The 111,384-nt window shown below is 60.4% G+C and carries 116 protein-coding genes, 5 tRNA genes and 1 pseudogene (1 of these 122 only partly in view); 92 read left to right on the forward strand and 30 right to left on the reverse strand.

Going from position 1 to position 111,384, the window contains the following annotated elements:
- Positions 1-145 precede the first annotated feature (145 nt).
- The 6 genes from hemB to rocD form a co-directional block, all read right to left on the reverse strand.
- Complete coding sequence (hemB, locus tag Q5H93_RS11165) at positions 146-1,138, reverse strand: porphobilinogen synthase (RefSeq protein ID WP_305006616.1); 993 nt, start codon at positions 1,136-1,138, stop codon at positions 146-148.
- Between the two features lie 22 nt (positions 1,139-1,160).
- Positions 1,161-1,466 (reverse strand): hypothetical protein, encoded by a 306-nt coding sequence (locus tag Q5H93_RS11170; RefSeq protein ID WP_305006617.1) that lies wholly within the window; start codon positions 1,464-1,466, stop codon positions 1,161-1,163.
- Between the two features lie 297 nt (positions 1,467-1,763).
- Positions 1,764-2,327 carry a hypothetical protein gene (locus tag Q5H93_RS11175; protein ID WP_305006618.1) on the reverse strand — a complete coding sequence of 188 codons (564 nt, stop codon included), beginning with the start codon at positions 2,325-2,327 and terminating at the stop codon, positions 1,764-1,766.
- A gap of 289 nt (positions 2,328-2,616) precedes the next feature.
- Positions 2,617-2,853, reverse strand: a complete 237-nt coding sequence (locus Q5H93_RS11180) for a hypothetical protein (RefSeq protein ID WP_305006619.1) — start codon at positions 2,851-2,853, stop codon at positions 2,617-2,619.
- A 339-nt stretch (positions 2,854-3,192) separates the two neighbouring features.
- Positions 3,193-4,317: an NAD(P)/FAD-dependent oxidoreductase gene (locus Q5H93_RS11185; RefSeq protein WP_305006620.1), complete on the reverse strand. Its 1,125-nt coding sequence runs from the start codon at positions 4,315-4,317 to the stop codon at positions 3,193-3,195.
- A 12-nt stretch (positions 4,318-4,329) separates the two neighbouring features.
- On the reverse strand, positions 4,330-5,580 hold the full coding sequence (gene rocD, locus Q5H93_RS11190; RefSeq protein ID WP_305006621.1) for an ornithine--oxo-acid transaminase: 1,251 nt from the start codon (positions 5,578-5,580) through the stop codon (positions 4,330-4,332).
- Between the two features lie 114 nt (positions 5,581-5,694).
- Between rocD and Q5H93_RS11195 the strand changes: the two genes are divergently transcribed.
- Positions 5,695-5,883, forward strand: coding sequence for a C1orf53 family protein (locus Q5H93_RS11195; protein WP_305006622.1), 189 nt, complete (start codon positions 5,695-5,697; stop codon positions 5,881-5,883).
- Positions 5,884-5,895: 12 nt separating this feature from the next.
- Here Q5H93_RS11195 and Q5H93_RS11200 read toward each other — a convergent pair whose 3' ends face one another.
- Positions 5,896-7,347, reverse strand: coding sequence for an oligosaccharide flippase family protein (locus tag Q5H93_RS11200; protein WP_305006623.1), 1,452 nt, complete (start codon positions 7,345-7,347; stop codon positions 5,896-5,898).
- A 205-nt stretch (positions 7,348-7,552) separates the two neighbouring features.
- On the opposite strand from Q5H93_RS11200, the gene rpmB reads away from it, so the two are divergent.
- The 7 genes from rpmB to Q5H93_RS11235 all read left to right on the forward strand — a co-directional run bounded on the left by rpmB (position 7,553) and on the right by Q5H93_RS11235 (position 12,015).
- The gene (gene rpmB / locus Q5H93_RS11205) at positions 7,553-7,792 is read left to right on the forward strand and encodes a 50S ribosomal protein L28 (protein WP_305006624.1); all 240 of its coding nucleotides are present in this window, start codon (positions 7,553-7,555) and stop codon (positions 7,790-7,792) included.
- Positions 7,793-7,911: 119 nt separating this feature from the next.
- Positions 7,912-9,603, forward strand: a complete 1,692-nt coding sequence (locus Q5H93_RS11210; RefSeq protein ID WP_305006625.1) for an aminopeptidase P N-terminal domain-containing protein — start codon at positions 7,912-7,914, stop codon at positions 9,601-9,603.
- 218 nt (positions 9,604-9,821) lie between these two features.
- The gene (rpmG, locus tag Q5H93_RS11215; RefSeq protein ID WP_305006626.1) at positions 9,822-10,004 is read left to right on the forward strand and encodes a 50S ribosomal protein L33; all 183 of its coding nucleotides are present in this window, start codon (positions 9,822-9,824) and stop codon (positions 10,002-10,004) included.
- 9 nt (positions 10,005-10,013) lie between these two features.
- Positions 10,014-10,175, forward strand: coding sequence for a DUF4295 domain-containing protein (locus tag Q5H93_RS11220; RefSeq protein ID WP_305006627.1), 162 nt, complete (start codon positions 10,014-10,016; stop codon positions 10,173-10,175).
- Positions 10,176-10,349: 174 nt separating this feature from the next.
- Positions 10,350-11,327 carry a signal recognition particle-docking protein FtsY gene (gene ftsY, locus Q5H93_RS11225; RefSeq protein ID WP_305006628.1) on the forward strand — a complete coding sequence of 326 codons (978 nt, stop codon included), beginning with the start codon at positions 10,350-10,352 and terminating at the stop codon, positions 11,325-11,327.
- Between the two features lie 48 nt (positions 11,328-11,375).
- Positions 11,376-11,828, forward strand: a complete 453-nt coding sequence (locus Q5H93_RS11230; RefSeq protein ID WP_305006629.1) for a Rieske (2Fe-2S) protein — start codon at positions 11,376-11,378, stop codon at positions 11,826-11,828.
- 113 nt (positions 11,829-11,941) lie between these two features.
- Positions 11,942-12,015: transfer RNA gene (locus Q5H93_RS11235), tRNA-Asn, on the forward strand.
- Positions 12,016-12,149: 134 nt separating this feature from the next.
- Here the strand turns inward: Q5H93_RS11235 and add are convergent.
- Positions 12,150-13,193 (reverse strand): adenosine deaminase, encoded by a 1,044-nt coding sequence (gene add / locus Q5H93_RS11240; RefSeq protein ID WP_305006630.1) that lies wholly within the window; start codon positions 13,191-13,193, stop codon positions 12,150-12,152.
- Positions 13,194-13,428: 235 nt separating this feature from the next.
- Between add and Q5H93_RS11245 the strand changes: the two genes are divergently transcribed.
- On the forward strand, positions 13,429-13,962 hold the full coding sequence (locus Q5H93_RS11245) for a YceI family protein (RefSeq protein ID WP_305006631.1): 534 nt from the start codon (positions 13,429-13,431) through the stop codon (positions 13,960-13,962).
- A 134-nt stretch (positions 13,963-14,096) separates the two neighbouring features.
- A complete protein-coding gene (locus tag Q5H93_RS11250) occupies positions 14,097-14,813 on the forward strand; it encodes a pirin family protein (RefSeq protein WP_305006632.1) in 717 nt (238 codons plus the stop codon).
- Between the two features lie 78 nt (positions 14,814-14,891).
- On the opposite strand, the gene Q5H93_RS11255 is transcribed toward Q5H93_RS11250, so the two are convergent.
- The 3 genes from Q5H93_RS11255 to Q5H93_RS11265 form a co-directional block, all read right to left on the reverse strand.
- On the reverse strand, positions 14,892-15,098 hold the full coding sequence (locus tag Q5H93_RS11255; protein ID WP_305006633.1) for a heavy-metal-associated domain-containing protein: 207 nt from the start codon (positions 15,096-15,098) through the stop codon (positions 14,892-14,894).
- 111 nt (positions 15,099-15,209) lie between these two features.
- Positions 15,210-15,671, reverse strand: coding sequence for a carboxypeptidase-like regulatory domain-containing protein (locus tag Q5H93_RS11260; protein WP_305006634.1), 462 nt, complete (start codon positions 15,669-15,671; stop codon positions 15,210-15,212).
- 165 nt (positions 15,672-15,836) lie between these two features.
- The gene (locus Q5H93_RS11265; RefSeq protein ID WP_305006635.1) at positions 15,837-16,403 is read right to left on the reverse strand and encodes an RNA 2'-phosphotransferase; all 567 of its coding nucleotides are present in this window, start codon (positions 16,401-16,403) and stop codon (positions 15,837-15,839) included.
- Between the two features lie 123 nt (positions 16,404-16,526).
- On the opposite strand from Q5H93_RS11265, the gene Q5H93_RS11270 reads away from it, so the two are divergent.
- Positions 16,527-17,225, forward strand: a complete 699-nt coding sequence (locus Q5H93_RS11270; RefSeq protein WP_305006636.1) for a head GIN domain-containing protein — start codon at positions 16,527-16,529, stop codon at positions 17,223-17,225.
- Here Q5H93_RS11270 and Q5H93_RS11275 read toward each other — a convergent pair.
- From Q5H93_RS11275 to Q5H93_RS11290, 4 genes are all read right to left on the reverse strand, one after another.
- Entirely contained in the window at positions 17,222-17,500 is a 279-nt protein-coding gene (locus tag Q5H93_RS11275; protein ID WP_305006637.1) for a hypothetical protein, read from the reverse strand. The genes Q5H93_RS11270 and Q5H93_RS11275 overlap by 4 nt on opposite strands.
- Positions 17,501-18,835 (reverse strand): family 1 glycosylhydrolase, encoded by a 1,335-nt coding sequence (locus Q5H93_RS11280; protein WP_305006638.1) that lies wholly within the window; start codon positions 18,833-18,835, stop codon positions 17,501-17,503.
- Between the two features lie 238 nt (positions 18,836-19,073).
- On the reverse strand, positions 19,074-20,750 hold the full coding sequence (locus tag Q5H93_RS11285; RefSeq protein ID WP_305006639.1) for a GMC family oxidoreductase: 1,677 nt from the start codon (positions 20,748-20,750) through the stop codon (positions 19,074-19,076).
- 80 nt (positions 20,751-20,830) lie between these two features.
- Entirely contained in the window at positions 20,831-21,433 is a 603-nt protein-coding gene (locus tag Q5H93_RS11290; protein WP_305006640.1) for a gluconate 2-dehydrogenase subunit 3 family protein, read from the reverse strand.
- A gap of 139 nt (positions 21,434-21,572) precedes the next feature.
- Between Q5H93_RS11290 and Q5H93_RS11295 the strand changes: the two genes are divergently transcribed.
- Positions 21,573-23,579 carry a TonB-dependent receptor gene (locus Q5H93_RS11295; protein WP_305006641.1) on the forward strand — a complete coding sequence of 669 codons (2,007 nt, stop codon included), beginning with the start codon at positions 21,573-21,575 and terminating at the stop codon, positions 23,577-23,579.
- The gene (locus Q5H93_RS11300; RefSeq protein WP_305006642.1) at positions 23,560-24,582 is read left to right on the forward strand and encodes an AAA family ATPase; all 1,023 of its coding nucleotides are present in this window, start codon (positions 23,560-23,562) and stop codon (positions 24,580-24,582) included. Before Q5H93_RS11295 ends, Q5H93_RS11300 begins: the two co-directional genes overlap by 20 nt.
- 106 nt (positions 24,583-24,688) lie before the next feature.
- On the opposite strand, the gene Q5H93_RS11305 is transcribed toward Q5H93_RS11300, so the two are convergent.
- Positions 24,689-25,534 (reverse strand): SDR family oxidoreductase, encoded by an 846-nt coding sequence (locus Q5H93_RS11305; RefSeq protein ID WP_369811015.1) that lies wholly within the window; start codon positions 25,532-25,534, stop codon positions 24,689-24,691.
- 481 nt (positions 25,535-26,015) lie between these two features.
- Between Q5H93_RS11305 and Q5H93_RS11310 the strand changes: the two genes are divergently transcribed.
- Entirely contained in the window at positions 26,016-28,124 is a 2,109-nt protein-coding gene (locus Q5H93_RS11310) for a T9SS type A sorting domain-containing protein (RefSeq protein WP_305006644.1), read from the forward strand.
- Positions 28,125-28,126: 2 nt separating this feature from the next.
- On the opposite strand, the gene Q5H93_RS11315 is transcribed toward Q5H93_RS11310, so the two are convergent.
- Together Q5H93_RS11315 and Q5H93_RS11320 are read right to left on the reverse strand one after the other, a co-directional pair.
- Entirely contained in the window at positions 28,127-28,618 is a 492-nt protein-coding gene (locus tag Q5H93_RS11315; protein WP_305006645.1) for a GNAT family N-acetyltransferase, read from the reverse strand.
- Between the two features lie 126 nt (positions 28,619-28,744).
- Positions 28,745-28,972 (reverse strand): hypothetical protein, encoded by a 228-nt coding sequence (locus Q5H93_RS11320; protein ID WP_305006646.1) that lies wholly within the window; start codon positions 28,970-28,972, stop codon positions 28,745-28,747.
- 347 nt (positions 28,973-29,319) lie between these two features.
- On the opposite strand from Q5H93_RS11320, the gene Q5H93_RS11325 reads away from it, so the two are divergent.
- From Q5H93_RS11325 to nadD, 7 genes are all read left to right on the forward strand, one after another.
- Positions 29,320-30,108, forward strand: a complete 789-nt coding sequence (locus tag Q5H93_RS11325; RefSeq protein WP_305006647.1) for a glycosyltransferase family 2 protein — start codon at positions 29,320-29,322, stop codon at positions 30,106-30,108.
- Positions 30,105-31,151 (forward strand): glycosyltransferase family 9 protein, encoded by a 1,047-nt coding sequence (locus tag Q5H93_RS11330; protein WP_305006648.1) that lies wholly within the window; start codon positions 30,105-30,107, stop codon positions 31,149-31,151. The genes Q5H93_RS11325 and Q5H93_RS11330 overlap by 4 nt, the downstream gene beginning before the upstream one ends.
- A 30-nt stretch (positions 31,152-31,181) precedes the next feature.
- Positions 31,182-32,447, forward strand: coding sequence for an O-antigen ligase family protein (locus tag Q5H93_RS11335; protein ID WP_305006649.1), 1,266 nt, complete (start codon positions 31,182-31,184; stop codon positions 32,445-32,447).
- A 78-nt stretch (positions 32,448-32,525) separates the two neighbouring features.
- Positions 32,526-33,167, forward strand: a complete 642-nt coding sequence (locus Q5H93_RS11340) for a sigma-70 family RNA polymerase sigma factor (protein ID WP_305006650.1) — start codon at positions 32,526-32,528, stop codon at positions 33,165-33,167.
- Positions 33,168-33,250: 83 nt separating this feature from the next.
- Positions 33,251-33,541: a hypothetical protein gene (locus tag Q5H93_RS11345; RefSeq protein ID WP_305006651.1), complete on the forward strand. Its 291-nt coding sequence runs from the start codon at positions 33,251-33,253 to the stop codon at positions 33,539-33,541.
- Positions 33,542-33,569: 28 nt separating this feature from the next.
- The gene (gene gmk / locus Q5H93_RS11350; RefSeq protein ID WP_305006652.1) at positions 33,570-34,154 is read left to right on the forward strand and encodes a guanylate kinase; all 585 of its coding nucleotides are present in this window, start codon (positions 33,570-33,572) and stop codon (positions 34,152-34,154) included.
- Positions 34,155-34,329: 175 nt separating this feature from the next.
- Positions 34,330-34,911, forward strand: a complete 582-nt coding sequence (gene nadD / locus Q5H93_RS11355) for a nicotinate (nicotinamide) nucleotide adenylyltransferase (protein WP_369811011.1) — start codon at positions 34,330-34,332, stop codon at positions 34,909-34,911.
- Positions 34,912-34,999: 88 nt separating this feature from the next.
- Here the strand turns inward: nadD and frr are convergent, their stop codons facing one another.
- The 3 genes from frr to Q5H93_RS11370 form a co-directional block, all read right to left on the reverse strand.
- Positions 35,000-35,563: a ribosome recycling factor gene (frr, locus tag Q5H93_RS11360; protein WP_305006653.1), complete on the reverse strand. Its 564-nt coding sequence runs from the start codon at positions 35,561-35,563 to the stop codon at positions 35,000-35,002.
- Positions 35,564-35,682: 119 nt separating this feature from the next.
- A complete protein-coding gene (gene pyrH, locus Q5H93_RS11365) occupies positions 35,683-36,483 on the reverse strand; it encodes a UMP kinase (RefSeq protein ID WP_305006654.1) in 801 nt (266 codons plus the stop codon).
- Between the two features lie 75 nt (positions 36,484-36,558).
- Entirely contained in the window at positions 36,559-37,062 is a 504-nt protein-coding gene (locus Q5H93_RS11370; protein WP_305006655.1) for an acyl-CoA carboxylase biotin carboxyl carrier protein subunit, read from the reverse strand.
- Positions 37,063-37,306: 244 nt separating this feature from the next.
- Here Q5H93_RS11370 and Q5H93_RS11375 point away from each other — a divergent pair, with 244 nt between their 5' ends.
- From Q5H93_RS11375 to rpoC, 14 genes are all read left to right on the forward strand, one after another.
- Positions 37,307-39,733: a M1 family metallopeptidase gene (locus tag Q5H93_RS11375; RefSeq protein WP_305006656.1), complete on the forward strand. Its 2,427-nt coding sequence runs from the start codon at positions 37,307-37,309 to the stop codon at positions 39,731-39,733.
- A 170-nt stretch (positions 39,734-39,903) separates the two neighbouring features.
- A tRNA-Tyr gene (locus tag Q5H93_RS11380) sits at positions 39,904-39,983 on the forward strand.
- 19 nt (positions 39,984-40,002) lie between these two features.
- Positions 40,003-40,075, forward strand: a tRNA-Gly gene (locus Q5H93_RS11385).
- A gap of 16 nt (positions 40,076-40,091) precedes the next feature.
- Positions 40,092-40,163: transfer RNA gene (locus Q5H93_RS11390), tRNA-Thr, on the forward strand.
- A gap of 162 nt (positions 40,164-40,325) precedes the next feature.
- Positions 40,326-41,513, forward strand: a complete 1,188-nt coding sequence (tuf, locus tag Q5H93_RS11395) for an elongation factor Tu (RefSeq protein WP_305006657.1) — start codon at positions 40,326-40,328, stop codon at positions 41,511-41,513.
- A 659-nt stretch (positions 41,514-42,172) separates the two neighbouring features.
- A tRNA-Trp gene (locus Q5H93_RS11400) sits at positions 42,173-42,243 on the forward strand.
- A gap of 63 nt (positions 42,244-42,306) precedes the next feature.
- Entirely contained in the window at positions 42,307-42,501 is a 195-nt protein-coding gene (gene secE, locus Q5H93_RS11405; RefSeq protein ID WP_305006658.1) for a preprotein translocase subunit SecE, read from the forward strand.
- Between the two features lie 6 nt (positions 42,502-42,507).
- Entirely contained in the window at positions 42,508-43,074 is a 567-nt protein-coding gene (nusG, locus tag Q5H93_RS11410; protein ID WP_305006659.1) for a transcription termination/antitermination protein NusG, read from the forward strand.
- A 184-nt stretch (positions 43,075-43,258) separates the two neighbouring features.
- Positions 43,259-43,702 (forward strand): 50S ribosomal protein L11, encoded by a 444-nt coding sequence (gene rplK / locus Q5H93_RS11415; RefSeq protein ID WP_305006660.1) that lies wholly within the window; start codon positions 43,259-43,261, stop codon positions 43,700-43,702.
- A gap of 18 nt (positions 43,703-43,720) precedes the next feature.
- Positions 43,721-44,419 (forward strand): 50S ribosomal protein L1, encoded by a 699-nt coding sequence (rplA, locus tag Q5H93_RS11420; RefSeq protein WP_305006661.1) that lies wholly within the window; start codon positions 43,721-43,723, stop codon positions 44,417-44,419.
- A gap of 15 nt (positions 44,420-44,434) precedes the next feature.
- Positions 44,435-44,989 carry a 50S ribosomal protein L10 gene (gene rplJ, locus Q5H93_RS11425; RefSeq protein WP_305006662.1) on the forward strand — a complete coding sequence of 185 codons (555 nt, stop codon included), beginning with the start codon at positions 44,435-44,437 and terminating at the stop codon, positions 44,987-44,989.
- 64 nt (positions 44,990-45,053) lie between these two features.
- On the forward strand, positions 45,054-45,434 hold the full coding sequence (rplL, locus tag Q5H93_RS11430) for a 50S ribosomal protein L7/L12 (protein ID WP_305006663.1): 381 nt from the start codon (positions 45,054-45,056) through the stop codon (positions 45,432-45,434).
- A 276-nt stretch (positions 45,435-45,710) separates the two neighbouring features.
- Complete coding sequence (gene rpoB, locus Q5H93_RS11435; RefSeq protein WP_305006664.1) at positions 45,711-49,580, forward strand: DNA-directed RNA polymerase subunit beta; 3,870 nt, start codon at positions 45,711-45,713, stop codon at positions 49,578-49,580.
- 386 nt (positions 49,581-49,966) lie between these two features.
- A complete protein-coding gene (rpoC, locus tag Q5H93_RS11440; protein ID WP_305006665.1) occupies positions 49,967-54,316 on the forward strand; it encodes a DNA-directed RNA polymerase subunit beta' in 4,350 nt (1,449 codons plus the stop codon).
- Positions 54,317-54,396: 80 nt separating this feature from the next.
- Here the strand turns inward: rpoC and Q5H93_RS11445 are convergent, their stop codons facing one another.
- Positions 54,397-54,633 (reverse strand): hypothetical protein, encoded by a 237-nt coding sequence (locus Q5H93_RS11445; RefSeq protein WP_305006666.1) that lies wholly within the window; start codon positions 54,631-54,633, stop codon positions 54,397-54,399.
- Between the two features lie 79 nt (positions 54,634-54,712).
- Between Q5H93_RS11445 and Q5H93_RS11450 the strand changes: the two genes are divergently transcribed.
- The 42 genes and pseudogenes from Q5H93_RS11450 to Q5H93_RS11655 all read left to right on the forward strand — a co-directional run bounded on the left by Q5H93_RS11450 (position 54,713) and on the right by Q5H93_RS11655 (position 81,337).
- On the forward strand, positions 54,713-55,033 hold the full coding sequence (locus tag Q5H93_RS11450; RefSeq protein WP_305006667.1) for a DUF3467 domain-containing protein: 321 nt from the start codon (positions 54,713-54,715) through the stop codon (positions 55,031-55,033).
- Between the two features lie 186 nt (positions 55,034-55,219).
- A complete protein-coding gene (gene rpsL, locus Q5H93_RS11455; protein WP_198990954.1) occupies positions 55,220-55,648 on the forward strand; it encodes a 30S ribosomal protein S12 in 429 nt (142 codons plus the stop codon).
- 93 nt (positions 55,649-55,741) lie between these two features.
- Positions 55,742-56,209 (forward strand): 30S ribosomal protein S7, encoded by a 468-nt coding sequence (gene rpsG / locus Q5H93_RS11460; RefSeq protein WP_305006668.1) that lies wholly within the window; start codon positions 55,742-55,744, stop codon positions 56,207-56,209.
- A gap of 104 nt (positions 56,210-56,313) precedes the next feature.
- Positions 56,314-58,452 (forward strand): elongation factor G, encoded by a 2,139-nt coding sequence (gene fusA / locus Q5H93_RS11465; protein ID WP_305006669.1) that lies wholly within the window; start codon positions 56,314-56,316, stop codon positions 58,450-58,452.
- Between the two features lie 123 nt (positions 58,453-58,575).
- Positions 58,576-58,881: a 30S ribosomal protein S10 gene (gene rpsJ / locus Q5H93_RS11470; RefSeq protein ID WP_190925673.1), complete on the forward strand. Its 306-nt coding sequence runs from the start codon at positions 58,576-58,578 to the stop codon at positions 58,879-58,881.
- A 111-nt stretch (positions 58,882-58,992) separates the two neighbouring features.
- On the forward strand, positions 58,993-59,622 hold the full coding sequence (locus Q5H93_RS11475) for a hypothetical protein (RefSeq protein WP_305006670.1): 630 nt from the start codon (positions 58,993-58,995) through the stop codon (positions 59,620-59,622).
- 154 nt (positions 59,623-59,776) lie between these two features.
- Positions 59,777-60,397: a 50S ribosomal protein L3 gene (gene rplC / locus Q5H93_RS11480; protein ID WP_305006671.1), complete on the forward strand. Its 621-nt coding sequence runs from the start codon at positions 59,777-59,779 to the stop codon at positions 60,395-60,397.
- 9 nt (positions 60,398-60,406) lie between these two features.
- Entirely contained in the window at positions 60,407-61,045 is a 639-nt protein-coding gene (gene rplD, locus Q5H93_RS11485; RefSeq protein ID WP_305006672.1) for a 50S ribosomal protein L4, read from the forward strand.
- Positions 61,045-61,332 (forward strand): 50S ribosomal protein L23, encoded by a 288-nt coding sequence (gene rplW, locus Q5H93_RS11490; protein WP_305006673.1) that lies wholly within the window; start codon positions 61,045-61,047, stop codon positions 61,330-61,332. The genes rplD and rplW overlap by 1 nt, the downstream gene beginning before the upstream one ends.
- 75 nt (positions 61,333-61,407) lie before the next feature.
- Complete coding sequence (rplB, locus tag Q5H93_RS11495) at positions 61,408-62,235, forward strand: 50S ribosomal protein L2 (protein ID WP_305006674.1); 828 nt, start codon at positions 61,408-61,410, stop codon at positions 62,233-62,235.
- Between the two features lie 3 nt (positions 62,236-62,238).
- A complete protein-coding gene (gene rpsS / locus Q5H93_RS11500) occupies positions 62,239-62,517 on the forward strand; it encodes a 30S ribosomal protein S19 (protein WP_068191730.1) in 279 nt (92 codons plus the stop codon).
- 1 nt (position 62,518) lies between these two features.
- Complete coding sequence (gene rplV / locus Q5H93_RS11505) at positions 62,519-62,941, forward strand: 50S ribosomal protein L22 (protein ID WP_305006675.1); 423 nt, start codon at positions 62,519-62,521, stop codon at positions 62,939-62,941.
- A 6-nt stretch (positions 62,942-62,947) separates the two neighbouring features.
- Positions 62,948-63,805, forward strand: coding sequence for a 30S ribosomal protein S3 (rpsC, locus tag Q5H93_RS11510; protein ID WP_305006676.1), 858 nt, complete (start codon positions 62,948-62,950; stop codon positions 63,803-63,805).
- A 146-nt stretch (positions 63,806-63,951) separates the two neighbouring features.
- Positions 63,952-64,380 (forward strand): 50S ribosomal protein L16, encoded by a 429-nt coding sequence (rplP, locus tag Q5H93_RS11515; protein WP_305006677.1) that lies wholly within the window; start codon positions 63,952-63,954, stop codon positions 64,378-64,380.
- 18 nt (positions 64,381-64,398) lie between these two features.
- The gene (gene rpmC / locus Q5H93_RS11520) at positions 64,399-64,614 is read left to right on the forward strand and encodes a 50S ribosomal protein L29 (protein ID WP_305006678.1); all 216 of its coding nucleotides are present in this window, start codon (positions 64,399-64,401) and stop codon (positions 64,612-64,614) included.
- Between the two features lie 3 nt (positions 64,615-64,617).
- A complete protein-coding gene (rpsQ, locus tag Q5H93_RS11525; RefSeq protein ID WP_305006679.1) occupies positions 64,618-64,914 on the forward strand; it encodes a 30S ribosomal protein S17 in 297 nt (98 codons plus the stop codon).
- Between the two features lie 9 nt (positions 64,915-64,923).
- Positions 64,924-65,292 carry a 50S ribosomal protein L14 gene (gene rplN, locus Q5H93_RS11530; protein WP_035567895.1) on the forward strand — a complete coding sequence of 123 codons (369 nt, stop codon included), beginning with the start codon at positions 64,924-64,926 and terminating at the stop codon, positions 65,290-65,292.
- 3 nt (positions 65,293-65,295) lie between these two features.
- Positions 65,296-65,550 (forward strand): annotated as a pseudogene (gene rplX / locus Q5H93_RS11535) (50S ribosomal protein L24); the annotation flags it as partial.
- A gap of 21 nt (positions 65,551-65,571) precedes the next feature.
- Positions 65,572-66,126: a 50S ribosomal protein L5 gene (gene rplE, locus Q5H93_RS11540; protein ID WP_305006681.1), complete on the forward strand. Its 555-nt coding sequence runs from the start codon at positions 65,572-65,574 to the stop codon at positions 66,124-66,126.
- Positions 66,127-66,138: 12 nt separating this feature from the next.
- The gene (rpsN, locus tag Q5H93_RS11545) at positions 66,139-66,408 is read left to right on the forward strand and encodes a 30S ribosomal protein S14 (protein ID WP_035567891.1); all 270 of its coding nucleotides are present in this window, start codon (positions 66,139-66,141) and stop codon (positions 66,406-66,408) included.
- A gap of 71 nt (positions 66,409-66,479) precedes the next feature.
- Positions 66,480-66,839 carry a hypothetical protein gene (locus tag Q5H93_RS11550; protein ID WP_305006682.1) on the forward strand — a complete coding sequence of 120 codons (360 nt, stop codon included), beginning with the start codon at positions 66,480-66,482 and terminating at the stop codon, positions 66,837-66,839.
- 233 nt (positions 66,840-67,072) lie between these two features.
- Positions 67,073-67,471, forward strand: coding sequence for a 30S ribosomal protein S8 (gene rpsH / locus Q5H93_RS11555; protein WP_305006683.1), 399 nt, complete (start codon positions 67,073-67,075; stop codon positions 67,469-67,471).
- A gap of 31 nt (positions 67,472-67,502) precedes the next feature.
- Complete coding sequence (gene rplF, locus Q5H93_RS11560) at positions 67,503-68,057, forward strand: 50S ribosomal protein L6 (protein WP_305006684.1); 555 nt, start codon at positions 67,503-67,505, stop codon at positions 68,055-68,057.
- 9 nt (positions 68,058-68,066) lie between these two features.
- Positions 68,067-68,417, forward strand: a complete 351-nt coding sequence (rplR, locus tag Q5H93_RS11565) for a 50S ribosomal protein L18 (RefSeq protein ID WP_305006685.1) — start codon at positions 68,067-68,069, stop codon at positions 68,415-68,417.
- Positions 68,418-68,507: 90 nt separating this feature from the next.
- Complete coding sequence (rpsE, locus tag Q5H93_RS11570) at positions 68,508-68,999, forward strand: 30S ribosomal protein S5 (protein WP_305006927.1); 492 nt, start codon at positions 68,508-68,510, stop codon at positions 68,997-68,999.
- Positions 69,000-69,005: 6 nt separating this feature from the next.
- Positions 69,006-69,185, forward strand: a complete 180-nt coding sequence (rpmD, locus tag Q5H93_RS11575; protein ID WP_305006686.1) for a 50S ribosomal protein L30 — start codon at positions 69,006-69,008, stop codon at positions 69,183-69,185.
- 15 nt (positions 69,186-69,200) lie between these two features.
- Positions 69,201-69,647, forward strand: a complete 447-nt coding sequence (gene rplO, locus Q5H93_RS11580; protein ID WP_305006928.1) for a 50S ribosomal protein L15 — start codon at positions 69,201-69,203, stop codon at positions 69,645-69,647.
- Between the two features lie 19 nt (positions 69,648-69,666).
- Positions 69,667-70,986, forward strand: a complete 1,320-nt coding sequence (gene secY / locus Q5H93_RS11585; RefSeq protein ID WP_305006687.1) for a preprotein translocase subunit SecY — start codon at positions 69,667-69,669, stop codon at positions 70,984-70,986.
- An 11-nt stretch (positions 70,987-70,997) separates the two neighbouring features.
- Positions 70,998-71,786, forward strand: coding sequence for a type I methionyl aminopeptidase (gene map, locus Q5H93_RS11590; protein WP_305006688.1), 789 nt, complete (start codon positions 70,998-71,000; stop codon positions 71,784-71,786).
- Positions 71,787-71,791: 5 nt separating this feature from the next.
- Positions 71,792-72,010, forward strand: coding sequence for a translation initiation factor IF-1 (gene infA / locus Q5H93_RS11595; protein WP_035567874.1), 219 nt, complete (start codon positions 71,792-71,794; stop codon positions 72,008-72,010).
- A gap of 20 nt (positions 72,011-72,030) precedes the next feature.
- Positions 72,031-72,147, forward strand: coding sequence for a 50S ribosomal protein L36 (rpmJ, locus tag Q5H93_RS11600; protein ID WP_068340511.1), 117 nt, complete (start codon positions 72,031-72,033; stop codon positions 72,145-72,147).
- Positions 72,148-72,256: 109 nt separating this feature from the next.
- Entirely contained in the window at positions 72,257-72,634 is a 378-nt protein-coding gene (gene rpsM, locus Q5H93_RS11605) for a 30S ribosomal protein S13 (protein ID WP_305006690.1), read from the forward strand.
- 151 nt (positions 72,635-72,785) lie between these two features.
- The gene (gene rpsK, locus Q5H93_RS11610; protein WP_305006691.1) at positions 72,786-73,178 is read left to right on the forward strand and encodes a 30S ribosomal protein S11; all 393 of its coding nucleotides are present in this window, start codon (positions 72,786-72,788) and stop codon (positions 73,176-73,178) included.
- Between the two features lie 26 nt (positions 73,179-73,204).
- Positions 73,205-73,810, forward strand: a complete 606-nt coding sequence (gene rpsD, locus Q5H93_RS11615) for a 30S ribosomal protein S4 (protein ID WP_305006692.1) — start codon at positions 73,205-73,207, stop codon at positions 73,808-73,810.
- Positions 73,811-73,969: 159 nt separating this feature from the next.
- Positions 73,970-74,962 carry a DNA-directed RNA polymerase subunit alpha gene (locus Q5H93_RS11620; protein ID WP_305006693.1) on the forward strand — a complete coding sequence of 331 codons (993 nt, stop codon included), beginning with the start codon at positions 73,970-73,972 and terminating at the stop codon, positions 74,960-74,962.
- A 178-nt stretch (positions 74,963-75,140) separates the two neighbouring features.
- Entirely contained in the window at positions 75,141-75,737 is a 597-nt protein-coding gene (gene rplQ, locus Q5H93_RS11625; protein WP_305006694.1) for a 50S ribosomal protein L17, read from the forward strand.
- Between the two features lie 243 nt (positions 75,738-75,980).
- Complete coding sequence (locus Q5H93_RS11630; protein WP_305006695.1) at positions 75,981-77,219, forward strand: erythromycin esterase family protein; 1,239 nt, start codon at positions 75,981-75,983, stop codon at positions 77,217-77,219.
- Positions 77,220-77,239: 20 nt separating this feature from the next.
- A complete protein-coding gene (locus Q5H93_RS11635) occupies positions 77,240-78,292 on the forward strand; it encodes a sensor histidine kinase (RefSeq protein ID WP_305006696.1) in 1,053 nt (350 codons plus the stop codon).
- Entirely contained in the window at positions 78,289-79,080 is a 792-nt protein-coding gene (locus Q5H93_RS11640; RefSeq protein WP_305006697.1) for a LytR/AlgR family response regulator transcription factor, read from the forward strand. Before Q5H93_RS11635 ends, Q5H93_RS11640 begins: the two co-directional genes overlap by 4 nt.
- A gap of 80 nt (positions 79,081-79,160) precedes the next feature.
- Complete coding sequence (eno, locus tag Q5H93_RS11645) at positions 79,161-80,432, forward strand: phosphopyruvate hydratase (RefSeq protein WP_305006698.1); 1,272 nt, start codon at positions 79,161-79,163, stop codon at positions 80,430-80,432.
- Positions 80,433-80,607: 175 nt separating this feature from the next.
- Positions 80,608-80,922 (forward strand): FtsB family cell division protein, encoded by a 315-nt coding sequence (locus Q5H93_RS11650; protein ID WP_305006699.1) that lies wholly within the window; start codon positions 80,608-80,610, stop codon positions 80,920-80,922.
- Positions 80,923-80,953: 31 nt separating this feature from the next.
- A complete protein-coding gene (locus Q5H93_RS11655; RefSeq protein WP_305006700.1) occupies positions 80,954-81,337 on the forward strand; it encodes a hypothetical protein in 384 nt (127 codons plus the stop codon).
- On the opposite strand, the gene Q5H93_RS11660 is transcribed toward Q5H93_RS11655, so the two are convergent.
- On the reverse strand, positions 81,242-81,943 hold the full coding sequence (locus Q5H93_RS11660) for a Crp/Fnr family transcriptional regulator (protein WP_305006701.1): 702 nt from the start codon (positions 81,941-81,943) through the stop codon (positions 81,242-81,244). The genes Q5H93_RS11655 and Q5H93_RS11660 overlap by 96 nt on opposite strands.
- A 163-nt stretch (positions 81,944-82,106) precedes the next feature.
- On the opposite strand from Q5H93_RS11660, the gene Q5H93_RS11665 reads away from it, so the two are divergent.
- Both Q5H93_RS11665 and Q5H93_RS11670 read left to right on the forward strand, forming a co-directional pair.
- On the forward strand, positions 82,107-82,550 hold the full coding sequence (locus Q5H93_RS11665; RefSeq protein ID WP_305006702.1) for an OsmC family protein: 444 nt from the start codon (positions 82,107-82,109) through the stop codon (positions 82,548-82,550).
- A gap of 26 nt (positions 82,551-82,576) precedes the next feature.
- Positions 82,577-83,143: a hypothetical protein gene (locus Q5H93_RS11670; protein ID WP_305006703.1), complete on the forward strand. Its 567-nt coding sequence runs from the start codon at positions 82,577-82,579 to the stop codon at positions 83,141-83,143.
- A 26-nt stretch (positions 83,144-83,169) separates the two neighbouring features.
- On the opposite strand, the gene Q5H93_RS11675 is transcribed toward Q5H93_RS11670, so the two are convergent.
- The 3 genes from Q5H93_RS11675 to Q5H93_RS11685 all read right to left on the reverse strand — a co-directional run bounded on the left by Q5H93_RS11675 (position 83,170) and on the right by Q5H93_RS11685 (position 88,834).
- Positions 83,170-84,327 (reverse strand): anhydro-N-acetylmuramic acid kinase, encoded by a 1,158-nt coding sequence (locus tag Q5H93_RS11675; protein ID WP_305006704.1) that lies wholly within the window; start codon positions 84,325-84,327, stop codon positions 83,170-83,172.
- A gap of 84 nt (positions 84,328-84,411) precedes the next feature.
- Positions 84,412-86,307 (reverse strand): Fe-S protein assembly chaperone HscA, encoded by a 1,896-nt coding sequence (gene hscA, locus Q5H93_RS11680; RefSeq protein WP_305006705.1) that lies wholly within the window; start codon positions 86,305-86,307, stop codon positions 84,412-84,414.
- A 166-nt stretch (positions 86,308-86,473) separates the two neighbouring features.
- Positions 86,474-88,834 (reverse strand): T9SS type A sorting domain-containing protein, encoded by a 2,361-nt coding sequence (locus Q5H93_RS11685; protein WP_305006706.1) that lies wholly within the window; start codon positions 88,832-88,834, stop codon positions 86,474-86,476.
- 345 nt (positions 88,835-89,179) lie between these two features.
- On the opposite strand from Q5H93_RS11685, the gene Q5H93_RS11690 reads away from it, so the two are divergent.
- Positions 89,180-90,022 carry a murein L,D-transpeptidase catalytic domain family protein gene (locus tag Q5H93_RS11690; protein ID WP_305006707.1) on the forward strand — a complete coding sequence of 281 codons (843 nt, stop codon included), beginning with the start codon at positions 89,180-89,182 and terminating at the stop codon, positions 90,020-90,022.
- 100 nt (positions 90,023-90,122) lie between these two features.
- Here Q5H93_RS11690 and Q5H93_RS11695 read toward each other — a convergent pair whose 3' ends face one another.
- From Q5H93_RS11695 to Q5H93_RS11710, 4 genes are all read right to left on the reverse strand, one after another.
- Entirely contained in the window at positions 90,123-90,914 is a 792-nt protein-coding gene (locus Q5H93_RS11695; RefSeq protein WP_305006708.1) for a T9SS type A sorting domain-containing protein, read from the reverse strand.
- Positions 90,915-90,988: 74 nt separating this feature from the next.
- Entirely contained in the window at positions 90,989-92,050 is a 1,062-nt protein-coding gene (locus Q5H93_RS11700) for an Ldh family oxidoreductase (RefSeq protein WP_305006709.1), read from the reverse strand.
- 91 nt (positions 92,051-92,141) lie between these two features.
- Positions 92,142-93,089: a Ppx/GppA phosphatase family protein gene (locus tag Q5H93_RS11705; protein ID WP_305006710.1), complete on the reverse strand. Its 948-nt coding sequence runs from the start codon at positions 93,087-93,089 to the stop codon at positions 92,142-92,144.
- Between the two features lie 191 nt (positions 93,090-93,280).
- A complete protein-coding gene (locus Q5H93_RS11710; protein ID WP_305006711.1) occupies positions 93,281-94,165 on the reverse strand; it encodes a class I SAM-dependent methyltransferase in 885 nt (294 codons plus the stop codon).
- Positions 94,166-94,363: 198 nt separating this feature from the next.
- On the opposite strand from Q5H93_RS11710, the gene Q5H93_RS11715 reads away from it, so the two are divergent.
- From Q5H93_RS11715 to Q5H93_RS11770, 12 genes are all read left to right on the forward strand, one after another.
- A complete protein-coding gene (locus Q5H93_RS11715; protein ID WP_305006712.1) occupies positions 94,364-96,247 on the forward strand; it encodes a peptidoglycan D,D-transpeptidase FtsI family protein in 1,884 nt (627 codons plus the stop codon).
- 355 nt (positions 96,248-96,602) lie between these two features.
- Positions 96,603-97,403 carry a diaminopimelate epimerase gene (gene dapF / locus Q5H93_RS11720; RefSeq protein ID WP_305006713.1) on the forward strand — a complete coding sequence of 267 codons (801 nt, stop codon included), beginning with the start codon at positions 96,603-96,605 and terminating at the stop codon, positions 97,401-97,403.
- 103 nt (positions 97,404-97,506) lie between these two features.
- Positions 97,507-98,007 (forward strand): GNAT family N-acetyltransferase, encoded by a 501-nt coding sequence (locus tag Q5H93_RS11725; protein WP_305006714.1) that lies wholly within the window; start codon positions 97,507-97,509, stop codon positions 98,005-98,007.
- 180 nt (positions 98,008-98,187) lie between these two features.
- On the forward strand, positions 98,188-99,465 hold the full coding sequence (locus tag Q5H93_RS11730) for a glycosyltransferase family 1 protein (protein WP_305006715.1): 1,278 nt from the start codon (positions 98,188-98,190) through the stop codon (positions 99,463-99,465).
- Between the two features lie 56 nt (positions 99,466-99,521).
- Entirely contained in the window at positions 99,522-100,700 is a 1,179-nt protein-coding gene (glf, locus tag Q5H93_RS11735) for a UDP-galactopyranose mutase (protein ID WP_305006716.1), read from the forward strand.
- Positions 100,701-100,850: 150 nt separating this feature from the next.
- Complete coding sequence (locus tag Q5H93_RS11740) at positions 100,851-101,126, forward strand: hypothetical protein (RefSeq protein ID WP_305006717.1); 276 nt, start codon at positions 100,851-100,853, stop codon at positions 101,124-101,126.
- An 81-nt stretch (positions 101,127-101,207) separates the two neighbouring features.
- Complete coding sequence (locus tag Q5H93_RS11745; RefSeq protein ID WP_305006718.1) at positions 101,208-102,245, forward strand: acyltransferase family protein; 1,038 nt, start codon at positions 101,208-101,210, stop codon at positions 102,243-102,245.
- Positions 102,246-102,513: 268 nt separating this feature from the next.
- Positions 102,514-105,924, forward strand: coding sequence for a preprotein translocase subunit SecA (gene secA / locus Q5H93_RS11750; protein WP_305006719.1), 3,411 nt, complete (start codon positions 102,514-102,516; stop codon positions 105,922-105,924).
- Positions 105,925-106,047: 123 nt separating this feature from the next.
- On the forward strand, positions 106,048-107,418 hold the full coding sequence (locus Q5H93_RS11755) for an FG-GAP-like repeat-containing protein (protein ID WP_305006720.1): 1,371 nt from the start codon (positions 106,048-106,050) through the stop codon (positions 107,416-107,418).
- A 144-nt stretch (positions 107,419-107,562) separates the two neighbouring features.
- A complete protein-coding gene (locus tag Q5H93_RS11760; protein ID WP_305006721.1) occupies positions 107,563-110,253 on the forward strand; it encodes a T9SS type A sorting domain-containing protein in 2,691 nt (896 codons plus the stop codon).
- Between the two features lie 526 nt (positions 110,254-110,779).
- Positions 110,780-111,049: a hypothetical protein gene (locus Q5H93_RS11765; protein ID WP_305006722.1), complete on the forward strand. Its 270-nt coding sequence runs from the start codon at positions 110,780-110,782 to the stop codon at positions 111,047-111,049.
- Positions 111,050-111,121: 72 nt separating this feature from the next.
- Positions 111,122-111,384 carry the 5' portion of a hypothetical protein gene (locus Q5H93_RS11770; RefSeq protein WP_305006723.1) on the forward strand. The gene runs 34 nt beyond the window's last position, so 263 of the gene's 297 nt are visible here — the first part of the coding sequence; the start codon lies at positions 111,122-111,124; the stop codon falls past the right edge of the window.

A 111,384-nucleotide genomic window follows, 5' to 3' on the forward strand; every position in this document is an offset into this window, starting at 1 on the left:
TAGGGAATATTTTAAGCAATTATAGGGTTATTTTTTTAAGAATAAATAGGGCAGACAAGAAAAGGCCGACCCGGCTCCCCACCCGCCTTCGGAAAGAGCCGGGGCAATTCCCGCAAGGGGGATTCCCCCCGACCACCCGACTATTCTATCCACGCCGCAGCACCTCCGCCGCTTCCTTGGCGAAATACGTCAGAATAGCATCAGCACCAGCACGTTTAATGCTCAGCAAAACCTCCATCATCGTGCGCTCGCCATCGACCCAGCCGTTCTGGGCGGCGGCTTTTATCATGGCGTACTCGCCGCTCACGTTGTAGGCCGTCACGGGCAGGGCGGTGGCGTCCTTCACCTCGCGGATGATGTCGAGGTAGGAGAGGGCCGGCTTTATCATCACCATATCCGCGCCTTCGGCTTCGTCGAGGGCCAGCTCGCGCAGGGCTTCGAGGCGGTTGGCGGGGTTCATCTGGTAGCTTTTCTTGTCACCTTTTTTGGGGGCGGAGGAAAGCGCATCGCGGAATGGTCCGTAGAAGGCCGAGGCGTACTTGGCCGTGTAGCTCATGATGCTGACGTGGCTAAAGCCGTTGCTATCGAGCACGTCGCGAATCCAGGCCACGCGGCCGTCCATCATGTCGGAGGGGCCGATGATGTCGGCGCCGGCGCGGGCCTGGGCCAGGGCCATCTGGCCGAGTATTTCGAGGCTGGCGTCGTTGAGGATTTCGCCCGAGTCGGGGTCCACAATGCCGTCGTGGCCGTCGCTGCTGTAGGGGTCCATCGCCACGTCGGTCATGATGGCCACTTCCGGGAACTGGCGGCGAATGTCGGCTACCGTTTTGAGATACAGGCCTTCCATGTTGGCGCTTTCGCGGGCCAGCCGGTCTTTCAGCACCTCGTTGATGTTAGGGAAGGGCGCGAAGGCCTTCACGCCCAGCTCCACGCACTGCCCGATTTCGTCGATGACGCGGTCGGCCGTGAAGCGGTGGATGCCGGGCATCGACTTGATTTCCTCGGTCTTGTTCTGGCCTTCGGTGATGAATACCGGGTAGATGAAATCGTGAGCGGTGAGGCGGGTTTCCTGCACCATGTCGCGGATTACCTGTGATTTGCGGTTGCGACGAGGGCGGTGGGTGGGGAGAATGGGCATTGAGTAAGTAGAGTGTAAAGAATTACAAAGGCGCGTAAACGATAGCAATCAAAGTTGCTAGTAAAACCATTCCTAATCCAATCAAAGCAACGGGTAATGATTGAATAAACAAGGCCGTGAGCAGGGCGATAAGACCTCCCCCGGCGCAGATAACAAACAAGATGTCAATTTCATCACTGGCCCCCCGATAGTATGGCCGAGCAGAAGCACTGCTGTCGGTATTTCGTTGTTTCAGGTAATGGGCTACTGCTCGTAGCGGCATCGGCTGCCGGGCGATTGCTGAAAGTGGCCGTCGTCCTTGTTTAGCAAGAATATTACGTGCTAGCAAGCGGGTGGCAAGCGGCGGCCGTTTCGTGTGCGTCAGGCGACGTGGTAGTTGTGGTAGTGGCGGGTTTGAAGTTGCTGTCAGGAGCGGTTCGGGGGGTGAAGCTACTGCTACGTTGGCGTGAGGTGGTGCAGAGAAGGTAGCTGGTATTTCTGAGGCCGGCGGCTGAAACTGAAACGTCACCCGCTCACTCCGGCAACTGGCCAGCAGTATACCCAAAACCAGCAATTGCCCCCAGCAGTTGCGTAACCTACTTAACAGACCGGACCCTCGAATTTTCATAACAACTAATTTACTATTTTATCCGCCAAGCTTATGCCCCGAACCGCCTATTGCATACAGTATAATTACAACTGCCAGCAGCAGAACGGACAGAATACCTAACAAAACGGACAGCGTGAAAAAAACGGAAGAGCCAAGCGTCAGGTAAAGCACCAGCAGCGCAATGGAGGCACCGGTGGTGGCAATTGGCACGGCCAGAAAATCGGGTGGGTAGCGGTATTCGGCAGGGGAGTGGGAAGCGACCGGCGTTTTGCGCAGAAAGTGGTGGTGCAAGCGTGGTAGCTTGCGCTGGCGCACAACCAGGCGAGTGCTCGAAGCTGGCAGGCTTATTCGATTGATTTTACGAGGTGTTGGACGGAGCGGCCGGGAAGTGGTGGGCAAGGACGCCGTTGAAAAGCGACCGGCGTGAGCAGTAGCGGGTGGTAGTATGTTGTTCGCACGGCCAGGGGTTTCGGAAGAATAAACTCCTTGAGCAGGCCCGAACTGCAAGGCCACCCGCTCGCTCCGGCAACTGGCCAGTAGCCCCAGTAGCAGCAGTATCAAGCCCTGATAATGGCGGTGAGCAACTGAAAAAATCATCATTCGGCCAGGGTATTGATGATGAAAATCAGGAGCGCAATAGTTAGCAGTCCAAGGCCAACAAAAGCTACTACGGTCGACTGAATAATCAGCGCAAGGAGAAGGGCGATGAGGCTGCCACCCAGGCACGACAGCAGAAACAAGAAAGCATCGCCGTCTGAGCTCGAATGGCTGGGGCGCAATGCGGAATGACTGGCTGCTGGCTTGCTGCTGAGCTTTGCTGGCTGATTTACCGCCAGGGGCTTAAGTGGGGCCAGCGAACGAAGTTGCCCCGTTAGAAGGAGCTTCCTGCTTATTTCTTCCCCGCCATCTTCCGCACCAGCGAGCGCAGCAACAGCAGCACCACGATGCCCGCCGCCACATAGCCTAGCGCCGCCCAGAAGCCGATGCTGAAAATGGCCGCTACGCCGAAAGCCAGCCCCGCCAGCACAGCCAGCACCACGGCCAGTAGAAAAAAAAAGATTTTGCCGAGGCCCTGGTCAGCCGGTTGGGCGGCAGTTGGCTGCTGGCGGGGCCGTTGGACTGCCATTGCCTGCCGCAACAACTGCTGTGGCAGCTGCGCTGGTAATTTGGCCGCACGCACTGGCGCGAGCGGGGCCGTGGTCATACTTGTTTGAGCGGACCGGCCCCGCGCCGGAACCGCTGCTTTGATGTCATCAGCCGCTGGGGCCACTGGCGTTAGCGGTTCAGCAGCAGCTATCGAAGGTGCTACTGCCACAGCACGCGCCGGGCCAGGTATCGGCTTGAAATCAAACGCCACCCGCTCGCTCCGGCAGCCGGCCAGCACACTCATCACCAAAAAAAACGGCAGCCAGCGGCGCATTGTAGAGCTATTCATGCAGGAGGAAACGCAGGGAAGGGGGCAAAGTTACCCCGCCAGCCGTTGGGCGGCCCGCCAGCCCAGGCCAGCACCCAGGGCCACACCCATGCCGTTGCAACGCACGGCAGCCAATACCCCCGGCGCGGCCCAGTCCAGCACCGGTTCCAGAGCCGGGCCGAAGCCCATCACGCCACTCCAGCGGTAGTCGATGCGCGGGCGCTGGCCGGGCACGATGACTTCGTGCAGCAGGTTTTCGAGGTGCTGCTGTACGCGGTCGGTTAGGCCGGGCGTAGTGGTTGCTTCGGCTTGAAAATCCAGGTTTCGGCCGCCGCCCAGCAAGATGCGCTGGTCGGGCAGCTGGCGGAAATACGTGTAGCCGAGGTCGTAGTGAAACGTGCCGGGCAGCCGCAGCTCCGGCAGCGGCTCGGTCACCAGCACTTGGCCGCGGCCGGGCGTCACGGCCAGCTCCGGGCGCAGCTCGGGGGCGAAGGCGTTAGTGGCCAGCAGCACCTGGTCGGCTTTGATAAACGCGCCATTATCAAGGTGCAGCAGCGTAGCTCCGGCAACCGATTCCAGGTTTGTTACCCCACAGCTGCTGAGTACCGGCACATCGGCCGCCCAGGTGCGGGCTAGCAGCGTCCGCATCATGCGGCCCGCGTCGAGGCTGCCTTCGGCATTGTTTTTCAGAATAGTATCGACGCCACGAAAGCCAAACTGGCGCGCCTCGACCGTGGCATCCTGAAAAATGCGGGGCTGCTCGATAATCGGTGCCAGCAGGTCGTTGTAATAGTCGATTTTCGCCCGGCACTCGGCCGCCAAACCAGCCTCGGCCGCCCGGAAAATCTCGTAGCCGCCCTCCGGCTGGTAGGCCAGCGCGGCATCGCCGAGCAGCCCGCGCAGCCGCTGCAAGCCCTCGTAACGAGCCGCCACGACGGTTTGCAGGTCGCCACGCTTCTCCTGTTCTATTAATTCTGAAACAGAGCCAAAGCAGGCAAAACCGGCGTTTTTGGTGGAGGCCCCGCTGGGCAGCGCACCGCGCTCCAGCACCACGATGCGCCAAGCAGGCCGCCGTTCCTTCAGGTAGATAGCCGCTGTGAGACCCACCAGCCCGGCACCGATAATGGTCACATCAGCCTGGCCGAAAAGCGACTGCTGCTCCCAGTACGACAGCATAGAATTTTCGGGCTAGAATGCCAGAATGACCTCCTCAATTACATCGCAGGCTGCGTGCAGTTGTTCCTCTGTAATCACCAGCGGCGGGGCAAAGCGGATGATGTCGCCGTGGGTGGGTTTGGCCAGCACGCCGCGCTCCATGAGGCTCACGCACACGTCCCATGCTGTGCGGCCATCCTCGCTCGGGTTGATAACCACGGCATTGAGCAGGCCTTTGCCGCGCACCAGCTCCACCACTTCCGGCCGTTTAGCTTGCACCTGCCGCATCCGCTCGCGGAAGATTTCGCCCAGGCGGAACGCATTTTCGGTCAGCTTCTCGTGCTTAATAACGTCCAGCGCGGCCCGCATTACGGCGCAGGCCAGCGGGTTGCCGCCGAAGGTCGAGCCGTGCTGCCCCGGCTGAATGGTAAGCATCACCGCATCATCGGCCAACACGGCCGACACGGGCATCACGCCGCCGCTCAGAGCTTTGCCGAGGATGATAATGTCAGCGCGCACGTCTTCGTAGTGCGTGGCCAGCAGCTTGCCGGTGCGGCCCAGGCCGGTCTGGATTTCATCGGCTATAAACAAGATATTGTGTGCTTTGCACAGCTCGGCGGCCTTCTTCAAATAGCCTTCCGAAGGCACCATCACGCCCGCCTCGCCCTGAATGGGCTCGACCAGAAAGGCACAGACATGCCGGTCCTGCAAGGCCTCCTCCAGCTCCGCGAGGTCGTCGTACGGCACTACTTCATAGCCGGGCACGAAGGGCCCGAAACCACCGGTGCTGTCGCCGTCGGTGCTGAAGGAAATGATGCCGGTGGTACGGCCGTGGAAGTTGTGCTCGGCCACCACGATGCGGGCCATGTTCGGCGCGATGCCCTTTTCCTGGTAGCCCCACTTGCGGGCCAGTTTCAGGGCGGTTTCCACGGCCTCGGCGCCCGAATTCATCATTAGGGCTTTGTCGTAGCCAAACAGCTGGCAGATTTGCTGTTCGGCCGGGCCCAGCTGGTCGTTGAAAAACGCCCGCGAAGTCAGCGTCAGCTGCTGGGCCTGCTGCGTCAGCGCCTTGATGATGGCCGGGTGGCAATGGCCCTGATTGACGGCCGAATAGGCCGAAAGAAAGTCGAAGTAATGCTTGCCGTCCACGTCCCACAGGTGCACCCCTTCGCCACGGCTCAGCACCACGGGCAGCGGGTGATAGTTGTGGGCGCCATACTGGTCTTCGAGCTGCATCAGCTCCTGGGCACGGGTGGAGGTGGCGGTGGGAGAGGAAGTGGTCATGGGCGGGATTGAGAAAATGGATGAGAGAGCGAAAGAGCCAAGCGCTTTCGCAAAGGTAAGAGGCACCCGTCAAGCCCTGCGGCACAGCAAATGCTCCCGTATTTTTGTAGCCTCATGCCCGCCGATTCCAAGTCCCGCCGTCCCACGCTCGCCGAATTCGCGGCCCGCCCGCTACAGCCGGGCGACGTGTACTATACCCCTGAGGGTTATCTGGTTTTCACCGCGCAGTATCATTTGCGGCGGGGATATTGCTGCGGCTCGGGCTGTCGGCATTGCCCGTGGAAGGCAGAAAAGAACAGCTGACGTGGGTTGGCATTAGTGTTTGCGTTTCAGCGCCTCTTTAATTTCCTGCGGTCGCAACAGGCCGGTACCCAGCACAATAAAGCCGAATACGACGGCCATAATAGTCGTTTCGACCAGCCAGCTCAGGTAAGTAGTCCAGCGCAGCATCCACCAACTGCCACACAGCAATCCAAGCGCCAGAAATAGTCTGGCCATCAGCCCCCAGGGAATAGATACGGTCGTGCGCTTTTGCACCAGCCACAAGTAGGTAAGCGACACAAAGCATACGCAGACTAAGGTATTAGCTGCCCCCGCGATGGCGCCATAGCTAGGCATCAGCCACAAATTCAGGCCCATATTCAGTACCAGGCTGGCCGCCACTGCCCAACTTACCGTGCGCTCGTGTCCGGTGCTGGTCAGCACGGTGCTGTAGATAGCGAAAAAAGCGTGCGCCAGCACATTCAGAAACAGGATTTTAAGGCACCACGTCATGCGTTCCAGCTCGGGACCAGAGCTGTGCTTGAACTGCCAGAACACCACCTCGCCCCGAAACAGCACAAACGCCACCGCGAAAAACAGTGGCACCGCCACCAGGCGCTGCCCTACTCCCAGCAGCTTATTCAGTTCGCCGGGGTGCTGCTGGGCGTGGGCAAAACGGGCGAAAAACAGTGGCAGCACGGTCCAGGCATACATCATGGCCGCATCCATCCAACGGTAGGCACCCACGTAGTAGCCAGCCTCTTTGGCCGACGACAAGCGCTCCAGCATTATCATGTCTACCCGCTCATTCAAGCCGTATAGTACTGCTATCAGGGCAAACGGTAAGCTCAGCCGTAATGCTTGGCGCATATTGGCCCACTGCCAGCGGTAGGGCATGCGCCCAAAAAAGCGCAGCAGCAGCCCGTACAGTAGCAGCACGGTGAAAATTGCCACCGCCAGCCGCGTATTCAGGTAGCCCCACAAGGTGAGCGGCCCCGCCAGCAGCAGGCCGCCTACGGCCGCCATCAGCAGGCCTTTTTCCAGCACCGAGAGCACTGCATCGGTCGAAAATTGCTGCTGCCCCTGGAAAATGCCGCGCAAAAACTGGGTGTACTGAATGAGTAAAAGTGCTGCCCCCACCACGGCCAGCAGTCCCAGTTCCTGCCCCCGGTAGCCCACCAGCCAGCCCACGGCCAGCATCGCCAGCAGGGCCACGCCGTTGAGCAGGCCGCGCAAGGGCAGCACCGTGCGGAAGGGACCCTGCAGGAAGTCGGTTTCGCTGGCCGCCCGGCGTACGCTGCTCTGCGTCAGGCCTAAATCAGCCACCGAACTTATAATGATAGTGAGCGACGACATGGCCGCAATCAGGCCGAAAGTAGCGTGGCCCAGCCGGTCCTGCACCATGTTTTCGAGCAGCAGCCAGCCTGGTTTCACCAGTGCATTCAGCACCACCACCAGCCCAATGCTGCTAAGGAAGCGTTTCAGACTGGGAGCGGCAGGAGGCATAGGCAGCGAAAAGCGCAAAGGTAGGGCTGCCCGGCGGCTGCCCGGCTAGGGTTGAACCCGGCCGGCCGCAGAAGTTTGGGCCTACGCTTGGTCATTCCCAGAATTTTGCCGATATTTGCGGCCCGTTCCGTAAACCAACGCGCCGCGTCTGATTGCTGAGCGTTGATTTTCCTGACATTAGCAATTTCTAACCCTCTCCGATATCATGGCCCGAGTTTGTGATTTGACCGGCAAGCGTACCCGCGTTGGTAACAACGTGTCGCACGCCAACAACAAGACTAAGCGTAAGTTCTACCCGAACCTGCAGAAGAAGCGTTTTTACATCCCCGAGCAAGATGCCTGGGTTACCCTGCGTGTAGCCGCTTCTACCATCCGTACCATCAACAAGAACGGCATCATGTCGGTGTTGAAGAAAGCCAAACAGGAAGGCTTCATTACCTACTAGTTATAGCCTCGGCAGGCCACGGCCATCCGGTGTCCTTTCAAAGCCAGCGCCAATGCGTCTGCCCTCGCGGCAACGTATTGGCGCTGGCTTTGTCTATTCAAGCCTACCTTGAGTTACCTATGAATCTGAGAGGAATTTTTCGGGGCCTGCTGCTTGGTGCCGGCCTGCTGACAGCTGCCACTACCCAAGCTCAGCGCAAAGCCGGCGCCCGCCCCGCCCCGCTGACTATGGCCCCCGCCGTGGCCCGGCCCACCGATTTTCTGCCGCCGGCTTTCCACCGCCAGCGCCGCGAGCTGCTGCGCGATAAGCTACCGCCGCACGGCGTGGCCGTGCTTTTCGCAGCCCCCATCCGCAACCGCGCCAACGACGTCAACTACATCTACCACCAGAACCCTGATTTCTATTACCTCACCGGCTACGATGAGCCCGACGCCGTGCTCGTGCTCTTCAAGGAACCGCGCACCGTGGCGGGCCAGCCGCTCGTCACCGAAGCCCTCTTCACCCAGCCCCGCGACCCCGCGGCCGAGCAGTGGCGCGGCCGCCGACGCGGCGCCGCCATCGCCAAAGCCGAGCTGGGAATCCAGTTTGTGGCTGATAATACGGAGTTTGCCAAAGCTGGGATTAAGTGGTCCGATTTCGACCGTATCCTTTTCCCCGACCTGCCCACCGATACCCGCAACGACCCCAGCGACCCCGCCGACCTGCACGACCTCGTGGCTGCCTTCCGCCAGCAAGCCGCCGTGCCTGCCGACTACAGCCCGCCCCGCAACGCTGCTTACGCCGTACTGCGCGGCGCGATGAAGGAAGCCGCTGGTGCCGACCATAGTCTCGACGCACCTGGTACACAGGAGTACGTAAAGCACTTAGCTGAACAAACGCTCACTCTGGCTACCGACCCCATTATCAGCGCCTACCTGGCGGCTGGCACCAGTGCCGCCCGCCGCGAAGCCGCCGCCCGCGCCGTGCCCAGCCGCTACGATGCCACCGACTTGGATAATGCCCTTGATGAGCTGCGGGCCGTGAAAACCCCCGAGGAGCTGACGCTGCTGCGCCACGCCATCCGCATCAGTACCACCGCCCAGCGGGAAGTGCTCAAACTCTTGCGCCCTGATATGGGAGAGATGGACGTGCAGGGCCTGCACGAATACGTGTACCGCCGCTACGGCGCGGAGTTTCAGGGCTACCCCAGTATCGTGGGCGGGGGGGCCAACGCCTGCATTCTGCACTACGAAACCAACGACCGCCGCCGCCTTGACAACGACTTATTGTTGATGGACTGCGGTGCCGAATACCACGGCTACACCGCCGACGTAACGCGCACCGCCCCGCCCAGCGGTACCTTCAGCCCTGCCCAGCGCCAGATTTACGAGCTGGTGCTGGCGGCCCAGGAAGCGGGTATCGGCGCTTGCCGCCCCGGCGCCGAGTTCAAAGCCCCCGGCCAGGCCGCGCAGGAGGTCGTCGCCAAGGGCCTGCTGAAGCTCGGCATCATTAAAAAGAAGGAAGAGTCGCGCCAGTATTTCCCCCACGGCACCAGCCACTACCTGGGCCTCGACGTGCACGACCGCGGCAGCTACGGGCCGCTGCAGGCCGGCAATGTCATCACCGTGGAGCCGGGCATCTACATCCCCGCCGGCGCCCCTTGCGACCCCAAGTGGTGGAATATCGGCGTACGCATTGAGGATGATGTGCTGATTACGAATGCTGGCAATGAGAATCTTTCCATCGATGCGCCGCGCACGGTGGCGGATATTGAGAGGCTGATGGCCGAGCCCAGCGGGCTGGAGGGGTGGACGTTGCCGGTGTTAAAGTAGCGCGTCGACGGCTGATGTGGAGACGCACTGTCTTGCGTCCCATCGTTGAACGAAATCGGGCAGATGGTGCGAACGATGAGGCGCAAAATGTTGCGCCTTTACACCAGCAATTAAGCCGGGCCATGCTCTACGCTCTGACATTTAAGTTATAGCTTGTCATTTCCAAAAAATCAACGTACCTTTGCAGTCCTAAATTCAAAAACACCCCCTAAGTCGAGATGGCCAAAAAAGGAAACCGGGTGCAGGTTATCATGGAGTGCACCGAGCACAAGAACTCGGGCATGCCGGGCACCTCGCGCTACATCACCACCAAGAATCGCAAGAATACTCCTGAGCGCATCGAGTTGAAGAAATTCAACCCTGTCCTCAAGAAAATGACTGTTCACAAGGAAATTAAGTAATCCTACGTCATGGCTAAGAAAGTAGTAGCAACCCTGAAAACCCCGGGCGGCAAGGACTGGGCAAAAGTTATCCGTGCCGTGAAATCGGAGAAAACCGGTGCCTATACCTTCAAAGAAGAGATGGTACTGGTTGACAAAGTGCAGGAGTACCTGGCCACTGGCAACAAATAAGCTGCCGTTGGCTTCCGTTAAGAACTGAAAAAGTCCCACCTTCGTGGGACTTTTTCAGTTTATGCTGGTTTGAGGGCTGATGGGCCGTCGGCAATAAATAAGGCGGTTTTGCTTCCTTTGCGCTACTTCTGAGCCCCTCAACCCCTCCTCACCCCATACCCTCAACCCCACTCAATGGGCCTCTTCGATTTTTTTAAAAAAGACAAGGAAAACAAGGAGCAGCAGCAAGCCCTTGATGCCGGTCTGGAAAAAACCAAAACCAGCTTCTTCGACCAGCTCAGCAAGGCCGTGGTGGGCAAAAGCACCGTGGACGAAGCCGTGCTCGATGACTTGGAGCAGCTGCTGGTGCACGCCGACGTGGGCATCGATACCACGGTGAAAGTCATCGACCGCATCGAAAAGCGCGTGGCCCGCGACAAGTATGTGAGCACTACCGAGCTCGACCGTATCCTGCGCGAGGAAATTGTGGAGCTGCTCGATGCCAACAGCGGCGCCACCGGCTCCCGCGCCATCCTCGACCGGCCAGATAATACCGGCCAGCCCTTCGTTATCATGGTGGTGGGCGTGAATGGCGTGGGCAAAACCACGACCATTGGCAAGCTGGCTCATCGGTTTCACTCGGCGGGCAAGAAGGTGGTGCTGGGTGCCGCCGATACTTTCCGCGCGGCGGCCGTGGACCAACTCATCATCTGGGGGCAGCGTGTGGGCGTGCCGGTGGTGAGCCACGGCATGAATACCGACCCGGCCTCGGTGGCCTTCGATGCCGTGAAGGTGGGCGTAGAAACCGGCGCCGACGTCATTATTATCGATACGGCGGGTCGCCTGCATAACAAGGTGAATCTGATGAACGAGCTGAGTAAAATCAAGCGCGTGATGCAGAAAATGATTCCTGAAGCGCCGCATGAGGTGCTGCTGGTACTCGACGGCAGCACCGGCCAAAATGCTTTTCTGCAAGCCAAGGAATTCACCAAAGCCACTGAAGTAACTGCCTTGGCCATCACCAAGCTCGACGGTACGGCTCGAGGCGGCGTGGTTATCGGCATCTCCGACCAGTTCAGCATTCCGGTGCGCTACATCGGGGTAGGGGAGAAAATGACCGATTTGCAGCTGTTTGACCGGCACACGTTCGTCAACTCGTTGTTCAAGAAGTAGGCACGGCTGCGCAGGCACTTAATCCAACCCTCCTTACGTTCAATCGGTATGCGTATTCTTTCGTTGCTCTTAGGCACTGGCTTATTGCTGAGTATTGTCGCCTGTGGCAGCACTAATAATGTGCAGCCGCAATTGCCTTACACGCCCGTAAACGTGGCGCTGCAGCTCACCAGCCAGCAATACGCTGCCCTGCGCAACGTGAACGGCGCCGTGGTGCTGCCCAGCGGCAGTAGCGGCCGCGTCGATGGTGGCGGCATCAAAGGCATCATCGTGGTGCGGCAGGCCGACAATACCTACCGTGCCTTCGAGCGTAACTGCCCTTACCAGCCCTATAGTGCCTGCGCACTGGTATCGCTGGACCCGTCGGGCTTGTTTATGAAAGACACGTGCTGCGGCTCGCAATTCAGCCTGCAGGGGCAGGTAACGGGTGGGCCGAGCGGGTTGCCGTTGTTACAATACAATACCAGCGTGCAGGGTACACAACTTAACATTTTGAATTAGAAGGCGAAAAAAATTTATTTAAAAATTTTTTTCGGAGGGCTTGCGAAAATGTCAGCGGCTATCCTACCTTTGCAGTCCGAAACAACAACAACCGGGGTTTCGGGCAAGAAATTGCTTCCTTAGCTCAGCCGGTTAGAGCATCTGACTGTTAATCAGAGGGTCCCTGGTTCGAGCCCAGGAGGGAGCGCTACAAAAGAAAATCCCCTTGTAAACTAAGTGTTTACAAGGGGATTTTTTATAATGTGCCCGTTGGCATATTTGTCATTTGGTTCTGAAGTCCCAATTGGCGTCAGGTTTAGTCTAAAAGGTGCCGTATTCCAATCAGGCCATGAAATAGCGGGCGTGCAGCGCCTCTCGTTGCGGCTGAGTAAGTAAGGAAGCGTGTAGAGCATTCTGTACCAAATGGCTAAGCTCGGGCAGCGAAACCCCCAGCAACTGATGTGCCTTCTCAAATTCCTCGGTAAGTGTGGTGCCGAACAGGGCTGGGTCGTCGCTGTTCAACGTCACATACAAGCCTTCGGCCAGCAGCCGGAGCAGTGGGTGGGCGGCGTAGGAATCCACTACTTTCAGGCACACGTTGCTCGATGGGCACACCTCCAGTGGAATGCGGTGCTCACGCAGGTGCGCTACTAGGGCGGGGTCCTCCAGGCAGCGCACGCCGTGGCCGATACGCAGGCTGTGCCCCGCTTCGAGCGCTTCCCAGATGCTGGCGGGGCCTTCAGTTTCGCCGGCGTGCAGAATGCAGGGCAGGCCCGCGGCGTGGGCCAGGTCGAAGGAGGCGCGGTAGGGCGCCACGGGGTTACCGACTTCGTAGCCGCCCAAACCTAGCGCGGACACGCCAAGCGGGCGGGCCAGCAGGGCCTGCTCTGTCATAGTCAGGGCTTCGGCCGGGCTGGCGTAACCGCGCGGAATGTCGACGATGACAAGACTGCTGACGCCGAAGTCGCGCTCGGCGCGCTGGCGGGCCTGGTGCAGGGCTGCGAATTGCTCGGCGTAGGGCATGCCCCAGTTGCGGAAGTGCGTCCAGGCGGTGAAGGTGAATTCGGTGTGCCAGATGTGCTGCCGGGCCTGCTCGCGCAGAAACTCGTAGGTCAGCGTTTCGAGGTCGTCGGGCGTTTGGATACAGCGCGAGATGGTTTGATAGACCTCGGCGAAGTGTGGGAAATTGCGGAATTCCAGCCAGTCGGCGAGTTCAGCCTCCGTGCGGGCGGGCAGAGCAATACCATGCCGCTGGGCCAGCGCCAGCAGCGTGGCAACCGGGATGGCTCCTTCCAGATGCACGTGTAATTCTACTTTCGGCAACTGCTGGAAGTAGTCGATAGTCGGGGTGGTGCTACTGGAAAACGATAAAGAGTCGGGTTGCACGAAAAATAAGCATTGTGTAAAGCCAGGGCTGTGCCTGGCGGCGACGCAAGATACCTGCTCGGCGCGGCACATGGGATAAAAAACGCGGGCGCGTTCGGGCGGCTTCAAAGCCGAATGGTTTTTTTATTTCTCCAGGAACAATGTACGTACATTAAATGTATGTACATTTGTAGCGGCAACGCACTCCGCGCTCCGCCTTACTTCTTTCACTCCATCTTTTTTAAAATACCACATCATGGCAACCACCTGGAAACTTGACCCCATGCACAGTGAAGTGCAATTCAAAATCAAGCACTTGATGATTACGACCGTTACCGGTTACTTCAAGAGCTTCGACGTCAGCCTGACCAGCGAGGGCGACGACTTCAGCAAAGCTTCGGATATCGTATTCACGGCCGACGTGAATTCGCTGAGCACCAACAATGAGCAGCGCGACGGCCACCTGCTGTCGGCCGATTTCTTCGACGCCGAGAACCACGGCCAGCTGCGCTTCGTGGGCCAGAAATTTGAGAAAACCGGCGACGACACCGCCACGCTGACCGGCGACCTGACCCTGCATGGCGTGACTAAACCCGTGACGGTGAACGTGGAACTGGGCGGCATCGTGGTGGACCCCTACGGCCAGACCAAAGCCGGCTTCACCGTCACCGGCAAAATCAGCCGCAAGGATTTTGGCCTCACCTGGAGCGCCGTAACCGAGGCGGGCAGCGTGGTAGTGAGCGACGAAGTGAAGCTCGCCGCCGACATTCAGCTGGTGAAACAAGCCTAAACCCTCCCGATAAGGCCCGCCTTATCAACCCGAATTAACATGGCAGAGCCGCAGCGGATTCCGCGCCGACCCTTTGCCGGGCGGCCGGGGCCGTTGCGGCTCTTGCTTTTACTTTAAACCCTTCTGTTTCAATTATGGCCCGCACCGTTTTTCACCCCGCCGCTAGCCGGGGCCACGCCAACCACGGTTGGCTCAATTCGTACCACAGCTTCAGCTTTGCCGCGTATCAGAACCCCGAGCGCGTGCATTTTGGCGCCCTGCGCGTGCTCAACGACGATACCGTGGCGGGCGGCATGGGCTTCGGCAAGCACCCGCACGACAACATGGAAATCATCTCCATCCCGCTGTCGGGCGACCTCGAGCACCAGGACTCGCTGGGCAACAAGGCGGTAATCCGCCAAAACGACGTGCAGGTGATGAGCGCCGGCACCGGCGTGGCCCACAGCGAGAAAAACCACAGCCCCGGCACGCCGGTGAAATTCCTGCAAATCTGGGTGTTCCCCAAACAGCGTGGCGTAGCCCCGCGCTACGACCAGCAAACCTTCGCCCCCGCCGACCGCCACAACCGTCTGCAGCAGGTGGTGTCGCCCTCGCCCGCCGATGCCGGCGTGTGGCTGCACCAGGATGCCTGGTTTCACCTCGGCCAGCTCGATAAAGGCTTTGCCACGAAATACGACCTCAAGAAAGCCGGCAACGGCGTGTACGCCTTTGTGCTGGAGGGAGATGTGACCATCAACGGCCAGTCATTGCACCGCCGCGACGGCTTCGGCATCTGGGAAACGGATGTGCTGGATATCGTGGCCGACAGCAACGCCGAGCTGCTGCTGATGGAAGTGCCGATGGAGTTTTAAATGATTTCGGGGCCAACCGTGCCGAAGCGTAAAGCTCCGGCACGGTTGGCCCCGATTTTTTTTCACTGTCAGGATGAGCTACGCTGGATGGGCCTCAAAGCCGGCTTCCTCCACCAGCGCCACTACCTGCGCGGGCGTGAACTCAGTGTGCACCGTCAGAATTTTATCGGGATTATTCGTGTCAACTTGCCAGCTTTCGATGGCTTTTTCCTCGTTGAGGGTGGGGGAGACGGCGCGCAGGCAATTAGCGCAGTTAATGGTGGTTTTGAACCGGAGCGTTTGCATAAAAAGCAGAGAAATTACCGCAAAGTGAGGCTGCAAAAGTAGCGCCTGCCACCACGGCGAAGCGTACAGAATTGGCGCGGAATGATGCGGAATTTGGGGGCTGAAACAGATTTACTGCACCTCGCTGCCCACCTTCAAAATCTTGCCGTAGTGCTTCTTGCCCTGCTTGATGCGGGTGCCCGGCAGCGGCCGCAGCGTGATGGGCGGCGTGTTGCACTCCTCCACGCGCAGCTCCAGGTCGGCGTAGCCAGCCGAGCTCACGCGCAGGCGCTGCCAGGGCTTGAGCGGCCGGTTGAGGGAGAAATAGCCCTCGGCGTTGGTGCTGTTAATGTAGCTGGTGCCGGCCAGCATCACGGTGGCGCCCACCAGCGGGCGGCCGTTTTCGTCGAGTATCTGGCCAGTGAGCACGGGGCAGGTGAGCACCGTGCCGGGGTCCACGGCCGGGGCGGCTGGGGCTGATAGCGCGATGCGCTCGGAGGGTTTGGCAGGCGTGCCGGGCTGCTTGTTTTGAGCCAGGCCGGGCTGCAGCAGCAGCACCGATAAGAGAGTGGAGGCCGGAAGGAAAAACCGCATTCAGAGGGGGCTAAGCCGCGTTTTGCTGCCGGGTAAAGGCGGAGCCGCATTGCTAAAGGGGCGGCCCGGGGCTGGTACTATGAAAAGATTGGAATTGACGGTCCAACGCCAGCCCGGCGCCGAAAGGTTCGCGCCCCAGAATTTAAAGTGCCAAAATGAAGGCGGTTAGCCCGCTGCCCCGGCGGCCGGGAAGTCGATGAAAGCCACGGGTACATCCTCGGCCAGCCATACACCATTGGCCGATTGGTAGAAGCGGTGCCCGGCGGCCGCCATGTCGGCCGCCCGAATGTGCAGGATGACCGGGCGGCCGTGGCGGCTACCCACTTGCTGGGCTGTTTCGGCATCGGCGCTGAGGTGGACATGGTGGCGGCTGCCCTTGCGCAAGCCTTCAGCCTGGATGCCGGACAAAAACCGGGCGGTGGTGCCGTGGTAGAGCAGTGCGGGCGGCGGCACGGGCTGGTAGCCCAACTCCACTTCCACCGAGTGGCCCTGGCTGGCTCGAATGCGGCTGAAGTCGTCGTTGAAGGCAAAGCGCTTTTTGCTGTTGGTATCGACTACGTGGCGCAGCTCGTCCATCGTGAGCGGGCGCTGCTGCCGGGTGAACTGCCGGAGCAGGGTGGCAGTGTCGGTCCAGCCGTTTTCGTCCAGCTCGATGCCCAGTACCTCGGGCTGGTGGCGGAGCACGAGGCTCAGGAATTTGCTGATTTTATCGGCTTCGGAGTTGGAAAGCATAGTGGTGGCGGGAAGATGATAGTGGGAAGTAACGTCGCGAAAAGTACAATGGATAAATCGCAGGCAACCGGCGCAGCGGCTTTCGCATCTATATTGCCACTTCACGCTCACCCCTAACACACCATGAAAAAAACACTCCTCCTCTTCGCCATTGGCGCCCTGCTGGCTGGCACCGCCCAGGCTCAGGTAAAGCAAACGCGCTCCGTAGGCACCTTCAACGCCGTGGAAGCCGGCGGCGGTATCGACGTGATACTGACGCCTGGCAATACCGCCGCCGTAGTAGTAGAGGCCGATGCCAAAGCCCAGCCGCAGCTGCTGACGACGGTGAGCAACGGCCGCCTGCAAATCCGCTGGGAAAAATCCTTCGGATTCGGCGACAACAGCTACAAGCGCAATGCCCACGTGTACGTCACCTGCCCGCCCTTGAAAGCGCTGGCCTTCAGCGGCGGCACTTCGGCCCATACCACCGGCACGCTCAGTGCCAACGCGCTCGACCTCAGCGTGAGCGGCGGCGCCTCGGCCAAGCTGGCCCTTAAGGCCACGAAGCTGACGAGCAGCATCAGCAGCGGCTCGACGGCCACGCTCACGGGGCAGGCCGACCAGCAGCACGCCACCGTCAGCAGCGGAGCCGGCTACCACGCATTTGCGCTGCAAAGCTCCCAAGCCGAAGCCGAGGCCAGCAGCGGCGCCACGGCCGAAGTGGCAGTTAGCGGCGAGTTGTCGGCGGCGGCCAGCAGCGGCGGTTCGGTGCGCTACAAGGGCGCGGCGCGGGTGCTCAAGTCGCAGTCCAGCAGCGGCGGCAGCGTCAGTAAGGCCAACTAAACCGTTTCGACCAGCCAGACGGCCGTGCCGCCGGGCACGGCCGTCTGGGCTAAGTCGTGCAACAGCAGCGCCTGCACGGGCGCCGCGCCGTGGCTGACTTCCTCGACCGTAGCCGTGGCCACGGCCGGCCCGTCGGGTAACTCCAGCCGAACAGTCAGCGCCGCATGCAGCGCGTAGCCCGCCAGCGCGGGCGTGGGCCCAGCCGGCAGCACCAGCAGGCCCAGCCCTGGCAGCGGCCAGGCGGCCTGCACGCGTAGAAGCAGCGCTTCAGTCATTTACACTTCTACCTTCAGGGTAGCCGGCCGCGTGGTTACCTCAAACAATTCGCCGTGCGGCACGATGGTAATCTGCCCGTATTCGCGGAGTAGCATCTGGTAGGCCTCGGCCACCGGGCGGGGCTTGCGGTCGAGGTCGTAGAGGCCGCAGGGCGTCACGGCGCCACGCTTTTCGGCCAGGCCGTTGTCCCAGTCAATCTGGTCGATGAGCGAATACCAGGTGAAGCCCAGCACTGGCACACCCTCCTTGCGCATTCTTAGGATGTTGACCCATTGCTTCCACAGCCAGGTGGGGCCGTCCTTGGGGTCGAAAACGTTGGTTTCGGTGTGCATCACCGGCTTTTTGTAGCGCTGGTAATAATCGTGGGTGATGGTGTACCAGCCCAGCACGTCCATGCTGGTGCACACCTCGCCATTGGGCAGGATAATCTTCTCGTTACGACCGTAGTAGTCGTTGCCCATCACCTGGTAGCCCGGCGGCTCGCCGGCCATAAACCACTCGTATTCGCGGCGGGTCATGCCGTTGTCGTAGAGATAGTTCACCACTTCGCCCTCCGGATGATGGGCGTACAGTAAATCCAGCGCCAGAAACCGCAGCTTATTCTCGAGCTGCACGGCGGGCGTGCGCTCGGCCCGTAGCTCGTGGGTGAATTCGGCCGACTCGCTCTGCACAATCACGCAGTCGGGGCGCTGCTTGGCAATCTGCTGGTTGCCCATGATGCTGGCCGCCACGAGGTGCTTGATGGCCGTCACGAAGCCCTTGTCGGACTTCAACTGCTCGTTCCAGACGCCGTCCTTGGCGCTCATTTTGGCCGTCACGTAAATCTCGTTTACCGGCGTGTAGTAGCGCACCCAGGGGTAGCGGGCGGCCACCGCCTCGCAGTATTCGGCGAAGTACACCGGGAACTCGGGGTTCTGGAAATTGCCCAGCCAGTCGGGCAGCCCGAAATGCAGCAAGTCCAGAATCGGCGTGATGCCCAGGCGCTGGATTTCGGCCATCGCCAGGTCGGCAAATTCCCAGTCGTACTGGCCCGGGCCCTTGTGAATCTTATAGTAGGGCAGGCCGTAGCGCAGCACCTGCAGGCCCATTGCCTTCACCAGCGCCAGGTCTTCCTTGTAGCGGTTGTAGTGGTCGCACTCGGCCAGCAGGTCGCGGCGGGTTTTGCCGTGGTCGATGGTCGGGTAGGAGCACTCGATACCGGTGGCAAACATGAAGTTATTGGGCAGGCCGGTGGGCAGGCCGCTGCCGTTGTGCCCCTGCGCGCCGCCGTACTGGTCGCCCTCGTAGTGGCCGTTGCCGAAGCGGTTTTTGATTTCGGTGAGGAAGGATTTCATAGAGTAGAACGATAAGCTCCCCTCCTTGGAAAGGAGGGGATGTGAGCTGCGCTGAGCAGCGAACGGGGGTGGTTCGCCCGGTCGCGCCGTTAGCGTGGTATTGAACAACGCACTATGGTTGGTGCTTGGATTGAATTTTACTGCTTTCGTTCTACCGGCGCGACCGGGCGAACCACCCCCGTTCGGCGCTCTTCGCGCCTCACATCCCCTCCTTTCCAAGGAGGGGAGCTTCTCGTTCTTACTTCATCTTTTCCAAAAACCTGTCCGCCGTGCGCAGGCTCAAAGCCATAATCGTCAGGGCCGGATTTACGCTCAGGGCACTGGGAAAGGTCGAGTTATCAGAGATGTAGAGGTTGGGTACGCCGAAGACGCGGCCGTCGCGGTCCGTCACGGCGTCGTCGCCGCTCAGGCCCATGCGAGCGGTGCCGATGACGTGGGCGTAGCGCTGGAACGACCAGATATCGGTGGCGCCGGCGGCTTCCCAGATGCGGCGCATCAGGGCCTCGGCGTGGGCGCTCATGCGCTGCTCGTTGGCTTGGGCGGTGAAGTGCAGGCGGGGCTTGGGCAGGCCGCGGGCGTCTTTTTCCTCGGCTAGCTCCAAGAAGTTGTCGGCGTGGGGCAGGCAGTCGCCCAGGATGTTGATGCCCGCTACGTGGTTGTAGCTGCGCAGGTAGTCGCGCAGCGGCTGGCCCCAGAGCTTGCGGCCCCGCGCCACCTGTCCGGCAAAGGTGACGGGCATAATCCCAATGCTTTGCAGCAGGTAGCCGCCGGCAAAATCGGCATCCTGCGGCCGGTGCGTATCCTGCGAGATGAGGGCGCCTGGGATGCCTTTGTTGGGGCGCACCTCGTCGGCAAAGGTGCCGAAGACCTGCACGCCGGGGTGGGCCATCAGGTTGCGACCCACCTGCCCGCTGTCGAGCCCGATTTCGTTGAGCAGCAGCAGGCGCGGCGTTTCCACGGCCCCGGCGCAGAGGAACAGGTGGCGGCAGCGCTGGCGCTTGGTCTGGCCGTTCTGGGTATATACCACGGCCGTGACGGCACCTTGCGCGTTGCGCTCGATTTCGGTCACGAAGCAATTGGGGCGGATGTCGGCGCCGTGCTGCACGGCCAGCGGGATGTAGGTCACGTCCATGCTGGCCTTGGCGCCGTTGGAGCAGCCGGCCTGGCAGAAGCCGCGGTTGGTGCAAGCCTCGCGCCAGCCCACGCCCTCCTGGTAGTAGCGGGCCGAGAGGGCCGCGTTGGCAGCGGGGGAGGTGTTGATTCCCACTTTCTCGCAGCCCTTTACCATCAGTTGCGCGGCGCTGTTGAGCGGCAGCGGGGCCAGCGGGTAGCCTTTGGCGCGGGCCGGGCCCCAGGGGTAGGGTGTGGGCCCCGAGATGCCCAGAAATTGCTCGACTTCTTCGAAATACGGCGCCAGCTCCTCGTAGCTCAGCGGCCAGTCTACGCCCAGGCCGAAGTCGCGGTGCAGGTTCAAATCATCGGGGAGCGGGCGGGGCGTGTAGGCGGTGTAGTGCAGCGTGGAGCCGCCCACGCCGGTGCCGGAGTTGTTTTTGCCCATGGCCAGCGGGTCGTGGCCGGCGGCCAGCCGCTCATCGTTCCAGAACAGAAAATCCTGGGCTTTCTCGTCGGTGGCAAAGTCCTTCTCGGGCTGGTGCCAGGGGCCGGCCTCCAGGGCCACCACCTTGAGCCCGGCCCGAGCCAGGCGGGCCAGCAGCGGCGCGCCGCCCGCCCCGGTACCCACGACCACGCAATCCACTTCCTCATCCGACTCCGGCGTGGGCTGGGCTTGTTCCTGTGGCGTGTCGGCCGGGGTGACCGCTGGTTCGTCGGCCAGCAGCTCGCGCAGCAGCGGGTCCTGAATTTCGGGCTGCACGGGGTTCAAAATTCCTTCTTCAAGTACTTCCTCGTCGGGCATGGGGTGGAATGAGTGAATGGGTGGATGGGTGAATGGGGCGGCTGTGCTTTGGGGTAATACCGATTCAGCCATTCGCCCATTCAGCCATTGGCCTGAGGTTCCCGCTCTTCGCGTTGGTTGAGGCCGATTTTCGTCCAGGCCGGCAGGTCGGCCAGGCCCACGTAGCCGATTTCTTCCTGGGCCAGCGGGTGAGCGTAGTAGGTTTCGGTGAGCTCGGCCAGCAGCTCTTCGAAGAAGCGGCCGGCGTCCAGCTCCTGCCAGGTTTGGCCGGGCGGCTGGCCGTTGGCCAGGGCGTTTATCACGGTATCCTGCTGTTCGAGGTTAAGCGGCAGAAAGTCGTTTTTGAACAACTCCTGCGCAATTTCCTGGATGCCGCCCAGGCCCAGGCGGAAGGCCTCACGGTCGGGCGGCAGGGCGTCGTAGCGCCAGCCGTCGGCGCGGCCTTCGGCGAGGCGCTGGTCGATGGCCGGGGCCAGCGGAATGGCGGTTTCGCGCTCGGGCTGGGGCAGCAGGCGGGCGGCCACGGCGGCGAGCAGGGCAAAGGTTTCGGGGGCGAAAAACTGCGGCTGGTAGTCGGCAGGCGCGTCGAGCCGGGCTTCGAGGGCGGCGCGGGTGGCGGCCGATACATGCTCGGTAGTGAGCAGGGCACGCACGGTGCCGGCAGGATAAGAAGGGACTGGCATAAAACGAGGTTGCTGCCGTAATCAGACGGACGGAAGGCCGCTAAGGTTGTGCTTGCACGGCTTCCTTTTACCGCGCCACGCTTCCCGCGGGCCGGCCGATTCGCGGCGGTTCTCTAAGCTGGGCGGTAACTTCGAACCAATGATGCCCCATCTATCCCGCGCTGCGCTGCCGGCCCTACTGCTGCTGGCCGGCGCCGCCCACGCCCAGACTCCAATTGCTGACAGCGCCGCCCTGCGCCGGGGTCTGCAGGAGGTATTTATCGTGAGCCCCTACCGGGCCACGGATAACACGCCGGTTTCCTTCCAGAACATCAGCCTGAAGACCCTGGAGGAAAAGAACTTCGGCCAGGAGCCGACCTTCATCCTCGGCGAAACGCCGAACGTCAATTTCTCGTCCGACGCCGGTAGCTACAGCGGTTACTCTTACTTCCGTCTGCGCGGCATCGACCAGACGCGGGTGAACGTGACGCTCAACGGCGTGCCCATGAACGAGCCCGAGGACCAGGGCGCGTACTTCAACAACTTCCCCGATTTCCTGAACTCGGTGCAGTCGCTGCAGGTGCAGCGCGGCGTGGGCACCAGCGCCAACGGCGTGGCCAGCTACGCCGGTAGCCTCAATTTTGAGTCGGTTTCGCTGCTGCGGCGGCAGCGGGAAATCGGGGTCGGCGGCGGCTCGTTTGGCACGCACCGCGAGTACGCCGAGTACGGCAGCGGGCTGCTGGGCAAGCAGGCATTTTACCTCCGGGCGTCCAACATTCACTCGGACGGCTACAAGGACCGCAGCTCGCACCGCGGGCAGTCGCTGTTTTACAGCTACGGCTACTTTGGGGCGAAGTCGCTGTGGAAGCTGACCGGCTACCTCGGCAACCAGCGCAACCAGCAGGCCTGGCTGGGCGCGCCGCTCGACTCGCTGCGCCGGAACCCGCGCTACAACGCCAATTCCGACGAGCGGGACCACTTTCTGCAGTCGCACACGCAGCTGCAGCACAGCACCGCGCTGGGCGCGAACAACACGCTGACCACGGCCTTGTACTACACCTTCCAGGACGGGAACTACGACCTGGACCTGAACAACCTCCTCGGCCTCGCGCCCACCGACGACCGGTTCAACTATGCCTTCCGCTACCACCTCGTGGGGCTGTCGTCCACGTTTTCGCGGCAGGTGCAGCGCTGGAAACTCGACGCCGGCCTGCACGCCAACCTCTACCAGCGCCGCCACACCGGCAGCTTCACCGGCGCGGGCCAGCAGTACCAGAACACCGGGCACAAGAACGAGGCCAGCGCCTTTGCCAAGGCCAGCTACCAGCTGGGCCAGTTCAGCCTTTTCGGCGATGTGCAGGCGCGGGCCGTGGTGTTTCGCTACGCGGGCGCGGTGGAAATTCCCGCCTTCAACTACTCGTTTCTAAACCCGCGGGCCGGGGCCAGCTACGAGCTCCGGCCGGGGCTGCACGCCTACTACAGCATCGGCCAGACCAGCCGCGAGCCCACGCGCAACGACCTGTTCATGGGCAACGATGAGCCGGTGGACACGCTGGGGCAGGCCCTGTACACTGTCATTCCGCCCGAGCGGGTGCTCGACCAGGAGCTGGGCGTGAAGTGGAAGTTCCAGCGCGGCCACGTCAATGCCAACCTCTACTACATGAACTTCAGTAACGAGATTGTGCTCAACGGCAAGGTTGGCCCCAACGGCCTCTCGCTGCACAGCAGCGCCGCCGAGAGCTACCGCGCTGGCTTCGAGCTGGAGGCCCGCCTCGACCTGACCGATAAGCTGGCGCTGGTGAACAGCTCGGCCCTGTCGCACAACCGCATTAAGGAAGCGGGCACTGCAATCCAGCCGGTGCTCACGCCCACGGTCATTATCAATCAGGAGGTGCAATACCGCCGGGCGAAGACGTTCATTTCCCTCGTCGGCCGCTACCAGGGCCGCTCGTTCGTGGACTACGCCAACACCGTGACTCTGCCGGATTTTTACACCCTGGGCGCGCAGCTCAGCCAGGAGTTTGGGCATTTGAAGCTGACCCTGCGCGGGAACAACCTGACCAACCGCCGCTACTACCAGAACGGTATAATCGGCGGCGACGGGCGGCCGTACTACTTCCTGCAAGCGCCCGTGAATTACTTTGCCAGTGCCGCGTATTCCTTCTGATAAACCTAAAGTAGGCCTGGTGCTGGGCAAGTTCATGCCCTTGCACAACGGCCACCTGGCCCTCATCCGGTTCGCCGCCCAGCGCTGCGACCGGCTGATTGTGCTGCTGGGCGTGACGGCCGGCGAGCCCATCTCCGGCCCCCGGCGCCTGCAATGGCTGCGCGAGGCGCTGGCCGACCAGCCCACTATCGAGCTGCGCTACGTCGATGACGAATTCCCGCAGTCGGCCACCGCCAGCCGGGTGGTGAGCAAGGCCTGGGCCGACTACCTGCGCGTCACCGCGCCCGGGCTGACGCACATTTTCACCTCCGAGCCCTACGGCGACTACGTGGCCGAATACCTGGGCATCGAGCACGTGTGCTTCGACCAGCCCCGCGCCACTGTGCCCGTCTCGGCCAGCCTCATCCGGGAAAATCCGGTGAAATACTGGGACTACATTCCCGCCGCCGTGCGGCCCTGGCTGGTGCCCAAGGTTTGCCTGATGGGGCCGGAATCGACCGGCAAATCGACGCTGGCGGCGCGGCTGGCGGCGTATTTCGACACCACTTACATCGAAGAGCAGGCCCGCTACATGATGAGCAACACCGCCGAGTGCACCCCGGAGCTGCTGCTGGCCATAGGGGAGGCCCAGGCCCGCGGCGTGCAGCAGCAGGCCCGGCGCGCCAACCGCATCCTGTTCTGCGACTCCGATTTGGAAACCACCCGCGTGTACGGCCGCTACCTGTTTGGGCAGGAGCTGGAATTTCCCGCCTGGGTGGAGGAGTGGCAGCGCTACGACTTCTACCTCTTTCCCGAAATCGACGTGCCCTACGTGCAGGACGGCAGCCGCCTCGGCGAGCACACCCGCACGACGGCGCTGCGCGACCAGTTTTTCGCGGCGATGCAGGCCACCGGCGTGCCCTACGCGGTGATTACGGGGCCGGACTGGGACGACCGGTTTCGGCAGGCGGTAGCGGCGGTGCGGGCACGGTACCCGGACCTCCCCGCTCACCCCACCCCCTGACCCCCTCCCCTTCGGGAGAGGGGACACCGGTCATGCATGAAATAGAATCGTCAGGCTCCCCCTCTCCCGAAGGGGAGGGGGCCGGGGGGTGGGGTGGGGCTGGGGCCTACTCGTCGCTACTCAGCTTCCCGCCCGTCACGTGTACCAGGCTGCCGGTCATGAACGACCCGTCGTCCGAAGCCAGCAGCACGTAGGCGGGCGCCAGCTCGTCGGGCTGGCCGGGGCGCTTGAGGGCCACCTCATGGCCGAACTTGGCGACTTCCTCGCGCGGCATGGTGCCGGGAATGTTGGGCGTCCAGACCGGGCCGGGCACCACGCAGTTCACCCGAATGCCCTTCTCGCCCAGGTACAGCGCCAGCGACTTGGTGAGGGCGTGGATGCCGGCCTTCGAGCAGGTGTAGTCCACCAGTAGCGGGTTGCCCACGATGCCTACGATGCTGCCCGTGTTCACGATGCAATCCCCTTTTTGGAGGTGCGGGATGGCCGCCTGCGCCATCCAGATGTAGCCCATGATGTTGGTGTCGAAGGTGCGGCGCACCTGCTCCTCGGGGATGTCCTCGAACTTCTCCTGCGCCATCTGGAAGGCCGCGTTGTTCACCAAGATGTTGAGGCCGCCCAGCTCGGCGCGGGTGCGGCGCACGGCCTGCTTGCACTGCTCGGGGTCGCGCACGTCGAGCTGCAAGAGCAGGCACCGGCGCTTTTCTTTTTCCACTAAGCGCTTGGTTTCGTTGGCGTCGTCGGCGTTTTCATTGAAGAGCACGGCTACGTGGGCGCCTTCCTTGGCGAAGGCCACGGCCACGGCCCGGCCGATGCCCGAGTCGGCGCCGGTGATGAGGGCGATTTTGTCCTGCAGCTTGCCGGCGGCGCGGTAGGCGCGCAGGTCGGTCTGGGGCTGCAGCTTCATGTCGGCCTGCTTGGCCGGGTAGGGCAGCTTCTGGGCGGCGGCCTTCATGTCTTTCGCGGTGGGGCGCTTGGGGGCTTTCGGGGCGGCGGGCTTGGCGGGAGTCTTGGGAGTAGGCATAAGAAGAAGAAAAGGAGGACTCTTCCTTACGCAAAACCCGGAAAGGGGGCTGTGGATGGGCTTGGGGAGCGGTGCGGGGTTGAGTTTACCGGACGTGTCCGGTAGGCTTCCGACGGCCGTCGCATAGCTACCGGACACGTCCGGTAGGCTTCCGACGGCCGTCGCATAGCTACCGGACACGTCCGGTAGGCTTCCGACGGGGGTAGCAAGGGCACCTGCCAAGGCAGGTACGCTTCCGACGGGGGTAGCAAGCCTACCGGACACGTCCGGTGGCCTTGCTACGGGGGTAAAAAATCTACCGGACACGTCCGGTAAATTATTCCAGGCAGGAAACTGCGCCGTTTCGAAGGCCGAACCAACCGCCCCGGCCGCCGGCCGTATCTTCGGCCGGGTAGTCCTTGTTGTTTTCGCTATGCAGTTCATCTTTTCTTTTCTCCGGCTCAGGGCCAGCGTACTCATCGGTGGAATGCTCGCGGCAGCCGCCCTGGCGGCCACCCCGGCCCGGGCCCAGGAAGCCGGCCACTGCCTGCTGCTCCCGCTGGCGCCCGCCGAGCGCGCCCAGCGCGCCACGCTGGTAGTAGAGGCCGAAGTGCGCAGCTCCGAAGGCTTCTGGAATGCCGCCCACACCCGCCTCTTCACCCGGCACCGGCTGCGGGTGTTCAGCCTCCTGAAGGGCGCCGTGGCCGACACCACCGAGCTGCAGCTCATCACCGAAGGCGGCCGGCTGGGCTTGCAGCAGCAGCTCCTCACCAACACCCTGCGCCTGGAGCCCGGCCAGCAGGGCGTGTTTTTCCTGAGCCGCGCCGCCTGGGCGGGCCTGCCCGCCCCGGGCCAACATTGGGCCGCCTACGGCAGCGAGCAGGGCTTCATCGAGTACCACCCGGCCGACGGCACGGCCAGCGAGCCCTTTCGCCAGTACCCGGCCATCGACGCCGCTTTTTATCAGCAAATAACCCAGCTCACCGGGCAGCCGCGCCGGGTGCTGCAGCCCAATCCGGCGCTAGCGCCCAGCGCCGGCGGGGGACAGGCGCGGCCGCAGGCGCTGGGCATCACGGGCCTGTCGCCCCTCAGCCTGGCGGCGGGAGCCGAGGAGGTGCTGACCATCGACGGCCAGGACTTTGGCCTGGCGCGGGGCACGGGCTTCGTCGAGTTTCGCAATGCCGACGACGGCGGCGCCACCTGGATTCAGGCTCGCGCCACTGACTACCTGAGCTGGACCAGCACCCGCATCCGCGTGCGGGTGCCGTCGAGCGGCAGCGGGGGCCACCCGGCGGGCAGCGGCCGGGTGCGCATCACCACCAGCAGCCAGGCCCGGGCCGAAAGCCCCGAAAGCCTCACCGTCATCTACGCCCTCACCAACGTGGCGAGCACCGACGACAACTACCTGCAGCGCCCCAACCATGTGGTGCTAAACGATGATGGCGGCCTCAGCTTCCGCTTCGGCCCCAGCTTCGCGGCCAACGCCGCCGCCAGCGCCGCCTGGCAGCGCGCCCTCACCAACTGGCGCTGCAATACTGGCGTGAACTGGCAGGTAGGGGCGCTGGCCCCCACCAATGCCATTGCCGGCGATGACCAGAACGTCATCGCCTTCGACACGCCCGCCGACGAGCTTCCCGCCCAAGTGCTGGGCCGCACCACCAGCTACTACAGCGGCTGTTTCGGGGCCGATGGCCAGGTGGTGTTCTCCGTGAGCGAAATCGACATGCAGTTCGATGCCCAGCGCGCGTTTCAGTTCGGGCCCGCGCCGGCCGTGCGCCCGCAGATTGACTTTGAAACCACCGCCGTGCACGAGCTCGGCCACGCCCAGCAGCTCACCCACCTCAACCTGCCCGGCGCCGTGATGCACTTCGGCATCGCCCCCGGCCAGAATACCCGCGCCCTCAACCCCGCCAGCGACATTGTGGGCGGCCGCCGGGTGCTGCGCGAGCGCAGCTTCCGACAGCAAACCTGCGGGCCCAATGCCATGCTGCCCGCCCCGCTCCGCGCCCTGCGCATCGACGTCACCGACCCCAACGGCGGGGTGAACGTGCGCTGGGACACCCGCGACGAATGCTTCCTGATTGGCTTTGTGGTGCAGCGCAGCGCCGGCGCTGACACCACCGCCTGGCAAACGCTGGTGACCGGCCCGGCCACCCCCGGCAGCTACTACGGCTACGCCGACCGCCAGCCGATGCCGGGCCTGCATTACTACCGCATCGGGGTGCGCCGCCCCGATGGCTCCGTCGATTACGCCGCCCCCGTGCCCATCAGCACCGGCGAGGTAAACCCCGGCGTGGCCTTGTTTCCCAACCCCGTGGTGGGCGATGTGCTGCGCCTGCAGTACCCCGCCGGCGCCGAGGGCAGCCTGAGCTTCCGCATCTACGACGAGCTGGGCCGCCTCGTGCGCCGCAGCTCCGGCAGCGCCCGCGTCGGGCTCAATGTGCTGAGCCTCGACGCCACCGGCCTGGCGCCGGGCTTCTACGTGCTGCGCTGGACGGATGCGCAGGGCCGGGAAGGCAACCGGCGTTTTTCAAGATTGTAGCCCTACGGCACCGGCTCCACCTCAAACGCTGCCAGCTGCGCCTCGGTGAGGTTGCCGTTCAGCCACTCGCTTTCGATATTCGCCCCCAGCTTGCGGTAAAAGCCGATGGCCGGCTCGTTCCAGTCGAGCACCTGCCACTTCATGCGCCGGGCGCCGGTGGCTTTTGCCTCGGCCACCACCGCCTCAAACAGCCGCCGGCCGTAGCCGCCGCGCCGGGCGGCCTCGGTCACCACGAGGTCTTCCAGAAACAGCATCCGGCCCTTCCAGGTGGAATAGGCGGTGTAGTACAAGGCCAGCCCGATAACGGCAGCAGCCTCATTCTCCAGCACGAAAAAGCTAAAAATGGGCGCCGGCCCGAAGCCGTCGCGGCGCATGTCGGCCAGTGTGTTGGTCACGGCGTCGGCGGCGCGCTCGTACTCGGCCAACTCTATGATGAGGCCGTGTACCTGGGGCAAATCGGCCTCCGTGCCCCGGCGAATACGATAATCAGTCATCGTGCTCAATACAGAAAAGCGGAAAGGAAAAGAGCTGCCACCGCAAAACGATGACAGCTCTCGCTAAAACCTGTTAAGCCGCTATTTCAATCAGTGAAATCAAAATAATCAGCCTAAATCAGTGATTTACATCTGCGGCTGCATTTTCTTGATGTCCTCGGTAGCGTTCACGGCGTTGAGCTCGCGGTATTGCTCGGGCATCTTTTTGCCACCGGTGGTGTCGGGCGCGGCGGGCAGGGCGGGCAGCTCGGCGGTGGTCATGTTCTCCGGGTTTTCGGTGTCGGAGCTGCACGAGGGCAGGGTGAGCGCGAGCAGCGCAGCGGCCAGCAGGCCCGGGAGGAAGGTCTTTTTCATGGGGGGTGAATCGAATGCGGGCGCAAGTTACACACGGCGGGCGGCTTGGAGAAGCTGAGTTGGGAGGATGGAAAGCTAAATACCGTCTCGATTTGTACTTAAGCAAGTAAAAATTCTCTGCCGAGGGCTCCGGACTGGACCCGGCACCTCGGCAGAGCTCTGCGAAGCACTCCGGCCCAGTCCGGACGCCCCGGCAGAGCTCGGCCGGGGCATCCGTACCAGTCTTGGCGCCTCGGCCGAGCTCTGCCGAAGGCTCCGGACTGGGCCGGGCACCTCGGCCGAGCTCTGCCGGGGCAACCATGCCAGTCCGGAGCCTTCGGCAGAGCTCGGCCGGCCCATCCACCAAAATGCCGGATATTTGCCCCGTGCCCCAGGTCCCGCTGTCCGTCGTCATCATCACCTTCAACGAAGAAGCCAACATCGGCCGCTGCCTGGCCGCGCTGGCCGGCGTGGCCGACGAGGTACTGGTGGTCGATTCCTTTTCCACCGACCGCACCCTGGAAATCTGCCGCGAGCACGGTGCCCGCGTGGTGCAGAATGCCTTCGCCGGCTACGTCGAGCAGAAAAACTTCGCCACCGCCCAGGCGCGCTACGACCACGTGCTGCAGCTCGACGCCGACGAAGTGCTGACCGAAGAGCTGCGCCAGTCCATCCGGCAAGCCACCGCCGACTGGCAGCACGCCGCCTACTCGCTGGCCCGCCTCACCAACTACTGCGGTAGCTGGGTGCGCCACGGCGGCTGGTACCCCGACCGCAAGCTGCGCCTCTACGACCGCCGCCGGGGCCGCTGGACCGGCCTGCTGCTACACGAGAAATACGAGGTGGATGCCGGCCAGACCACCGGCCAGCTCCGGGGCGACGCCCTGCACTACAGCTACCACTCCATTGCCCAGCATGTGGCGCAGCTCAACAAGTTCACCAGCATCACCGCCCGGGAGCAGGCCCTGCGGGGCAAAACCCGGGTCGGCCTCTTCCACCTGCTGCTGAAGCCCTGGTGGAAATTCGTGCACGGCTACTTCTTCCGGCTGGGCTTTCTCGATGGTTTTGCCGGCCTGAGCATCGCCACCATCTCGGCCCTGGGCGTGTTTCTGAAATTCGCCAAGCTGAAAACCCGCACCGAAAACGCCCCCGCATGAGCGCCACCTACCTCGTTTCGCGCACCGATGCCATCGGCGACGTGGTGCTGACGCTGCCCGTGTGCGGCTGGCTCAAGCAGCAGTTTCCCGATTGCCGGGTGGTGCTCATCGGCCGCAGCTACACCGCCGCCGTGGCCGCCGCCTGCCCCTGGGTCGATGATTTCCTGAACCTCGACGAGCTGCAAACCCTGCCCGAGCCCGCCCAGGTGGCCGTCCTGCGCCGCTACGAAGCCGCCGCCATCATCCACGTTTTCCCGAACAAGCTGCTGGCCCGCCTGGCCCAAAAGGCCCGCATTCCGCTGCGTATCGGCACCCGCAACCGCTGGCAGCACTGGCTTACCTGCAACCGCCTGGTGGCCCTCAGCCGCCGCCACTCGCCCCTGCACGAGGCCCAGCTGAACCTGCAGCTGCTGCGCCCGCTGGGTTTTGTCGGCGAAATGAGTTTGGCGGAAATCGCTCCATTGGTAAAGCTCCAACCCACTGAGCCATTAGCAGAGCCCTGGCAGGGAATGCTAGATGCCCGCCGCCCCGGCCAGCTCAATATCATCCTGCACCCCCGCAGCCGGGGCAGCGCCCGCGAGTGGGGGCTGGAGAATTTTGCCCGGCTTGCGCAGCAGCTTCACTCGGCCGGCCACCGCGTCTTCATTACCGGCACGGCGGCCGAAGGGGAGGAGCTAGCGCCGTGGCTCAAGGCCTATTCCTATTTCATCACCGACAACCTTACCGGGTTATTAAGCCTGCCGCAGTTCCTGGCCTTCATCGCCGCCGCCGATGGGCTGGTGGCCGGCAGCACCGGCCCGCTGCACCTGGCCGCTGCGCTGGGCCGCCACGCGCTGGGGCTGTATCCGCCCATCCGGCCCATGCACCCCGGCCGCTGGGCCCCGCTGGGCGCCCACGCCGAGTATATGGTGTTTGATAAGCCCGATTGCGAAGACTGCCGCACCGCGCCCGCCTCCTGCACCTGCATCCGGGCCATCGAGCCGCTGGCGGTGCTGGCCCGCCTGGCAAGCTGGGCCGCCCTGCCGCCGCTGGCCGCTTCGTAGCTTCGCGGTCCACACTGCCTTGTTTTCCGCGTGTTTCTTCAGCTGTACCGTTCCGGTCGTCTTTCCCAATACCTGCTCTGGCTGGCCAGCGCGGCGGGCGTCGTGGGCCTGCTGGGCTCGCGGGCCATCGTGGCCCTGAGCCCCGCCGTCGGCATGCTGGCCGTGCTTACCAACCCCAACCTGAAGCACGACATCCGCCACTACTGGCGCAACGGTGCCGCCCTGCGCGCGGCGGCTATGTATGCTTTTTTTCTGCTCAGCGCCTTTTATACCAGCGAATGGGGCGAGTGGCGGCACCAGCTCTACCGCCTGCTGCCCTGGCTGGGCGTGCCGCTGGCCTTCGCTGCCGCCGTGCCGCTGAGTAAAAGCCAACGGCTGACCGTTGGCAGCCTATATGTGCTCGGCACAGCCGCCATCGGGCTGGCCACGCTGGTCAAGTTCTGGTTCGACCCCGTAGCGGCCGAAGATATCAGTATCGGACATAATGTGCCGTCCATCACCCATATTTTTCACATTCACTTCGGAGTGATGCTGGGGCTGGCGTTTTTCTTCGCCCTGTCGTTGCGGCGTAGTGCTTTGGCGCCGTCCTGGCTGCGTTGGGCGCTGCTGGCGGCGGCCATTGCCATCACTCTCACGCTGCACGGGCTGGCTTACCGCACGGGGCTGCTGGTATTCTACGTGGTGCTGCTGATTGATGCGCTCCGCCTGCTGTTTCGGCGGCGCGTGGTGCTGGGGCTAGGTTTGCTACTGGCGCTGCTTGTCGGTCCCTGGGTCGCCTACAATACCATCGCCCCCATCCGCCAGCGCCTCGGCGCCACCCGCTGGGACATCGAGCAGTACACCCAGCACCACGACATCAACAACTATTCTCTGGCCCGCCGCCTCGCTGCCTGGGAAACCGCCCTGCTCATTTTCCGCGAGCACCCCGTGCTGGGCGTGGCTCCTGCCGATGCCCAGGCCGCCATGATGCGTCAGTACGAATGGCGCCCCATGGGCCTGCGCCCCGAAAACCGGGTGATGGTCCACAATCAGTACCTGCACCAGCTTATGAGCAGCGGCATGGTGGGTTTCACTTTGTGGCTGTTAGTGCTAGCTGTGCCACTGGTGCAACCTAAGCAGCGTCGCAATCCGTACATCTGGCATTTCCTGCTGGTGTCTGCCACGGCCAACCTGGTCGATTCGCTGCTGGAAATGCAAATCGGCTTCAACCTGTTTGTGTTTGGCTACGGGTTTATAGTAGTGGCTGGCGAACGGCACAATCGTGAAGCAACGCCGCCCATTCCCCTACCGAGTTAGCTCCCGAATAGCTCTACTATTCGTCAAAAACACGTATTATTTCGTAGGTTTCGGCCTTCAATTTCTGCATCCCCCATCATGAGCGATTCTCCCGAACGGGTAAAACTGAGCAAAGAAGAAAAAGACCGGCGCTTTCAGGCCGAGCTCATGCCCGTGCTCGACCCGCTGTACAACTTCGCCTACCGCCTCACCCTCGACGAGGACGATGCCAACGACCTCGTGCAGGAAACCTACCTCAAGGCCTACCGCTTTTTCGAGTACTTTGAGCCCGGTACCAACGCCAAGGCTTGGCTGTTCCGCATCCTGAAAAACTCGTTCATCAACGATTTCCGGAAAAAAAGCAAGCAGCCCGCCAAGGTCGACTACAGCGAAATCGAGGGCTACTACAACCCCGACGAAGTCGAAGGCGAAGACACCGGCGCCTCGTCGTCCGACATGCGTCAGCAGTCCACCCGCGACCTTATCGGCGACGAAGTGGCCAGCGCCCTAAATTCTTTGCCGGTCGATTTTCGTACCGTCATCATCCTCTGCGACCTCGAAGGTTTTACCTACGAGGAAATGGCTAAAGTGCTTGATATTCCAATCGGTACCGTACGGTCCCGCTTGCACCGCGCCCGCAATTTTCTCAAGGATAAATTGGACAAATACGCCCGCTCGATGGGCTATGGCGGTGAGGAAAATGATGACGATGCGGAACTAACCGACGACGAAAATAATTAAGCCCACCAGCCGAGCGGCAGTTTTTAATCTGTTTTTCATCTGACATTCACGCTTTTCAATTCTGGCATTCACTTTTTTCAATTATGGAAAACACCGCTACTACAACCACCAAATCGTCGGACCCCGCCATTGCCCCCGCAGCTGACGGCGCCGACTGCGAACGTGTGAACACAGTAATTGAACAACTCGTTGAGGGCCACGCCGTGACCGCCGAGGATGAGGACTACCTCTACGACCACGCCACCGACTGCTCGCCCTGTTTCGACAGCATCGAGAAGCAGCGCGTCTTCGTGAACTTCCTCAACCAGCGCGTCGCCCGCAAGCCCATCCCTGCCAGCCTGCACGACGCCATTTTGGCCCGCATTCAGGGCTAAATGCCCTAAAACCGGCTAGCTTTGCGCCATGCAAGGCAAAATCATCGTCTTTTCGGCGCCTTCCGGCGCGGGCAAAACCACCATTGTCCACCGCCTGATGAGCCGGATTCCCGAGCTAAGCTTTTCCATCTCGGCCTGCACCCGCGATAAGCGCGGCCGCTCCGAAGTGAATGGCAAAGACTACTATTTCATTACGCCCGAAGACTTCCAGGAGAAAATCCGGCACGATGAATTCGTAGAGTGGGAGGAAGTGTACGAAGGGGCCTTCTACGGCACCCTCAAGTCCGAAATCGAGCGCATCTGGTCCAACGGCCAGCACGCCATCCTTGACGTCGATGTGAAAGGTGGCCTCAGCATCAAGGAATTCTACAAAGACCGCGCCCTGGCCGTGTTCGTCCTGCCGCCGTCCATCGAAGCCCTCGCCGAGCGCCTCAATGCCCGCGCTACTGATTCCACATCCAGCATTTCCTCGCGCCTCTACAAAGCCAAATTCGAGTTGGCCTTTGAAGACCGTTTCGATGTGACGGTAGTGAATGACGACCTCGAAGCCGCTTGCGCGCAGGCCGAAAAGCTGGTCCGCGACTTCATCAGCGCCGAGGTCGAAGCAGTATAGATTATCAAAAAATATGTCATCCTGAGCAAAGCGAAGGACCTTATCACGCTCAGCGCAGATAAGGTCCTTTTTGCTTTTAGTCTGTCATGCTGAACGAAGTGAAGCATCCTTTCGCGCCAGAAGGATTGAATTACCGCCTCGTTCCAGCGTGAAAGGATGCTTCACTTCGTTCAGCATGACAGTTATGCGCATCGGCCTGCTCTTCGGCTCCTTCAATCCCATCCACACCGGCCACCTTATCCTGGCCGAGCACTTCGCCACCCGTACCGACCTGCGCGAAGTCTGGCTGGTCGTGTCCCCCCGAAGCCCCTTCAAAATCAGCCACAACCTGCTACCCGACACCGAGCGCCTGCGCTTGGTGCAGCTGGCCCTAGCCGACAACCCCCGCCTCCGCGCCGAAGACATCGAATTCAGCCTGCCGCGCCCCAGCTACACCATCGCCACGCTCGACGCCCTGCGTCAGCGCCACCCCGCCCACGATTTCGTGCTCCTGATGGGTGGCGACAACCTCCCCGGCCTCCCGCGCTGGCAGGAAGCCCAGCGCCTGCTCACCGAAATCGACATTTACGTCTACCCCCGCCCCGGCTCCGAAACGCCCGACCTCATCACTTTCCCCCGCGTCCGGGTCATCGAAGCCCCGCTACTCGACATCTCCGCCACCTACATCCGCGAAAGCCTGCGCCTCAACCGCAGCATCCGCTACCTGGTCCCCGCCGCCGTTGAAGCAGAATTAAGAACTCTGCGTCCCTCTGCGTAAACCTCTGCGCCCTCTGCGGGAGGCTGGCAAAGCACGAAAAAAGCCCGACGAAACTCGCCGGGCTTTCGCATTTCAAAGGAAACTGACCTCAAATGGTCATAATCTCCGACTCTTTCTTAGCCAGGATTTTATCCACCTCCGCAATGTGCGCGTCGGTCGTTTTCTGCACCTTTTCCTCAGCCGATTTCACCGCATCTTCCGAAGCGCCGTCCTTTTGCAGCTTGCGCAAAGCTTCGTTCACGTCCTTGCGGATAGCGCGCACCCGCACCTTACCCGCTTCAGATTCGTTCTTAGCCTGTTTCACCAGCTCCCGGCGGCGCTCCTCGGTCATGGCCGGAATGTTCAGGCGCACCCCGTCAGCGTCAGCCACCGGGTTCAAACCCAGGTCGCTGTTGCGAATTGCTTTCACGATTTCGCTCACCATGTTCTTCTCCCAAGGCTTGATGTGCAGCGAACGCGCATCGGGGCTCGACACGTTGGCTACCTGCCCAATCGGCGTCGGCGTGCCGTAGTAATCCACGCGCAGGCTGTCGAGCATTGCCGGCGATGCCTTGCCCGCCCGAATACGGCTCATTTCCACGCCCACGTGGGCTACCGCCTTGCCCATCGACTCCGCGAGGTCGTCGAGGTAAAACTGAATTTCTTCGTCCATTGAGGGAAAAAGTTAAAGGTTAAAAGTTGAGAGTTAAAAGCGGAGTTGAGAACTGCAAAATTCGTGGCAAAATCAACACCACGCTGCTTTTAACTCTCAACTTTTCACTTTTAACTTACCTAAGCCTGCTCCGGCAGCTTGCCCACGATGTTCGGCAGTAGCGTAGCCGCCGCCTCAGATACGGGTTTTTTCGTACTCCGGCCCGCTGCGCCGCCCATGTGCACCAGCGTGCCCAGCGTTTCGCCATCCATGAGGCGGCCCAGGTTGCCCTGCGTGTTCATGTCGAACACAATAATTGGCAGATTATTCTCCTTGCAGAGCGTGAAAGCCGTCATATCCATCACGTTGAGGTTCTTCTCAATCACCTCGTCGAACGTGATGTTCTCGTACTTCGTGGCTGTCGGGTCTTTCTCCGGGTCGGCCGTATAAATGCCGTCCACCCGCGTGCCTTTCAATACCACATCGGCCTCAATCTCAATAGCGCGCAGCGAAGCCGCCGAATCAGTAGTGAAATAAGGCGACCCAATGCCAGCCCCGAAAATCACCACCCGACCCTTCTCCAGGTGCCGCACGGCCCGCCGCCGGATGTACGGCTCGCACACCCGCTGAATGGTGAGGCCCGACAGTAGCCGCGTGCTCACGTCGAGCTTCTCCAGGGCGCTTTGCAGGGCCATTGAGTTGATAACCGTGGCCAGCATGCCCATGTAGTCACCCTGCACGCGGTCGAGGCCGAAAGCCACCGACTCCACGCCGCGGTAAATGTTGCCGCCGCCAATGACGACGGCCACCTGCACACCCGTCGCCACCACGGCCTTGATTTCGGAAGCGTACTGCATCAGCCGCTCCGGGTCGATGCCGTACTGCTGCTCGCCCATCAGCGCTTCGCCGCTGAGCTTGAGAAGGATTCGTTGATATGTCATGTAAACTGTATGGTAATCAGTATTCGGTAGCCAGTTGAAAACGTTTGGTCTGACTACTGATTGCCTGATACGTGGTTAAGCAAACTGCACCAGCACCTGCCCCTTCTGCACGTTGTCGCGCAAATTTACTTTGATGCCGCCCACCGTGCCGTCGGCCGGGGCCTTGAGGATGTTTTCCATCTTCATGGCCTCAAGCACCAGCAGCGGGTCGCCCTTCTGCACGGCCTGGCCCGGCTGCACCCGGATATCCACGATGAGGCCGGGCATGGGCGCTTTCAGCTCGTTCACCTTGGCGGCGGCAGCGTTGCTCATGCCGAGGCGTTCCAGTAGCAGGTCAAAACGGTCTTTGGCGCTTAATTCCACGCGCTGGCCGTTGATTTTCAATACGATGTTTTTCGTGGCATAATCGGCCGAAACCACCTCCGCACCGTAGGAGCGGCCGTCGAGCAAAACGTGGTAGCGGCCGCCGCCGAGGGCCGTAATATCCCAGTTAAGGGGCTGGCCGTTGAGGCTGACGTTGGCGGTATTCTGGTAATCGACTTCCCAGGCGGGAGCTGTACCGGTGCTGATGTGAAGCATCTGAAAGCAGGCAGAATGGGGTGGGAGAGGGGTTAAAGGTAGCCCAAATCTCAAATTAATTCGGAAATTGAGCTGTTTTTCCTTTCTACCCGCTGGCATGAATTACCGGAGTGCAGGCCTTATCGGCCTGATGTTGATAACGTACGCGGAAGCGTTGGCCCAGCCAGCCGCCAAGCCTTCCGCCGCGAAGAAGAGCGAAAAAAGCGCGTCCGCGTCCGCGCCCGCTGCCGCTCCGGCTTCTATCGTGGTGCCCTCCTGGCTGCCCGGCGATACACCCTACCAGCCCGCCGCCACCATCCTCACCGAGGTCACCCACACCAAGCTCGACGTGCGCTTCGACTACAAGAAGCAGCACCTGCTAGGCACGGCCGTGCTCACGCTCCGCTCGCACTTCTACCCGCAGTCGCAGTTGGTGCTCGATGCCAAAGGCTTCGACATTCAGAAAATAGAGCTCCTCGGCCCTAAGAAAAACAAGACGCTGCCCTACACCTACGACAAGCGCCAGCTCACCATCACCCTCGACCACGCTTACCCGCGTACCGAGACTTATCAAGTGCGCATCGCCTACGTCGCCAAGCCCAACGAGCTACCTGCCGGTGGCGGCTCCGACGCCATAACCTCCGATAAGGGTCTGTATTTCATCAACCCCCTCGGCACCGAGAAAAACAAGCCCCGCCAAATCTGGACCCAGGGCGAGACCGAAGCCAGTTCCTGCTGGTTCCCCACCATCGACCGGCCCAACCAGCGCATGACGCAGGAAATCAGCCTGACAGTGGAAAAGCAGTTTAAAACCCTGTCCAACGGCCTGCTCGTCAGCTCCAACCCCAACCCCGACGGCACCCGCACCGACACCTGGCGCCTGAGCCAGCCCCACGCACCCTACCTCGCCACGATGGTCGTCGGCGACTTCGCCGTGGTGAGCGACACCTGGCGCGGCAAACCCGTCGATTACTACGTCGAGCCGCAGTACGCCGGCACCGCCCGCGCCATCTTCGGCCGCACCCCCGAGATGCTGGAGTACTTCTCCACTAAGCTGGGCGTCGAATTTCCCTGGGAAAAATATGCCCAGATACCCGTGCGCGACTACGTGAGCGGGGCCATGGAAAACACCACCGCCACCACCCACGGCGCCAGCATCCAAGCCACCCAGCGCGAGCTGCTGGATGCTTCCTACGATACCGGCGAGTCTACCATCGTCCACGAGCTGTTCCACCAGTGGTTCGGCGACTACGTCACCAGCGAATCGTGGTCGAACCTGCCGCTGAACGAGTCCTTCGCTGATTATTCGGAGCTGCTGTGGGCTGAATACAAGCTCGGCCCCGACGAAGCCGCGCTGGTGCAGGAGCGTAAGCTCAACAACTACCTCGACGAGGCCCAGAGCAAGCGCGAGCCGCTCATCCGCTACCATTATCAGGATAAGGAGGAGATGTTCGACCGCCACTCCTACGAGAAGGGCGGCCGGGTGCTGCACATGCTGCGCCACCACCTCGGCGATGACGCTTTCTTTACTGCCCTCAACCGTTACCTCACCACCAACAAGCTCACCGCCGTCGAAATCTCGAAGCTGCGCGTCGCGTTCGAGGAAACCACCGGCGAAGACTTGATGTGGTTTTTTAACCAGTGGTTCATGCAGCGCGGCCACCCCGAGCTGAAGGTAAGCCACATCTACGCCAACAACCAGGTGAGTTTGCAAGTGCAGCAGGTGCAGGATACGCTCTTCCAGCCCGTGTACCGCCTGCCCGTCACGGTCACCGTCTGGAACAATAACCAGCCCACCGAGCACCATATCGTCGTCACCCGCGCCAGCCAGACCTTCCAGCTGCCCGCCAGCCAGAAGCCCGCCCTTGTCAAATTCGACAGCGACAACATCCTGCTGGCCCAAATCGACGAAGACCGCAGCCAGGAGGAATTGCTCTACCAGTTCTACCACGGCAGCGGCTACGCCCAGAAAGCCGAAGCCCTCAACCTGCTCCAGAACAAAACCATGGAGCTGGCCGTGAGCAGCATGATGCGCAACGCCCTCAGCGACAAATTCTGGGCCCTGCGCCGCCTCGCGCTGGAGCACCTGCGCCGCTACCGCGGCCCCGAAAGCAACGCCGTGCGCAAGGACATCCAGCGTCTCGCCAGTGCCGACCCCAACTCGCGCGTGCGCGCCCAGGCCCTTATCTGCCTCGCCAGCTTCCCTAACGAGAATTTCGGCTCCTACTACCTCGCCGGCCTCAACGACAGTTCTTACACCGTAGCCGCCGCCGCCGTCGAGGCCCTGACGAAAAATCCCATCGTCAACGCCAAAAGCCAGATTGCGGCCCTCGAAGACACGCCCAACAGCACTCTGATGCTGGCCATCTCCAACTACTACGCCCAGCACGGCGGCCTCGACCAGTACCAGTGGTTCCTGCGCCGTCTGCCCGACATGCCCGAGATGGACCTCTACAACTACTTCCAGGCCTTCGGCAACCTCATGGCGCGCATCCCGCCCGTGGAGCGCGACAAAGGCATCAAAATTCTCGAAGACTATGCCCGCACCGCCCCTAAGTACTACGTGCGCCTCGGAGCCTACCGGGGCCTCGCTGCCCTCGTCGCCAGCAGCCCCAACCTCAAAACTATCCTCCAGAACATTCGGGAGAAAGAAACCGACGAGCGGTTGAAAGCATTTTACGGCCTTATGTAAGAGTAGGATAAAAGATTTCGGCAAAAAAAGAACAACCTTTTTTTGCCTGACCTCTTGCCTTGTGTTCAAAAAGCAGTAATTTTGTGCTCCCTTACGAAAAGAAGCTATTTCAGCAGCAACTAATCAACGGGAAATGTTTCCTGGCAATCGGCCGCGAAACGCCACAAATTGGGGGTATCGCATAGCGGCAATTGCGGGTGACTGTAACTCACCTCCTTCGGGTTCATAGGTTCGAGTCCTGTTACCCCCACTTTTTAATGATGCCATCTGCGGGAGTAGCTCAGTTGGTAGAGCGGCAGCCTTCCAAGCTGCAGGTCGCGGGTTCGAACCTCGTCTCCCGCTCATATTTTTGAAATAAGCCGTTTTAGCTCAGTGGTAGAGCACTTCCTTGGTAAGGAAGAGGTCATGGGTTCAAATCCCATAAATGGCTCACTTTATACAAGTCCTGATTGAATTAAACCCAAGCAGGCGCGGTTCTCACGAGTAAGCGACACACAGTTTTCCGAAATCAGGGGCTGAGTCTCGCTTTCTTGTTGTAGGGTCGGATTTACCTTCAAATTCACTTCACCACCTCTCTTTTTTACTCTTTACAATGGCTAAAGAAAATTTCGACCGGTCCAAGCCGCACGTAAACATCGGCACCATCGGCCACGTTGACCACGGCAAAACGACCCTGACCGCTGCTATCACGATGGTGCTGGCTAACCAAGGTCTGGCCGAAAAGCGTGACTTCTCTTCGATTGACAATGCTCCCGAAGAAAAAGAGCGTGGTATCACCATCAACACCGCTCACGTAGAGTACTCCACCAAAAACCGTCACTACGCCCACGTTGACTGCCCCGGTCACGCCGACTACGTGAAGAACATGGTAACGGGTGCTGCCCAGATGGACGGTGCTATCCTCGTAGTAGCTGCCACCGACGGTCCGATGCCCCAAACCCGCGAGCACATCCTGCTCGCCCGTCAGGTAGGCGTGCCCCAGCTGGTGGTGTTCATGAACAAGGTGGACATGGTGGATGACCCCGAGCTCCTCGAGCTGGTGGAAATGGAAATCCGCGAACTCCTCTCGTTCTACGACTTCGACGGCGACAACATTCCGGTTATCCAAGGCTCGGCCCTGGGCGGCCTGAACGGCGACGCTACCTGGGTTCCCAAAATCAACGAGCTGATGGACGCGGTGGACTCGTTCATTCCGATTCCCGCTCGTCTGACCGACCTGCCCTTCCTGATGCCGGTAGAGGACGTGTTCTCGATTACGGGCCGTGGCACGGTAGCCACCGGTCGTATCGAGCGCGGGGTTATCAACTCGGGCGAGCAAGTTGACATCCTCGGCATGGGTGCCGAAGGCCTGAAGTCGACCGTAACGGGTGTGGAAATGTTCCGCAAAATCCTTGACCGCGGCGAAGCTGGCGACAACGTGGGCCTGCTGCTCCGCGGTATCGACAAAGAAGCCATCCGTCGTGGCATGGTTATCTGCAAGCCCGGCTCGGTAACCCCCCACAAAAAGTTCAAGGCTGAGGTGTACGTTCTCTCGAAAGAGGAAGGTGGCCGCCACACCCCGTTCTTCAACAACTACCGTCCGCAGTTCTACCTGCGTACCACCGACGTTACTGGCATCATCACCCTCCCCGAGGGCGTTGAAATGGTAATGCCCGGCGACAACATCACCATCACCGTTGAGCTCATCAACAAGGTGGCCATGGAGAAAGGCCTGCGCTTCGCTATCCGCGAAGGTGGCCGTACGGTAGGTGCCGGTCAGGTAACCGAAATCCTCGACTAGTTCTCCGCCTAAGCGCTGAATTGAAAACGCCCCCGAGCAATCGGGGGCGTTTTTTTGCTTTACCTTACACTGAGTTCTTGTAATCATCTTTAATACATCATGTCTACTAAGCTCTACCCTATTTTAATACTTATCACAAGCACACTATTCTCTTGCAAGAAGGATACTGTCAATCCGACACGTGAAGAAATGCTGACAGGAGGTAGCTGGAGAATGAACAGCATGACTACACCACTGCCACCTGCTACTGGTTATGGTCTTATGGTTGTCGAATACAATAGTCTTCCGGCCTGCCGATTGGATAACACTTATCGGTTTGAGCCAGGGGGGCAGATATCTCTTTGACGATGGCACTGTCCCGTGCATTTCCACTTTGCAAACGGGCGTTGGCACTTGGCGCTGGCTGAATAACCAGACGCAGCTGGAAACTGAAATGGGAGGTGTTGTAATCGTCTATAATGTGACTGAACTAAGCAGTTCCCGCATTAAGCTGACAGAAACCCAACCATACATTCCGAATACTTACCAATGGCGCGTGTACACGCGCTAGGCGCTACTAAAATCAGAGAAAGTAATTTGCTGAAGCAACTTGCTTTCTGATTTGTTTTTCTTACCTTTGCACTCCCATTACCACAATTGCGGCGATGGGGTGCCATCCTACGAGTGTAGTTCAAGGGTAGAATAGAGGTCTCCAAAACCTTTGATGGGAGTTCGAATCTCTCCACTCGTGCTTTATAGGGCGTTTGCTCTGAGTTAATTAGTTTTTACCGGCCCGGCCGGCTTTTCCGCACCAATGGACAAACTGAGCAACTATTTCCGCGCCACCATCGAAGAGATGCGTTACAATGTAACGTGGCCTACTTCAGTTGAGCTGCAAAAAAGCGCTGGTCTGGTGCTGGCTGGTTCCATCATTTTCGCCATCGTGGTGGGCGTGATGGATGTGAGTTTTGAGTCGCTGCTCAAGATGTTCTACAACTCGTTTCGCTAATCGGTGATGGGCGAAATGAAATGGTACATTGTCCGCGCCGTGAGCGGGCAGGAGAAGAAGGCGAAGAACTACCTCGAAACGGAGCTCGGCCGCCACAACCTGACCGACTACGTGCCGCAAGTGCTGATTCCGGTGGAGAAAGTGTTCGAGATGCGCAACGGCAAGAAGCGCGTCCGCGAGCGGAACCTCTACCCCGGCTACATCGTCATCCAGGCTGAGCTTGGCCACGGCGAGGTGGACCACATCATCACCAGCACGCCGGGCGTGATTGGCTTCCTCGGCGACAAGGACAAGAAGGACTCGGCCAATAACCGGCCCATCCCGCTGCAAATGAGCGAGGTGAATCGTATCCTCGGCATTGTGGACGAGCAGGAGCAGGAACTGACCGCTACCCTCGACAAGCCCTACGTAATCGGCGAGTTGGTGAAGGTGATTGATGGTCCCTTCAACGGCTTCTCTGGCAACGTGGACGAGGTGTTTGAAGAGCGTAAGAAATTGAGCGTTGTAGTGAAAATCTTCGGCCGCTCGCAGCCGGTAGAATTGAGCTACACGCAGGTGGAGAAAGAAGTATAAAACGTAGTCGGTATTGGGTAGTCGGTGGTCTAATGCAGACCACCGACTACCCAATACCGACTACTACTAATAATATTACCACGCCAGCCATTCACTCCGGGCTGATGGGGCTTCCAAACAGGAGTTTTCGATAACTGGGGAAGCCGCGAGTTACGACGCGACAACCTCCAGCCTAACAACCCAAATGGCCAAAGAAATCAGAGGTTATCTGCGCTTGCAGATTAAGGGAGGCGCTGCGAATCCTGCACCGCCGGTAGGACCTGCACTTGGTAGCAAAGGCTTGAACATCATGGAGTTCTGCAAGCAGTTTAATGCGCGGACCCAGGATAAAGCTGGCCAAGTGTGCCCGGTCCTGATTACGATGTACACCGACAAGTCGTTCGACTTCGTGGTGAAAACGGCACCCGCCCCGGTACTGCTCATGGAAGCTGCTAAGCTCCAGAGCGGTTCGAAAGAGCCGAACCGGAACAAAGTAGGTTCCGTGACGTGGGACCAAATCCGCACCATCGCCGAAACGAAAATGCCGGATTTGAACGCGTTCAAAGTGGAGTCGGCCATGAAGCAAGTAGCCGGTACGGCTCGTAGCATGGGCATCACCGTGAAAGGCGACTCGCCTTTTGCTGAATAATTAACCGGCGATAAGACAATGGCAAAAATCAGCAAAAAGCGCAAGGACGCCCTTGCCAAGCACGACCTGACCCAAGTGCGCAGCCTGTTGGAGGCCGCTCAGGTAGTAAAGGACATCACGTACACCAAATTTGACGCCTCGGTTGATATCGACGTGCGCCTGGGTGTGGACCCCCGCAAAGCCGACCAGATGGTGCGCGGCGTAGCGACGCTGCCTCACGGCACCGGCAAAACCGTTCGTGTGCTGGCCCTCGTGACTCCCGATAAGGAGGCCGAAGCCACTGCCGCCGGCGCCGACTTCGTGGGTCTGGACGACTACATCTCGAAAATCGAGAAAGGCTGGACAGACATCGACGTGATTATCACCATGCCGGCCGTAATGGCTAAAGTGGGTCGTCTGGGCCGGGTGCTCGGTCCCCGCGGTCTGATGCCGAACCCGAAATCGGGTACGGTAACGACCGACGTCGCTAAGGCAGTGCAGGAAGTGAAAGCTGGTAAAATCGACTTTAAAGTTGACAAAACCGGTATCATTCACTGCTCGGTAGGTAAAGTTTCGTTCGACCCGAGCATGCTGGCCGAAAACGCTTTGGAGGTAATCCAGACGTTGGGTCGCCTGAAGCCTTCGTCGTCGAAAGGTACCTACATCAAAAGCATCACGCTCAGCAGCACGATGTCGCCCGGCGTACCGGTTGACAGCACGGTTTCTTCCGCTAACTAATAACATCAACCAACCATGAATCGGGAAGAAAAACAAGCCCTCGTGGATGAGTTGAGCGAGAAGTTTCAGTCGCACAACGCATTCTACATCACCGACGCTGCTGGCATGTCGGTGGCCAAAATCAACGAGTTCCGTCGCCTGTGCTTCAACCGCGGCATGGAATTCAAGGTCTACAAAAACACCTTCATCCGGAAGGCGCTCGATACCCTCGGTAGCGACACTTCGGAGATGGACGCCGCGCTGAAAGGCCAATCGGGCGTGTTGTTCTCGCAGGAGAGCGGCTCGGCCCCGGCCAAGCTGTTGCGCGACTTCTATAAGGCTCAAAACTATGCCCGTGGCGTAGAGCCCAAGCCGGTGCTGAAAGGCGCTTACGTGGACGCCAGCATCTACATCGGCTCGAAAGAGCTCGAAGGTCTGACCACCATCAAAGGCAAGCAGGAACTGCTCGGTGAACTCATCGGCCTGCTGCAATCGCCCGCCAAGAACGTTATTTCGGCGCTGCAAAGCGGCGGCAACAAACTGGCCGGCATCCTCAAAACGCTTTCCGAAAAAGAAGAGGTTGCAGGCTAACCGCTGCTCATCTTTTTCACTTTCAATTCAATTCAACAACAACCTTTTTTAACAATCTACAGAAATGGCAGATTTGAAAGCATTCGCTGAGCAGCTCGTTAGCCTGACGGTGAAAGAAGTAAACGAACTCGCAGGTATCCTGAAGGATGAGTACGGCATCGAGCCGGCTGCTGCTGCTCCCGTAATGATGGCTGGTGGCGGTGGCGCTGCTGCCGAGGAAGCTCCGGAAGAGAAAACCGCTTTCGACGTTATCCTGAAAGCTGCTGGTGGTCAGAAACTGGCCGTGGTGAAACTGGTGAAAGACCTGACCGGTCTGGGCCTGAAAGAAGCCAAAGAGCTAGTTGACGGCGCTCCCAAGCCCCTGAAAGAAGGCGTAGCCAAAGACGAGGCTGAGTCGCTGAAAAAGCAACTCGAAGAAGCCGGTGCTGAAGTAGAGATTAAGTAGTCTCTTCTTCTGAAGCATCCAGAGGCCCGCTTCAAATAAGGATTAGACCTGGCAACTTAGCCAGGTCTTTTCCTGTTTGTAGCGTGTCAGTAGCGCGAACCCGCAGTTCGCGCTTTATTTGCGTCAGCCAACTTTGCTCTTGCTGAGCGAGTTCTGGGCGCGGGCCGGTGCCCGCGAGGCTGACGGCCGCCTACGGGGCGGCTCCCGGTAGTACGCTTCCGTGTCCATCTTATAATCCCCATCGCATTGGCTACACCGAAAGCAAAAACGGCCTCATTGAAGAAACTGGCCGCCGAGCGAATCAATTTCGCCAAGATTAAGAAGGTAATCGAGTACCCGGATTTCCTGGACGTGCAGGTGCAGTCGTTCCAGGATTTCTTCCAGTTGGAGACGGCCGCCGAAAGCCGCTCTAACGAGGGTTTGTTCAAAGTGTTTGCCGAGAACTTCCCGATTTCCGACTCGCGCGAAAACTTCGTGCTGCATTTTATTGATTATCACGTCGACCCGCCCAAGTACTCGGTTGACGAGTGCATTGACCGGGGCCTGACTTATTCAGTGCCGCTGAAAGCTAAACTGCGTCTTATCTGCAACGATAAGGACAACGAGGACTTCGAAACCATCGAGCAGGAAGTGTTCCTCGGGAACATTCCGTACATGACGGAGAAGGGCTCGTTCGTGATTAACGGCGCTGAGCGCGTTATCGTATCGCAGCTGCACCGTTCGCCGGGCGTGTTCTTCGCCCAGAGCAAGCACACCAACGGTACCAAGCTGTATTCGGCCCGTATTATTCCGTTCAAAGGCTCGTGGATTGAGTTTGCCACGGACGTGAACAACGTGATGTACGCGTACATCGACCGGAAGAAGAAGTTCCCGGTGACGACGCTGCTGCGCGCCATCGGCTACGGCACCGATAAGGACATTCTCGATTTGTTCGGGCTGTCGGAAGAGGTGAAGGCCGATAAGAAAAACCTCAAGAAAGCCGTCGGCCGGAAGCTGGCCGCCCGCGTGCTGCGCACCTGGACGGAAGACTTCGTGGACGAGGATACCGGCGAGGTGGTTTCCATCGACCGCAACGAGGTGCTGCTAGAGCGCGACTCGACTATTGAGGAAGAAGACATCGACACCATCCTCGAAGCCGGGGCCAAGTCGGTAATTCTGCACCGCGAAAACGTGAACATCGCGGACTTCGCCATCATCTACAACACGCTGCAGAAGGACAACTCCAACTCGGAGAAGGAAGCCGTGGAGCAGATTTACCGTCAACTCCGGAATACGGAGGCACCCGACGAAGAGACTGCCCGCGATATCATCCAGAAGCTGTTTTTCTCGGACAAGCGCTACGACCTCGGCGAGGTGGGCCGCTACCGGATTAACAAGAAGCTCCAGATTGACATGGCGCAGGAGTCGCGGGTGCTGACCAATGAGGACATCGTGCTCATCGTGAAGTACCTGATTGGCTTGATTAACTCGAAGGCCATTGTCGACGACATTGACCACTTGAGCAACCGCCGCGTGCGTACCGTGGGCGAGCAGCTCTACGCCCAGTTTGGCGTGGGTCTGGCCCGCATGGCGCGTACCATCAAGGAGCGCATGAACGTGCGCGACAACGAGGACTTCAAGCCGGTCGACCTGATTAACGCCCGTACTTTGTCGAGCGTAATCAACTCGTTCTTCGGCACGAACCAGCTGTCGCAGTTCATGGACCAGACGAACCCGCTGGCCGAAGTGACGCACAAGCGCCGCGTTTCGGCCCTCGGGCCGGGAGGTCTGTCGCGTGAGCGCGCTGGCTTCGAGGTACGAGACGTTCACTATACCCACTACGGCCGTCTTTGCACTATTGAAACGCCGGAAGGCCCGAACATCGGGCTGATTTCGTCGCTGTGCGTGCACGCCCGCGTGAACTCGATGGGCTTCATTGAAACGCCTTACCGCGACGTGAAAGCGGGCAAGGTGGATATGAGCACCAACGTGAAGTTCCTGACCGCTGAGGAAGAGGATACGCACCACATCGCCCAGGCCAACTCGCTGCTGGACGATAACGGCAAGCTGACCCAGGAGCTGGTGAAAGGCCGTTTCGAAGGCGACTTCCCGGTAGTGGCTCCGACTGAGTACTCGTACATGGACGTGGCCCCGAACCAGATTGTATCGGTGGCTGCTTCGCTGATTCCGTTCTTGGAGCATGATGACGCCAACCGTGCGCTAATGGGCTCGAACATGCAACGACAGGCCGTGCCGCTGCTCCGTCCGGAGGCTCCCATCGTGGGTACCGGGCTGGAAGGCCGTATTGCCACCGACTCGCGCGTGCTGGTGATGTCGGAAGGGGAAGGCGTAATCGACTACGTGGACGCCAACAAAATCGTGGTGAAATACGACCTCTCGGAGGACGACATCATGATTAGCTTCGACGCCGAGCGTATCAGCTACGACCTCATCAAGTTCCGCCGGACCAACCAGGACACCTGCTTAAACCTGACGCCGCTCGTGAAGCGCGGTGACCGGGTGACCAAAGGCCAGCCGCTCTGCGAAGGCTACGGCACCAACCAAGGCGAGCTCGCCCTGGGCCGCAACATGCAGGTGGCGTTCATGCCGTGGCAGGGCTACAACTTCGAGGATGCCATCGTCATCTCGGAGCGCGTAGTTCGCGACGACATCTTCACTTCGATTCACATCGAGGAGTTTGAGCTGGAAGTGCGCGAGACTAAGCGTGGCGAGGAAGAGCTGACTTCGGAAATTCCGAACGTGAGCGAAGACGCCGTGCGTAACCTCGACGACAACGGCATCATCCGTCTCGGCGCGGAAGTGCGGGAAGGCGACATCCTGATTGGCAAAATCACGCCGAAAGGCGAGACGGACCCGACGCCGGAGGAGAAGCTGCTCCGCGCCATCTTCGGTGACAAGGCTGGCGATGTGAAAGATGCCTCGCTCAAGGCGCCGCCCTCCCTGCAAGGGGTGGTTATCGGCACCAAGCTGTTCTCGCGTCCGAAAAAAGACAAAAACCTGCGGGCCAAGTCGAAGAAGGAAGTGGAGGACTTGAAAGATGGTTATGCCCGCGAGCTTCGCGCCGTGAAGGTTATCATGATTGATAAGCTGGTGCAGCTGCTGGAAGGCAAAACTTCGCAGGGCATCAAGCACCGCTTCGGCGAGGAGATGATTGCCAAGGGCGTGAAGTTTAACCGCAAGAACCTGACCGAAGGCCTCTTCCCCGAGAAGAACCCTTATAAGGACGAAAGCAACTACGCCGTGCCGGAAGAGGTGAACCTCTTCAAAGACCTGGTGATGGAAGGCTGGACGGCCGACGCGAAGATGAACGGTATGGTGCAGGAGCTGGTGAAAAACTACGCCAAGCGCCGCAACACCATCACCGCACGCTTCAAGCGTCAGCGCTTCACGCTGGAAGTTGGTGACGAACTGCCCGCCGGCATCGTGCAGTTAGCCAAAGTGTACATCGCCAAGAAGCGCAAGCTGAAGGTGGGTGACAAGATGGCCGGCCGTCACGGTAACAAAGGGGTGGTAGCCCGCATCGTGCGCGATGAGGACATGCCCTTCCTGGCCGACGGCACGCCGATGGACATCGTGCTGAACCCGCTGGGCGTACCGAGCCGGATGAACATCGGGCAGATTTACGAAACGGTACTCGGCTGGGCCGGTCTGAAACTGGGCCGTCGCTACTCGACGCCGATTTTCGACGGTGCTACCGAAGCCGAGGTTTCGGCTGAGCTGACCGAAGCTGGTCTGCCGCGCTTCGGCCGGACGTACCTGTACGACGGTCTGAGCGGGCAGCAGTTTGACCAGCCAGTGACCGTGGGTGTGATTTACATGCTCAAACTCGGTCACTTGGTGGACGACAAGATGCACGCCCGTTCTATCGGGCCGTACTCGCTCATCACGCAGCAGCCGCTGGGTGGTAAGGCGCAGTTCGGTGGTCAGCGCTTCGGTGAGATGGAAGTGTGGGCGCTGGAAGCCTTCGGGGCATCCAACGTGCTGCAGGAAATCCTGACCATCAAATCGGATGACGTGGTGGGCCGTGCTAAGGCGTACGAAGCCATCGTGAAAGGTGACATCCTGCCGAAGCCGAATATCCCCGAGTCGTTCAACGTACTGCTCCACGAACTGCGTGGTCTGGCGTTGGAAATTACGATGGACTAGTTTTTAATGGCTAGCAATTACTGGTTAACCGGTAATTGCTAGCCACTATCCGGTGGACAGGACGAGACGCTGATTGAGCGGCTCTGGTAAGAAAAGACGGGAAAACGCTTCGGTGAAAGAAACTGGGGAAGCTGCTCCGAGATATGGTCAGGGCAGCGGCAACCAATTCTCTAAGTAACCTAATCGAAGGCCTTCCCGCGCTTTGCTCCGCTGCGTAGATTTTTAATAAAATGACCTTCTGAAAGTGCCTTTGCCCGACATACCTATCTGTTACGCAAAGGCACTTTTTTAAGCGTCGAACTGTTAAAGCCTCTTGCGTTCGTCTGGCGACGAGCGGGGATTTCAACAGCAACAAAGCCAACAGCTAACAGCTTAAACCAACTCAAATGGCTTTTGCAAAAACCAAAAAAGTAATTCAGGACTTTTCAAAAGTCACCATCTCGCTGGCCTCGCCCGAAGCAATTCTGGAGCGCAGCACCGGCGAAGTGGTGAAGCCTGAAACCATTAACTACCGCACTTACAAGCCCGAAATGGGCGGCTTGTTCTGCGAGCGGATTTTCGGTCCAGTGAAGGACTGGGAATGCCACTGCGGTAAGTACAAACGCATTCGCTACAAAGGCATCATCTGCGACCGCTGCGGCGTGGAGGTAACCGAGAAAAAAGTGCGGCGCGAGCGCATGGGCCACATCGAGCTGGTGGTGCCCGTGGCGCACATCTGGTACTTCAAGAGCCTGCCGAACAAAATCGGCTACCTGCTGGGCCTACCCACCAAGAAGCTCGACCAGATTATCTACTACGAGCGCTACGTGGTGGTGCAGCCCGGCGTGCTGGCCGAAGAAGGTGTGCAGCAACTCGATTTCATGACCGAGGACGAGTACCTCGACCAGGTGGACAAGCTGCCCCGCGAAAACCAGATGCTGCCCAACGATGACCCGCAAAAGTTCATCGCCAAAATGGGGGCCGACGCGCTGCAGATGCTGCTCGAGCGCATCAACCTCGACGAGTTGAGCTACTCGCTCCGCGACTCGGCCGCGCACGAAACTTCGCAGCAGCGTAAAGCTGAGGCGCTGAAGCGCCTGCGCGTGGTGGAAGCCTTCCGCGATGCCGCAACACGTGTGGAAAACAAGCCCGAGTGGATGGTTATCCGCATGGTGCCGGTGATTCCGCCGGAGCTGCGCCCGCTGGTGCCGCTGGATGGTGGCCGTTTCGCTACCTCCGACTTGAACGACCTCTACCGTCGCGTTATCATTCGCAACAACCGCCTCAAGCGCCTGATTGAAATCAAGGCGCCGGAAGTGATTCTGCGGAACGAGAAGCGTATGCTGCAGGAAGCTGTTGACTCCTTGTTCGACAACTCGCGTAAGGTGAACGCCGTGCGCGCCGAGGGCAACCGCGCCCTGAAGTCGCTGTCCGATATGCTGAAAGGCAAGCAGGGCCGCTTCCGTCAGAACCTGCTCGGTAAGCGGGTTGACTACTCGGGTCGTTCGGTAATCGTGGTGGGTCCGGAATTGAAGCTACACGAGTGCGGCCTGCCCAAGAACATGGCGGCCGAGCTGTTTAAGCCGTTCATCATCCGCAAGCTCATCGAGCGCGGCATCGTGAAAACGGTGAAGTCGGCCAAGAAAATCGTGGACCGCAAGGACGCCGTGGTGTGGGACATCCTGGAGAACGTGCTGAAAGGCCACCCTGTCCTGCTCAACCGCGCTCCTACGCTTCACCGTCTGGGTATCCAGGCGTTCCAGCCGCGCCTCATCGAGGGCAAGGCTATCCAGTTGCACCCGCTGGTGTGTACGGCCTTCAACGCTGACTTTGACGGTGACCAGATGGCCGTGCACGTTCCGCTCGGACCGGCCGCTATCCTGGAAGCCTCGATGCTCATGCTGGCCTCGCACAACATCCTGAACCCGGCCAACGGCGCGCCCATCGCGGTACCGTCGCAGGACATGGTGCTTGGGCTGTACTACGTGACCAAAGGCAAGCGCAGCACCGACGAAGAGAAGATTCAAGGCGAAGGCCGCATTTTCTACTCCGATGAGGAGGTGGTAATTGCCATAAATGAAGGTCAGCTCTCAAAACACGCCTACATCAAGGTGCGGGCGCAGATTCGCGACGAAAACGATGACCTCGTTACCAAAATCATCGAGACGGTTGCCGGCCGCGTGCTGTTCAACCAGATGGTGCCGACGGAAGTAGGCTTCGTAGACGAGCTGCTGACCAAAAAGAAACTGCAGCAAATCATCTCGATGGTATTCAAGCGCACGGGCATGGCCCGCACGGCGCAGTTCCTCGATGACATCAAGACCTTGGGCTTCCAGTCGGCTTACAAAGGCGGCTTGAGCATGGGTCTGGGTGACATCAACATCCCGATTGAGAAGGACATCCTGGTGAAGCAAGCGCAGGCCGACGTGGCCGCCGTGACGCAGAACTACCAGATGGGTCTGATTACCGACAACGAGCGTTACAACCAGGTAATTGACATCTGGACGCGCATCAACAACCAGATTACGGAAACGTTGATGGGCCGTCTGGAGAAAGAAAACCAGGGCTTCAACTCCATCTACATGATGATGCACTCGGGAGCCCGTGGCTCGCGTGAGCAGATTCGTCAGTTGGGTGGGATGCGTGGTCTGATGGCCAAGCCCCAGAAGTCGCTGCAAGGCTCGGTCGGCGAGATTATCGAAAACCCGATTCTGTCCAACTTCAAAGAAGGTCTGGACGTAATCGAGTACTTCATCTCGACGCACGGTGCCCGTAAAGGTCTGGCCGATACGGCTCTGAAAACGGCTGACGCCGGCTACCTGACCCGTCGTCTGGTGGACGTGTCGCAGGACGTCATCGTGAATGAAAGCGACTGCGGTACCCTGCGCGGCATCGAAACCTTCGCCCTGAAGGACAACGAGGACATCGTAGAGCCGCTGGCCGAGCGTATCCTCGGCCGCGTGGCCGTGCACGACATCATCGACCCGCTGACCGACGAGGTTATCCTCGTGGCCGGTAACGAGATTAAGGAAGACACGACCCGCCGCATCGACGCCACGGCTATCGAATCGGTGGAGATCCGCTCGGTGCTGACCTGCGAAGCCAAGCGCGGTATCTGCGCTAAGTGCTACGGCCGTAACCTGGCCTCGGGCCGCATGGTGCAGAAAGGCGAAGCGGTTGGCGTTATCGCCGCACAGTCGATTGGTGAGCCCGGCACGCAGCTGACCCTGCGTACCTTCCACGTAGGTGGTACGGCTTCCAACATCGCCGTTGAGGCTAACCTGAAAGCCAAGTTTGCTGGCGTGGTTGAGTTCGAAGACATCCGCACCGTGGACGTGGCTGGCGACAACGGCAACACGCAAGTGGTGATGGGACGCTCGGGTGAAATTCGTATCCTAGAGAAAGGCACCGGCAAGGTGTTCATCTCGCACCACGTGCCGTACGGCTCGTTCCTGCTCGTGAAAGACGGCCAGGAAGTGGAGAAAGGCCAGGAGCTCAACAACTGGGACCCGTACAACGCCGTTATTCTGGCCGAGTTCGACGGTACCGTTGTCTACGACGCCATCACCGAAGGCATCACCTACCGCGAGGAATCGGACGAACAGACCGGTTACCGTGAGAAGGTGATTATCGAATCGAAGGCCAAGGACCAGAACCCCTCCGTGATTATCCGCCCCGGTAAGAAGGGCGACCCGGAAGGGCAGAAGGGTTACAGCATCCCGGTAGGCTCGCACCTGAGCGTGGAGAATAACCAGAAAGTCTCGGCCGGCCACATCCTGGCCAAGATTCCCCGGGCCGTGGGCAAAACCCGCGACATCACCGGTGGTCTGCCCCGCGTGACGGAGCTTTTCGAGGCCCGCAACCCGTCGAACCCGGCCGTGGTGTCTGAAATCGACGGTGTGGTAACCTACGGCACGGTGAAGCGTGGCAACCGCGAAATCTTCGTGGAGTCGAAAGACGGCGTGAAGAAAAAGTACATGGTGCCGCTGTCGAAGCACATCCTGGTGCAGGACAACGACTTCGTACGCGCCGGGGCACCGCTCTCGGACGGGGCCATCACGCCTTCGGACATCCTGAACATTCAGGGTCCGGGTGCCGTGCAGGAGTACCTCGTGAATGAAATCCAGGAAGTGTACCGCTTGCAGGGTGTGAAAATCAACGATAAGCACATCGAGGTGGTGGTTCGCCAGATGATGCAGAAAGTGGTGATTCTCGACGCCGGCGATACCTCATTCCTCGAAAACCAGGTCATCGACAAGGTGATTTTCATGGAGGAAAACGACACCATCATCGACATGAAGGTGGTGACCGAAGCCGGCGACTCGACCAACCTGCGCCCCGGCCAGATTGTGACGGCCCGCCGCCTCCGCGACGAGAACTCCAGCCTGCGTCGCCGCGACCTCACCCTTGTGCAGGTGCGCGATGCCCAGCCAGCCGTATCGCGGCCCACGCTGCAAGGCATCACGCAGGCGTCGCTGGGTACGGCCTCGTTCATCTCGGCCGCTTCCTTCCAGGAAACGACCAAGGTGCTGAGCGAAGCCGCCATCCGTGGCAAAGCCGACGAGCTGCTCGGCCTGAAGGAGAACGTGATTGTGGGCCACCTCATCCCGGCCGGTACCGGTCTGCGCGAATACACCCGCCAGATTGTGACCACCAAGGAGGAGATGGAGGCGGCGCAAGCCGCCAAGGCCGCCGAAGAAACCATGCCTGCCAAGCGCCCCACCCGCGCCGGCAAGCGCGAAGTTTCGGCGGAGTAATTTCGCTTAGGTTTGTAATGGAAAAGCCGACCGGGGTATCCGGTCGGCTTTTTTGTTTATTATTAAGTTATGCTTCCTGTTTATAATTCAGCAGCATGTTTCCTTTTTCGATTTTGTTCCGATAAAGCAGAATCATATTGCTTTTGAGCATCAGCAATTTCTTGCTCAAAAGGTTCAAGAACGTTTCTCCTCTGTTGGGCTTGCTGAAGAGGGTTTCCGTGAAGAATTGCGCCTGAAGACAATGATTTTTCCATCTTTTTCAGGTCCTCTTTTGCCTTGCCAAGCCTTTTACCAGCTTCGATTACTTCTTCTGTCATTTCTCGCGACCTTTGAATTGAAAAGCTAATTTAGTTACAACTGGATTTTTAACAGTTTAGTTAAACCAAATCATTCTTTATGCAACCCAACCAAAACCCCGACCCCAACGCCATCAACATCGAACTGCCCGAGGCCCTGGCCGAAGGCGAGTACGCCAACCTCGCCATGATTGCGCACAGCAACAGCGAGTTCGTTATCGACTTCATCCGCATGATGCCCGGCCTGCCCAAGGCCAAGGTGAAAGCCCGCATCGTGGTGACGCCCGAGCACGCCAAGCGCCTGCTCCAGGCCCTGACCGAAAACGTGGAGCGCTTCGAGCAAGCCTTCGGCCCCATCAAGATGCAGAACGAAGCGCCCAGCTACCCGATGAATTTCGGGGGCTCGGTTGGGGAGGCGTAGGCTTCCGCTTACCCTTAAATCTTTGCAAAAAGCGCTGCTGTGAGTAACGGCAGCGCTTTTTGCTGCAAGCAGGGTTTGGATGCCAAAAATTAACATTCTCACCCTGTTTGCGATTGATGGGAAAAATTCCTACCTTTGCAAGCCAAAAAATTGGGAGCAAACGGCTCCTGCTAAACCAAACAATTAATGCCAACCATTAACCAACTCGTACGGAAAGGCCGTGAGGCTTTGACTACCAAGTCGAAGTCGCCCGCGCTTGATTCGTGCCCGCAGCGTCGGGGCGTGTGCACCCGTGTGTACACCACCACGCCTAAGAAGCCGAACTCGGCTATGCGCAAAGTGGCCCGTGTGCGCCTTACCAACGGTAAGGAAGTCAACGCATACATTCCCGGTGAAGGCCACAACCTCCAGGAGCACAGCATCGTGCTGATTCGCGGAGGCCGGGTAAAAGACCTGCCAGGCGTGCGTTACCACATCATCCGTGGTGCCCTCGACACGGCCGGCGTAAACGGTCGTCTGCAGCGCCGCTCGAAGTACGGCGCCAAGCGTCCGAAGCCGGGCCAGGTGGCCGCAGCAGGTAAAGGTGGCAAACCGGCACCCGGCAAGAAGAAATAATTTATTAGTTGTCAGTCGTTAGTTGTCAGTTGAGAGGTCATTCAACCATTCAACTGACAACTAGCAGCTAACAACAGACAACTACATAAAACCATGCGTAAGAGCAAACCGAAGAAGCGCATCCTGCTTCCCGACCCCAAATACAAAGAGACGCTGGTAACGCGTTTCGTGAACTACATGATGTACGACGGGAAGAAAAACCTGGCGTACACCATCTTCTATGACGCCTGCGACCTCGTGGAGCAGCGCACCAAGGAGAGCGGCCTCGAAATGTGGCGCAAAGCGTTGAACAACGTGATGCCGACCGTGGAGGTGAAAAGCCGCCGCGTAGGTGGTGCCACCTTCCAGGTGCCCATCGAGGTGCGCGCCGACCGCCGCATCGCCGTAGGCTCGAAGTGGATGATTCAATACGCCCGTCGTCGTGGTGAGAAAACCATGAAGGACAAACTAGCCGGCGAAATCATCGCTGCCGCCAAAGGCGAAGGTGCCGCCGTCAAGAAAAAGGACGACACGCACCGCATGGCCGAAGCCAACAAGGCCTTCTCGCACTTCCGTTTCTAAACTTAGTGCGAACGAACGAATGAGTGAAACAGTGATTTACCGCCGCAAGGAACCAAATCACTGCTTCACTCATTCGCTTGTTCACTCAATCACTCATCCATACAATGGCTGTTAACAAAGACCTTTACTACCTCCGTAACATCGGGATTATGGCGCACATCGACGCCGGTAAGACCACGACGTCGGAGCGCATCCTGTATTACACCGGTAAGACCCACAAAATCGGGGAGGTGCACGACGGGGCTGCCACCATGGACTGGATGGAGCAGGAGCAGGAGCGTGGTATCACCATCACTTCGGCCGCTACCACGACGTTCTGGAACTACCCGACCGACATTAAGGGCGACCCGACCTCGGAGACCAAGCAGTACAAAATCAACCTGATTGACACCCCCGGCCACGTTGACTTCACGGTAGAAGTAGAACGTTCGCTGCGCGTGCTCGACGGCGCCGTGGCGCTGTTCTGTGCCGTATCGGGCGTGGAGCCGCAGTCGGAAACCGTATGGCGTCAGGCTGACAAGTACCACGTGCCCCGCATCTGCTTCGTCAACAAGATGGACCGCGCCGGTGCCGATTTCTTCAAAGCCGTTAACGAAATCAAGGACAAGCTTGGCGCGAACCCCGTGCCGCTGCAAATTCCGATTGGCGCTGAAGACACTTTCAAAGGCGTTGTGGACCTGCTGACTGGCAAAGCCATCGTGTGGGACGACAAAACCGAAGGCAAATCGTACGACGAAATCCCCGTTCCCGAGGACCTCGTGGACACGGTAGCCGAGTGGCGCGAGAAGCTCATCGAGAGTGTTGCCGAGTACGACGACACTTTGATGGAGAAGTTTTTCGAAGACCCGGAAAGCATTACCCGTGAAGAAATGATGGTGGTAATCCGCAAGGCGGTTATCGACATGAAGTTCTCGCCCGTACTGTGCGGCTCGGCCTTCAAAAACAAAGGGGTGCAGACGATGCTGGATGCCGTAATGGCCTACCTGCCGTCGCCGCTCGACATGCCCGCCATCGTGGGCACCAACCCCGATACGGAAGAGGAAATCGAGCGTCACCCCGACAACTCGGAGCCCTTCACCGCCCTGGCGTTCAAAATTGCGACTGACCCCTTCGTAGGCCGTCTGTGCTTCTTCCGTTGCTACAGCGGCGTGCTCGAGTCGGGCTCGTACGTGCTGAACAACCGTACCGGCAAGAAGGAGCGTATCTCGCGCCTGATGCAGATGCACTCCAACAAGCAGAACCCGATTGACAAAATCCAAGCGGGTGACATTGCAGCTGGCGTAGGCTTCAAGGACATCAAAACCGGCGACACGCTGAGCGACGAGAAGAACCCCATCGTTCTCGAATCGATGAGCTTCCCCGAGCCGGTAATCGGCTACGCCATCGAGCCGAAAACGCAGGCCGACGTTGACAAAATGGGTATGGCCATCGCCAAGCTCATTGAGGAAGACCCGACCCTGCGCGTGAACACCGACGAGGAAACCGGCCAGACCATCCTGCGTGGTATGGGCGAGCTGCACCTTGAAATCATCATCGACCGCATGCGTCGTGAGTTCAAAGTGGAAATCAACCAAGGTGCCCCGCAAGTAGCCTACAAGGAGATTCTCACCAAGAAAGTCGACCACCGCGAAACCTACAAGAAGCAAACCGGTGGCCGTGGTAAATTCGGCGACGTGGTGTTCGAACTGGGTCCGAAGGAAACCGAGCCGGAAAAACCCGGTCTGGAGTTCGACAATGCCATCGTGGGCGGCGTAATCCCCCGCGAATTCATTGCCCCGATTCAGAAGGGCTTCGAAGAGGCGATGAAGCGTGGCCCGCTGGCGGGCTTCCCCATCGAAACGATGAAGGTTCGCCTCTACCACGGTTCGTATCACGACGTTGACTCGGACGCCCTGTCGTTCGAACTCGCGGCTCGTGACGGCTTCCGCGAAGCGGCCAAAAAAGCTGGTCCGAAACTGCTTGAGCCTATCATGGCTGTTGAAGTAGTTTGCCCGGACGAGTACACCGGCCCGGTAACCGGCGACCTGAACCGTCGTCGGGGCCTGATGAAAGGCATGGACACCAAAGCCGGTGCCCAGGTTATCAAGGCCGACGTTCCGCTGTCGGAGCTGTTCGGCTACGTAACCGACCTGCGCACGATTTCGTCGGGCCGCGCTTCGGCGTCGCTGACGTTCTCGCACTACGAGCAGGTGCCCACCAACATGGCCGATGCCATCGTTGCCAAGGCTAAAGGAGGAAAATAGTTGTTAGGTATTAGTTGTCAGTTGTTAGTAAAAGGGTAGCCAAAGCTAACAACTGACAACGACCAACGAACAACTAATAAAAAAGCTTTTCTAACTGGGGCAATCGGCCCCTACCAATACCCAATGAACCAGAAAATTCGCATCAAGCTGAAAAGCTACGACCACAACTTGGTCGACAAATCCTCGGAGAAAATCGTGAAGGCCGTAAAGGCTACCGGTGCTATCGTGAGCGGCCCCATTCCGTTGCCTACGCAGAAGGAGAAGTTTACTGTGTTGCGCTCGCCCCACGTGAACAAGAAGAGCCGGGAGCAATTCCAGCTCTGCACCTACAAGCGCCTCGTGGACATCTTCTCGACTTCGTCGAAAACGGTGGACGCGCTGATGAAGCTGGAACTGCCCAGCGGCGTTGACGTGGAAATCAAAGTCTGAGGAATCGGCTTGAAGTAACAAAAGCCCCACTGCGGAAACGCGGTGGGGCTTTTTCGTTTGTGTCCAGTTCAGAAACCAGTAAATTTGCCGATTCTACCCCTCTCATTTACCATGATTTCGCCTACAATTGTCCGCCTGAGTATTATAGCAGTCGGATTGAACTTCCTAAGCAGTTGCGCGTGCGATAAGGATGACCTGCCGCAATACCGGTTGACCGAAGCTGAACAAACCTGGACTGCTCCGTACACAGTAAATACCGAATGGCGTTTTCGCAATGCGGCCGGGTATGAGCGCGTGTACCGCGTCACTAAACGTGCGGATGACATGGAAGAGAGTGGAGGTGGAAAGTCAAGTAGCTGCCCATCCTATTACCGGCAGGCATTCTCCGCAACGCTACAACGAATCGATTCTGTTGGTAGCCCAATAAGTCACCAACTCATAATGCAGGCCAGCACCAATAACAGCAGTCTGCCCTTCGCGGGTAGTCTATCTTGGAACTGGGTGCAGTTCACTCTGGCCATTGACCGCGTAAAGAGTGGGGGGAACATCGGCTATAACTGCGAGTTGTTGCCGCAACTAACTGTCGGGACTAAAACTTATCAGCAAGTGTTGAAGTCGACCTCCTTAACCGGTTCGGCGCTGATACCGCTGTCAACCGATGCGAAGGTTATCTATCTGACGAGCGACGCAGGAATCATCCGGGTAGAAGAATGGGGCGGCACCGTGTGGGACCGGCAGTGAGCTAGCCGGCCCGTTAGAAAGCGCCTAACTCCCTCACTGGAAAATATTTCTTTCGCCCCCGTTGGGAAATCCCGGAATTTTTTCCTAGCTTTGCACTCCATTTGCGAAAACGGCACTCGGCCGTTTTCTTTTTGTATTCATTAATCTCCACAGAATGCCTGGCATCATCGGTAAAAAAATCGGTATGACAAGCCTCTTCACTCCGGACGGGAAGAACATTCCCTGCACGCTCATCGAAGCGGGCCCGTGTGTAGTGACGCAGGTCAAAACCAAAGCCAACGACGGTTACACCGCCATCCAAATTGGCTACGGCGAAAAGAAAGCGAAGAACACGACCAAAGCCCTGGCTGGTCACTTCGCCAAAGCCGGTACCACCCCCAAAAAGAAACTGGTTGAATTCCGCCTCGACGCTGAATCGACCTACGCCGCTGGCGCTACCATCGACGCTACTCTGTTCGAAGAGGGCGAGTTTGTGGACGTAGTAGGCACCTCGAAAGGTAAGGGTTTCCAAGGCGTTGTAAAACGCTATAACTTCCAAGGTGTTGGTGGACAGACTCACGGTCAGCACAACCGTCTCCGTCACCCGGGTTCTATCGGTGCCTGCTCCTGGCCTTCGCGCGTATTCAAAGGAATGCGCATGGGTGGCCGCATGGGCAACGACCGTGTGAAAGTGCAGAACCTGAAAGTGATGCGCGTAGTAGCCGATAAGAACCTCATCCTCGTGAGCGGTTCGATTCCCGGTGCCAAAAACTCTTACGTGGTACTCGAGAAATAAACAACGACGATGGAACTCGCAGTATATAACATCAAAGGCGAAGACACTGGCCGCAAAGTGACCCTGTCTGACGCCATCTTCGGCCTCGAAGTAAACGAGCACGTGATGTGGCTCGACGTGAAGCAGTACCTGGCCAACCAGCGCCAGGGCACGCACAAGTCGAAGCAGCGCGCTGAAATCGCCCGCACCACCAAGAAGCTCAAGAAGCAAAAAGGTACGGGTGGTGCCCGCGCCGGCAGCATGAAGTCGGGTGTGTTCGTAGGTGGTGGCCGGATTTTCGGTCCCGAACCCCGCGACTACGGCTTCAAGCTGAACAAAAAAACCAAGCGTGTTGCCCGCCTGTCAGCTCTGTCGAGCTTGGCCAAGGATGGCAAAATCGCGCTGGTGGAAAACATCAGCCTCAGCGCTCCCCGCACTAAGGACTTCCTGGCTATCCTCGATGGCCTGAAGCTCAACAACGGCAAGAAAACCCTGCTGGTAACCGGCGAGGTAGAAAAGAACGTGGTGCTGAGTGCCCGCAACCTGCAAAAGGTGACCGTGGCTACCCCCGTAGCCCTGAACACCCACGACCTGCTCAACACCGATACGCTGCTGATTTCGGAGGCTGGGCTGGCTTCGCTCAACCAACTTTATACTTCCGCTGAATAATGAGCACGCTGAAATATCCCATCGTGACCGAGAAGGCCACGGGCTTGCAGGAAAAAGGCCGCTACACGTTCGCTGTCGAGCGTACGGCCAACAAGGTGCAAATCAAAAAGGACATCGAAGCCCTCTACGGTGTGACGGTGACCGACATCAACACGATGCGCACTATCGGTAAGATTAAGTCGAAATTCACCAAAGGTGGCTCCATCTCGGGCCGCCGCGCCCACGGCAAGAAAGCCGTGGTGACGGTGAAAGAAGGCGACGTTATCGATTTCTACGGTAATCTCTAAAATGTTGAGTCGGCCAGCGGCTAACCCTGCCGGCCGACTCAACACAATTTTTCGCCGCAAAAGCAACAGCTAGTAATGGCACTAAAAAAACTCAGACCAACCAGCCCTGGGCAACGCTTCCGCGTTGCGCCGGCGTTCGACGAAATCACTTCGTCGACCCCGGAGAAGTCCCTGCTGACTTCCCTCAACAAATCGGGTGGCCGGAACTCTTCCGGTAAAATGTCGAACCGCTACATCGGTGGTGGTCACAAAACCCAGTATCGTATCGTTGATTTCAAGCGTGAGAAGGCCGGTGTGCCCGCCACGGTGAAAACCATCGAGTACGACCCCAACCGTACCGCCCGTATCGCCCTGCTCAGCTACGCTGACGGCGAGAAGCGCTACATCATTGCTCCCGCTGGCCTCCAGGTAGGCGCGCAAATCGTGTCGGGTACCGGCGTAGCTCCCGAAGTGGGCAACACGCTGCCCCTGCGCGAAATGCCCCTCGGTACCATCGTGCACAACATCGAGCTGCAGCCCGGTCAGGGTGCCGCTATCGCCCGCTCGGCTGGCACTTACGCCCAGCTCGTGGCCCGCGAAGAGCGTTATGCTACGCTGAAACTGCCTTCCGGCGAGATGCGCATGATTCTGGTTACCTGCTCGGCTACCGTTGGTACGGTATCGAACGGCGACCACATGAACGTCCGCATGGGCAAAGCAGGCCGGAACCGTTGGGCTGGTCGTCGTCCCCGCGTTCGTGGTGTTGCGATGAACCCCGTTGACCACCCCATGGGTGGTGGCGAAGGCCGCTCGTCGGGTGGTCACCCCCGCAGCCGCAATGGTATTCTGGCCAAAGGTCAGAAGACCCGCAACAAGAACAAGTATTCCGAGAACCTGATTGTTAGCCGCAAAGGCAAGAAATAACCGATGGCACGTTCACTCAAAAAAGGGCCGTACATCGACTTCCGGCTCGAGAAAAAAGTTACGGCCCTGGAAACCGCTGGCAAGAAATCGGTGGTGAAGACCTGGTCGCGCCGCTCGATGATTTCCCCGGATTTCGTTGGCCACACGTTCGCCGTGCACAACGGCAATAAGTTCATCCCGGTGTATGTGACCGAGAACATGGTAGGGCACAAGCTGGGCGAATTCGCCCCGACGCGCAACTTCCGCGGTCACGTAGCCAAAAAAGACAAAGGCAAGCGCTAAGATGGAAGCAGTAGCTAAACTCCGCAATGTGCCCACCTCGCCGCGCAAGATGCGCTTGGTGGCCGACCTCGTGCGCGGCAAGAAAGTGACCCAGGCCCTCGGCCTGTTGCGCTTCGAAGCCAACATCGGCGCCGAGAAAATTGAGAAACTGCTCCTCTCGGCCCTGGCCAACTGGCAGCAGCACAACGAAGACGACCGCATTGAGGACGCCAACCTCTACATCAGCGAAATCTTCGTGGATGAAGGCCGTCAGCTGAAGCGTCTGCGCCCCGCCCCCCAGGGCCGTGGCCACCGCATCCGCAAGCGCAGCAACCACGTGACGCTGAAAATCGACACGAAGGTGGAGAAAGCTGGTAGCAAAGCTGCCCGCGCTCAAGCTGCCAAAACCGTTTCCACCGAAAACACGGCCGACGCCAAATCCTAATCTAATATGGGACAGAAAGTAAATCCAGTTGGCTTCCGCTTGGGGGTTATCAAAGGCTGGGACTCTAACTGGTACGGCGGCAAGGACTTTGCCGACAAACTGGTGGAGGACGAAAAAATCCGCAAATACATCAACGCCCGCATTCAGAAAGGTGGCATCAGCCGCATTGTGATTGAGCGCACCCTGAAACGGATTACCATTACCATCAACACGGCTCGTCCGGGTGTGGTAATCGGCAAAGGCGGCCAGGAAGTTGACAAGATTAAGGACGAGCTGAAGCAAATCACCGGCAAAGACGTTCAAATCAACATCTTCGAAATCAAACGTCCTGAGCTGGACGCGAAACTGGTAGGGGAGAGCATTGCCCAGCAATTGGCCGCTCGTATCTCGTTCCGTCGCGCCATGAAGATGTCCATCCAAGCCGCTATGCGGGTTGGTGCCGAGGGCATCAAAATTCAGTGCGGTGGTCGTCTGGGTGGTGCTGAAATCGCCCGCTCGGAGCAGTACAAAGAGGGTCGCACGCCGCTGCACACCCTGCGTGCTGACATCGACTACGCACTGTCGGAAGCTCAGACCGTGTATGGCAAAATCGGCATCAAGGTGTGGGTGATGCGCGGTGAAGTGTTCGGCAAGCCCGACCTCTCGCCGAACCAGCAGCAGACCAACCCCGGTGGCGATGCCGGCGGACGTCGTGACGACCGTGGCCCTCGTGGCGAGCGTCGTGACGGTGACCGTGGCCCGCGTCGTGACGGTGGTCGTGGTGGTAACGACCGTGGCGGCAACGCCGGCGGTGGTGGCGACAACGGCCCGCGTCGCAACGGTCCCGCCCAAGGTGGTGGTGCCGGCCGTGGCCCGCGTCGCTAGTCTAAATTGATTGTTCGGTGTAGAGACGCAATATTTTGCGTCTCTACGCTAGAACGATTTTTTCCGCTTTAGCCTGATGGCGCGGAACCGGAGACGCAAAATATTGCGTCTCTACATCCCAACAACTTTCAACAACTCTTTTTAAAATGTTACAACCGAAAAGGACCAAGTATCGCAAGATGCAAAAGGGTCGCGTAACAGGCCTGGCCTACCGCGGCAGCTCCATAGACTTCGGTTCGTTCGCCATCAAGTCGCTGGAGACTTCGTGGATTACGGCGCGCCAGATTGAGGCTGCCCGTATTGCCATGACCCGCGCCATGAAACGCGAAGGGCAAGTATGGATTCGCATTTTCCCCGACAAGCCGATTACCAAGAAGCCCGCTGAGGTGCGGATGGGTAAAGGCAAAGGCTCACCCGAGTATTGGGTAGCCTGCGTGAAACCCGGCATGATTATGTTCGAGTCGGACGGCGTTTCGCTGGAAGTAGCCAAGGAGTCGCTCCGTTTGGCTGCCCAGAAACTCCCAGTGCGCACGACCTTCGTGGTGCGCCGCGACTACGTAGAAGCCGCCGCTTAATTTTCTTTGAAGCCGACCATGAAAAACAAGACCGACCTCAAAGGCCTTTCTGCGGAAGCGCTGAAGGAGCAAATCAAAACCGAGAAGGCCCAGGGCCAGCAGCTGCGTTTCGCTCATGCGATTTCGCCGCTCGAAAACCCCGGCCGTTTGAAGGCTAGCCGCAAAAACGTCGCTCGTCTCCTCACCGAGGAGAGCCGCCGGAAAAACGAGCAGGCCACTAAATCCGCTCAATAACCGATGGCAACCGACGTAACAACCCAAGACCAAGCTGCTACTGAAGCCGCGCGCAACCTGCGCAAGGAAATCACCGGTACGGTGACCAGCAGCAAGATGGACAAGTCCATCACCGTGGCTGTGGTGCAAAAACAAAAGCACCCCATCTACGGCAAGTTCGTGACCAAAACCACGAAATTCCACGCCCACGACGAGAAAAACGAGTGCGGCGAAGGCGACACGGTGCGCATCATGAGCACCCGTCCGCTGAGCAAAACCAAGCGGTGGCGCCTGGTAGAAATTGTTGAACGCGCTAAATAATCCCAACCGATGATACAGCAAGAATCCCGCCTGACGGTGGCCGACAACAGCGGCGCCAAGGAAGTCCTCTGCATCCGCGTACTGGGTGGCACGGGCAAAAAATACGCCAGCGTTGGCGATAAGATTGTGGTAGCCATTAAGTCGGCCATCCCTTCCGGCAACGCCAAGAAAGGCACCGTGAGCAAAGCCGTAGTGGTGCGCGTGAAGAAGGAAGTACGCCGCAAAGACGGCTCGTACATCCGCTTCGACGACAACGCTGCCGTGTTGCTCAACAACAACGACGAGCCGCGCGGTACGCGCATCTTCGGGCCGGTGGCCCGCGAGCTGCGTGAGCGTCAGTTCATGAAAATCGTATCGCTGGCCCCTGAAGTTCTCTAAGTTATGGCTATCAAGAAAGCAGAACCCGCGAAACTCCACGTCAAGTCGGGCGACACCGTTAAAGTGATTGCCGGCGACGAGAAAGGCAAAACCGGCGTCATCAAGTCGGTAAACCGCACCACGCAGCGCGTGATTGTGGAAGGCCTGAACCTGGTGACTAAGCACAACAAGCCGAGCGCCAAGTCGCCCCAGGGCGGCATCACGAAGATGGAAGCCCCCATGCACGTGAGCAATGTGAAGGCTATTGACCCCAAAACGGCTTAAGCAGCCCCTTGCATCATGGCACGACTCAAAGATATTTATCAGAAAGACGTAGTACCGGCGCTCCAGGAGAAATTCCAGTTCAAGAGCATCATGCAGGTACCGCGCATCACCAAAATCTGCATCAACCGCGGCATTGGCGCGGCCGTTGCCGATAAGAAGTTGGTGGACAATGGCGTGGAAGAGCTGACGGTTATCACCGGCCAGAAAGCCATCGCCACCATCGCCAAGCGTTCGGTGTCGAACTTCAAGCTCCGTGAAGGCATGCCCATCGGCGCGAAGGTGACCCTGCGCGGCGAGCGCATGTACGAGTTCATGGACCGCCTGCTGACGGTGGCCCTGCCCCGCGTACGTGACTTCAAAGGCATCAACGACAAAGGCTTCGACGGCCGCGGCAACTACACGCTGGGCGTGAAGGAGCAAATCATCTTCCCCGAAATCTCGATTGACAAAATCAAGGGCATCTCGGGCATGGATATTACCTTCGTGACCACCGCCGAAAACGACGAGCAGAGCTACGAGCTGCTCAAAGCTTTCGGGATGCCGTTCGCTAACGCTAAAAAAGACGCTTAATTCCCCGAACTCATGGCTAAAGAATCCATCAAAGCACGGGAGCGCAAGCGCATTGCCACCGTGGCCCGCTACGCTGAGAAGCGCAAGGCGCTGAAAGCTGCCGGCGACTACGAAGGTCTCGACAAACTGCCCAAAAACGCTTCGCCCGTGCGCCTGCACAACCGCGACATGATTGACGGCCGCCCCCGCGGCTACATGCGCAAGTTTGGCATCAGCCGCGTGCGTTTCCGCGAAATGGCACTGGCCGGGAAAATTCCTGGCGTAACGAAGTCAAGCTGGTAATCCAGTCAGGCTTTTTGCCCTCAAATTGAAATAGGTGCTTCCATTTTGGTGGGGGCGCCTATTTTTGTTTTATGGCCGAACAACTACAACTGGAGCGGAATACGCGGGTGCTGATTTTGGGAATGCTGCTAGCAATGGTTGTCGTGAGCTTGGCGAGGTTGGTTATCCCGCCAGTAACAGAGTGGGACGTTGCGGATGGGCACCGCATCGTGATGAGCCGAAGTTACCCATCAATTGCTGGAATGCTGCTGTTAATATACTCAGGTGTATCTCAAGTGTCGTTGCTGCCTTTGATAGGTTATTTAAGTGCAGCGTTGTTATCGGTTATACAAAAGCGGCCGATTGTGTTAGTCGGATTATTGTGGTCATTATGGACCTTGTCTATTCTAGCATGGCTGGTTTTTGGAGGCTGGTGGGAAATGAGTGATTGAAAACTTTTGCTACCCGCTTGCATAAGTGCCGCTTTGTTAGCTACCTTTGCAGCCCGAAATACTCTTTGGGGGACGCCCCACCTCATTTGGCAGGTTGCCGAAAGAAACCATTGGCTGCACCGTCGCCGGGCAAGCCAAGTAGTCTTAACCGAAATTTCGTTAGGCGCCGTTGGCAGCCGGGCGAAATTTTCTTATCTTTGCGCTCCGAAAAAACCGGACGTTTTTTATTCTCAATGAATACTGACCCAATTGCCGACTACCTCACCCGGGTGCGCAACGCCATCAAGGCGAACCACCGGGTAGTAGAAATCCCGGCCAGCAACATCAAAAAGGAAATCACGAAAGTGTTGTACCACAAAGGCTACATCCAATCGTACCGTTTTGATGACGGCTCGGTGCAGGGCACGATTAAAATCGCCCTCAAGTACAACCCGACCACGAAGGCTCCGGCTATCACCAACCTGAAGCGCGTGTCGACCCCCGGCCTGCGTCAGTACGTGGCGGCCGACAACCTGCCGCGCGTCCTCAGCGGCCTGGGCATCGCCATCCTCTCGACCTCGAAAGGGGTAATGACGGAGAAAGAAGCCAAAAACGAGAACGTGGGCGGCGAGGTGCTGTGCTACGTGTACTAATCCAACCTCGAACCGCTTAGCTATCTAAACTATGTCACGTATTGGCAAACTGCCGATTGCCGTCCCCGCCGGGGTCGCCATCTCGGTCGACAAAGACAACGCGGTGACGGTGAAAGGCCCCAAAGGCTCGCTCACTACGCAAGTAGACCGCGACATCGCCGTTGCTATCGAAGACGGTACCCTCACCGTCACCCGCCCCACCGAGCAGAAGCGCCACAAGGCCATGCACGGCCTCTATCGCTCGCTCATTAATAACATGGTGGAAGGCGTGAGCAACGGCTTCGAGAAGAAGCTGGAACTCGTAGGCGTAGGCTACAAGGCCTCGCTGGTAGGCACCACGCTGGAGCTGGCCCTCGGCTACTCGCACAATGTGTTCATCGCCCTGCCCAAGGAAGTAACTGCCACGGCCGTTACCGAGAAAGGTAAAAACCCGATTGTGACGCTCAACAGCATCGACAATCAGTTGCTGGGCCAGGTGGCCGCTAAAATTCGTTCGCTGCGTAAAGTTGAGCCCTACAAAGGCAAAGGCGTGCGCTTCGTGGGCGAGATTGTTCGTCGCAAAGCCGGTAAAACGGCCTCCAAATAAGTTCGTATCATGGCTTTTGATAAAGCAACTCGCCGGAAGCGCATTCAGCGCATCATCCGCACGAAGGTGTCCGGTACGGCCGAGCGCCCGCGCCTGTCGGTGTTCCGGAGCAACACGGGCATCTATGCCCAGATTATCGACGACACGGCGGGCCGCACCCTGGCTGCCGCTTCCTCGAAAAAAGTAACCGCCGAAGGTGGTAACGGCGTGGCTCTGGCCGCCGCCGTTGGCCGGCAGATTGCCGCCGTCGCCCAGGAAAAGGGCATCACCAAAGTAGTGTTCGACCGTTCCGGTTACCTCTACCACGGCCGCGTAAAATCATTGGCAGAAGGAGCCCGCGAAGGCGGCCTCAATTTTTAAACTATCATGGCGCAAGAACGCGACAATAATCGTCCTGGCGGAGACCGTCAGCGCAGCAACGACCGTGACCGGAATAAGGACAACTCCCGCATGGGCGCTGATTCCGAGTTCAAAGAAAAAGTAGTAGCCATCAACCGCGTAGCGAAGGTGGTGAAAGGTGGTCGCCGCTTCAGCTTCTCTGCCATCGTGGTAGTGGGCGACGGCAAAGGCAACGTAGGCTACGGCCTCGGCAAAGCCAACGAAGTAACCGACGCCATTGCCAAAGGCATTGACGACGCCAAGAAGAACGTGGTGAAAGTACCGATGTACAAGCACACCGTGCCCCACCTCATGGAAGGCCGCTACGGCGGTGGTTTCGTGCTGGTGCAGCCCGCTGCCGCTGGTACGGGCGTAATCGCCGGCGGTGCCATGCGCGCCGTGTTCGAGTCGGCTGGCATCAAGGACGTGCTGGCGAAGTCGAAAGGCTCGTCGAACCCCCACAACGTGGTGAAGGCTACCTTCGCCGCCCTGGCCAAGATGCGCGACCCGCTGCAAATCGCCCAGGCCCGTGGCATTTCTCTTTCCCGCGTTTTTAACGGTTAATCGACAATGGCACAAATTCAAGTAAAGCTCGTGCGTAGCGTGATTGACCGCCCCGAGCGGCAGAAGCGCACCGTGAAGGCCCTCGGCCTGAACAAAATCAACAGCACCTCGCAGCACACCTCCAACGATGCCATTCTGGGCATGGTGAAAAGCGTGCAGCACCTGGTGGAAGTAACCGAACTGTAAGCTTTTCCTGTTATGTTGAATCTTAGCAATCTCAAACCCGCCGAAGGCGCGACCAAAAACGTGAAGCGTTTGGGCCGTGGTGAAGGCTCGACCCGCGGTGGCACGTCTACCCGTGGTCACAAAGGGGCCAAGTCGCGTTCGGGCTACAAGCGCAAGTCGGGCTTCGAAGGTGGCCAGATGCCGCTGCAGCGCCGCGTGCCCAAGTTCGGCTTCAAGAGCCTGAACCGCGTGGAGTACAAAGGCATCAACCTCGATGTAATCGCCGGCCTGCTGGAGAAAAACAGCACCAGCACCATCGACGCCGCTTACTTCGTGTCGGCTGGTCTGGCCTCGAAAAACGCCAAAATCAAAGTTCTGGGCCGTGGCGAAATCGCGACGGCCGTGGAGGTTCACGCTCACGCCTTCTCGAAATCGGCTATCGAAGCCATCGAGAAAGCCGGTGGCAAAGCGGTAACGCTGTAATTTAGCCTATTTATCGGCAATGAATAAGTTTATCAATTCGATAAAGAACATTTTTGCGATTGAGGATTTGCGCACGCGAATCCTCAATACGCTATTCTTCATTGCTATCTACCGCCTGGGTTCCTACGTGGTGCTGCCGGGTGTCGACCCGACTCGCCTCAAGACCGGGGCGGAAGGGCTCTTCGGTATCCTGGACACGCTGCTCGGCGGCGCGTTCAGCCACGCGTCGATTTTCGCGCTGGGCATCATGCCGTACATCTCGGCCAGCATCGTGTTGCAGCTGCTCACGATTGCCGTGCCGTATTTCCAGAAGCTGCAGAAGGAAGGCGAATCGGGCCGCAAGAAAATCAACCAGTACACTCGCATCCTCACGATTCCCATCGTACTGGCGCAGTCGGTTGGTTTCATTGCCACGATTAACGCCGAGGCCATCATCACGCCCGGTACCTTCTTCACGGTTTCGACGATGATTATCATCACCGCCGGCACGCTGTTCTGCATGTGGCTGGGGGAGAAAATCACCGACAAAGGCATCGGCAACGGTATCTCCATGATTATCATGATTGGTATCGTGTCGCGCCTCCCCGGTGCCATCATCGGCGAAGCTGCTGCGAAAGGTGTCAACAAGTCGCTGATTTTCCTGCTTGAACTCGTCGTGCTGTTCCTGGTCGTAATGGCCGTAATCGTGCTCACGCAAGCGGTTCGCCGCATCGCGGTGCAGTATGCTAAGCAGGTAGGTGGCACCACGCAGCTTGATGCGCAACGTCAGTTCATTCCCCTCAAGGTGAATGCCGCTGGTGTAATGCCCATCATCTTCGCGCAGTCGCTGATGTTCGTACCGGCCATCGTGGCCTCGGTATGGCAGAACAACAACGACGCGGCCAGCTACATCGGCGTGAAGTTCTCGGACTACACCTCGTGGCAGTATAACCTCGTGTTTGCGACGCTCATCATCGTCTTCACTTACTTCTACACTGCCATCAGCGTCAATCCCAACCAGATTGCCGATGACCTGAAGCGGAGTGGCGGCTTCGTGCCGGGCGTGAAGCCAGGCGCGGATACGGCGGAGTTCATTGATGAAATCCTAACCCGCATCACCCTGCCGGGTGCCGTGGCGCTGGCTTTGATTGCCATCTTCCCGGCCCTCGCGCTGCTGCTCGGCGTTACGCGTCCGTTCTCGGCTTTCTATGGCGGTACTTCACTCATCATCATGGTGGGCGTAGTGCTCGACACGGTAAACCAGGTGCAGAGCTACCTGCTGATGCAGGAGTACGACGGCATGATGAAATCGGGCAAGCTTCGCGGCCGGACGCAGGATGTGGCAGCCTTTGCTTCGTAACAAAAGCAAGGATGGCAACCGGAGTTATTCAATACAAGACCGAGGAAGAAATTGACCTCATCCGCATTAGCGGGCAGCTGTTGGCGAAAGCCCACGGTGAGGTGGCAAAGCTGGTCAAGGAAGGGGTAACCCCCAAACAACTGGACCAGCGTGCCGAAGAGTTTATTCGCGACAATGGGGGAATTCCTTCCTTCAAAGGTTACGGAAAAATTCCTTTTCCTTACAGCTTGTGTTTAAGCGTGAACGAGGCCGTCGTTCACGGACTTGCTACCGATAAGCCGCTGAAAAGCGGCGACATCATCTCGGTAGACTGCGGGGTATTCATGAACGGATACCACGCGGACAGTGCTTACACTCACCCAATCGGGGAAGTGGCGCCGGAAGTGCTGGCTTTGCTGCGGGAAACCAAGGCATCGCTGTACAAAGGCATTGAAAAAGCCGTGAGCGGCAACCGCGTGGGCGATATCAGCTACGCCATCCAGAACCATGTGGCCCCGATGGGCTACGGGGTGGTGCGTGAGCTGGTGGGGCACGGCGTGGGCGCCAAGCTGCACGAGAAACCTGACGTGCCGAATTACGGCAAGCGGGGTTCGGGTCCGTTGTTGCAGACGGGCATCGTGCTGGCCATCGAACCCATGATTAACCTGGGCAAGAAGGACGTGGTGCAGGAAGCGGACGGCTGGACCATCCGCACCAAGGACCGCAAGCCCTCGGCGCACTTTGAGCACACGGTTGTTGTTAGAAAAGACAAGGCGGAGATTCTCACGTCTTTTGAGTACATAGAACAAGCATTACAGTAGCCCTTATGGCCAAACAAGCCTCGATTGAGCAGGACGGAACCATCCTGGAAGCCCTTTCCAATGCCATGTTCCGCGTGGAATTGGAAAATGGTCACCAACTGATTGCCCACATCTCGGGCAAGATGCGGATGCACTACATCAAAATCCTGCCCGGCGACAAGGTGAAGCTGGAAATGTCGCCCTACGACTTGTCGAAGGGGCGGATTAAATACCGTTACAAATAACCCCGTTTCCTTCGCAGGTCATGAAAGTAAAAACCTCGGTGAAAAAGCGTAGCGTCGATTGCAAAATCATCCGCCGCAATGGCAAGCTCTACGTCATCAACAAAAAGAACCCCCGCTTCAAGCAGCGTCAGGGCTAATCCAAATTCATGAATCCCGGAACCTTGGGTACTGGGTTAGCGGTTAAGGCCGCTTCCCGCCTTCCAAGCAGTTGCCGGGGTTCTGTCCGCAAACACATAACCATACAAAATGGCTCGTATCGCAGGGGTTGATATCCCGGACAACAAGCGCGGCGAAATCGCCCTGACTTACATCTTCGGCATCGGCCGGAGCAATTCCCAGAAAATTCTGACTAAGGCCGGTGTCGACCTGAACAAGAAGGTGAAGGACTGGACCGACGAGGAGTCGGGAGCCATCCGCGCCATCATTGCAGCCGAGCACAAGACCGAAGGCGTGCTGCGCTCGGAAGTAACGACGAACATCAAGCGTTTGATGGACATCGGCTGCTACCGTGGTCTGCGTCACCGCAAAGGCCTGCCGGTTCGTGGTCAGCGCACCAAGAACAACTCGCGCACCCGCAAGGGCAAGCGTAAAACGGTGGCCGGCAAGAAGAAGGCAACCAAATAATTAACCCGGGAATCGGGTTGAATTATGAGTTTTGAGTTATGAATTATGAGTTAATAGTCACGACATAGTCGACGACAACTTTTAACTCATAATTCATAACTCATAATTCAAAACTCATCCCAACACCTCCCGCATTTTTTGCGATAACCAAATGGCACAGAAAAGAAAAGACAAAGCCAAGAAGCGCGTTGTCGTGGTGGAGCAGGTTGGTCAGGTGCATATCCGCGCCTCGTTCAACAACATCATCATCTCCATCACCAACAACAACGGTCAAGTTATTTCGTGGGCTTCGGCCGGCAAAATGGGCTTCCGTGGCTCGAAGAAAAACACGCCTTACGCCGCACAGATGGCGATGAGCGACTGCGGCAAAGTAGCTCACGACCTGGGCATGCGCAAAGCCGAAGTATTCGTGAAAGGCCCGGGAGCGGGCCGCGAGTCGGCCATCCGCGCCCTGGGCACCGTGGGCATCGAGGTGACGACCATCCGCGACGTAACGCCGCTGCCGCACAACGGCTGCCGCCCCCCCAAGCGTCGTCGCGTCTGATTTTCCACTTCTGATTTTAAGATACAATGGCACGTTATACCGGCCCTACCTCTAAGATTGCCCGTCGCTTTGCCGAGCCGATTTTCGGCCCGGACAAGGCGCTCAACAAAAAGAACTATCCTCCGGGCCAGCACGGCCGCGGCCGCCGCAAGAAGCAGTCGGAATACGCTGTGCAGCTCATGGAGAAGCAGAAAGTGAAGTACATGTACGGGATGCTCGAAAAGCAATTCGAGAACCTGTTCCACAAAGCAGCAGTGCTCCCCGGCATCACCGGCGACAACCTGCTCGCGCTGCTGGAAGCCCGTCTGGACAACACGGTGTACCGTCTGGGCATTGCCTCGACGCGCCGCGCAGCCCGTCAGCTGGTGGGTCACAAGCACATCACGGTGAACGGCGAAGTGGTGAACATCCCTTCGTACCACCTGCGTCCCGGCGATATCGTGGCCGTGCGTGAGAAGTCGAAGTCGCTGGAGGCCATTACGACTTCGCTGTCGGCTCGCAACTCGCGCCAGTTCTCGTGGCTGGAGTGGGATGGCAAGGAGCTGGCTGGTAAGTTTATCAACGCCCCGGCCCGCGACCTGATTCCCGAAAAAATCACCGAGCAGCTCATTGTCGAGCTGTATTCGAAGTAATAACGCTAGCAGTAGCGGCCCGGCCTTTGGTCGGGCCGTTATTGTGCGTACGCAGAGCGCATGGTTTAGCCTGCGCTTGTTGCGTTTCGGTAATTCCCAGATTTTTATTCAATTGGCGCCAGCTACAGTTTGCGCCGCAACTTTTTTAACGCCCCACATATGTCAATCTTAGCTTTTCAGATGCCGGAGAAGGTGGTGATGGAGAAATCCGACGACTTCATCGGGACGTTTGAATTCAAGCCGCTCGAGAAGGGCTACGGCGTGACCATCGGGAATGCGCTGCGTCGCATCCTGCTGTCGTCGCTGGAGGGTTTCGCGATTACCTCGGTACGTACGCCCAGCGTGCTGCACGAGTTCTCGACCATTGAAGGCGTGATTGAGGACATGTCCGAAATCATCCTGAACCTGAAAATGGTTCGGTTCAAGAAAATCAGCGATGCTCTGGCTGACAAAATCACCGTGCGCGTGAAGGGTCAGGAGACCTTCACCGGGGCCGACATCAGCAAGTTTGCCAGCGGCTTCCAGGTGTTGAACCCGGACCACGTGATTGCTCACTTGGACCCCAGCAAAGAGCTGGAGTTTGAGCTGACCATCGCCCGGGGCCGTGGCTACGTGCCCGCCGAAGAAAACAAGCCGGCTGACCAGGTTTTCGGTCAGATTGCCATCGACGCTATCTACACGCCTATTAAGAACGTGAAGTACAGCATCGAGAACACCCGCGTGGAGCAGAAAACCGACTACGAGAAGCTCGTTATCGAGATTCAAACCGACGGTTCGATTCACCCGGAGGACGCGCTGAAAGGCGCGGCCAACATCCTCATTCAGCACTTCGTGCTGTTCTCGGACAACACGATGACCCTCGAAGGTCCGCGTGGCACGGTGGAAGATGAGCCCATCGACGAGGAAACCATGCAGATGCGCAAGATGCTGAAAACGCCGCTTGACGACATGGAACTGAGCGTGCGCGCCAAGAACTGCCTCAAAGCCGCCGACATCAAGACGATGGGCGAGCTAGTGCAGCTCGAAATCGCCGACATGATGAAGTTCCGCAACTTCGGCAAGAAGAGCCTCACCGAGCTGGAAAACCTCGTGGAGGAGCGCGGCCTGGAGTTCGGCATGGACTTGAGCAAATATCGTCTCGACGAAGATTAGTAGTGTTTCTGGTTTCTGATTGCTCGTTTCTGGTTTGCGAAAGTGAACCAGAAACAAGCAACCAGAAACCAGAAACTTTTTTTATTTCATCAGTACGCCCCCGGGGCAGCGGTTCTAATGAGGCTTCGGCCCGCCGTGGTCGCTGCCCGCAAGCGTACGTTTTTAACCATTTTGTCCGATGCGACACGGAAAAAAAATCAACCACCTGGGCCGTACCACCGCCCACCGTCACGCGATGCTGTCGAACATGGCTTCGTCGCTTATCCTCCACAAGCGTCTGACCACCACGGTGGCCAAGGCTAAAGCACTGCGTAAGTACGTAGAGCCGCTGCTGACGAAGTCGAAAGACGACACGACGCACTCGCGCCGCATGGTGTTTGCCGCCCTGCAAAACAAGGAGACGCTGAAGGAGCTGTTCGGCACGGTATCGGAGAAAGTGGCTAACCGTCCTGGTGGCTATACCCGCATTATCAAGCTGAGCGCTACCCGTCTGGGCGATAACGCCGACATGTGCGTAATCGAACTGGTGGACTTCAACGAGACGCTGCTGGAAGCTAAATCGGCTGCTGCTGAGAAGACGACCACGACCCGCCGCTCGCGCAGCCGTGGTGGCAAAAAAGCTACCGGCGACGCTGCTGTTACTTCGGCTACCGAGGTAACTGGCGAGGCTGCTGCTCCCGCCGCTACGACGGAAGTATCGGCTCCGGAAGATACTGCTACCGAAACGGTGAAAGACGGCGAGAGCCGCGAAGAAGCCAAGGAAGACCAAGCATAGAGCTTTTTCGACCGAAAATTGAAGGGGGACGCACCAAATGGTGCGTCCCCTTTTTCTTTTTGGTGCTGAGTGGTTCGTTGAGTTTTTCCCGCGGTTCGAGGAAAGTTTCGGTGAGTTCGTTGGGGATGGATTGAGTTGAGTAGTTGGGGAGGCGTGCTTTGGGTACTCAATCACCTAAACCCCTTCTGAGCAATGAATATGACGGCAACTTTGCGCATGGCTGTGGCTGGCGCGGCTTTACTGATGACCACGTGGGCAAGCAGCGCCCAAACGGCTGGCTCAACTACTGCGGGCCCGGATTTCGGGGGAGTACCGCTGGCGGCGGTGCCGCTGGCGGCGGAAGGGACGTTTCCGGCGTTCGAAGACTCGTTTTATCAGAACCAACTGTTTTTGTTGGGGGAGGCGCACGGCGTGCAGCGACCGCAGGATGTCGATTTTGCCTTGCTTCGGCACCTGAATGAGCGGGCGGGCGTGCGGACGTACATGGCCGAGATTGACTGCGCTAAGGCGTATTACCTGAACGAGTACCTGCGTACGGGCGACGAAAAGACGCTGGACCTGGTATTTCGTAGCTGGATTGCGGCCAACTCGCAATGGGCCAATAATGACTACCGGGCCAAGCTGCAGCGCATCCGGACTTGGAATCTGACGCTACCGCAGCGGCGACAGGTGCGCTTCGTCGGCATCGATGAGGTACAGGATGCGGCGCTGGCGGCTGATTACCTGAACGCGCTGATGCAAGGACAGAAATTGACCGGTGACCTGCGGAGTCAACTTGACTCGGTGGCTGTGCTGCTGCGGCAACAGACGGGCGACCCCGAAGCTGTGGCGCAACGGGCGCTGCTGACGTTGCAGCAGCCCATGACCAACCGCAAGAAGCTAGGCAGCCGCTACGATGACCTACGGCTACTGCTGCGCAACCTCACTTGGGCCCAGCGGGGCGTGAAGGGAAGGGAGCAGACGCTGTTTAGCAATTACCAGGATTTGATTGCCACGCCCGAGTTGGCGGGGAAAAAGCTGTATGGCATGTGGGGCTTGTGGCATGTGCTGCAGAGTCCGCTGCAGAATGGGGCGCTGTCGTTTGCGGGGATGGTGCGGCAGAGCAAGTTGCCGGCGCACGACAAGGTGGTATCGGTGCTGTGCGTGTTTGCGGGCTGCCAGATGCTGATGCCGAACAGCTCGCTGCCGGCGGCGTGGCAGGCGCCGGGGAAACACTACGTTGTGACCGACAAATTCAGCCACGACGGGCCGCTGGTGGTGCTGGCGGGTATGGACGAGCTGAAGCGGCGCACGGCGGCAGGCAGCACTACGCTGTTCCGGCTGGGCGCGGCGGCTGGCAAGCAGTCCATTGGCGTGCGGTATGCGCCGGGCGTGCCAGTGGCGCAGCAGTTGCAGTTTCGGCCGGAGCTGCCGGCTACGGATTACGTGCAGTACCTTGTGCTGGTGCGCGACTCGGGCCCGGTGCAGCCTTTGCGGCCGTGAGGAGGCGAATAGCTTTAGCAGTGAAACATACTTTATCAAGGTGGCAGGAGTGGCAGCCGACGCGCTCAGATGTGTGGCTGGTGGCGGCCTACTGGCTGGTGGTGGTGCCCGTGCTGCTGGTGCAGTACGGCTCCGATACGGCCTGGCCCTGGACGCGCACGCTGCCCGTGGTGGCCGTCACGGTGGCGTTTGATACGCTGACGGTGGCGGCGCTGGTGGGCGGGCTGCTGCCGCAGTTTCTGGGGCGGCGCTGGTGGCTGGGGCTGGCGCTGCTGCCGGTGTTCGTGCTGCTGAGTGGTTGGCTGTACCTGAGCATTTATGGCGAGTTGCTGCACAAGGCGCAACCGCTAAACTGGGGCCGGGTGTTGCTGGGTGCGGTGGCTCACGCCAAAAGCTACGGCCTGCTGGCCGTGCTGCTGACCGGCAAGCGCTACTTCGACTCGCAGAAAAACGTGCTACGACTGCGGCAAGCCCAGACCGAAAACGAGCTTCGCAGCCTGAAAGCCCAGCTCGACCCGCATTTTCTCTTCAACAACCTCAACGTACTGCGTGGGCTGATGGAGTACGACCCGGCCAGTGCTACCGAGTTTGTAAACCGGCTGGCGGCGCTGTACCGCTTCCTCATCCGCTACAAGGACTACGACTGGGTGCCGCTGAGTGAGGAGTTGCAGTTTCTGGACGGCTACGTGTATCTGTTGCAACAGCGGTTTGGCGCGGCCTATGAATTTCGGCAGGAAGTGATGGCAGCTGACCTAGGCCAGCTGCTGGTGGTGCCGGGCACGCTGCAGCTGCTAGTGGAAAATGCCGTGAAACACAACGCCGGCGACGACGACGCGCCCTTGCTTATCACCGTGCGGGCCAGCCCGACTACGCTCACCGTGGAGCACCCGCGCCGCCCCAAGCTCACGGCCGTGGACTCGCTGGGCACCGGGCTGGCCAACCTGCGCGAGCGGTACCGGCTGCTGCTGCGGCAGGATATTGTGGTGCGCGATACGGCCGCTAGCTTCGCGGTGGAGGTGCCGCTGGTGGCCCCAATAAGCGTACGGCGGCCTGCAAATATCCCCTTGGCATGAACATTCTGATTCTGGAAGACGAAACGCTGGCGGCCCGGCAGCTGCTGCAGTTTCTGGCGCGGGCCGGGCTGGATACGCCGATGCCCACCGTGCTGCGGAGCGTCGAAAAAGCCCTGGCCTGGCTGCAAACCCAGCCCATGCCCGACCTCATTTTCTCCGACATCGAATTGCTCGACGGCAACGTGTTTGCCCTTTATGAGCGGTTTCGGGTGACGTGCCCGGTGATTTTCACCACCGCTTACGACCAGTTTCTGCTGCCGGCGTTTCAGGGCAACGGAATTGCCTACCTGCTGAAACCGTTCGAATACGAACAGTTCCGGGCGGCGCTGGACAAGTACCAGCTGCTGAAAAGCAGCTTTGCCACCCCGGCGCCCGCTCCCACGCTGAGCGCCGAGGTGCTGCGCGACCTGCGTCAGGCCCTGCAGCTGCCGGCCGCATCGACGGTGTACAAACAGCGGTTTTCGGTGCGGATGCGCAACGCGCTGTACCTGCTGGCCGTGGACGACGTGGCCTACGTGCAGGCCGACGAGGGCGTGGTATTCGCTGTGGATGCGGCCGGCGCGCGCTACCCGCTGCCGGGCACTCTGGCCGAGGTAGAGCGCCAGCTCGACCCGCGCCGCTTCGGCCGGCTCAACCGCTCGGAGTTGGTCAATATTGCCTTCGTGGAGCGAATGGAGCCGTACTTCAACAACCGGCTGGCGGTGAGCTTGCGCCACTTGCCGGGCGTAGTGCTGACCACCAGCGCCGCCCAGACGCCCGAATTCCGGCGCTGGCTGGAGGGCGGCTGAGGCCCGGTCATGCCAATTTAATGTAGCAAATCCGTAGGGTAGGGCGTAAGTTTGCGGCTCACAACAGACCATTCTCAGTTATGAGCATCATCTCGCAGATTCATGCCCGCCAGATTTTCGATTCGCGCGGCAACCCGACCATTGAAGTGGACGTGACCACCGACAGCGGCGCTACCGGCCGCGCCGCCGTGCCCAGCGGGGCCAGCACCGGCAAGCACGAAGCCGTGGAGCTGCGCGACGACGACAAGTCGAAATACATGGGCAAGGGCGTGCTCAAGGCCGTGGACAACGTGAACAACAAGATTGCCGAAGAGCTGGTGGGCTTCTCGGTGTACGAGCAGGCGCTGCTCGACAAAATCATGCTGGAAATGGACGGCACGCCCAACAAGGCCAACCTGGGCGCCAACGCCATCCTGGGCGTGAGCCTGGCCGCCGCCCGTGCGGCCGCGCAGGACGCCGGCATGCCCCTCTACCGCTACGTGGGCGGGGTGGGCGCCACGACGCTGCCGGTGCCGATGATGAACATCCTCAACGGCGGCTCGCACGCCGACAACTCCATCGACTTCCAGGAGTTCATGATTATGCCCACCGGCGCGCCGTCGTTTTCGGAGGCGCTGCGCTGGGGCACGGAGATTTTTCACCACCTGAAGAACGTGCTCAAGAAGCAGGGTTTCAGCACCAACGTGGGCGATGAGGGCGGCTTTGCGCCGAACATCAAGTCGAACGAGGACGCCATCAAGATTGTGCTGCAGGCCATTGAGGTGGCCGGCTACCGCCCGGGCGAGGACGTGTTCATTGCCATGGACGCGGCCGTGTCGGAGTTCTACGAGGACGGCGTGTACCACTTCAAGAAGAGCACCGGCGACAAGCTGACTTCGTCGCAGATGGTGGATTACTGGGCCGATTGGGTGAAGAAATACCCCATCATCAGCCTCGAAGACGGCATGGACGAGGACGACTGGAGCGGCTGGAAAAACCTCACCGACCGCGTGGGCAAGCAAACCCAACTGGTGGGCGACGACTTGTTCGTAACCAACGTGAGCCGCCTGCAGCGCGGCATCGACGAGCAGGTGGCCAACGCCATCCTCATCAAGGTCAACCAAATCGGTACCCTGACCGAGACGATTGACGCCGTGAACCTGGGCCGCCGCAACGGCTACAAGTCGGTGATGAGCCACCGCTCGGGCGAAACGGAGGATTCGACCATTGCCGACCTGGCCGTGGCTTTGAATACCGGCCAGATTAAGACCGGCTCGGCCTCGCGCTCGGACCGGATGGCGAAGTACAACCAACTGCTCCGCATTGAGGAGGAATTGGGTGAAATCGGTTACTTCCCTGGGAAGAAAATGTAGCAACTGTCATGCTGACGTAGGAAGCATCTTATCAGGTGCGGGCTTCGTGAGCGCGACAGATTGAAGATTAATAAGCAGCCGGCAGCTGGATTCTCAGGAATCTGGCGGCCGGCTGCTTATTTTTGTTAACCGTCTGGCACGAGAGGATGCTTCGTTCCTCAGCATGACAGTTCCTATGCAAATCCCCTCCTTCATTTCGCCGCTGTTGCGCATCGTCCGCAGCTTTTATTTCCTCACCGGCGTGGGGTTTCTGGTGTGGATGCTGGTGTTTGACGCCAACGACCTGGGCAAGCAGCTCGACATCTACCGGAAGTGGCAGGATTTGCGGGCCGAAAAACAGTATTACCTCGATAACATTGAGGTGGTGAAGAAGGACCGGGCCGAGCTGATGAGCAGCCCGGCGCTGCTGGAGAAATTTGCGCGGGAGCGCTACCTGATGAAGCGGCCGGGCGAGGACCTGTTTATCCTCGTGCCGGAGGAGGAGAAGTAACGTGCGGCACTGGTTATTTTTGGCGGGCCTAATGGCCGCCTGCGGCGCGCTGGCGCAGGACAAACCGCCCCGCAACACGCAGGTGCAGGCGACGCGGCAGTTTCTGAGCGCCGCCCTGCGCGGCGACACGGCCGCCATCCGCTGGCTGGCACCGGAGCTGCGGCGGAAGCTGGGCACGACGGGCGTGCAGCAGGCGCTGGCTCCGCTGGCGGTAGCGGGCCGGCGGCGCGGTACTGACATTGAACTCTACAAGCTGGGGTATTGGCTGGAGGCGGATGGCTCGTCGCGGCCGTTCGTGGCGTATGCCTGGGCGGCGGATTCACTGCTGAAGCCGAAGCGGGAGTGGCTGCAAGTAGCGTTCCGCGACTCGGCGGCGCGGCAGGTGCTGGAGTTTGAGCTGCGGGCGGTTAAGTAATTTCGATTCAGCCTTTGCCCAGATTGGCGCGAATGCGGCTGAGCGACGGGCCTTTGATGCCCAGATACGACGCGATGTGCCCGAGGGAAATCCGATTCGTGACCCAGGGAATTGCTGCAGGAGCGCCAGGTAGCGCTGCTCGGCGGTTTGGAAAAGCACGGCTTCGGACTTGGCTTGGTGAAACACCAGGTACTGCTCGGCCAGCAGGCGGCCAAACCGTTCCCAGCCGTGCGACTGCTCGAAGAGCTTGTGTAATTGTTGCACGTTGATAACCAATAATTCGGAATCCTCCAACGCGGCGATGTAGTAGGGGCAGGCTTCCTGGGTTACCAGACTTTTGAGCGAGGTGAGAAAGATGCCCTCGGGTATGAACCCGACGTTGTGTTCCTGGGCTGTGGCGGGGTCCACGTAGTACACGCGAAACAGGCCGCTCACGATGAAGCCGACGTGTTGGCACACCGAGTTGCGGAAGTTGAAAAACTCATTGCGGGCAATGGTGCGCAGCGTCCAGTGGCTTTCGGCCAGGCGCAGGTCGGCTTCAGAAAGGTTGGCGAAGGTTTGGAGCTGCTGAGTGAGTTGCAAGTGAGAGGAAGGGGCGGAAATCATAAGTGCGGGGCGGTGAACTGCTCTTGGGCGAATACGCAAGCAGCAGCCTAGCCAGAAAGTTGGCGCAAAAGAAGCAGCCGCCGACGCTTTTTAACATAGGTGAAAAATTGGCTTGGTGGGCGGCGGGACCTTTGTCCCATCATTCATCTCAACCACCACCATCATGGCTACTTCAAGAAGAGCAACCGCCGTTTGGCAAGGCACCGGCCTGCAAGGCACCGGCACGCTGAATACCGCAAACAAATTTTTCAATAACACGCCCTACAGCTTCAAAACCCGCGTCGAGTCGGAGGCGGGCGCGGCAGGCACCAACCCCGAGGAACTACTGGCGGCGGCTCACGCCAGCTGCTTTGCCATGGCGTTGAGTTTTGCCATCGTGCAGGCCGGTTTCGTGGCCGACGAGCTGAAGGTAGAAGCCAAAGTCACGCTCGATACCGTGGACGGCGGCTTTGGCGTCACGGGCATTGTGCTGCAGCTGGCGGGCCGGGTGGCTGGCATGGGCGAGGCGCAGTTTCTGGAGCTGGCCAACGGGGCGAAGGCAGGCTGCCCTATATCTAAAGCGCTCGGCGCGGTGCCCATTCACCTCGATGCCACGTTTGCCGCCTGATTTCATTGCCTGACCAACTCACAGCTATGGCTACTTCATCCACCGCTTCGGCCCCGGCTCAGACAGCCCAGCCACTACGCACGTTGTACTTCGTGCGGGCTGCTTTCTCAGTAGTCTGGGTCAGCTTTATCGTTCTGTTTGCGAAATCTTCGCCCGCGCTCACGGCTGTGCTGCTGCTGCTGTATCCGGCTTGGGACGTGCTGGCTACCTTCGGCGATATTCGGGCTAATCGGGGTACTGAGTCGCTGCTGCCGCAGTACGTGAATATCGGCGTGGGCAGCCTCACGACGCTGGCCGTTGGCCTGGCTTTGCGCAATGGCATCCCGGCAGTGCTCATTGTGTTTGGGGTGTGGGCCGGGCTCACGGGGCTCATTCAACTGCTGCTCGGGCTGCGGCGGCGGCACCAGCTGGGTGGGCAGTGGCCAATGATACTCAGCGGCGGGCAGTCGATACTGGCCGGGGTGTCGTTTATCGTCACGGCCCACGACCCCAGTAAGGGCGTGCTCAATCTGGCCGGGTACTCGGCGTTTGGGGCGTTCTATTTCCTGCTGGCGGCTCTGCGCCTGCGTAAATCCGCTCAGCTTGCCGAATAAGAACAGCCACTTTTTCTGGTAGTGCCTTACGGCAGGCAGATTTTGCCCAAACTGAATTCCGGCTGGCCGGCCACCGTTTCATTCGCCAGCACCGCGAATAGCACGGCCTCTTTAGCGTCGGCCGGAATACCGAGGGTGTCAATGGTAGCGAACTGCGCTTCGGGTAAGTTGCGCTCCAGCGCCTGAAACAAGGTCATGTTATGGCTGCCACCGCCACTCACGTACACCTGCGCCGGACCTTCAGGTAGGCAGCGCCGGGCGGCCAGGGCCACGCTGGCCGCCGTCAATTCAACCAGCGTGGCGAGCAGGTCCGTAGGCGGGAGGCTGGTGGTGTGAGTGGCCAGCTGGGCGGCCTGCAGGTAGGCGAGGTGAAACAGCTCGGGGCCGGTGGTTTTGGGCAGCGGCGCGGTGAAAAACGGGTGAGCCAGCAGCGCCGTCAGCAGCGCCGGGTGCGGCGTGCCCTGGGCGGCGAGGTTGCCGTTGTCGTCGTAGCTGCGGCCGGGGAAATACTGGCGCGTCACGGCATCGAGCAGGGTATTGGCGGGGCCGGTGTCGGTGACGAGCGTGGGGCCGCCATCGGCGGGTAGGAAGGTGAAATTGGCAATGCCGCCGAGATTAAGCAGCAGACGGTTTTCGCCGGGCTGGGCGAAGAGCAGCTTATCGGCGTAGCCGGCCAGGGGGGCGCCCTCGCGGCCGTGGGCCACGTGCTTCTGCCGAAAGTCGGCCACGGTGATGATGCTGCTCAATGCAGCCAGATGGTCGCCGTCGCCGAGCTGCAGGGTGGCGTGGTGGGCGTAGGGGTGGCCCGGCCGCTGGTGGCGCGGGCTGTGCCAGACGGTCTGGCCGTGGCTGGCCAGCAGGTCTACTTCATCCGGAAAAACTTCCCATTCCTCCAGCGCGGCCAGCACGGTGGCCACGTGGCGGCGGGCTATTTCAGCATTCAAAATGGTTAGCTCTTCCAGCGAAACCGTGGGTTGGGAAATATCCCGCAGCCGCTGCCGAAATGAATTTGAGTACGGAAAAGTGGCGAACCGTTCGAGCTGCACCCGTAGCTTTGTGCCGTGGCCGTAGCAGCGGCACAGCGCCAGGTCGAGGCCATCGAGCGAGGTGCCCGACATGAGGCCGAGGACACGGCGGCTGGGTTGCTGGGTCAGATGAGCAAGGCGAGCGAGGTGCGGATTCATAATTGGGCGGTTTTAAACTAAAAACGCGGCACAAAACTTCGTTTGTGCCGCGTTGTACCGATAGGGCGGAGCTTGCGAGGGCGGTTAGCTGATTTTCTTCCCCGTCATCGCCTTCTGGATGGAGATGTTCATCACCCGCTCAGCATAGGGCTTGGTCAACTCGTCCAGCTCGTCCATCGCCTTGAGGATAGGGTCGCGCTCAGTGCCCGTCAGGGTGGCACGGAGTACCTCGGTCTGGGTTTGGGTGGCGGCGATTTCGGTCTCGCTCAGGTACTCGCGGTTTTTCTTGATGAAGTTCTCGACCTGGTACAGCAGCTGCTCGGCCGCCGTGCGGGCCTCGATGACGAGGCGGGCAGCCACGTCCTCCTTGGCATTCAGCAGCGAGTCCATCAGCATCTGCTCTACCTGCTGGTCGGTGAGGCCGTACTGGGGCTTGATGTCGACTTGCTGGCGGGTGTTCGAGCGCAGCTCGATGGCCTCGACCTGCAAGATGCCGTCGGCATTCAGCAGGAAGTTGACGTCGACTTTGGGCAGGCCGGCGGGCATGGCCGGAATGCCGGTGAGGGTGAATTCGCCCAGCTTGCGGTTCTGGCTCACGAGGTCGCGCTCGCCCTGGTAGACGCCAATTTTCAGATTCACCTGGCCGTCGACGCTGGTGGTGTACTGGCGGCCGGCCTTGGTCGGGATTTTCGAGTTGCGGGGGATGATGGGGTCCATGAGCCCGCCCAGGGTTTCGATGCCGAGGGTGAGGGGAGTCACGTCGAGCAGCAGCACGTCGCGGCGGTTGCCGGCCAGGATGTCGGCTTGGATGGCGGCGCCCAGGGCCACTACTTCGTCGGGGTTGAGCGAGTTATTGGCGGGCTGGCCGAAGAACTGGCTCACGCTGTCGTAGACCAGCGGTACGCGGGTGGAGCCGCCGACGAGGAGCACTGCGTCGAGTTTGGGTATTGGGCGTTGGGTATCGGGTGTTGGGTTTTCGGCGTTGGGAAGTTTGGCATCGGCTAGGGCCTGGCGGCAGGCGGCCAGCGTGCGCTCTACTAATGGAGTGATGAGCTCGTTGAATTTCGCCTTGCTCAGCGGCAGCTCGGTTTCGTGGAAGGTGGCCGTGAACTCGTCGTGCTGGCTGAGGTGCTTCTTGGCTTCCTCGGCCAGCAGGCGCAGCTGCTGCTGGGCCTGGGTGTTGTCGTAGAGCACCGGCGCGAGCTGATATTCGCCCGCCCAGTAGTCGTAGATGGCGCGGTCCATATCGTCGCCGCCGAGGTAGGTGTCGCCGTTGGTGCTCAACACCTCGAAGATGCCCTGGTGCAGGCGTAGGATGCTGATGTCGAAGGTGCCGCCGCCGAGGTCGTACACGGCCACGGTTTTCTCCTCGTCGGGGTCGAGGCCGATGCCGTAGGCCAAGGCGGCGGCGGTGGGCTCGTTCACGATGCGCAGCACTTCGAGGCCCGCGAGGCGGCCGGCGTCGCGGGTGGCCTGGCGCTGCGAGTCGTTGAAATACGCCGGCACGGTGATAACGGCCCGGTTCACGGGCGTCTTGAGGGCGTGCTCGGCGCGGTGGCGCAACTCCTTTAGGATTTCGGCGCTCAGCTCGATGGGAGAGTAGAATTTATCGCCGACGCGGATTTTCACCAGTCCTTCCGAGTTGTCGTCAATCACTTTATACCCCATCTGCTCGGCGTGCTCGCCCAGGTCGCGGTAGCTTTTGCCCAGCAGCCTTTTTGCTGAGTATATGGTGTTTTGCGGCTCCGTGAGCAGATATTGCCGGGCCTCGGTGCCGATGATGGGGTCGGGCGCATTCGGCGGGAAATAGACCACCGAGGGCACGATAGTCCCGCGCCCCTGGTCGTTGATGGCGATGGGCTGCTTGGTATCAGGGTGGGCGTAGGCCACGAGGCTATTGGTAGTGCCCAGGTCGATGCCGACGATGATTTCCTCCTTCTGGAGGCTGCCGGTAGAAAGGTTAATCGCAACTTTAGCCATATATGCAAGGCGGGCCGCGTAGCAGCCCGCCGGATAGTCGAAAAATGAGGGAGTGCAAAGGTAACCGGTATGGGGCGCTAGGGTTGGGAGGCTACCCGCAGGCACGAAAAAAAGCCTCTTCCCGTACTGGGAAGAGGCTTTTTGCTTTACTAAAAGTGTCGAAAAGCTAGCGCAGCACCAGCTTGCCGCTCACCTTCAGCTCCGGTAGCGTGAGCTGATAGATACCGGCTGGCAGCACTTTGGCAGGTTTCAGCCACAGCGGGTTCTGGCCGGGGTAGAGCTTCACGGGCTCGCTGTGCACTAGGCGACCGGTGAGGTCGTACACCTGCACGGTGGCAAGCTGCTCGCGGGCGGTGGTCACGGCCAGCTCGATGTGCTCGCTGGTGGTGGGGTTGGGGTACACGCTCAGCTCGGCGCGCTCCAGCGCTTCGGCGCGGGTGGTGGTGGCCAAGGTTTCGCGGCGGCCGGTCATGGCGCCGGTTACCACGGTGGGCGGGGTGTAGGTCACCTTCACGAAGCAGCGCTGGGCCGGATTGGCGGTCGAGTTGTTCTTCGCTTTCAGGGTGTACCAGCCTTCGGCCGTGGGCGTGTAGGAGCCGGTAAGGTTGCCGGTGCCGGTCTGGCTGCTCACCACCGTGCCGGCGCTGTTCATAATAGCCACGCTCAGGCTGCGGGTGGCGTCGGTGGGAAACAGGTTGTAAGCAATGTTCTTATTAGCGCCCACGTAGATGCGGCCCGCCGTGCGGTAGGCCGTGGAGCCCGCCGGCAGCTGCCCGCCCTGCTGCAGCGACGAAGCGTGCGAGTCGCCGAGGTCGTCGGCCAGCTCCCATTCCTGGGTCGTGGCCTTGGCCGGGCGCACGTAGTTATTGCCGATGCCCGTGGGCGCCCACACCGAGTAGCCGCGGCGCCCGCCAGCCGCCGTGCCGTTGCAGGGCGGCGTATTGATGCTGACGGTCTGGCTGCCGCTCACGGTTACGGTCGCGGTTCCGTTGGCGCCCGAGTAGTCCTTGAGCACCGTGCCGGGGGCGAAGTCGCAGCTCACGGTGTTGTTTTGCCAGGAGGCCCAGCTGTCGTTGATGCCGATGATGGCCTTGGTGCTGCGCTCAATCACGAGGTGGTCGGCGGCCTGGTAGCGCACTTTGTAGGCGCCGGCCTTGAAATTCAGGTTCTGGTGGCACCAGATGAGGTTTTCGAGGTCCGAGCGCGTGGGCAGGTCGGTGCTGCTTTTGGGCGAGTGCGTGTAGCGCTTGCCGGTGTTGCCGAGGTTAAACAAATCTTCGAAGAAGATTTGCGGCGAGCCATCCACGGCCAGCGCGGCGGCGTAGGCGGCCGAGAGGCGCGGGTCGAACGGGTCGATGTGCGGGGCCAGCTCCGAGCCGGTGTTCCAGCCGGTGTAGTTGCCGCTGCCGTCGGTCTGAGGGCGGAAGGTGTCGTGGTTGTTCACGAAGGGCACCGTGCGGTGCACGTAGGTGCCGCCGATGTTCACCACCCGCGTGCCCTGCTGCGCACTCGGCAGCGTGCCGATGTTGTAGTTGCCGCCGCCGCTCACGATGCTGTAAATGGCGTTGCGCAACGAGAAATCGAAGGTGCCGGCGCGGTTCTGCACGTTGGCCACCCAGCCGTCCATCTGGCCGCTGCTGCCCACCCATTCGCCCACGGCGTACATGGTGGCGCCGCCGTTGGCCCAACCGGCGTTGCTCTGCAGGTTATAAAGGAAATCCTCCGAGGCAAAGTCCGGGAAGTGCTTCACCGCATCCAGCCGCACGCCGTCAAAGCCGAGCTGCTTCTTGTACCAAATCAGCCAGTTGCGGTTGCCGTTGCGCATGTAGTCGGCGCCTTGCACAGGGTTGAAGGTGGCGTTGGAGCTCTGGCCGTAAGAGCCGTTGTAGTAGCTCACGTCGGGCCCGAAGTACACCGCGTTCCAGTCGCCGCTGGTCGAGTTGTTGCCCGGGTTGGGGTTGAAGTTCTGCCAGTTTTTCGAGAAGCGCCCGCTGCGGGCCAGGTAGTTGGCCGAGGTTTCGGCGCTGGCCGGCGTGGCGTAGCTCACGTAGCGAAAGTTCTTGTACTTGCTGGTCGAGCCGTCTTCCCAGGCGTTGGGGTCCTGCCCGCCCTGACCGGTCGAGGAGCCCGCGCCGTCGTTGTGGTTCAGCACGATGTCCTGCACTACGTCGATGCCGTTGGCGTGCAGAATGGCGATGCCGCGCAGCAGCTCGTCCTTATTGCCCACGCGGGTGTTCAGGAAGCCCTTTTGGTACTTATCGCCGAGGTCGTAGTTGTCGAAGGGCGAGTAGCCGTTGCCCTGGTTCGGGCCCTTGATGTTCGGCGGCATCCACACCGCGTCGATGCCCATCGTTTTGAGGCGCGGGGCTAGGTCGGCGATGTAGTTGGCCCAGCCGTTGGGGTAGTTGTTGTTCCAGTAGTCCCACCAGAAGCCTTGCAGCACAACCTGCTGCGCCTGGGCGGCCGAGGTAGATAAACCCACCAGTACGGCCGCCGCCGCCAATGGGCGGGCGACCGAACGGGGCATAGTAATTCCGAAGAGTTGTTTCATGTGTGGGAATTTTGGGATGAGAAAGTGAAGAAAAATAGTGCGTCGGCTAACGCAGTCCTAAGATAGCAGGTTTATGATTATTTTCCGAAAAGCAATGAGTTATTAACTTTTCCTTATGCCTTAAAATCGAGCAAAATCAGCCAGCCTTGAAGCAGGGGAGAGAGGCCGGAAAGGAAGGCCATTCAATAACAGATGGAATTTTTTGAAGAATTAATGTGTTTAGCCCGACTACGTCGGCTCCGCCTCCGTATAAGACTCTACCTCAGCGGCAGCTTTCATCGCCCGCCGCCGAAATTCCACCTCTTTCAACGCCCCGAAATCATGGAAAAGACCAGTGTAGTGCAGCGCAAGCGTTTCCTGAAGCGGCGGGCCCAGCGGGCCGCCCGACGTGTGCTGCCGTTTTTAGCCTCGTTGTTTCTGGCCACGCCGCTGGCTACCTCGGTCAGTAAGTCGATGGCCGCCACGGCTTCAACCGCCGAAGTGCGGCTGCCGCGCGTGGCCCCCACCAGGGCCATGCTTTTCGACCAGCGCCTGCGCGACCAGTACGCGGCGCTGAATGCAGAATCCCAGGGCCTGCGCTACGAAGTGTTCGAGAAGGCCATGACCGGCTACCTCAACCTGCGTCAGGCCGGCCAACTGGCCGACGACCGCCAGGTGCTGACGGTGGTCGACTTCGACCTGCCCAGCACCGAAAAGCGCCTCTGGGTGTTCGACTTAGCCACGAATGAAACGCTGTTTCACACCCTCGTGGCCCACGGCCACAACACCGGCGAAAACGAAGCCAACAGCTTCTCCAACGTCAACGATAGTAACATGAGCAGCCTGGGCTTCTACGTGACAGGCGACGAGTACGAAGGCAAGCACGGCCACTCCCTGCACCTCAATGGCATGGATGAGGACTTCAACACCAACGCCTACGCCCGTTCCATCGTGATGCATGGCGCTGAGTATGTGAGCGAAGACTTTATCCGCCAATACGGTCGCCTGGGCCGTAGCCTCGGCTGCCCGGCCCTGCCCATGGACCAATACAGCCAGATTATCGACGCCGTGACGGGCGGTACCTGCCTGTTCCTGAATAAGTCGGACGCGGGTTACTCTTCGCGGTACTTAAATCAGGACGCGGCCATTGCGGTAGCATTGCCGGAGGCGGCCCCGATGTCATAGCCCGGTTGCCGCTAGTTTGCGTCGGCAATAAAAACGCCCTTGTAGCTATTACAAGGGCGTTTTTGACTTTTATAAAGATGCCACAATAAGCCAGTAGGGTTTATTGGCGCACCAGCACCCGCTGAATGCGGCCTCCCGCCACTGGGTAGAAATATAATTGATACAGGCCCACCGGCAAGCCCGTGCTGCTGATGGTGGTGGCAGCCGGCACCGTTCCGGCGCAGACCTGGCGGCCGGTGCCGTCGAATACCTCGTAGCGCCCGGTGCCGCTGAGTTGCCAGCCCGTAGTGGCAGGGTTCGGATATACCTGGAGCGCATCGGCTTGCGGGCTCGGGCTGTTGGCTAGGCTCAGTGCCGTCTGGCTCACCCCGTAGAAGTTCACCCGGCTGAGTACGCTGCCCGAACGCCCCGAAATATTAAACCACCAGTACTTCCAGGCGCCCGCTATTTGCTTGCGTACCACTACGTAATCAGTCACGCCATTGCGAAAAAAGCCCCTTCCACCGGTGCCGCCGTTACCCGTCAATACGTACGCCAGATAGGTGCTGCCTCGCTGCCAGCGCAGGCCGCGCCCAATAGGGGCGAGGGCCGCGAAGCGGTGGGCGCTGTCGAACTCCGACGTATCGGTGGCCAGCTCGGTGCCAGCGGATAGTGTACGCATCGTGAACAGTAGCCGGGTCGGCTGGCTTCCGCCCGTCGGGTAGTAATTCCGGTCAGCGAAAGTAAGGTCGGAGATGCCGTCCTGGTCGAGGTCGAAACGGATAGAATCGGAAGTGGCGACGGGCTGCCAGTTGACCGCAACGTACGCGGCCCCGGCAAGATGCACGGTCTGGCCCCGAGCCGGCATGGCGAACAAACCAGCGGCTATCAGCGTGAGGTATATTGCTTTCATGATATGCAGGAAGGTACAGGCTGGTAAAGAAACGTAATTACCAGCACTACTGCAAGCACTACCGATGCCGGGCTCTACAGCCGCACCCCAAACTTCGCCCCCACACCCTCCAAATCACGCACCACCGGCTCCAGCAGTGGAATGCCGTTGAGCAGCCGGGTGGCCGCCATGTTCCGCTCGGGGTCGCCGGGGATGAGCACCTGCTTGCCCGCCACGGCCCGCGACTCGCGGAAGGTTGTTATCCAATTGTCCATGTGGGCTTTGAACTCATCGGCCGGGCGGAACGCATCCACGCGCATGGCGCCGAAGAAATGCCCCAGCCCCTGGCCCACCGGGTTGGCCGACGGCTGCAGAAAGGCCACGAACGGCGGTACCCAGGGCCCGTAGTTCGCGCCGCTGAGCACGGCCGAGAAAATATCGACCACTGCGCCCAGGCCGTAGCCTTTGTGCGAGCCGGTTTCGCCGCCCAGGGGCTGCAGGGCGCCGCCGTTTTTCACGGCGTTGGCATCGGTGCTGGGCTGGCCTTCGGCGTCCTGCGCCCAGCCGTTGGGGATGGGCAGGTTTTTGCGCTGGGCAATTTCGAGCTTGCCGTTGGCGGCGGTGGTGGTGGCCATGTCGAGCACGAAATCGGGCTGCTCACCGGCGGGTACGGCCACGGCAATGGGGTTGGTTCCCAGTAGTCTGTCGAGTGAATAGGTGGGCGCCACCAGCGGCGAGGCGTTGGTCATGGCCAGGCCAATCATGTCGTGGGCCAGGGCCAGCATGGCGTGGTAGCCGGCAATACCGAAGTGGTTGGAGTTCTTCACCGACACCCAGCCCGTGCCCACCTGCTGGGCTTTTTCGATGGCAATTTTCATGGCCTTCGGGCCCACCACCAAACCCAGGCCGCCATCGCCATCGACCACGGCCGTGCTGGGCGTTTCGTAGGTCACGCCCACTCTGGGGCTGGCGTTGATGCGGCCGGCCTCCCAGAGGCGCACGTAGCCCACCAGCCGGGCCACGCCGTGCGAGTCGATGCCGCGCAAATCGGCCGAAAGCAGGGTTTCGGTGGCGAGGGTGGCGTCGGCTTCGGGGCAGCCGATGGCGTGGAAAATGCTTTCGGTGAAGGTGAAAAGCTGGGCGTAGGAGAAGGTCATTTTGAGTAGGGTAGGAGGGTAGGAGGGTAGGAGGGTAGGAGGGTAGGAGGGCGCTTGGAATTCACTCCTGCCCTCTTACGCTCCTACCATCCTACCCCAGTAACAGCTCCGCCAGCAAACCTTCCTTGAGTGCGTAAGCCGAGGTTTGGATGCGCGTCAGGCCGTAAGTAGTCAGCACGTAGTCAATGAGAATGCTGGCCACCACCAGCATGTCGGCCCGCATCGGGAACATGCCGGGCAGGGCCACGCGCTGCTCGTGTTTGAGGCTGAGCAGGTGGCGCAGAGTTGACTGGAAGCTGGCCAACGCCAGTTCGGTCACGGGCGGCTGCTCGGCCTCGGTGCGAACGACGCCCAACTGCATGTCGGCCAGCGTGTCGAAGCTGCCGGAGGCACCCACCAGGCTTACCGGCCGAAACTCGGCCACGGCCGCCGTGAGTGGAGCCAGCACCCCGGCCAGGTACTCGCGCTCGGCGGCCACGCTGGCGGCGGGCATAATGCCGTCGAAGGGCGTGAAAAACTTGTCGAGCAGCCGTTGAGCACCGATTTCAAAGCTCTGCTTCCAAAAAATCGTCGTCTGATTGGCAATAATGAATTCCGTGGAGCCGCCGCCCACATCCATCAGCAAATGCAGCTCCGGCCCGAGGTCCACGGCCCGGCGGATGCCGGCGCAGATGAGCTCGGCCTCGCGGGCGCCGGCAATTACTTCGACCTGAATACCAGTCTGCTCGAAGATGTCGCGCACCAGCTGCGGGCCGTTTTTCGACACGCGCATGGCGCTGGTGGCCGTGGCCTTCACCTCCGTTACGCTGTGCAGGTCAATTTCTTCCTTGAAGCCATTGATGGTGTGCAGCGCCCGCGAGTAGGCGGCCGGCGCAATCTCGCCTTTGCTGATGCCGCCTTCGCCCAGACGCACGCCGGCCTTGGTGCGCAGCAGCTCGTGCGGTGGCTGGCCGGGCGTGGTGGGCAGCTCCACGATGAGCAGGTGAAAGGTGTTGGTGCCCATGTCGATGAGGGCGAGGCGGCGAGGGTGCGGGTGCATGAGAGAACGAAAACTCCCCTCCTTGGAAAGGAGGGGATGTTCAGCCGCAGGCTGAACGGGGGTGGTTGAAGTCGGCAGGGCTTTCGCGCCGAAAGAGAATAGTATTGCAAACGGCGCGGACGGGCGAACCACCCCCGTTCGCGCCTCTTCGGCGCTCACATCCCCTCCTTTCCAAGGAGGGGAGTTCGTGCTTACGTTGCGAAGCGGCAGAACGTGCCCAGCGGTAATTTCCGCTGCCCGGCATCGTGCAGGTAAATCTCGCCCAGCTCGCGCACAGCCTTTTGGCCGGGGAAAATGGCCGTCACGAGGTTATCCAGAATCAGGGCCGAGAAGCCCAGCGAATACAGGTTGACTACGAAGAAATGGTCCTCAGGGTCGAGCAGCTGCTGGCTGAGCTTGAGCATCTCGTTGAGCTCGTCTTCGAGCTGCCATTTCTCGCCGTTCGGGCCGCGGCCGTAGGCGGGCGGGTCGAGGATGAGGCCCTGGTACTTGGAGCCGCGCTTTACTTCGCGGCGCACGTATTTCATGGCGTCTTCTACCAGCCAGCGCACGCCGTCGAGCTGGCTGGCTTCCATGTTGTCGCGGGCCCAGAAGTTGACTTGCTTGACGGAGTCGAGGTGCGTTACGTCGGCGCCGGCGGCGCGGGCGGCCAGGGTGGCGGCGCCGGTGTAGGCAAAAAGGTTGAGCACGCGCGGTTGGGCGGCGCGGCGGGCGCGGGTCTGGTTGTAGATGAACTGCCAGTTGGGGTCCTGCTCCGGGAACAGGCCAACGTGCTTGAACGACGACAAGCCGAGGCGGAAGCGCAGCTTCAGGCCGTCGGGGCGCTGGTAGTCAATGACCCACTGCTCGGGCATGCTGGGCTTGAGGCGCCACTGGCCCTTCTCGGCGCTGCCGGGGGTGCGCACGAAGGCCGCATCGGCGCGCTCCCATTCCTTGAGCGGCAGGTGCGGGTCCCAGATGGCCTGCGGCTCGGGCCGGGCCAGCAGGTACTTGCCGAAGCGTTCGAGCTTTTGGAAGTTGCCCGAATCCACGAGTTCGTAATCGGGCCAGGGCGAGGTGGTGAGGAAGTCGTACAAAATCAACAGCGGATGAGCGGGCAAAAATACGGATAACGTAGGGGAGGGGCTCGGCTTACGCCTTCCTTACGGTTGCCGTCGCTCGAAGTCAGCGTGCTACACCGATTCAACTTCCTCACAATCCTGTTCGAACCGTAATTGCCGGCCTTCACCGAGAAGCCTACGCCCAGCCAAGGAATAGCCCGGTACCTTTGCAGGATGGTTGTCGGAAAATGGAAATTCAGTTGGGTTTGGCTGGTAGTCCTGGCGGCGCTGGGCGCCTGCTCGACGCCGGACGACCCCGCCGCCCCGCCCGAAGAACCCTACTTCAACTGCCGCGAAGAATACCACCCCACCCGCGGCCGCATCTACGACCGCCACGACTCGCTGCTGGTGACCAACGCTGTGCACTACACCTTACTGCTGCCGCGCCTGCCGAAGTTCGATTCGGTAGCCTTCAACAAGCTGCTGGGCTGGCCCGCCGGGGCCGTGCAGGCCCGCTGCGCCGCCAACCGCACCCCGCCCGCCTACCCGCCCCGGCTGCTGCGCGATACGGCCGGCGTGTTCCTGCCGCCTGTCGACCCACCCAGGCCGCGCCCCCGCTGGCAGCGCTGGCCCGTGCCCCTGACGCTCACGGCTCCCGAGGCCGCTGCCTTACGCGAAAAGCAGGCTAAATGGCCCGGTCTGACGATAATAGAGCAGCGCGGCCGCGGCTACCGCACCCGCGTGGCCGCGCCGGTGCTGGGCTACACCACGCAGTCGGCCGCCGCTTTCCTGCAGCAGGCCCAGGCGGCCGGCCGCGGCCGCTACGTGCAGCGCCTGCGCAACGGCGGCGTCGAGAGCTACTATAATGCCCTGCTGGCCGGTCACTGGGGCGCTTACCACCCCATCACCGACGGCCACGGCCGCGTGCACGGCTCCTGGGCCGCCGATACCGTGTACCGCCCCGGCCAGGATTTGCACCTCAGCCTCGACGTAAAATTGCAGGCCTACGCCGAGAAGCTGCTGGGCGAGCGCCGCGGCTACGTGGTGGCACTGGAGCCCGCCACCGGCGAAATCCTGTGCTACGTGTCGGCCCCCACCTACGACCCCGCCGTGCTCACCACGCCCGTCCACAGCCGCGAGCGCCGCAATTTATTGCTCAGCGACGACCAGCCGCTGCTTAACCGGCCGGCGCTGCTGGCCAACCCGCCGGGCTCGGTGTTCAAAGTGGTGAATGCGGCCGTGGCCATGCAGCTGGGCGCCATCCCGGCCGATACTACGTTCTATTGCGACCAGTCGCTGGTCAACTGCGTGCACGACCACCCCACGGCCCGCAACATCACCCAGGCCCTGAAATACAGCTGCAATCCGTATTTCTACCAGGTGATGCGCACACTCGTCAACCGCCAGCCGGGGCGCGACACCTGCGCCGCCCGCCACCAGAACCTGGCCCTCTGGACGCGCTACGTGCGCTCCTTCGGCCTCGACACGCTGCTGGGCGTCGACGTCACCCGCGAGCGGCCCGGCTACATCCCCGCCCCGCGCCACTACGACCGGCTCTACGGTGCCTGCACCTGGAAATACCCCACCATCGCCTCGCTCAGCATCGGCCAGGGCGAAATCAACCTCACCGGCCTGCAAACCGCCAACGTGATGGCCTGCATCGCCAACCGCGGCTGGTATGTGGTGCCGCACCTGGTGCGCGCCGTGGGCAATTCGGGCCAGCCGCTGCCGCGCTTTCAGAGCCGGCACCGCACGCTGGTCGATAGCGTGCACCTGGCGGCGCTGGTGCCCGGCATGGTGGCGGCCATGCAGCGCGGCGGCACCGCCTCGCTGGCCAATCTCAGCGACGTCGGCATCACGGTAGCCGGCAAAACCGGTACCGTGCAAAACGACGAGGGCGACGACCACGCCGCCTTCGCCGGCTTCGCCCCGGCCGACAAGCCGCAAATCGTGGTGGCCGTGTACATCGAAAATGCCGGTTTTGGCGGGCTCTCGGCGGCCCCTTTCGGAGCCCTGCTCATCGAAAAATACCTGCGCGGCAAAATTGCCCCCAAGCGCAAGCGCTGGGACTGGTGGCTGCGCTGCGGCGACCTGGCCAGCCAGGGGCAGGACGAATAACAGGGTAGGGGCCTTAAGCTGACTTACCGATGCCACAAAATTCTGTTACAAGAAAATTTGTGGCACAGCTTACCACAAATTTTCTTAATTGAAAAATTTGTGGCATTCGACACGCATCGCTGTGGCCGGGAGCGCTGGGCAGCCAAAGACAGGACGAATAACTCCATCTGTTACGTCTAGCGGGTCGGCCTCGTAGACCTCACCCCCAGCCCCTCTCCCGTGGAGAGGGGAGCCTGACGACTACCGAACAACTCGTGACCGCGCAGAACCCGCTCCCCTCTCCGCGGGAGAGGGGCCGGGGGTGAGGTTCGCACTTCCTGCCGACCTTTGCGCTCTCCGCTGTTGATTTCTGCTGATGAACTTCCACAAATACCACGGCACCGGCAACGACTTCGTCATGATTGACGACCGCGCCGAAGCCTTCGACCTCACCGACCAAGCCCGCATTGCCCACCTCTGCCACCGCCGCTTCGGCATCGGGGCCGATGGGCTTATCCTGCTGCGCAACCGCGAAGGCTACGACTTCGAAATGGTGTATTTCAACTCCGACGGCCGCCCCAGCTCCATGTGCGGCAACGGCGGCCGCTGCACTGTGGCCTTCGCCAAATTTCTCGGCGTCATCAACAACGAAACCACCTTCCTGGCCGTGGACGGCCCCCACGAGGCCCGCGTCGAAGCCGACGGCACCGTGCGCCTCAAGATGCAGGACGTGGCCCCGGCCCAGCCCGCCCCGGTGTACGACGAGCTCGGCGACGTGTACCTGCACACCGGCTCGCCCCACCACGTCCGCTTCCTCGACGTGAGCGAGGGCCACTCGCTCGCCGAGTTCGACGTGTTTGGCCAGGGCCACGAAATTCGCTACGACCAGGCCTACGACCCCGCCGGCACCAACGTCAACTTTGTGGAAGCCCCCGTAGAGCCCGGCCAGCCCTGGGCCGTGCGCACCTACGAGCGCGGTGTGGAAAACGAAACCTATAGCTGCGGCACCGGCGTCACAGCCGTGGCCCTGGCCGCCAGCACGCTCGGCGCCACCTCGCCGGTGCGCCTGAGCACGCCGGGCGGCCTGTTGGAGGTGACTTTCGAACAACACGCCACCGGGTTTTCGGACGTATGGTTGAGCGGGCCAGCCGTGCAGGTGTTTTCGGGAAAAATTTAAGGTTTTCACCGCAGAGGACGCGGAGGTTTTCGCAGAAGAACGTCCTCTGCATCTTCTGCGAAAACCTCCGCGTCCTCTGCGGTGAAAAAATGTCTGCCAACCCATGATTCGCCTCCGCGCCCTCGAACCCGACGACCTCGATTTCCTCTACGCGCTGGAAAACGACCCCGGCATCTGGGGCGTCTCGGATACGCTGGTGCCCGTGTCGCGCCACGCCCTGCGCGAGTATCTGGCCCACGCCACGGCGGATTTCTACGTAGTGCGCCAGCTGCGCCTCGTGGTAATTACTGAAAATGACGGCCGCGCCGTGGGAGTCGCCGACCTCTTCGACTTCGACCCGCTGCACCAGCGGGCGGGCGTCGGCATCACCATTCTGGGCACCGAGCGGGAGCAGGGCTACGCCCGGCAGGCCCTCGAATTGCTGAAGCAGCACGCCCGGCAGGTGCTGCGTTTGCACCAGTTGTACGCTACGGTGGGGGTTGATAATCAGGCTAGCCTGCAGCTATTCCGGCAGCTGGGGTTTCGGGAAGTAGGCACGCGGCAGCAGTGGCTGCGCACCGCCGCCGGCTGGCTCGATGCCGTTGAGTGGCAATATCTTTTATAGTAGCTCCGGTCAGCTCTTTACTGCGGGAAGCTCGGCTGTAGGCGACTGGCATATAGCACTATGTGCCCGGTCTGGGTATATCCTTTAGCGGGACACATCCGTATAGGGTGGCAAGCGCCTTGGTAGAGTATCGGAGACTCTGCCGTTGCGGCGCGAAACCTTCTTTTCCTGCTGTTCTTCATGCCGCTTTCTACTCCAGCGGAGGTGCCTTCGCGCGCCTCTGCTAATGCTGCCCAAAATGGCGAACAAACCGCCAAAACTGCCGACAACCAAGAGTATACCTTGCCGGATTTGGTGTGCTTTGCGCACCTGAACTGGGATTTTGTGTGGCAGCGCCCCCAACACCTGATGACGCGCTTCGCCCAGCACGGCCGGGTGTTTTACGTCGAGGAAGCCTTCTACCACAACGACGACCTCATCGAGCCGCACATGGAGGTGAAGGAGCGGCAAAATGGCCTGAAAGTGCTGGTAGTGCACCTGCCTAATAAGCTCCGCGCCGATGAAGCCACCGCCGAGCAGGCCCAGTTTGAGGTGCTGAGCAAGTACTTCGACCAGAACGGCATCGAAAAGTACATCTTCTGGTACTACACGCCGATGGCGCTGGGTAAGTCGCGCTTCTTCAAGCCTATGCTGACGGTGTACGACTGCATGGACGAACTGGCGGCTTTCAAATTTGCCCCGCCCGAGCTGAAAAAGCGTGAGCAAGACCTGTTCCAACAGGCCGACCTCGTTTTTACCGGCGGCCACACGCTCTACGAAGCCAAGCGCGAGCAACACCCCGACGCGCACCCTTTCCCGAGCAGCATCGACAAAGCCCACTTTGGCCAGGCCCGCCAGGAAATGCCCGAGCCCGCCGACCAGGCCGGCATTGCCCATCCGCGCATCGGCTTCTTCGGCGTGGTAGACGAACGGCTGGACATTGAGCTGCTCGGCGAGCTGGCAGTGAACCATCCCGAGTGGCAGTTTGTCATAATCGGACCAGTCGTCAAGATTGACCCGGCCACCCTGCCCCGCACGAGTAACATTCACTACCTCGGCGGCAAAGACTATCAGGAACTGCCGGCTTATTTACGTGGATGGGACGTGGCCACGCTGCTTTTCGCCGACAACGAAAGCACCAAGTTTATTTCGCCCACCAAAACCCCTGAGTATCTGGCCGCCGGTCGCCCCGTGGTGAGCACGCCCATCCGCGACGTGGTGCGGCCCTACGGCGAGCTGAACCTCGTGCAGATTGCCGCCAACGCCCCGGATTTCGGCGCCGCTATCGCCAAAGCCCTGACCCAGACACAGGACGCCGACTGGCGCCAGCGCACCGACGACTACCTCGCCACCATCAGCTGGGACCAGACCTGGCAGCAGATGCTGGCCCTGATGACGCAGCGCCTCGCCGCCAAGGCCCACGAATCGGACGCCGCCAGCGCCCCCCGCAGCCAGACTGCTGACGTAGCCGCGGTCTGATTTTTAACCAGATATCTACTTCACTTCCTTTTTCAACCATTCCGAAAACAAGCGCCATGTTTGATTATCTTATCGTCGGTGCCGGTTTTGCCGGCAGCGTGCTGGCCGAGCGGCTGGCTACCCGCAGCAACAAAAAAGTGCTGATTATCGACAAGCGCAGCCACATCGGTGGCAATGCCTACGACCATTATAATGAGGATGGTATCCTGGTGCACAAGTACGGTCCACACATCTTTCACACCAACTCGAAAGACGTGTTCGACTATCTCGGCCGCTTCACCGACTGGCGCCCCTACGAACACCGCGTGCTCGCCTCCGTGGATGGCCAGATGGTGCCCATGCCCATCAACCTCGACACCATCAACAAGCTCTACGGCCTCAGCCTGACCAGCTTCGAGGTGGAGCAGTTTTTCGAGTCGGTGGCTGAGAAGGTGGACGTCATCAAGACCTCGGAAGACGTGGTAGTGAGCAAAGTAGGCCGCGAGCTGTACAACAAGTTTTTCAAGAACTACACCAACAAGCAGTGGGGCCTCGACCCCTCGCAGCTCGATAAATCGGTGACCAGCCGCGTGCCCACCCGCACCAACCGCGACGACCGTTACTTCACCGATACCTACCAGGCCATGCCCCTGCACGGCTACACCCGGATGTTCGAGAAAATGCTCGACCACCCTAACATCAAGGTGATGCTCAATACCGACTACCACGAGGTGATGAGCTTCATTCCCTTTAAGGAGATGATTTTCACAGGCCCGGTGGACGAGTATTTCGACTATAAATTCGGCAAGCTGCCCTACCGGTCGCTCGAATTTAAGCACGAAACGCTGAGCAAGGAAAAGCACCTCGCCGCGCCGGTGGTGAACTACCCCAACGAAAACCTCTACACGCGCATCACCGAGTTTAAGGCCCTCACCGGCCAGGAGCACCCCAAAACGGCCCTCGTGTACGAATACCCGCAGGCCGAGGGCGACCCGTACTATCCCATCCCGATGCCCGAAAATGCCGAGCTGTACAACAAGTACAAGAAGCTGGCCGATGAGACGCCCAACGTGCATTTCGTGGGCCGCCTCGCCACCTATAAGTACTACAACATGGACCAGGTGGTGGCCCAGGCCCTGACGCTCTACAAGAAGCTGACGGAGAAGGAAGACGCCGCCAAGCCCAAGCGCCCCGCCATTTCGGGCAGCACCGCGCTGGTGGAGCAACTCGTGAACCGCGCCCCGAAGCAGGAGTAGTACAATTGCCGGTCATTTCCAAGAAAAGCCCTTTCCCGCCCCGGAAAGGGCTTTTTGCTGCCCCCAATCCCGGCCTCATTAAACTTCCGCCGCTAAACTCCATCCAAGCCCCATAATCCTCCGGATTTCACCCTTTAAATCTAATTCGCCATGTCACTTCGCACTGTGTTTTCGGCTTTGATTATTGCGTTGTCTGCGTGGACGGCCCTGCCCGCCCAGGCGCAGTACGGCTACTACCGCTACCCCCGGCCGCGCCGGGTGGTGTACGTAGCGCCGCCCCGGCCAGTGTATTATGCGCCGGTAGTGCCGGTGTATGTTGCCCCGGTGGCACCCGTGGTGGTGGCCCCGGCGCCGGTTATCGTGCGGGCGCGGCCCTTGTGGCGGCCCCGGCCGGTAGTGGTGGTGCGGGGCGGGCGCCGCTGGTAGCTGCTGCCCACGCCTGGCACAAGCACTTTCTGCAAAATTTGGTAGGCGCTGCCCCCGGGCAGCGCCTATTTTTGTGCCCTTATGCAGCATCCCGCCCGCGCTACCAATAATTTCGATGCCGTGCGGCTGGTGCTGGCATTTATTGTGGTGGCCTGCCATTTGGGCATCCTCACCGAGCGGCCCGAATATCGGCCCATCACGGCCTGGTTGTCGTCCAACTTCGCGGTGAAGGGCTTTTTCGTGCTCAGTGGCTACCTCGTGAGCCTCAGTTACGGGCGCAGCCGCTCGCTGGCCGATTACGCCGAGAAGCGCGCCCGGCGCATTTACCCGGCTTACGCCGTAACTATCCTGGTGAGTGCGGTGCTGGGGCTGCTGGCGAGCACGCTGCCGGTGGGGGAGTACCTGGCCAGCCGGGCCACCTGGAAATACCTGGCTGCCAACCTCACGTTTCTGAATTTCCTGCAGCCCACGCTGCCCGGCGCCTTCGCAAACCACCCCGTCACGGTGCTCAATGGCTCGCTCTGGACCATCAAGGTGGAGCTGTGCCTCTACGCCTGCGTACCCGCCCTGGCCTGGGCGCTGCGCAAGTGGGGGCCGTACGTGACGGTGGCCTTGTGCCTGGCCGCCATGCAGCTGTGGCTGCTGGTGTTGCAGCTGAAGCTGCCCATCAGCACCCAGTTGATGGGGGAATTGGGCCGGCAGTTTCCGGCGCAGCTGTATTTCTTCGGGCTGGGGGCGGCGTTTGCGCATGCGCGGGGCTGGCAGCCGCATCTGGGGAAGGTGCTGCTGGGGGCGGCGGTGCTTACCGGCCTGGGCTGGAACCTGCCCTGGGCGCGGGCGGTGGTAGAGCCGGTATTCTTTGCCGCGCTGGTGCTGTGGGCGGCCTTGCGGCTGCCGGTGCAGCTACCGGCCGGGCGCTGGGGCGACTTCTCCTACGGGGCTTATCTGTTGCACTTTCCGCTGATTCAGTTCCTGGTTTTTCTGGGGCTGTTTCGTGGGAATGCCTGGCTGGGGGCGGTCGTGGCAACGGGCGTGGTGCTGGCGGCGGCGGCCCTGATGTGGCATCTGGTGGAGAAGCGCTGGCTGAAACGGACGGTGAATGTGGAAAAGACGCCATAAACCAGCACGTCATCCTGAGGCGCGGAGCGGCGAAAGGACCTCGCCCGCGCCGTGCGCAGCAGTAATTTCTTTGTCTGAACGATTGAAATTACCATCCCAACGAAGCGGGCGAGGTCCTTTCGCCGCTCCGCACCTCAGGATGACGTGCTGGTTTACCTAATGCCTGCTAACCTGCCAGCCTGGCACTATCCGGCTTTTGGGACGGTTTTCGCTAGAAAGGCCGTAAATTTGGGGTGCGCCCGAGCGCCTTTCGCTAAAATAATACCTGATGTTTGATTTCTTAGGCAAGACCGTCGCCAAACTGTTTGGCTCCAAATCGGAGCGCGACCTGAAGGAAGTGCTGCCCTACGTGGCCCTCATTAATACCGAGTATGCCAAACTGGCGGCCATCAGCGACGACGAGCTGCGCGGGCAGACCGCTACCCTGCGCGCCCGCATTGCCGAGCGGCTGACGGGCATCGACGGCCAGATTGCCGGCCTGCACCAGCAAATCGACTCCCAGCCCGGCCTCGACGTGGCCAAGAAAGAAGCCCTTTTCGAGCAAATTGACGTGCTGGAAAAGCAGCGCAACAAAGATTTGGAGGCGGTATTGCTGGAAATCCTCCCCGTGGCCTTCGCCATCGTGAAGGAAACCGCCCGCCGCTACGCCCAGAACGGCCAGCTGGTGGTGACGGCCACCGACCTGGACCGCGACTACGCCGCCAGCCACCCCAACGTGACTTTCGAGGGCGACAAAGCCATCTGGAGCAACACCTGGCTGGCCGCCGGGGCCGAGATTACCTGGGACATGGTGCATTACGACGTGCAGCTGATTGGCGGCTACGTGTTGCACACCGGTAAAATCGCCGAGATGGCCACCGGCGAGGGCAAAACCCTGGTATCGACCTTGCCCGCGTTCCTGAATGCGCTGGGCGGGCGCGGGGTGCACCTCGTAACGGTGAACGATTACCTCGCCAAGCGCGACTCGGAGTGGAATGCGCCCTTGTTTGAGTTCCACGGCATCACGGTGGACTGCATCGACAAGCACCAGCCGAATACGGATGCCCGCCGCAACGCGTATCTGGCCGACATTACGTACGGCACGAACAACGAATTCGGCTTCGACTACCTGCGCGACAACATGGCCCGCGACCCTTCGGAGCTGGTGCAGCGCAAGCACCACTTTGCGATGGTGGACGAAGTGGACTCGGTGCTGATTGACGATGCGCGGACCCCGCTCATCATCAGCGGGCCGGTGCCGCGCGGCGATGTGCACGAGTTTCTGCAGCTCAAGCCCCGCATTCAGCGGCTGGTGGAGGAACAGAAGAAGGTGGTGCAGAACTACCTCGTGGAAGCCCGCAAGCTGATTAAGGAAGGCAAGACGGGCGTTGAGGAAGGTGACAAAAACGGCGTCGGCGGGCTCATGCTGTTCCGCGCCTACCGCGGGCTGCCCAAGAGCAAGCCGCTCATTAAGTACCTCAGCGAAACGGGTATCCGGACGGTGCTGCAGGCTACCGAAAACCACTACCTGGCCGACAACTCGCGCCAGATGCCCAAGGCCGACATGCCGCTGTTCTTCACCATTGATGAGAAGAACAACCAGATTGAGCTCACCGAGAAAGGCATTGACCTGATTACGGCGCAGGGCGAAGACCCGCACCTGTTTATCATGCCCGATATCGGGGTGGAAATTGCCAACATCGAGAAAAACGAGGCCCTGACGGCCGAGGAAAAGCTGGCCCAGAAGGACCAGCTGATGCAGGATTATAACGAGAAGTCGGAGCGCGTGCACACCGTGAACCAGCTGCTCAAAGCCTACACCCTGTTTGAGCGCGACGACCAGTACATCCTGACCCAGGATGGCAAGGTGAAAATCGTGGACGAGCAGACGGGCCGCGTGATGGAGGGCCGCCGCTATTCCGACGGCCTGCACCAGGCCATCGAGGCCAAGGAAGGCGTGCGCATCGAGGATGCCACCCAGACCTACGCCACGGTGACGCTGCAGAACTACTTCCGCATGTACCACAAGCTGGGCGGCATGACGGGTACGGCCGAAACCGAAGCCGGCGAGTTCTGGGAAATCTACAAATTGGACGTGGTGGTGATTCCGACCAACCGCGCCATCAGCCGCAAGGACGAGCACGACCAGGTGTATAAGACTGTGCGCGAGAAGTACAACGCCGTGGCCCAGGAAATTCAAAAGCTGGTGGAAGCCGGCCGCCCGGTGCTCGTGGGTACCACCTCGGTCGAGATTTCGGAGCTCGTGAGCCGCATGCTCAAGCTGCGCGGCATCCAGCACCAGGTGCTGAACGCGAAGCAAAACCAGCGCGAGGCCGAGATTGTGGCCGCCGCCGGCTACCCCGGCACCGTAACCATCGCCACCAACATGGCGGGCCGCGGAACGGACATCAAGCTGCGCGAAACCAGCCGCGCGTCCGGCGGGTTGGCCATCATCGGCACCGAGCGCCACGAGTCGCGCCGGGTAGACCGCCAGCTGCGCGGCCGCGCCGGGCGCCAGGGCGACCCGGGCAGCAGCCAGTTTTTCGTGAGCTTGGAGGACAACCTGATGCGCTTGTTCGGCTCGGACCGCATTGCCAAGCTCATGGACCGCATGGGCATGGAGGAAGGCGAAGTCATCCAGCACTCGATGATTACCAGCTCCATCGAGCGGGCGCAGAAGAAGGTGGAGGAAAACCACTTCGGCACGCGCAAGCGGTTGCTGGAGTACGACGACGTGATGAATGCCCAGCGCGAAGTGGTGTACAAGCGGCGCCGCAATGCCTTGCACGGCGAACGCCTGGAAGTGGACATCCTGAACATGATTTACGACGTGTCGGAAGACATTGCCGTCGGGCATCTCGTGACCAAGGACTTCGAGGACTTCAAGCTGGCCGTGATTCGCGTCTTCGGGTACGATACGCACCTCTCGGCGGCCGATTTGACCAATCTGGCGGCCCCGGCGCTCACGCAGAAGCTGTACAATGAAGCCCTGGGCTACTTCCAGAGCAAAAACGAGCACATCGCCAGCACCAATTTGCCGCTGGTGAACGAGCTGCTGCGCAACGGCGCCCAGTACGAGAACATCGCGGTGCCCTTCACCGACGGGCGCAAGCAGGTGACGGCCATTGCCAACCTGCGCAAGGCCGAGGCCACCGGCGGGCACGACATTCTGCGCTCGATGGAGAAGGTGGTGGTGCTGTCGGTCATCGACACGGCCTGGACGCAGCACCTGCGCCAGATGGACGACCTCAAGCAGGTGGTGCAGAACGCCGTGTACGAGCAGAAAGACCCCCTGCTGGTGTACAAGTTCGAGTCGTTTGAGCTGTTTAAGCGCATGATTGGCAAGGTGAACGAGGAAACTATCAGCTTCCTGTTCCACGCCGACGTGCCGGTGCAGCAGCAGGCCGTGGGCACCAACGACGAGATGGACTACTACCTCGACGACGAGGAGCACATGCCCCAGCTGGTGCTCGAAAAGGAGGACTCGCAGCAGAGCCTGGGCGCCGGCCCCGAGGACATTGGCCCCGACTACGAAGCCCCGGCCGTGGCCGAGAAGCAAACGCCCGTGCGCGCCCAGCACATTGCCAACCGCAACGACCGGGTGAACGTGCAGTACATGGACGGCACCGTGAAGCGCGATGTGAAGTACAAGAGCGTGGAAGAGGACGTGCAGAGCGGCCGCGCCGTGCTCGTGGATTAGGCTGGTACGTAGCTTTTTTCCTGACTATTCAGAAAGCCACCCCCGGGCAGGGGGTGGCTTTTTTGTAGGCTATACTTTTCAGTACCTTTGAAGGGATTTCTTTTATTTGTTTTAAGCTCCTGTATGAAAAAAAGCTGCTTATTAAGCGTTGGCACGAGCCTGCTGGCACTCGGGCTGGCCGGGCAGCCAGCGCGGGCGCAATTCTTTGGGACGGCAGTGGCCTACCCGGCCGGGCCTACCCCCACTACGGTGGCCGTGGGCGACCTGAATAACGATGGCCATCCCGATATAGTAAGCGCAGGCCAGGGCTTTGGCAATATGACGTTGCTGCTGGGGCAGGCTGCGGGCGGTTTTGCGGCGCCGGTGGCCTACCTGACGGGCACTGGTACCGGTGATATTTTGCTAGGGGACTTTAATTACGACGGCAAGCTCGATGTGCTGATGGCCGACCTTGGCAACAACGCCCTGGTGCTGCTACCGGGCAACGGCACGGGCTCGCTGGGTGTGGGGCCCAGCTATTCTGCGGAGCAGGGGGTAGTGAGCCTGAGCGCCGGCGACGTGAACGGCGACGGCAAGCTCGATATTCTGACGGCCAACAAGTTTAATAATACGGTATCGGTGCTGTTGGCGCTGCCGGCGGGCGGCTTTTCCATTCGAACGGACTACGCGGTCGGCCAATCGCCCACTCGCGCCCGCTTAGCCGACCTGAACGGGGATGGAAGGCTCGATATTCTGGCTACCAACCTCGCCAGCCAAACGCTGTCGGTGCTGCTGGGTAACGGTACGGGTGGCTTCGGCACAAAACAGGACTATATGACGGGCGCCCAGCCCACCGATGTGCAACTGGTGGACCTGAATGGCGATGGCTACCGCGATGCCGTGGTAGGCACGGCCATTGGCCGCACGCTGGAGGTGCTCGATGGCAATAGCATGGGGACGCTGGGTACCAAAAGCGACAACTATTTGCCGGGCATGACTGCTTCGGTGGCGCTGGGCGACGTGAATAATGACGGCTACCCCGATGTGGTGGTAACCCAGACCGATGGCAACGTAATAGTGCTACTGGGCGATGCCACCGGCGACCTGGGTTCCCAAACCAGCTACCAATGCGGCTCGCGTAGCGACAAGGGTATCCTGGCCGATGCCACCGGCGACGGCGTACTGGACCTGGTGGTGTGCGACAATCGTAACAACGCCATCGTCATCCGCCCCGGCCTGGGCCGCCCCAACGCTGTGCGCTCCTCGGCGCTGCCGGCGCTACAGCTCTACCCCAACCCCGCCCACGAAACGGTGCTGCTAAGCGGGCTGCCGGCCACTACCCAGCCTGTTGCGGCGGTGCTGCGCAACAGCCTGGGCCAGGTGGTACGCCGCATGGCCCTGACGCCCACCGCCGGGCAGGCCAGCCTCTCGGTGGCGGGGCTGGCGGCCGGGGCTTATACCCTGCACCTGCATACCACGGCAGGCCCGGCCGTGCGCCAGGTGGTGGTGGAATAAGCCACCCGGCTGGCCATAGCGGCTACCATCCTGTATGAGAAACGCCCGACGCTGCCCGCGCCGGGCGTTTTGCTGTGGTGGCCCGCCAGCTTCCTGCCCGTACCTTTGACGGCCCGTTGGGCTGATTTAGTTAACCTTACTCGTATGCGCTCCTTCTATTTAGTGCTCAAAACCATCCTTTGCCTGGCCGGAGTGGCCGGCTTGCTGGCTGGCCCTGGCCTGGCCCGGGCGGGCAGCCCCCTGACCGGGATGCCCCCGGCCGCGCTGGCCCAGGCCCTGAACCCCGATGGCACTCTGAAGCCCGGGATGGCGGGTACTTTCGACGCCCGGCGGTTTACGATGGGCACGGCGCCGGACGGCAGGCCCGTGTTTCGGCCCAAAAGCCTGCTGGGCGCCGACGACTACCACTGGCAGGACGGCTTTGGGCTGCCCGCGGGCACCAATGGGCGGGTGACCGTGCTCCTGCCGGTGGGGGGCGAGGTGTACGTGGGCGGTAAATTCACTACCGTGGGCAATGTGGTGGCCCACAACCTGGCCCGCTGGGACGGCACGGCCTGGCACGCCGTGGGCACGGGCTTGGCCAATGGAGTGGGGGGCGAAGTGCTGGCCCTGGCCCGCGCCGCCAACGGTGATGTGTACGTGGGCGGCAGCTTTAGCCAGGCCGGAGGCAGCTACTCGCCCGGTATTGCGCGCTGGAATGGCCTGGCCTGGAGCAGCCTGGGCACCGGCACGGCCAACGGGCTCACGCTGGGCGGCGCGGTGAGCGCGCTGGCCGTGGGCCCGGGCGGGGAGGTGTACGCGGGGGGCGTGTTTAGCCAGGCCGGGGGCATCATGGCCAACAACATTGCCCAATGGAGCGGCGGCAGCTGGAGCGCCCTGGTGGCCGGGGGCATCAATGGCGTTAATCAGGGCGTGCGGGCGCTGGCCCTGACCCCGGCGGGCGAGCTGTACGTAGGCGGCGTCTTCTCGCAGGCCGGGCCGGTGGCGGCGGCGGGCCTTGCCCGCTGGAGCAGTGGCACCTGGACGGCCCTCGGCAGCGGGCTGCGCCAGAATGCCAGCACCCTGGGCTACGCCAACGCCCTGCTGCTCGACGCTACCGGCAACCTCTACGTGGGCGGGCGCTTTGCTGAGGCCGGCGGGGTGCCGGCCAACAACGTGGCCCGCTGGAACGGCACCACCTGGAGCGCCCTGGGCAGCGGCAGCAGCAATGGTGTGACCGGCATTGTGGAAGCCCTGGCCGCCGCGCCCGGTGGCGGCCTCTACGCGGGCGGGCAAGTGCTCAACAGCACCGCCCCCAGCACCGGCGTGCTCCGCTGGAACGGCAGCCGCTGGGCGCCGCTGGGCCCCGGGGCCCTCGGCAACCATAGCGTGTATGTGCAGGCGCTGGCCGTGGGGGCCGGCGGCGAGCTCTACCTCGGAGGCCAGTTTGGCAGGGCCAATGGCGTGGGCGCCGACCACATTGCCCGCTGGGACGGCAGCATCTGGCAGCCGCTGGGGGCCGGCAGCGGCAATGGCTTGTATGGCGAAACCACTGCCGTGGCCGTGGGCCCCAACGGCAACGTGTACGTGGGCGGCAATATTGGCAAAGCGGGCAACGTGCTGGCCAATGGTGTGGCCTGCTGGAACGGTAGCAGCTGGAGCAGCCTGGGCGCCGGCACCGCCAATGGCATTGTGGGCTGGGTAGAGGCCCTGGCCGTGGCCCCCAACGGCGATGTGTACGCCGGTGGGGACTTCAGCCAGGCCGGCGGGGTGTCGGCCAACAACGTGGCCCGCTGGAACGGCACCGCCTGGAGCGCCCTGGGCAGCGGCAGCACCAATGGCGTCGTCGGCCGGGTGCGGGCGCTGGTGGTGGCGCCCTCCGGCGAGCTCTACGTGGGCGGGCAGCTCACCCGCGCGGGCGGGGCCGTGGCCAACGGGGTGGCCCGCTGGAACGGCACGGCCTGGGATGCCCTGAGCGGGGGGCTCACCTACAACAGCCTGGCCGGTAGCGTGCGCGCCCTGGCCCTGGCCCCCAACGGCAGCCTCTACGTGGGTGGCATCTTCACCCGGGCGGGCACTGCTACGGCCGAAAACGTGGCCCGCTGGAACGGCACCGCCTGGACCAGCCTCAACGCCGGCACCGGCATCAACGCCATCAGCAATGTGTATGCCCTGGCCGTGACGCCCAACGGCGACCTCTACGCGGGCGGGTCCTTCGGGCGCGTGGCCGGGCAAGCTATTTACGACGTAGCCCGCTGGAACGGCAGCACCTGGAGCGCCCTGGGCGCTGGCGTGGGCGGCGGCCTGGGCGCGGTGAGCAACTTGCGCGTAACCGCCCTGGCAGCCACTGCCAGCGGCCACCTGTACCTGGGCGGCTTGTTCGGGCAGGCCGGCGGCACGCCCGTGCACAACCTCGTGCGCTGGGATGGCAGCGCCTGGCTGCCCCTCGGCAGCGGCCTCAACGGCGAAGTAGTCGGCCTGGCTTCCGATGCTACCGGCAAACTGTACGTGGCCGGCGCCTTCGGGGGCGTGGGCGACAACAGCAAGGCCAGTAGCAATTTTGCCATCTACGACCCCGCCGCCGTGCTGGGCACTGCTGCCAGCGCCCCGCTCCCCGCCCTGCAGCTCTACCCCAACCCCGCCCACGAAACGGTGCTGCTGGCCGGCTTGCCGGCCTCGGCTGCGCCCCTCGTGGCCGTGTTGCGCAATACGCTGGGCCAGGTGGTGCGCCGCACCACCCTTACGGCGGTGGCCGGGCAGGCTCTGCTATCAGTAGCGGGCCTGCCGGCTGGCGACTATACCCTCCACCTATTTACTGCGCAGGGCCCAGCCGTGCGCCGGCTGGTGGTAGAATAAGCCACTCAGCTGGCTATAGCTGCTACCCTCCAGCGTGGTAAATGTCTGACACTGATAGCGCCAGGCATTTACCATGTTGATTAAACCAGGCCCTTGGCCCATTCTCTCAAGCCCTTGGCAGGTGCTGCCAAGGGCTTACTACTTCAGGAAAGGCACTTGGTTCTGACAAGCAAGCCCGTGCTACTGCCGGCATGGGGCTTGCGCAAAGCAAACAAGTGCTTACTGACTTAAACCGGGTGCTTGGCCAGGCCTCCAAGGCCCACGGCGGCGCCGGACAAGTACCAATACAGTAACAATAGGTGCCTGCCCGGTCAGAACGGGTGCCTGGCTGGTGCGCTATTGATAGTATCGGCAACGGAGGGGCTGCTACGCGGGGATATGCGCAACGCAATGCCTGGTAAGTCAAAAATAAAAGCGAGAAAAAGCAGGGATATTGTGAAATTGTGAAAAAGTCGTACATTGGCAGCCATAACGGAGGTAACGGCCTTGCCTTCGGCTCTTTTCACCCTTTTCACTTTTTTTATTTATGAAAGTACCCTCTCGCGGATTGTTCCCGGTTAGTCAGATGAACGACGGGGAACGCATCAGTAAAGGCACCCATTGCAACCAGCTGTATGAGCTGAATGCACCCGGGTTCCCCGATACCACTCCCAATACCCTCACCCAGCGCGTCGCCTCCGTTAGCCGCCTCACCGATGCCGTGGCGGCGGCCGTGGACGGCGGGCGCGCCGTGCGCAACGAGCTAATAGCGGCCCGTGGGGAGTTTAACACCCTCTTTGCCGACTACCGCGACTAGGCAAACCAGAGCAACGTAGCGCTGGGCGACGCCATCAAGCTCAACAAGCTGGGCCTGGAGGCCAGCAAGCCGATGGCGCACCGGGCCACCCGCCCGGCCACCCCCCAGATGAAGGCCGTGCGGGTGGTAGGGGCCAAGTGCATTTGGGCAGGCTGCGAAAAGATAGGCGGTAAGGTGATGTACACTTATTTTGTGGCCTACGGCGAGACGGAGCCGCCCCTCAGCGACTTCAGATTTCTGCTGAACAGTACCTCGGCGCACGAGGAGCTGACGGTGGAGTCCGGCAAACGCCCCTGGGTGTGCATGCTGGCCACCAACTCGGCCGGCATGAGTGA

The sequence above is a fragment of the Hymenobacter aranciens genome, assembly GCF_030580865.1.
In the GTDB taxonomy this organism is placed as follows: domain Bacteria; phylum Bacteroidota; class Bacteroidia; order Cytophagales; family Hymenobacteraceae; genus Hymenobacter; species Hymenobacter aranciens.

Bases quoted from the DNA above. Each gene is read 5' to 3' on its own strand.
- Q5H93_RS11180 (WP_305006619.1), bottom strand. From the start codon at position 2,853: ATGGCAGTCCAACGGCCCCGCCAGCAGCCAACTGCCGCCCAACCGGCT.
- tuf (WP_305006657.1), top strand. From the start codon at position 40,326: ATGGCTAAAGAAAATTTCGACCGGTCCAAGCCGCACGTAAACATCGGC.
- rpmD (WP_305006686.1), top strand. From the start codon at position 69,006: ATGGCACAAATTCAAGTAAAGCTCGTGCGTAGCGTGATTGACCGCCCC.
- rplK (WP_305006660.1), top strand. From the start codon at position 43,259: ATGGCCAAAGAAATCAGAGGTTATCTGCGCTTGCAGATTAAGGGAGGC.
- Q5H93_RS11295 (WP_305006641.1), top strand. From the start codon at position 21,573: ATGATGCCCCATCTATCCCGCGCTGCGCTGCCGGCCCTACTGCTGCTG.
- Q5H93_RS11740 (WP_305006717.1), top strand. From the start codon at position 100,851: ATGTCACTTCGCACTGTGTTTTCGGCTTTGATTATTGCGTTGTCTGCG.
- fusA (WP_305006669.1), top strand. From the start codon at position 56,314: ATGGCTGTTAACAAAGACCTTTACTACCTCCGTAACATCGGGATTATG.
- pyrH (WP_305006654.1), bottom strand. From the start codon at position 36,483: ATGACATATCAACGAATCCTTCTCAAGCTCAGCGGCGAAGCGCTGATG.
- Q5H93_RS11475 (WP_305006670.1), top strand. From the start codon at position 58,993: ATGATTTCGCCTACAATTGTCCGCCTGAGTATTATAGCAGTCGGATTG.
- Q5H93_RS11730 (WP_305006715.1), top strand. From the start codon at position 98,188: ATGCCGCTTTCTACTCCAGCGGAGGTGCCTTCGCGCGCCTCTGCTAAT.
- Q5H93_RS11265 (WP_305006635.1), bottom strand. From the start codon at position 16,403: ATGCTTTCCAACTCCGAAGCCGATAAAATCAGCAAATTCCTGAGCCTC.
- Q5H93_RS11640 (WP_305006697.1), top strand. From the start codon at position 78,289: ATGAACATTCTGATTCTGGAAGACGAAACGCTGGCGGCCCGGCAGCTG.
- Q5H93_RS11290 (WP_305006640.1), bottom strand. From the start codon at position 21,433: ATGCCAGTCCCTTCTTATCCTGCCGGCACCGTGCGTGCCCTGCTCACT.
- rplL (WP_305006663.1), top strand. From the start codon at position 45,054: ATGGCAGATTTGAAAGCATTCGCTGAGCAGCTCGTTAGCCTGACGGTG.
- frr (WP_305006653.1), bottom strand. From the start codon at position 35,563: ATGGACGAAGAAATTCAGTTTTACCTCGACGACCTCGCGGAGTCGATG.
- Q5H93_RS11665 (WP_305006702.1), top strand. From the start codon at position 82,107: ATGGCTACTTCAAGAAGAGCAACCGCCGTTTGGCAAGGCACCGGCCTG.
- Q5H93_RS11340 (WP_305006650.1), top strand. From the start codon at position 32,526: ATGAGCGATTCTCCCGAACGGGTAAAACTGAGCAAAGAAGAAAAAGAC.
- Q5H93_RS11650 (WP_305006699.1), top strand. From the start codon at position 80,608: ATGCAAATCCCCTCCTTCATTTCGCCGCTGTTGCGCATCGTCCGCAGC.
- rpsJ (WP_190925673.1), top strand. From the start codon at position 58,576: ATGAACCAGAAAATTCGCATCAAGCTGAAAAGCTACGACCACAACTTG.
- Q5H93_RS11345 (WP_305006651.1), top strand. From the start codon at position 33,251: ATGGAAAACACCGCTACTACAACCACCAAATCGTCGGACCCCGCCATT.
- Q5H93_RS11270 (WP_305006636.1), top strand. From the start codon at position 16,527: ATGAAAAAAACACTCCTCCTCTTCGCCATTGGCGCCCTGCTGGCTGGC.
- rplE (WP_305006681.1), top strand. From the start codon at position 65,572: ATGGCACGACTCAAAGATATTTATCAGAAAGACGTAGTACCGGCGCTC.
- rpsK (WP_305006691.1), top strand. From the start codon at position 72,786: ATGGCACAGAAAAGAAAAGACAAAGCCAAGAAGCGCGTTGTCGTGGTG.
- Q5H93_RS11250 (WP_305006632.1), top strand. From the start codon at position 14,097: ATGGCCCGCACCGTTTTTCACCCCGCCGCTAGCCGGGGCCACGCCAAC.
- rpmJ (WP_068340511.1), top strand. From the start codon at position 72,031: ATGAAAGTAAAAACCTCGGTGAAAAAGCGTAGCGTCGATTGCAAAATC.
- Q5H93_RS11320 (WP_305006646.1), bottom strand. From the start codon at position 28,972: ATGAAAAAGACCTTCCTCCCGGGCCTGCTGGCCGCTGCGCTGCTCGCG.
- gmk (WP_305006652.1), top strand. From the start codon at position 33,570: ATGCAAGGCAAAATCATCGTCTTTTCGGCGCCTTCCGGCGCGGGCAAA.
- Q5H93_RS11700 (WP_305006709.1), bottom strand. From the start codon at position 92,050: ATGACCTTCTCCTACGCCCAGCTTTTCACCTTCACCGAAAGCATTTTC.
- rpsL (WP_198990954.1), top strand. From the start codon at position 55,220: ATGCCAACCATTAACCAACTCGTACGGAAAGGCCGTGAGGCTTTGACT.
- rpmC (WP_305006678.1), top strand. From the start codon at position 64,399: ATGAAAAACAAGACCGACCTCAAAGGCCTTTCTGCGGAAGCGCTGAAG.
- Q5H93_RS11760 (WP_305006721.1), top strand. From the start codon at position 107,563: ATGCGCTCCTTCTATTTAGTGCTCAAAACCATCCTTTGCCTGGCCGGA.
- hemB (WP_305006616.1), bottom strand. From the start codon at position 1,138: ATGCCCATTCTCCCCACCCACCGCCCTCGTCGCAACCGCAAATCACAG.
- Q5H93_RS11685 (WP_305006706.1), bottom strand. From the start codon at position 88,834: ATGCCCCGTTCGGTCGCCCGCCCATTGGCGGCGGCGGCCGTACTGGTG.
- rpsD (WP_305006692.1), top strand. From the start codon at position 73,205: ATGGCACGTTATACCGGCCCTACCTCTAAGATTGCCCGTCGCTTTGCC.
- secA (WP_305006719.1), top strand. From the start codon at position 102,514: ATGTTTGATTTCTTAGGCAAGACCGTCGCCAAACTGTTTGGCTCCAAA.
- infA (WP_035567874.1), top strand. From the start codon at position 71,792: ATGGCCAAACAAGCCTCGATTGAGCAGGACGGAACCATCCTGGAAGCC.
- Q5H93_RS11755 (WP_305006720.1), top strand. From the start codon at position 106,048: ATGAAAAAAAGCTGCTTATTAAGCGTTGGCACGAGCCTGCTGGCACTC.
- rplV (WP_305006675.1), top strand. From the start codon at position 62,519: ATGGAAGCAGTAGCTAAACTCCGCAATGTGCCCACCTCGCCGCGCAAG.
- glf (WP_305006716.1), top strand. From the start codon at position 99,522: ATGTTTGATTATCTTATCGTCGGTGCCGGTTTTGCCGGCAGCGTGCTG.
- rplA (WP_305006661.1), top strand. From the start codon at position 43,721: ATGGCAAAAATCAGCAAAAAGCGCAAGGACGCCCTTGCCAAGCACGAC.
- rpoC (WP_305006665.1), top strand. From the start codon at position 49,967: ATGGCTTTTGCAAAAACCAAAAAAGTAATTCAGGACTTTTCAAAAGTC.
- rplP (WP_305006677.1), top strand. From the start codon at position 63,952: ATGTTACAACCGAAAAGGACCAAGTATCGCAAGATGCAAAAGGGTCGC.
- Q5H93_RS11725 (WP_305006714.1), top strand. From the start codon at position 97,507: ATGATTCGCCTCCGCGCCCTCGAACCCGACGACCTCGATTTCCTCTAC.
- hscA (WP_305006705.1), bottom strand. From the start codon at position 86,307: ATGGCTAAAGTTGCGATTAACCTTTCTACCGGCAGCCTCCAGAAGGAG.
- Q5H93_RS11445 (WP_305006666.1), bottom strand. From the start codon at position 54,633: ATGACAGAAGAAGTAATCGAAGCTGGTAAAAGGCTTGGCAAGGCAAAA.
- Q5H93_RS11325 (WP_305006647.1), top strand. From the start codon at position 29,320: ATGCCGGATATTTGCCCCGTGCCCCAGGTCCCGCTGTCCGTCGTCATC.
- rpsC (WP_305006676.1), top strand. From the start codon at position 62,948: ATGGGACAGAAAGTAAATCCAGTTGGCTTCCGCTTGGGGGTTATCAAA.
- rpmB (WP_305006624.1), top strand. From the start codon at position 7,553: ATGGCCCGAGTTTGTGATTTGACCGGCAAGCGTACCCGCGTTGGTAAC.
- rplF (WP_305006684.1), top strand. From the start codon at position 67,503: ATGTCACGTATTGGCAAACTGCCGATTGCCGTCCCCGCCGGGGTCGCC.
- Q5H93_RS11620 (WP_305006693.1), top strand. From the start codon at position 73,970: ATGTCAATCTTAGCTTTTCAGATGCCGGAGAAGGTGGTGATGGAGAAA.
- Q5H93_RS11185 (WP_305006620.1), bottom strand. From the start codon at position 4,317: ATGCTGTCGTACTGGGAGCAGCAGTCGCTTTTCGGCCAGGCTGATGTG.
- rpsG (WP_305006668.1), top strand. From the start codon at position 55,742: ATGCGTAAGAGCAAACCGAAGAAGCGCATCCTGCTTCCCGACCCCAAA.
- Q5H93_RS11175 (WP_305006618.1), bottom strand. From the start codon at position 2,327: ATGATGATTTTTTCAGTTGCTCACCGCCATTATCAGGGCTTGATACTG.
- rpsS (WP_068191730.1), top strand. From the start codon at position 62,239: ATGGCACGTTCACTCAAAAAAGGGCCGTACATCGACTTCCGGCTCGAG.
- Q5H93_RS11330 (WP_305006648.1), top strand. From the start codon at position 30,105: ATGAGCGCCACCTACCTCGTTTCGCGCACCGATGCCATCGGCGACGTG.
- rpsN (WP_035567891.1), top strand. From the start codon at position 66,139: ATGGCTAAAGAATCCATCAAAGCACGGGAGCGCAAGCGCATTGCCACC.
- rplQ (WP_305006694.1), top strand. From the start codon at position 75,141: ATGCGACACGGAAAAAAAATCAACCACCTGGGCCGTACCACCGCCCAC.
- rpsE (WP_305006927.1), top strand. From the start codon at position 68,508: ATGGGCGCTGATTCCGAGTTCAAAGAAAAAGTAGTAGCCATCAACCGC.
- secE (WP_305006658.1), top strand. From the start codon at position 42,307: ATGGACAAACTGAGCAACTATTTCCGCGCCACCATCGAAGAGATGCGT.
- map (WP_305006688.1), top strand. From the start codon at position 70,998: ATGGCAACCGGAGTTATTCAATACAAGACCGAGGAAGAAATTGACCTC.
- Q5H93_RS11195 (WP_305006622.1), top strand. From the start codon at position 5,695: ATGCCCGCCGATTCCAAGTCCCGCCGTCCCACGCTCGCCGAATTCGCG.
- rpsQ (WP_305006679.1), top strand. From the start codon at position 64,618: ATGGCAACCGACGTAACAACCCAAGACCAAGCTGCTACTGAAGCCGCG.
- Q5H93_RS11765 (WP_305006722.1), top strand. From the start codon at position 110,780: ATGAAAGTACCCTCTCGCGGATTGTTCCCGGTTAGTCAGATGAACGAC.
- Q5H93_RS11245 (WP_305006631.1), top strand. From the start codon at position 13,429: ATGGCAACCACCTGGAAACTTGACCCCATGCACAGTGAAGTGCAATTC.
- Q5H93_RS11690 (WP_305006707.1), top strand. From the start codon at position 89,180: ATGGAAAAGACCAGTGTAGTGCAGCGCAAGCGTTTCCTGAAGCGGCGG.
- rpsM (WP_305006690.1), top strand. From the start codon at position 72,257: ATGGCTCGTATCGCAGGGGTTGATATCCCGGACAACAAGCGCGGCGAA.
- Q5H93_RS11655 (WP_305006700.1), top strand. From the start codon at position 80,954: ATGGCCGCCTGCGGCGCGCTGGCGCAGGACAAACCGCCCCGCAACACG.
- Q5H93_RS11280 (WP_305006638.1), bottom strand. From the start codon at position 18,835: ATGAAATCCTTCCTCACCGAAATCAAAAACCGCTTCGGCAACGGCCAC.
- ftsY (WP_305006628.1), top strand. From the start codon at position 10,350: ATGGGCCTCTTCGATTTTTTTAAAAAAGACAAGGAAAACAAGGAGCAG.
- Q5H93_RS11220 (WP_305006627.1), top strand. From the start codon at position 10,014: ATGGCTAAGAAAGTAGTAGCAACCCTGAAAACCCCGGGCGGCAAGGAC.
- Q5H93_RS11210 (WP_305006625.1), top strand. From the start codon at position 7,912: ATGAATCTGAGAGGAATTTTTCGGGGCCTGCTGCTTGGTGCCGGCCTG.
- Q5H93_RS11630 (WP_305006695.1), top strand. From the start codon at position 75,981: ATGACCACGTGGGCAAGCAGCGCCCAAACGGCTGGCTCAACTACTGCG.
- Q5H93_RS11285 (WP_305006639.1), bottom strand. From the start codon at position 20,750: ATGCCCGACGAGGAAGTACTTGAAGAAGGAATTTTGAACCCCGTGCAG.
- Q5H93_RS11675 (WP_305006704.1), bottom strand. From the start codon at position 84,327: ATGAATCCGCACCTCGCTCGCCTTGCTCATCTGACCCAGCAACCCAGC.
- nadD (WP_369811011.1), top strand. From the start codon at position 34,330: ATGACAGTTATGCGCATCGGCCTGCTCTTCGGCTCCTTCAATCCCATC.
- Q5H93_RS11660 (WP_305006701.1), bottom strand. From the start codon at position 81,943: ATGATTTCCGCCCCTTCCTCTCACTTGCAACTCACTCAGCAGCTCCAA.
- rplC (WP_305006671.1), top strand. From the start codon at position 59,777: ATGCCTGGCATCATCGGTAAAAAAATCGGTATGACAAGCCTCTTCACT.
- Q5H93_RS11275 (WP_305006637.1), bottom strand. From the start codon at position 17,500: ATGACTGAAGCGCTGCTTCTACGCGTGCAGGCCGCCTGGCCGCTGCCA.
- rplW (WP_305006673.1), top strand. From the start codon at position 61,045: ATGAGCACGCTGAAATATCCCATCGTGACCGAGAAGGCCACGGGCTTG.
- rpmG (WP_305006626.1), top strand. From the start codon at position 9,822: ATGGCCAAAAAAGGAAACCGGGTGCAGGTTATCATGGAGTGCACCGAG.
- secY (WP_305006687.1), top strand. From the start codon at position 69,667: ATGAATAAGTTTATCAATTCGATAAAGAACATTTTTGCGATTGAGGAT.
- Q5H93_RS11230 (WP_305006629.1), top strand. From the start codon at position 11,376: ATGCGTATTCTTTCGTTGCTCTTAGGCACTGGCTTATTGCTGAGTATT.
- Q5H93_RS11255 (WP_305006633.1), bottom strand. From the start codon at position 15,098: ATGCAAACGCTCCGGTTCAAAACCACCATTAACTGCGCTAATTGCCTG.
- Q5H93_RS11550 (WP_305006682.1), top strand. From the start codon at position 66,480: ATGGCCGAACAACTACAACTGGAGCGGAATACGCGGGTGCTGATTTTG.
- rplD (WP_305006672.1), top strand. From the start codon at position 60,407: ATGGAACTCGCAGTATATAACATCAAAGGCGAAGACACTGGCCGCAAA.
- rplB (WP_305006674.1), top strand. From the start codon at position 61,408: ATGGCACTAAAAAAACTCAGACCAACCAGCCCTGGGCAACGCTTCCGC.
- Q5H93_RS11260 (WP_305006634.1), bottom strand. From the start codon at position 15,671: ATGCGGTTTTTCCTTCCGGCCTCCACTCTCTTATCGGTGCTGCTGCTG.
- rpsH (WP_305006683.1), top strand. From the start codon at position 67,073: ATGAATACTGACCCAATTGCCGACTACCTCACCCGGGTGCGCAACGCC.
- rplR (WP_305006685.1), top strand. From the start codon at position 68,067: ATGGCTTTTGATAAAGCAACTCGCCGGAAGCGCATTCAGCGCATCATC.
- Q5H93_RS11670 (WP_305006703.1), top strand. From the start codon at position 82,577: ATGGCTACTTCATCCACCGCTTCGGCCCCGGCTCAGACAGCCCAGCCA.
- Q5H93_RS11310 (WP_305006644.1), top strand. From the start codon at position 26,016: ATGCAGTTCATCTTTTCTTTTCTCCGGCTCAGGGCCAGCGTACTCATC.
- Q5H93_RS11715 (WP_305006712.1), top strand. From the start codon at position 94,364: ATGGTTGTCGGAAAATGGAAATTCAGTTGGGTTTGGCTGGTAGTCCTG.
- Q5H93_RS11315 (WP_305006645.1), bottom strand. From the start codon at position 28,618: ATGACTGATTATCGTATTCGCCGGGGCACGGAGGCCGATTTGCCCCAG.
- rplN (WP_035567895.1), top strand. From the start codon at position 64,924: ATGATACAGCAAGAATCCCGCCTGACGGTGGCCGACAACAGCGGCGCC.
- Q5H93_RS11705 (WP_305006710.1), bottom strand. From the start codon at position 93,089: ATGCACCCGCACCCTCGCCGCCTCGCCCTCATCGACATGGGCACCAAC.
- Q5H93_RS11370 (WP_305006655.1), bottom strand. From the start codon at position 37,062: ATGCTTCACATCAGCACCGGTACAGCTCCCGCCTGGGAAGTCGATTAC.
- dapF (WP_305006713.1), top strand. From the start codon at position 96,603: ATGAACTTCCACAAATACCACGGCACCGGCAACGACTTCGTCATGATT.
- Q5H93_RS11305 (WP_369811015.1), bottom strand. From the start codon at position 25,534: ATGAAGGCCGCCGCCCAGAAGCTGCCCTACCCGGCCAAGCAGGCCGAC.
- rplJ (WP_305006662.1), top strand. From the start codon at position 44,435: ATGAATCGGGAAGAAAAACAAGCCCTCGTGGATGAGTTGAGCGAGAAG.
- Q5H93_RS11450 (WP_305006667.1), top strand. From the start codon at position 54,713: ATGCAACCCAACCAAAACCCCGACCCCAACGCCATCAACATCGAACTG.
- Q5H93_RS11745 (WP_305006718.1), top strand. From the start codon at position 101,208: ATGCAGCATCCCGCCCGCGCTACCAATAATTTCGATGCCGTGCGGCTG.
- Q5H93_RS11695 (WP_305006708.1), bottom strand. From the start codon at position 90,914: ATGAAAGCAATATACCTCACGCTGATAGCCGCTGGTTTGTTCGCCATG.
- nusG (WP_305006659.1), top strand. From the start codon at position 42,508: ATGGGCGAAATGAAATGGTACATTGTCCGCGCCGTGAGCGGGCAGGAG.
- Q5H93_RS11200 (WP_305006623.1), bottom strand. From the start codon at position 7,347: ATGCCTCCTGCCGCTCCCAGTCTGAAACGCTTCCTTAGCAGCATTGGG.
- rocD (WP_305006621.1), bottom strand. From the start codon at position 5,580: ATGACCACTTCCTCTCCCACCGCCACCTCCACCCGTGCCCAGGAGCTG.
- eno (WP_305006698.1), top strand. From the start codon at position 79,161: ATGAGCATCATCTCGCAGATTCATGCCCGCCAGATTTTCGATTCGCGC.